Source organism: Acinetobacter sp. YH01004 (genome assembly GCF_013420455.1).
Taxonomy (GTDB): Bacteria; Pseudomonadota; Gammaproteobacteria; order Pseudomonadales; family Moraxellaceae; genus Acinetobacter; species Acinetobacter towneri.
In genome coordinates, this window is record NZ_VOXZ01000006.1 from 57,672 (window position 1) to 151,226 (window position 93,555).

Here is a 93,555-nt window from a genome sequence, read left to right on the forward strand (position 1 = left end):
TTGCACCATTAGGTAAAGTGTATCAAGCAGGTACTTTGTCGGGTAACCCATTAGCGATGCGTGCAGGCATTGAAATGTTTAAACATTTACGTGCCGAAGGTTTTTATGAAAACTTAACTGCGCAATTGGAAAAATTATTGGCAGGCTTACAAGCTGCGGCAGATGAAGCAGGTATCCCATTCAAGACGCAACAAGTCGGTGCGATGTTTGGTTTGTATTTTACTGACCAAGATGACATCACCAGTTTTGATTCTATGCTGAATTGCGATGTCGATGCTTTCCGTAAATTCTTCCACGGAATGTTGCAACGTGGTGTGAACTTGGCGCCATCTGCTTTTGAAGCAGGCTTTATTTCATCTGCGCATAGTGATGAAGATATTGCCTACACCATTCAAGCTGCAAAAGAAACATTTGCGGAAATGAAGGCGTAATTTGACCTCTGCTTAATACTGTCCTAAAAGGCATAGATATCTCCAAAATATCTATGCTTTAGGTTAAATTGAAGACATACTCTTCAATTTAATATCAAAGGCTTAGATCAGCGTCTTGTTAAACACTAAAATAGCCTGGTCAAACTAAATATGAATCCTATTACTTCATTTGCTCCCGCCATCAAAGATATAGCTTCAGAACGGCTTTGTTGTGCAACTATCTTGCACTATGATTTCATTGTATTTTTCTATCCAAATTTTAAAAACCTTTAAAACAGTATCTTAAAAAATATTTATGCAACAAAGCCTCCTGCATGCTATAAAACCCACATTTCTAAAAGCAGGCTGATTTAAAATTCAGCAGATTGTCTGATTCAGGAATGTAAATCGGAAAATTCATCGGGAATTGATGTATTTTGCATTGTAATTCTGTGTCAGGCTTTTTATTATTGCCGCCTTGTTTTCACGATCGGCCCGGAATTGAAATTGAGTAATTTTCTAAGCGAACACCTGATTCATCGTGACGATGAGTTTATGGTGATACATAAACCCGCTGGCATACTCACCGTTCCAGGTAAAACAGCAGATTTGCAAGATTGTGTGATGAGTCGTCTAGTTAAAATTGAGCCGCGCACTTTGCTGATTCATCGCTTAGATCGTGATACTTCGGGTATTTTGGTATTTGCACTCACGAAATGGGCGCAAAAACAAATTTCGCGTCAGTTTCAAGAACGCCAAACCGATAAAACCTATCAGGCATTGGTGGCAGGGCAACTGCAAGGTGAAGGCACTGTAGATGTGCCTGTGGTCTATGATCCTGCACATCCTCCATTACACATTGCCGATGCAACCCATAACAAACCTGCGTTAACGCATTGGCGTGCATTGGAGCAATTTGAATTGCAGGGGCAAATTGTGACTCGTGTGCAACTGACGCCGATTACAGGTCGTTCGCATCAACTGCGAGTACACATGCAATATTTAGGTCATCCAATTATTGGTGATACTTTGTATGCCACGCCCGAACAGCAACAACTCATGCCTCGTTTGTGTTTACATGCAGCAGAATTAAGTTTTCTGCATCCACAAACTGAGCAACGTGTACAGTTTACTTGCCCAGTCCCATTTTAAGCGAAAAAGATTACGCAAAGCCTGTGCTTTAGGCTCTCTTTTTAGTGCGCTTTATGTCAAAATATATTGCTATACGCCCTGAATTTTTGCTCAAATACTCAGCTGGTTTTGCGCAAAAATTTATACGTCCTAACTTCTAAATAAAGGTGGAAAAATTGCAGCAGTTTGCTATTGGTCAACGTTGGTTATCAGACACAGAAACGGAATTAGGACTTGGTGTTCTGATTGATGTAGATGAGCGATCGGTCAGCATTTTATTCCCTAAAAGTGATGAAACCCGTGTCTATGCACGCAATAACGCACCTTTATCGCGTATCATTTTTAATGTAAATGATGAAGTTCAAGACCAAGAAGGCAATGTGTGGACGGTTGAATCGGTCGAAGACCGTCATGGCGTATTGCGTTATAACGTGGTGCGTCGTTTGCAAGATGGCAGTGAAGAAAAAAAATCACTGAATGAAACCCGTATTGGTGCAAGTATCCAACTTTCGAAACCCTTAGACCGCTTGCTTGCCAGCCAAATTGACTATAAAGAATGGTACGACTTGCGTATAGAAGCCTTGTTGATGCAAGCCAATATGCAAAGCAGTCCACTGCGTGGCTTGGTGGGTTCGCGTGTAGGTTTGATTCCACATCAACTTTATATTGCACATGAAGTCGGTAAGCGTTTTGCGCCACGTGTATTGTTGGCAGATGAAGTTGGTTTGGGTAAAACCATCGAAGCAGGTTTAATCATCCATCAGCAACTCAAAACAGGACGTGCGGAACGTATCCTGATTTTGGTGCCTGATTCGCTGCAATATCAGTGGATGATTGAAATGCGTCGCCGTTTCAATCTGCAATTCTCTTTGTTCGATTTAACTCGCACAGCATCTATTAAAGAACACGATCCTGACCTGAATCCATTCTTGACCGAACAATGCATCATTGCTTCAGTCGATTTAATGATTGACCACGATGACTTACGCGAACAAGCCTTAGAAGCAGGTTTTGATTTGCTGGTGGTCGATGAAGCGCATCACTTAATGTGGAGCGAAGAAGAAGGTGGCAATGACCGTTATGATCTGGTCGAAGAATTAGCCGAACAAACTGCAGGGGTGTTATTACTCACAGCAACGCCTGAGCAACTGGGTGTAGAAAGCCATTTTGCACGTTTACGTTTGCTCGATCCGCAGCGTTTTAGTTCGCTAGACTGTTTCTTGGATGAAGAAGCGCAATATCAACATACGGCAAAAATTGCTGAAGTCTTAATGTCAGATGCCGCATTGGAAGAAAGCCATTTGGCTGCGCTAGAAGGCTTATTGGGACATCGCATTGAAGATAACCCTGAACAGCGTTTCCGTGCCATCCACGAATTGTTAGACCGTCATGGTACAGGGCGTATTTTGTTCCGTAATACTCGTGAAGCAATTCAAGGTTTCCCAGGCCGTGATTGTCAGCCTGCGCCATTACCTGCACCAGAAAATTGGTCTAAAGATGGCAAGTTACGTGAACAAATGTGGCCAGAAGAAGCACAGCTCGATGGCAGTTGGATGGAAACTGACCCGCGTGTAATGTGGTTAATGGAGCGTTTGCGTAGCGACTTAAAACATAAAAAAGTGCTTTTAATTGCGCGTAGCGGCCCTGTGGTAGAAGCCCTTGAAAATGCGCTGCGCCTACATGCAGGTATTCGTACTGCAATGTTCCATGAAGGCATGAGCTTGTTAGAACGTGACCAAGCGGCAGCATATTTCGCAGAAGATTCTTATGGTGCACAAATTTTATTGTGTTCCGAAATTGGTTCAGAAGGGCGTAACTTCCAGTTTGCATCAGACCTGATTTTGTTTGACTTACCTGCCAATCCCGACGTGTTAGAACAACGTATCGGTCGTTTAGACCGTATTGGTCAAGAAAACCGTATTCAAATTCATGTGCCGTATTTGGTGGGGACTGCGCAAGAGCGTATGTTCCGTTGGTATAACGAAGCACTCAATATTTTCAGCAATATTTCACCCACTGCACAAACCTTGCAGGAAAACTTTATTGTCGATTTAAAACACTGCTTACTTGCAGATTTAGGACAACAGTTTGAAGATTTACTGGAAGCAGTCAGTGTGCAGCGTGAAGCTTTGGAAGCAGAACTTCAAGCGGGTCGAGATCGTTTGTTGGAATACAACTCTTGCCGTCCTGTGGTGGCGCAGGAAATTGTACAAGCTTTAGAAGATTACGACGACAATACCACGTTGCCTATGTTTATGAAGCGCTTTATGGCATCGACCAATATTGACTTCGATGAACAAAGCAATGGCACGGTGATTATTAAACCAACTGATCAAATGCAAGTGCAAGGTTTGACCTTAGACGAAGAAGGCATGACCGCGACGTTCTATCGGGATCAGGCGCAAATTCGTGAAGATGCACAGTATTTGACCCTAGAGCATCCATTCACAGAAAGCGTGATGGAAATGATCAATACACAAGGTTTTGGTAGCACCAACGTTGCGGTATTAAAATCTGCCGCTTTGCCACAAGGTTCTGTGTTGCTCGAAGTCTGGTTCAAAGTGGATGTCATTGCACCTAAAGCCCTGAATTTGCCATCAAGCTTGCCACAGCAACTCATTCGTGTCTTATTGAGCGAAAAAGGGCAGGATTTATCGCAAAAAATTGCCCCTGAAATTTTAAAACCTTATTTACATCATTTAGATGGCAACAGTTGTCGTCAAGTGGTGAAAGCACGCCGTGACGCGATTGAAGCGCGTTATACACAGGCTTTGGAGTTGGCTAAAGCTGCATTGCCTGAATTTAAGCAACAAGCTAAAGATGTATATAGCAAAAAATGGCAATATGAAATTGACCGTTTAAGCTATTTGAAGCAATTTAACCCAAGTATTCGTGAAGATGAAATTACACGTTTACAGAAATTGCAAAAAGAAGGTGTTGCATTATTAGATGGTTTGTCGGTCACGCCTGAAGCAATTCAGGTGATGGTGGTGGTAAAGCCATAACCGATTGATTTTAAATCTGAATATGTTGTATCTATGTTGAAGCGCCTTCGGGCGCTTTGTTTTTGAGATTTTATTGAATTATTTTGCCGTTTAGTTATTTAGTCAGCGTTGTTATTGCCTATTAGAAAATATGTGTTAAGCAAATATTCAACTTCTGCCTCAAAATTGTCATCGGGTTGCATCATATAAAATAAATCACTAGACCTCTTGCGAAAGTCGTTATTGCAAGTTAATTCGGTTTACCAGTGCAGCGATTAAGTTAATGCGTAAACCGAATCTTTTCCGTCTATTTCGATAGCGTTCACTTAATATTCTAAATGTTTTCAATTGACTATTGATGTGTTCGATCACAACTCGTATTTTTTCAAGCATTTTATTGTACTTTTTCTCAGCATCAAATAAAGGTAAATTCTTCTTTTTCTTGATTGGCATCAATAACTTAAACCCCTCTTGTTCTAATCCATAGTACCCTAAATCCGTCAGAACATATTCACAATGTTTAAACTTCTTAACCGTTTTTCTTGCCAGTTTAATATCATGCTGACTGCCATTTGATACATCGATCCCTATGATTTGTTTGCTCTGCGGATGATAGATCACTTGGGTTTTTAGTGTATGTTTCTTCTTTTTACCACTGTAGAACTTACTCTGGTTTTTTTTTCGGGCGTTCTATTGAACATTCTGTCGCATCAATAATGACCCAGTTAAAGTGTTCGTCTGCTGTGGTAATACTTCGTTTTGGCAGAGTATAACATCTCGATTTCATCAAAGCATCTTCAACCTTTTTAATGGTTCGATTCACATTACTTTCAGCGATATGGTAGTATGCTGCCAATTCTAGTTGAGTGCTGTAGTTGCGTAAGTAATTGAGCGTTAATAACAATTGATCCTCTATAGCTAAAGTATGAGGACGACCTGATTTCTTTTTAAGTGATTCTGCTTTTTCTAAAACATCGACCATTTCAGTAAAAACTGGTCGAGGTACACCAACCAAGCGCTTAAATTCAGAATCTGAAAAACGGTTTAATTTCTCATATCTCATGAAATCTATATTGAAGCATTTTTTACTTTCGCAAGAGGTCTACTAAATGACTTAAATTGAGGATGTGTCTGTAACAACATGATTCTCACCTCATAAAAACGCTGTTTACCACGCTGCAGATAGGCATGTTGCAGTTTTTCGAGTGAAACATTGTCGGTAGGGTGTTTGAGCGCAATTCCACCGCAGTGTGGCAGAATTTCAGTTAAACTTTCTAAAATAAAATCTGCCTCAAGACCTTCGGCAACAATTAGTTCAGGTTGATATTTTTGACTGAGCGCGACAATGTGCTGCTGTATAGTGGCGGCATCCTGTGATAAATCGAGTGTAATCTTGCGTTGTGGTTCAGTCTGAGCCGTATCATCAAGAAATAGCATATTGATTTGCCTTTGCTTTGTTGTTATTAATCCTTAGATTATAAAAACTCAGCATCACTTGTCGAATTTCAGCGTCATAAAATGACGTGCTGATTTTCAGTACACAGAAACTATATAAGCAAAGTGGTTGCATCCAAAATAAAAAAAAGCAGATTTATGTGGTTAAAGCTGCTTTGATAGAGAAGGGATAAACTTGGGTTTATCGAATCTTCCCTTCATCCAAATGACGCGCACCTTCTAAAATCATACGAATCATAATCATGGTTTGTTCGGCGGTTTCTTTGCGCTCTGCAGTTGGCATATCAATGACTTTGGCACCCATATTAAACACCAGTTGCGTAATGGCTTTGGCTGCAATGTCGGGATGCGCCAATTTGCTATTATTCAAACGTTCCAAACGAATTAAATCATCCTGCAATTCTTGCTGGAAATAATTCAATTGGCGCTCAACAGCTAGCTTATAAGAGGTTGAACCCGTATAACCTTCACGTAATAGCAGACTTAAATTGCCTTCATCGGTATCTAATTGTTCAATAAATACTTCAACCGAGCTGCGAATAATACTGTTTTGTTTAGATGCTTTTAAACGTGCTTCATGCAGAATTTGACGCAACACCACACCTGCACGATCAATCAGTTCAATCGCGAGTTCATCAATATCTTTAAAATGACGATAAAAACTGTTTGGTGCGATGCCTGCTTCACGTGCAACTTCACGTAAACTTAAAGATGCGATACTTTTTTGTGGGCCAATTAAATTTAATGCTGCCTGAAATAATTCTTGTTTGGTAATGGTGGCTTTACGCCCAACCGTACGCACGACAAGAGGCTCATGAACCGTTTCAGATTCTGGAAAAGTCACATCATGGTTTGTTTTCATGGCAGGCTGAGTCATATTTTCAATAATTTATAAGCTTGGAGGCATTATAGCGGTTGCGCCAGTACTTGTGAAATGATTAGAAACAATACAGATGTATATACAAATATATATACATGTGTATAATAATTAAAATTTCATCGGGTGGTGCTGAATCATGCAGCTAACTGAAAAAAGAAAATCTCCCTTAACCAGTATTGCAACTGCAGTACTAGATCCTTATGCAGCAAATTTCTGGTTGCAAAAAATTAATCCATTATGGTCGGTGAATCAGTCACTCGGCAAAATTGTAAAAAAAGAGCAAACCGCAAAAGATGTGGTGAGTCTTACACTACAAGTCAATAAAAAGTTTCAAATGGGTGCAGCAGGTCAGCATCATCCAGTTTATGTAAACATTCAAGGTGTACGCTATGAGCGAACTTATAGTTTGACTCAGTTAGATGCACAACACGTTTTATTGACGGTAAAAAAAGTTGATCAGGGCAAAGTCAGCACATGGCTGGTTGAGCAAGCCAAAGTTGGCGATACTTTAGAGTTTGGTGCGCCTTATGGTGATATGCAATTGCCTGCACAAGCCCAGCCTTTAATTCTATTGGCAGCAGGTAGCGGTATCACACCGATGTATAGTCTGGTACAAGACATGGCAAAATCTGGTCGTCTTAGTAGCACTCCAGTGACTTTAATGTATTGGGTAAAAACCTTTGCAGATGCAGCATTTAAAGCGCAATTTGAAGCTTGGGCACAGCAATATCCAAACTTTAAATTTCAAGTGCTTTATACCCAAGAGCCGAGTTTGGCGCACAGCCGTTTAAATGCAGAACATTTAAAAGACTTAGCGCAAATTGAGCAAAGTGCAGTGTTTGCATGTGGCCCATCGGGTTTTACCACGCAAGCTGAACAATTACTTGCACAGGCTGCCTTGCTAAAAACAGAAGCTTTTAGCATGACGCCTGTTTTAAGTGACGATGTTGGTTTGGTACAAGTTACACTGACTCAATCGAAAAAGATTGTCACTATTCCAAAAGGCAAGTCCATTTTAGAAAGTCTGGAACAGCAAAATATTAAACCTAAATACGGCTGTCGTATGGGAATTTGCCATAAATGCGTATGCAACAAGGCTGAAGGTTCAACTAAAAACTTGGTCGATGGTGTTCAAAACAGCGAACCGAATAACCAATTGAAAATCTGCGTCAATTCAGCACAAACCGATTTAATTATTGATTTATAAGCGAGTTCCGATTATGAATATGCCAGTAAAAATAGAATATTTCCGCAATCCTAAAAACCGTGAACTCACTCAATTTGAATTAGATGAGCTTGCACGTGAATTAGACGCCATTAAACAAGAAGTTTTGGATGATATTGGCGAAAAAGATGCTAAATACATCCGCCGTGTTTATTCAACCATTCGTTATAGCTCAATGGCAGGTCGTGCCTTATTGTTCGCAGGATGGTTCCCGCCAGCATGGGTTTTGGGTACAGGCTTGTTAGGCTTTGCCAAAATTATGGAAAACATGGAATTAGGTCATAATGTCATGCATGGTCAGTATGACTGGATGAATGATCCTAAATTCAATGGTGCAAGTTATGAATGGGATACGGTAGGTACTTCAGACAACTGGCGTCAAACCCATAACTTTAAACACCATACTTATACCAATATTAAAGGTATGGATGATGATATTGGCTATGGTTTGGTGCGTTTGTTCCCAGAACAGCGCTGGAGATCAGGCTATTTATTGCAACCTTTATACAGTATTCCTTTCTGCTTACTGTTCCAATGGGGTGTTGCCATTCAGAATTTAGAAATTGGTAAAATTTTGAATGGCCGTAAAAGCAAAGCCCAAGCCAAAAAAGAATGGCAACCTATGCAGAAGAAAATTGGAAAACAATTGTTTAAAGATTATGTGTTCTTTCCATTGATTGCAGGCCCTTCGGCTTTACCAGTGTTTACAGGGAACTTGGTTGCGAATGGTATTCGTAATATTTGGACATTCAGCATTATTTTCTGCGGTCACTTTACGAAGGATGTAGAAGTATTTCCAAAGTCTGTGATGCAAAACGAAAGCCGTGGTCACTGGTATATGCGTCAAATTCGTGGTTCATCGAATCTTACAGGTTCTGAAGCATTCCACATTTTGACAGGACATTTAAGCCATCAAATTGAACACCATTTATATCCAGATATTCCTGCACGTCGCTATCGTAAAATGGCTCCAAAAGTACAAGCTGTGTGTGAAAAGTATGGCTTGAACTACAACAATGCGAGCTTAGTTAAACAGTACGGCAGTGTGCTTAAACGTATTGTGAAATATGCTTTTCCATTTAAGAAATAAGTGACTTACAAATGAGTTGTTTAGTACGAATAGATTAAGTGATTGATCTTGGTTTAAAACTATACTTCTATTTTGAATTAGAGGTGATGCTGTAAAGTGTCACCTTTTTTATTGCTTTAGGTGTTGTAGTCGTTATTTTTATGCAGAATCATCAGCTATTTTATTAAGAGAAAACTCTATTTTTATTTTCTATTCTGGGTATAAAAAAGTAATCACCATAGGCGGCATCCGCTACATGTAACTTAAAAAACCCACAATTCAAATTGTGGTTTTATTATATCATTCATCAAAATCAAGCCAGTTTTTTATAAGTTACAATTTCTGGCAATGAATGATCACTACCCACCATATAAGAATAAGTCGCTAAACTCAGCATGGCATCATCTTCATCACTATTACCATACGCATAAATAGCAGCATAATTTTCTAAATCATATTGTTCTAAAATCCGTATTTTCTTTTGTTCCTGACTGCAATCAGGTGTTGAATATTGCCCTGTGAATTGTAGATTTTTAATTTCTGTTTCAGTACAAAGCAAAGCGACATTTAACTGCTGACAAATATACTGTAAATAAATATCTACACTTGCAGAAACAACCACCACTTCATCTCCATTGAATTGATGCTGCTTTAATTGTTGTAATAGTTGTGGGTTAAGATCATGTATTAAATCTACTGCGTAGCGCTGTGCAAGTGCTAATATTTCAGCTGTATTTGCATCTTTAAACATAGCATTAAACAATTTAGGGCGCATGGCATGTGCAGGATAAACTTTTAAATAGTAAGCCTGAATCCAAGGCAAGATTTTAAGTCCTTGCTTAAAAATATGCCGCTTAGATAAAGCATAGAAAATAAACCCTGTAAAACTGTCTTTGCTGCACAGGGTCCCATCAAAATCAAATAGGGCTAGATTTTTATATTTTTGGCTTTTTGCATGCATGTTTTATAACGTCCATTGACTCGCGTAGCAAACCAATTGGTGTTGTAATCTCGACTCAGTTTAGGCCCTGAAATGACCACTTGCGGCATCATGGCATAAAATGGCTCTTTGCCCGTTTGCGCTTTATAGAGTTTCGTGACTGCTAAATATGTCGCAGTATCTTCAAATTTCTTTTCTTTTTCTTTTTTTAGGTCTGCACGAATTTGTCGTGGGGTGACTAAAATATTATGTTTTGAAAAAACAGCAATTAATTCACGTTCGGATTCACTCTTTGCATTACGCACGCTACCATCTTTAGTATAAAGTAGCAAATCACCATCTAAATCTAATTCTGCTTCAGTTAAATCATTTAGCATGCTTTGGAATGCGGCATTGCGGCTCGAATACATGCCAGAGTTATAATCAGCAAAGCGGTATAGCGGTTGATCGTAATCGGCAGGGTACATCATTAAACGATGAATTCCGTAATATAATCCGCCATATTGAGTGTATAGATCGCTGCGTAACTCTGCGATGTTACCGCTTTGGCGTTTATGCTCTTTGGCATAGCTAATATGTACTTGCATCGAGCCTAAAGTAGTAATTGGATTAAGTTTTTCGCCAATATTTTGTCCAAACAGTTTGGCAGCACCTGTTAGCGCAGACACGTGATAATGTTTGGCCATATAGTCAAAAATTTCACGATACAATTCATCCAGTTCACGTTCGGTTTTCACACGACGCATTTGGCTTAAATAGTTATCTTCAGGGCTTGGGTGGTTTTTCAGTACATCCTGAAAATAGCCTGCAACCGTACCACCAATGGCTTCGCCCAGTTTATCTTTAAATTTCTCATCCAAACGGTCTTGCACTTCTTTAACTGCTTTTTCACCCAGACCATAGACTTGAGGGTCGGCTACAAAGTTCGATTCCTGATCCACGACGGCAATGATGGTACACATATTTTCTTTGGTTTGTGGAATGCCCAATTGCTCTGAAATATCGTAAATATCTTTTGCCCAAGCACTACGCTCGCTGACCCGATTTGGAATGAGTTTGCGGATTTGTTCTGCTTCAAGGGTAGGCTCATTGTCCTTAGACCACCATGCGCTATCTCCACAGGCAGCCAAGCTTAATGATAAAACAAGCACGCTGAAGGGTTTCATCAAAGAAGTGAATACAGTGTCTTTCATAGATAGGGAAAACTCGTTCCAAATGGATGAGCCCAAAGGGCAGATGCAGTATACTATGCCAATCGTTAAAGTTAAGAATATATATGTATATTGGTCCCTATCAACTGTCAAATAATTTGATCGTTGCCCCGATGGCAGGTGTCACTGATAGACCCTTTCGCTCATTGTGCAAGTACTTTGGTGCAGGGCATGCGGTCAGTGAAATGATGACCTCTGACAAAACTTTGCGCATGAGTAAAAAGAGTTTGTATCGTGCCAACTTTGATGGGGAACTTGCACCAATTTCTGCACAAATTGCAGGTTCAGACCCGCATGATTTGGCCGAAGCCGCACGTTATCAAGTCGCCAATGGTGCACAAATTGTTGATATCAATATGGGCTGTCCTGCCAAAAAAGTCTGTAATAAGTTAGCAGGTTCTGCCTTGTTGCAAGATGAAGATTTGGTGGCACGTATTTTAGATACTGTCGTTGCTGCAGTTGATGTACCTGTAACCCTTAAAACCCGTTTGGGTTTTTTAAATGGTCAGGAAAATATCTTACGTGTGGCAAAGCGTGCGGAACAAGCTGGTATTGCCGCTTTAGCTTTGCATGGTCGTACCCGTGAAGATATGTATTTAAATCATGCACGTTACTCACTCATTAAAGACGTGAAAAGTATGTTGCAGATACCTGTGATTGCCAATGGTGATATAGATAGCCCTGAAAAGGCCAAATATGTCTTGGACTATACAGGCGCAGATGCGATTATGATTGGACGTGCAGCACAGGGGCGTCCGTGGATTTTTCGGGAAATTGCACATTATTTAGCAACGGGGGAGCTGCTTGCCGCACCGAGTATTGCAGAAGTTCAAAAAGTCCTATTAGGACATTTAGCTGAGCTGTATGAATTTTATGGTGAATATTCAGGTTGTCGTATTTCACGTAAACATATTGCTTGGTACACCAAAGGTTTACGTTCAAGTAATGAATTCCGTCAAAGTATGTATCAAGTAGAAAGTACTGCAGAACAATATAAAGTGGTTGAAGATTACTTTAATCAGCTACTTGCGCATGGTGAAATCATGAGTGATGTGCAGGTTGAAACCGTGAACTTGTTAGACACAAAGTAATCGCATGCAAATATATGCTTTAGCTTTTTTGGAACTAAATAAAAACTCAACTGTGATACACAGTTGAGTTTTCTGTACGTAAACTTAGCGTGCGTGAATCATTTCCAAAACCAACTGATTAATTAAATCTGCGGCTTCTAATTCACGTATCTGACTCACATTACTACCAGCCCAAAACGGAGCATAACCTTGCTCGCCTTGTATAACGGCTGCTGCATGCAACTGTTTTGCAAGATCATAGCTATACGGATAGGTAGGTACTGTTAAACGATCTGGCGTATCTACTTGTGTATGCCAATGATTAATTAAACCACGGGCAGGGCGTCCAGAAATGCTGTCGGTCATTTGAGTAATGTTTTGTTGAAATAAAGCTTGTCGATAAGCTGGATTGGCATTGGAACTTTTACATTGCACAAAAGCTGTACCCAGCTGTACCGCAGAAGCGCCCAATTTCAGCATTAACTGTGCTTGCTGACCATTCATAATGCCACCTGCTGCAACCACTGGCAGGGTACAATGTTCACGAATTAGTTGTACTAAATCGCTGGTTTTAATTGCACTATCAAAGGTTTGGTTAAAGATACCCCGATGTCCACCTGCCTCAATGCCTTGGGCGATAATGACATCAATTCCCGCTGCTTCAATGGCTTGAGCTTCGGCTAAGTTGGTTGCTGAAACCATAGTAATGATTCCTGCATCTTTTAAAGCCTGAATTTGATGCGCATGCGGAATCCCGAAGTGAAAACTGACGGCTTGTGGTTTAGTTTCTAGTACAAGATCTAAATATCCATCATGGTCTTTAAAACTTGGATAAATACAATTTAGTTGACTCGGTGCAGTTGCGCCATAGCGTTCAAAGATTGGCTGAAAATGTGCAATCCACGCTTGTGCAGCGACTTCATCTAGTGGACTTGATTCATGGCAAAAGAAATTGACCTGAAATGGAAAATCAGTCAGTTCTTGAGTGCGTAAAATTTGCTCACGTGCAGCATCTACCGTGTTTGCACCTAAACCGAGTGAGCCAAAACCACCTTGATTAGAAACCTCGGCTGCAAGTTCGGGAGTAGAAACGCCAGCCATTGGAGCAAGAAAAATAGGATGCTTTATATTCAGTTGTTCTAATAAGGTCATATTATTTACTCCATGTTTTTATCTACTTTGCCCAACTCTAGGTAGATTGGCAAATCATATCCGTCATTTCTTTATGAAATATTAAGATGAGCGATATCATTAAATTTGCAGATGCTTTCAGGCATAATAAGCCTGATGTATGAATTGATGAGTAAATTAATGAAGCCTTTCGTTTATGGTGGTTTGCTTGTGGTGTGTGGATTAAGTGCGTGTAGCAATCCACAGCAAACTCAAGTAAAAATTGATCCAAAGCAATATCAGGTTCAGGATGCGACTGCATTACAACAGCGTATAGATGCTTTAAATGTCAAATTGGCGCAAGACTTCAAACAATTTAAACAAGTCGAAAATATCGCATTTGCGCATCAATTCCCTTTAGATGTAAATAACTTACAAACTTTGAATCAGCATTTGGTCGCCAGTACTGCTTTAAAGCCGACTAAAATTGCTTATTGCGATATGATGAATGGTTATTTTGCTGAGTTATATCGCTTAGGACATAACAATCTAGATTTTCTTAAAGATGTAAAATTACCGCGTGCAGAGCAGGAAAATTTGGCTGAAAATTTTGCCAATGCAGAATCTTATTATGATTTTATTTTGAATCGTTACACCAGTTACCGCCAAGTACAACAGACCATGGGCTATGGCTGTAATTTAAAAGCGGCGTTATAGTTGCGGCAGGATTTAGGTTTACTAGGGTCTGTTGATATTTCATAAATGGCTTGCGCTGTAGGCTAAAACTGAGCAGATTAGGCATGAAACGCAGGGAATAACGGGTTTATTTTCAAGTTTTATAACGCAATCTGTGAAAGTTTTAGCCACATGAGCAAAAACAAAGCACTGCTTTGTTTGCTGCGCAAGGGTACAAGCATATTTTTTGCTGCTATTACGTTATGTGCCAGTCATTTAGAATGAGTAAATTTCCTGTCCCATGCCTTATATCAGCTAAAAAACCTTGCGAGATATATCTCTCATGTCGCAAACATAGACGAATTGTCAACAGACCCTAATTAAATCGTGCTGAATAAAAAACTCCTGAGAACTTGCTCAGGAGTTTTTGTTTTATACAATCAAATTATTGTTGTGCTTTTTCTTTCACATTTGCAGCACCTTGTTCAACCGCACCTGCAGTCGCAGCAGTTGCATCTTTAGCAGCTTGTACAGTCGCATCAGCTGCGTTTTCTGTTGCTGTTGCAACATTGTGTGCAGCATTTTCAGTTGCTTGCGCTGCGTTATCTACCGCAGTTGCTGTAGCAGTAGCAGCTTCATGTGTTGCATCTTTGGCATCATGTGCAGCTTGAGCCGCAGCGTTTTCTAAGTGTTCACCCGTAGTTGCCCCTGTTTCTGGTGCTTTTTCTTTTGCACAACCTACAAGTGCTACAGTGGCAGCAAGACCTAAAGCAATAAGAAGTTTATTCATTATCATGTTTCCTTTTTTTACATCCACTTAAGATGGGATAATGCGAATATAACCAAAAAACAATCAATTTGAAGCTTAAAATTGTTCAAATAATGTAATGGGTTTAGATATTTTTTTGTTGTGTAGATTAGAACGATAAATTAGAGAAAAATATGCCGATGCGATTCATTTTTTCTGATAAGGTGAAATCTTGAGAATGGTTACAGTTTTTATTGTACAGTAATGCCATTCTGTAAGATTGGGATTGTAAAATGCTTAAAAAAGGGATTTATCAACATTATAAAGGGCAATTGTATCAAGTGCTGCATGTGGCTACACACAGTGAAACCCAAGAGAAATTGGTGGTTTATCAATGCTTATATGGCGATTATTCTATTTGGGCCAGACCGCTTGATATGTTCACGGAGAGTATTACTTTGGATGATGACCGTGAACAGGAACGCTTTAAATTGATTCAAGAAGTGTATTAATATTTGAAGTTATTTACCTATTTAAAACGATCCAATCTATTTTTAGATTGGATCGTTATGTGGATGCTCAAAGTTTAATAAAATCAATTATTGAATGGAAATACGGTTAAAGCTTAAATCGTATGCTAAATATTTACTCACAAAAGCTGCTTTATCACTGCGTCTTAATAAGTTGTCATAAATAAATTGTGGTACAGGATGGAATAAATCCCCAGAGCCATTTTCGTAAAATATTTTTAAATAACGTGAAGATGCACTGTATGTCCAGGATGTCACGGCAAGTGTTTTACCCATAAGCAACTCCTTTATTTTTTATATTATTTTTCACAGAATAAATCTGCTTATTTTGAACATAAGTGAAGTGCTTGCTAAAAAAGTATTACAGAATTGTAACTTTTGAATATAAGTTTTTTGCGCAACCTAAACGTGCCAAAAACGACAAAACTATTATGAAGCGAAATAAAACACCACATTTAGGATGTGGTGTTTATGCTTTGCACATGAATAGTCATTCATTTAAATAAAATGATTGAAAGACTAGATTTTATAGATGACGACATTGATCTTCTTTGTCACCAGAAACACGGTTTGTGCCGCCAGTCGGTTTTACGCGGTTATCTTCACATTCTAAATTGCCATTCACGCGGTTATTTTTTACAACGATTGAGCCTGAATTATCTTTAAGTTGAATATTGCCATTTACACGGTTTGACGTGAGTTGGATGTTACGCCCATCTTCGAGTTGGATATTGCCATCAATGCGGTTGGCATGTGCATTAACCTGACTAAAGTTTCCTTTAGATTCTAAATTGCCATCAATCGTACTATTTTTAATTGCCGTATGTGAGTTGGAATGCAACATTAGGTTGCCCTTAATAGTCACATGATCAAGAACACATTGTTTATGCACTTTGACATTATCATCAATAGTTCGATTTTTAATGCTGCCATTACAGTTGAAATCAGCTAAAGCTGGCACTGAAAATGCTATTAATGTTGAAAGTAAAAATAATTTTTTCATAGAACAGCCCTCAAAAATAAATCTCACAACTGTTACCGGTACAGATTCGATTGTAGTGTTGTAATGTTTTTACATTTTCTATTCTAGAGATGAAATATGAATAAATAAGGTAGAAAAGGGTGATGTTCTGATTAAAAAAAACCACGCAAAATATGCGTGGTTTTTTGAGTGGTTTAATCTAAAACTTAGATTTTACCTACTAGGTCGATAGATGGGGCTAAAGTTGCATCACCTTCTTTCCATTTAGCTGGGCATACTTCACCTGGGTGAGCGTGAACGTATTGAGCTGCTTTAACTTTACGAAGAAGTTCTTGAGCATCACGGCCAATACCGCCAGCATTGATTTCGATGATTTGGATTTTACCTTCTGGATCAATTACGAAAGTACCACGGTCAGCAAGACCAGCAGATTCGATTAATACTTCGAAGTTTTTAGAAAGCGTCCAAGTTGGGTCGCCAACCATTACGTATTGGATTTTTTTGATTTCTTCTGAAGAATCGTGCCAAGCTTTGTGCGTGAAGTGAGTGTCAGTAGAAACTGCATAGATTTCAACGCCTAATTTTTGGAATTCTGCGTAGTTGTCTGCAAGGTCACCAAGCTCAGTTGGGCAAACGAAAGTGAAGTCAGCAGGGTAGAAGAATACTACAGACCATTTGCCTTTAAGATCAGCTTCAGTTACTTCAATGAATTGACCGTTGTGGTATGCATTTGCTTTAAATGGTTTAACTTCAGTATTAATTAAGCTCATCATTGTCTCCATGATTAAGGTTTGTATTTCGTTGGCAATAGAGTATCTAATTTTGTTTTATTGCTGAAATGGTATTTTTACATTACTAGCATCGGAAAAACAAATGAGTATGTAAAAAGCGTACACTTTCATCACAGTATTATTGAGTCTTTATTAGGCCTCAAAATGATGATGATTGCATGACAACCTATTTTTCAGGTTCAAATACAACCCATTTCAAGCAATTGGTGAACATACATCTATATGGGGATGCTATTTTGAAATTCAAGGGGGGATTTAAAACTTTTTAAATACGCATTCTAAATCACTGTTCTTTCGCTTAAAGGCATTACAGCGTAAAATACGCGTTTGTGTTTTGGTTAGGAAGCGTATTCTGTGCAGAGTCATTTAAATGTAGACCACCTCGTTTTGGCGCGTGATCGTCATCGTTTAAATCGACTACGAAAAGGCAAAGATGCCAATCCAAAGCAATATCAGGAATTATTTGAAAAATCTAATTTAAAAGTGTTGGAGCGTGCACAGCGCATTCCCAACATTAAGTTGAATCAAGATTTACCTGTGACTCAATCTGCCGAACAGTTGATTACTGCAATTCAGCAACATCAGGTCATTATTGTGGCGGGTGAAACAGGTTCAGGGAAAACTACACAGTTACCACAAATTGCAATGTTGGCAGGTCGTGGTTTAACGGGGTTAATTGGTCATACTCAGCCACGACGTCTTGCTGCGCGTAGTGTATCGCAGCGTATTGCCGAAGAAGTTGGCGAAAAGTTAGGTGAGTCCATCAGCTTTAAAGTTCGTTTTAATGAACAGGGTTCGCAAGATTCAATTGTCCGTTTAATGACCGATGGTATTTTGTTAGCAGAGCTTGTCAATGACCGTTATTTAAATAAATACGACACCATTATTATAGATGAAGCGCATGAGCGTTCTTTAAATATTGACTTCATTATGGGCTATTTAAAGCAACTTTTGCCACGTCGCCCTGATTTAAAAGTCATCATCACTTCTGCAACTTTAGATGTGCAGCGTTTTAGTAACTATTTTAACGGCGCACCTATTTTTGAGGTCGAAGGTCGAAGCTATCCTGTCGAAGTACGTTATCGTCCAATTTCTGAATTAAGCATTGGTGGTAGTGATGATGATGAGTTTGATGACTTTGAAGAAAACTTGCCACGCGCAGTGGTGCAAGCGGTAGAAGAATGCTTTGCCGATGCACAGGAAAAAGGTCATCCTGAACATGCCGATATTCTAATTTTTGCCAGTACTGAACAGGAAATTCGGGAGCTGCAAGAAACCTTGCATAAGCATGGACCGCGTCATACTGAAATTTTACCGTTGTATGCGCGTTTGGCTTTGGCGGAACAACAAAAAATCTTTAATCCTTCAGGTGGTGGTCGTCGCATTATTATTGCCACCAACGTCGCTGAAACCGCACTCACTGTACCCAATATCCGCTATGTGATTGATAGCGGTTTTGCACGTATTTCACGTTATAACTATCGCTCACGGGTGCAGCGTTTACCGATTGAAGCAGTATCTCAGGCAGCAGCGAATCAGCGTAAAGGACGTTGTGGTCGTATTGCACCAGGCGTTTGTATTCGCCTGTATTCAGAAGAAGATTTTTTAAGTCGCCCAGAGTTTACTGAACCTGAAATTAAACGCACCAACTTGGCATCGGTCATTTTACAAATGCAAAGTTTGGGCTTGGGTACGCTCGAAGATTTTTATTTTATTGAGCCGCCAGATCATCGTTTAGTCAATGATGGTCGTAAGCTGTTGATTGAACTCGGTGCGATGATTGAGAAGGGTAAAGCCCCTCTTTTAGACGGAATGAGCAGCTCTGCGACGCAAAAGGGAGACAATCATCCGAATAATTCCACTAAATCCACCGCTAATAAAGGCGAGCTTCAAGGCAGCAGCTTAACCAAAATTGGTCAGCAAATGGCAAAAATGCCGATTGATCCAAGACTGGCACGTATGATTTTAGGCGGTGCGCATTTTGGGGTGTTAAATGAAGTCCTGATTATTGTAGCGGCATTGGCGGTACAAGACCCGCGTGAACGTCCTGCAGACAAACAAATGCAAGCCGATCAAAAACATGCACTGTTCCGTGAAGCAGATTCTGACTTTTTATTCTATTTAAAATTGTGGGAAACTTTACACGAAAACCGTGATGGCATGAGTGAAAACAAACGTCGTACTTTTGCCCGTCAGCATTTTTTAAGTTGGTTGCGTTTACGTGAATGGAAGAAAACTCATGAACAATTGGTGGATTTGGCGCGTGGCTTAAAACTGTCGTTTAATGAGAAAAAAGCCAGTTATGAAAATCTGCATCGGGCGTTATTAACAGGGTTGCTTTCTTTTATTGCCAATAAAACCGATGAGCGCAATGTGTTTATGGCAGTACGCCAACAAAAAGCACGAATTTTCCCTGCATCGACTTTGCATAAAACCAATACACCGTGGGTCATGGCATTTGAGATGGTAGAAACTTCGCAAGTGTATCTACGCACCTTGGCAAAAATTGAACCTGAATGGATTTTATTGGCTGCACGTGATTTGCTGAAGCATCACTATTTTGAACCACATTGGTCTAAAAAAGCAGGCGTGGTGAATGCCTATGATCAAATTTCGCTGTTTGGTCTAATTATCGAGCCGAAACGTCCTGTCAATTACGAAAAGGTCGATCAGGAAGCCGCCCATGAAATATTCTTACGTGATGCTTTAACCACAGGCAACTTGGGCATTACCCCACCATTTTTAAAACACAACCTGCTTAAACTGGAAGAAGTGGAACGGGTTGAAGATAAATTACGTCGTCGTGATTTAGTTGTTGATGAAGAAACTATTTATCAATTTTATGCCGCCAAAGTACCTGCAGAAGTTGCAAGCCGTCGTTCCTTTGAAGATTGGCGTGCCACAGTAGAGCCGCAAAATCCACGTTATTTATTTGTGGAAGATGATGCACTTTGGCTGAATGATCGTCCGACCACGCAGCAATTTCCTGACTATTTGCGTAATGGTGAGCTGCGCTTGGCGGCCAGTTACCGTTTTGACCCCAGCCATGATGAAGATGGCGCAACCGTTAAAATTCCAGTGCAAGCGTTGGCACAGGTCGATGAAAATATCTGGTCGTGGGGTGTTCTGGGTTGGCGTGAAAATTTAATTGAAGCCTTGCTCAAGACTTTGCCTAAAGATAAGCGTCGTCATTTGGTGCCTATTCCAGACACAGCTCGAAAGTTGCTACAACGTGTTGATGCGGTAAATTTACGCGAGCACATTTTTAGCTTTTTGGCATTTCAATTACGTGCTGAACACATCACCGAAAAAGACTTTAGCTTTGAGCGGGTAGATGCGTATTTATTGCCGTTCATTAAAGTGCTAGATGAAAAAGGGCGGGTGATTGAGCAAGGTCGTGATTTATCTGAATTAAAAGCGCGTTGCCATACCGAAACGCATAGTCCTGTAAAGCAGGTGCACGGAGAATTTCAAACTTTTCCTGAACGATTTGTATTTGAAGCTTCGCAAAAAGTTACGGGCGTAGTGGTTAAGCAATATCAGGCGTTGGTACCAAGCAAAACATTTGCAGAGCTTTTACCAAAAGATGAATCGGGTGTGGTGATTCAAACCTTTAATGATCAGAGTGAGGCGATTCGTCAGCACCGTGAAGGCGTGATTCGTTTGCTATATGTGCAATTGGGTGATTTATCACGCCAATTGAAAAAACAAATTGATAAACCCTTGGCTTTGGCGTATTCGCCTTTGGGTGATAAAGCTCAACTTGAGCAAATGTTGATCTATGCAACATTGCAAAGCATTATTGGTGACTTACCAGTCAACTTGGAAGAGTTTCAAAAGTTGCAGCTTGAGGTAAAAAAGACTTTCCTCAGTCATGGTCAAACCACGCTGCGTATCTTTAATGAAATTTATATTGCATGGCAAGACATCCGCCGTCAGCTTCTTATGCTTGATGAAGCAGTTTTTGCTAAAAATATGGATGATATAGAAGATCAGCTGGACTTAATGCATCTGGCAGACTTTGTGTATAGCAAGCCTGTAGAGGTGTGGAGCGAATATCCGCGCTATTTGAAAGCGTTGTTATTACGTTTAGACCGCTTACCCAATAACTTGCAAAGAGACGATGCTGCCATCGCCCAAATTGACCCTTGGATGGACAAATTGTTTAAACACAAACAAGATGCCCGACTCAAGGAATTGTACTTTATGGTGGAAGAATTACGCATATCGCTGTTCTCTCAACCCATGAAAACCAAAATGCCAATTTCTGCAACTCGGCTGCAAAAAGTATGGGAAAAGCTCGGAATCAGTTAAGATATTAGTAATTTCTAGAAGGAGTTTTACATGGGCATTCGCATTATAGGTACTGGTCTTTATCACCCAGAAGATGTTATTACCAATGAAGAGTTGGTCGAAAGTTTAAATGCTTATGTGGAACAGTATAATCAGCTCAATGCTGACAAAATTGCAGCAGGTGAGCTTGAAGAACGTCGTGGCTCAAGTGCTGACTTTATCGAAAAAGCCTCTGGGGTAAAACGCCGTTACGTGTCAGAAAAAACAGGTATTCTGGACATTAACCGTTTACGTCCAAATTTGCGTGAACGCGGGGATGATGAAATTTCGCTACAAGCAGAATGGGGTGTAATTGCTGCAAAACAAGCCATGCAAAATGCAGGCGTGACCGCAGAAGATATTGATGTGGTGATTTTGTCTTGCTCAAACTTGCAGCGTGCTTATCCTGCGGTGGCGATTGAAATTCAAACTGCGCTTGGTATTCAAGGTTATGCCTATGACATGAACGTGGCATGTTCTGCTGCGACTTTCGGCATTAAGCAAGCGCATGATGCGATTAAAGCAGGTGCGCGCCGCGTACTGTTGGTGAATGTCGAAATTACCTCAGGTCATAACGATTTCCGTTCACGTGACTGCCACTTTATTTTTGGTGATGTAGCAACCGCTTCAATTTTGGAAGACACTGAAACCAAAGCAGGTTTCGAAATTTTGGACATGAACCTGTTTACTCAGTTCTCGAATAATATCCGTAATAATTTCGGTTTTTTAAACTTAAGTGAAAATGCAGATATTGACGATAAACGCTTCCATCAAGATGGTCGTAAAGTCTTTAAAGAAGTTTGCCCCTTAGTTGCCAAAATGATTACTGCGCAATTAGAAAAGAATCAGATTGCGCCAACCGAGGTGAAGCGTTTCTGGTTGCACCAAGCCAATGCCAGCATGAACGAACTCATTTTGAAATTGGTGGTTGGTAAAGAAGCAGCACAACCAGGTTTAGTACCTATTATTTTAGATGAGTTTGCCAATACTTCTTCGGCAGGGGTAATTATCGCTTTACACCGTACTGCACACGAAGTCGAAAACGGTGAATATGGTGTCTTGTGTTCATTTGGCGCAGGCTATTCAGTTGGCGCGATTTTGGTACAAAAACGTGATGCTGCATAAGCTTTGCCAAACCGTATAAGATCAGCAAACGCCTAAGTACAGGTATTAAAAAGTTCCTTCTCCTTCGGGAGAAGGCTTGGATCATCCGCGATATTCTCTTCACACAGACACATACAGAATAAAAACATCGAAAAACTTTATGAAAAATAATGCTTAGGTTAAGATGGAGCATCTTTTAATAGACCTATTTTGAAAACCTATGCAACCATTTGTTCTATATAACTCAGAGCAACGAAAAAAAGTTGAATTTGTTTCGCGTAAAGAAGGACATATCGACATGTATGTCTGTGGCATGACGGTTTATGATTACTGTCATATCGGGCATGCGCGGGTTATGGTTGCATTTGACTACATCATTCGCTTTTTGCGCAGTCAAGGTTGGAATGTGAAATATGTCCGCAACATTACCGACATTGACGACAAAATTATTAAACGTGCCAATGAAAATGGCGAGAGCATTCAAGCTTTAACAGATCGTTTTATTCAAGCCATGAATGAAGATGCGGCAAACTTAGGCTGTGTTGAACCTGATGCTGCACCACGTGCCACTGAATATATTGATCAAATGCAAAATATGATTGGTAATTTGGTCAATAAAGGCACAGCTTATCCTGCAAGTAATGGCGATGTTTATTTTCAGGTTGAAAAATTTGACAAATATGGCCGTCTTTCAGGTCGCAAGCTAGAAGACATGCAGGCGGGCGCGTCTGAGCGTGTTGATGTTGAAGTCGACAAAAAGCATCCATTTGACTTTGTTTTGTGGAAACATGCCAAAGAAAATGAACCATCTTGGGCTTCGCCGTGGGGCAATGGACGTCCGGGTTGGCACATTGAATGTTCTGCGATGTCGACTTGCTGCTTAGGTAATCATTTTGATATTCATGGTGGTGGTTCAGACTTAATGTTCCCACACCATGAAAATGAAATTGCCCAGTCTGAAGCATCAACAGGTGAGCAGTATGTAAATTACTGGATGCACGTTGGCTTTATTAATGTCGATGGCGAAAAAATGTCGAAGTCATTGGGTAACTTCTTCACCATTCGTGATGTGATGGAAAAATTCCATCCTGAAGTGATCCGCTACTTTATTGTGTCATCGCATTATCGTAGCCCTGTAAACTTCTCCGATGTAGCACTCAAAGAAGCCAAAACCGCATTATCACGTTTCTATCACTCATTTAAAGCTTATCAACAAGCGTACGGTACGCAAACAGTTGAGCAGTTAGATGAGGCTTTGGTGGAACGTTTTAATGCCGCAATGCGAGACGACTTTAATACAGCCGAAGCAATTGCAGTTCTGTTTGAAGTCAATAAAGAGCTGAACCGTTCAGTAAAAGAGCAGCAGGCAGATCAGGCGGCGGTGTACTATTCGACTTTGCGTCATTTGACCAATATTTTAGGTTTGGTGCAGCATGATGTTGACGAATTCCTGAAGTCTGATATTGGTCAGGACGCTTTAGGTTTATCTGAACAAGCCATTGCAGACTTCATTCAGCAACGTCAGGATGCCAAAAAAGCCAAAGATTTCGCCCGTGCTGATGAAATTCGTCAGTCTTTGCTCGATCAAGGTGTGGTCTTGGAAGATACCCGTCAAGGTACAGTATGGCGTCGTGCTGATTAATTGAGCACTTGGGAGCATAGAGAGTTGACAGTTGTATGAAATTCTCTATAATTCACTTCCATATTGCGGGAATAGCTCAGTTGGTAGAGCACAACCTTGCCAAGGTTGGGGTCGCGAGTTCGAGTCTCGTTTCCCGCTCCAAAATTTTAAAAAACGCTTATCGAAAGATAAGCGTTTTTTTATGGCTGTTTGTTACAGCTTGCTTGCAGTCAGCTTTATAGATGGGTTTGATCCATAATTTTTAGAGCATTTTCGTTGAAATATGCTTCTGAGCTAGTTCTATCTTTAGCTTTATCTGCAACTTTGAATCAATAAAATAAATAGCCTAAGCTCAAATATGATTGTTTTTCATTTGAAACTCGAGTCAAAAAGCGAGTTAATTAAAACAGCATACAAAAATGCGTTAAAACAAAAAACACACGCAGAATCAAAGTGTAGAATTGCATAGATATGCTAAAATTGCGAAAATTAAATGTGCTTCAATAAATCACTTTTATTGAGGTGTAGAAAATACTCAATTTAAGTTGAACGTTGAATGCCAAACATGTCAAATACCATTGATTTCCAATCTGTAGCCTTAGACACTTTAAGAATAGAAGAACAAGCATTACAAGTCTTGGCGACGCAAATTGATCAGCGTTTTAGCCGTGCCTGCGAAATCATGTTGCATTGCAAAGGGCGTGTTGTGGTCACAGGTATGGGAAAATCAGGTCATATTGGTCGTAAAATGGCTGCGACGTTTGCCTCTACAGGCACGCCGTCTTTCTTTATGCACCCGGGTGAAGCAGGGCATGGTGATTTGGGAATGTTGGTACGGGGTGATGTTTTAATTGCCATTTCCAACTCCGGCAAAAGTGATGAAATTATGATGTTGATGCCACTCATCAAACATCTGGAAGTTCCTCTAATCACAATTAGCGGTGATGATCGCGGGCCGATGCCACAAAATGCTGATGTCGCTTTAACATTAGGCAATATTCAGGAAGCTTGTCCACTTGGTTTAGCACCAACCTCAAGTACGACTGCAACCTTGGCATTAGGTGATGCATTGGCTGTAGCGTTACTTGATGCACGTGGTTTTACTGCCGATGATTTTGCTCGTTCACATCCTGCAGGCGCTTTGGGTAAGCGCCTGTTATTGCATGTGAAACATTTGATGCATACCGGTACAGAATTACCTAAAGTTGCACCAGATACACCAATGAACAAAGTGTTATACGAAATTTCAAACAAACGTCTAGGTTTAACCACAATTGTCGATGATAATGACGTCTTGTTAGGCATTTTCACCGATGGTGATTTACGACGTTTAATTGATAAACAACAGGGCTTTGATGTGAATTTACAAGTTGGGCAAGTGATGACTCAACATCCTGCAACGATTTCACAAGAAGCACGTGCAGTTGAAGCTTTAGAGCAATTACGTGACCGTAAAATCAATCAGTTTGTGGTGGTGGATGATGCCAATAAAGTCATTGGTGTGATCAGTATGCATGACTTGATTCAAGCAGGGGTAAACTAAACAATGGCATCTTATATTTTATTAGAGCAAGCGCGTCATATTGAAGCTTTGGTTTTAGATGTCGATGGAATTCTAAGTGATGGTTTTGTCACCTTAACCAACAGCGGTGATGAAATTAAATCATTCGATATTCGTGATGGTTTAGGTATGAAACTGGTGCAACAAGCAGGTGTTAAAGTCATTATCATCACGGGTCGTAAAAGTAATATTGTCGAAAAACGCATGTCCGATTTAGGTGTAGATTTGGTCTACCAAGGACGTGAAGATAAAGGCACTGCATTGCAGGAAGCCTGTGCCAAGTTAGGTTTATCACCTGCAGATTGTCTCTATATGGGCGATGACTGGCCTGATCTTTCAGCGTTTTCGATTGCGGGGATGAAAGTCACAGTGCCAAATGGACATATTGAAGTGCGTCGTCGTGCCGATTTAGTCACACAGGCCATGGGTGGGCGCGGTGCGGTACGTGAAATCTGCGATATGATTTTAACCGCCAAAGGTGTGTACCAAAGCTTACTTGAAAAATATCTCAGCATCCCTCATTAATTAAGTCATACATTCAAAGGTTTGAGTTACAGCCCCACTTATGGATACTAAAGTTTTATACGTTACTGCGATTGCAATTGCAGCTGTAAGTGGTGGTTATTACTATTACAGCGGTAAAGGCAAAAAACTGGAAACTGACGCTGCTCGCTCTATGACTTATAGTGCAGAGCAAATTCATCTGACCCAAACAGATGAGCAGGGCAATTTATATGTGCGTGCGCAAATTGACCGTTTAGAGCAAGACATGCAGCAAAAAACCTCTAAGCTGGAAAATTTGAATGCCTCTATGTATAAAGCGGGCGCGGTGGATGCCACTTTTTTTGCTAAACAGGCACAAGGTTTTAATGACAATGAAAAGGTTGTGTTGTCAGATCAAGTGCTAGCAACCAAGTTACTCGCTCAAGGCAAACTGACGCTTGAAACAGTCGAGTTGAATGTGTTTCCTAAAACACGTGAAATCAGTACCGAAAAACAAGTGACTGTACAATCTCCACAGGCTGATTTTATCAGTCAGGGCTTAAAAGCCAATTTAAATGACGGGCAATACGAATTTTTTAATATTCGAGGAAAGTATGAACCATAAATCTAAGCTTACAGCTCCTAAAGCGTTGATAAAACAAGCAGCACTTGTGGGCTTGGCGGTGCTTTCATCGGCAGGTGCATGGGCAATTCCGTCAGACCGCAGTCAGCCTATTACTTTATTGGCAGACCGTGCGACCTTTAGTGAACGTACTGGCGTCACCACTTATACAGGCAATGTGGTGATTGAACAGGGCACCATGAAACTGCAGGCAGATTCGATTGTTGCTAATCTGAACAGCAAAAAAGAAATTAGTGTCATTACGGCAACGGGCAGACCTGCGCAATTCCAGCAAAAGACTGATCCAGCCAAAGGGCTTGCCAAAGGTCAGGCGCAAAAGATTGTTTACAATGCTGAAACAGGCATTATCACCTTAACGGGTGGCGCACTTTTAGAGCAAGATGGAGCCAGTATTCGTGGTAATACCTTGCGTTATAGTATGAACAAAGGCGATGTTGAAGCGATTGGTACACCGAACAAAACTGGTTCTGAAGCGGGTCGTGTAAAAATTGTGATTCCACCATCAAGTTCAAAATCATTCCCGGGAGCGCGTGATTAATGGATCAAACGAGCGCAGCACAGGACAGCGTCCAGCACGGTCAGCAGACTTTGTGTATTAAGCATTTAGCCAAAAACTATAATAAGCGCTGGGTGGTTAAAGACGTTTCATTTGAAATGAAAAGTGGTGAAATTGTCGGGTTACTTGGGCCGAACGGTGCGGGTAAAACCACCAGTTTCTACATGGTTGTGGGTTTGGTGCGTATGGATAAAGGCGAAATCCATTTAGATCAACTGGATTTATCTGACCTTGCCATGCATGAACGTGCGCGTAAGGGGATTGGTTATTTACCGCAAGAAGCCTCTATTTTCAGAAAGCTGACCATCGCTGAAAATATTATGGCTATTTTAGAAACCCGCAAAGATTTAAATAAACAGCAACGTCAGCAGCGTTTATTAGAATTGCTGGCAGATTTTAAAATCACGCATATTAAAGATTCATTAGGGATGAGTGTGTCGGGTGGCGAACGCCGTCGTGCAGAAATTGCCCGTGCTTTGGCAGCAGACCCTAAATTTATGTTGTTAGATGAGCCTTTTGCAGGGGTCGATCCTATTTCTGTCGGTGATATTAAAGATATCATTCGTACCTTAAAAGATCGTGACATTGGCGTATTAATTACCGACCATAACGTCCGTGATACTTTAGCCATTTGTGAACGTGCTTATATTGTTAGCGAAGGTTCAGTCATTGCAGAGGGTACACCGCAAGAAATTCTGGAAAATGAAATTGTGCGTGAAGTTTATTTGGGTGAAGACTTTTTTGTTTAAAGCTTGAATGTTCTAATCGTTATTGGTTTTCGTATGCTTACTGCATAAGTTGTAGAACAGAAAGTCGTGTAAACATTATTTAACCTTCTATACCTTTGAGGATAGAAGGTTTTTTCATGGTGGTTATCAGTCCAAATAAGCTATAACTCTAAATACGTTAGAGCGCTAAACACGTTATAATTATCAAGTTTTTATTTAACTGGTTGATTGATCTGGAGTGTTATGCCATTTACCATTGCTGCGCCCATCACTTTTGAAGAAGAAATTAAAAAAAGTCGATTTCAGGCAATTGCTGTGCCTGTAGATAATGAGCAAGCGGTAAAAACTTTTTTGGAACAGCAGCGTGATTCATCTACCACACATCAATGTTGGGCATGGAAAATCGGGCATCAATTACGTTTTAATGATGATGGCGAACCTTCAGGTACGGCAGGACGTCCTATTTTAGCCACGATTGAAGGCAATGAGTTGACTAATGTTTTGGTGTTGGTGAATCGTTGGTACGGCGGCATTAAATTGGGCACAGGCGGCTTGGTACGTGCCTATGGGGGATGTGCAGGGCAATGTTTGGCTCTAGCAGAAAAAATAGAACTGATTGAAAAAAAGACCGTGCAATTTTCCTGTCATTTTAATGAGTGGGCAATTTTACAATACGAGCTAAATAGTCAGCAGATTGAGTACAGCGAAGACTACACCGCCGAAGGCGTGTTGGTAAAGGCATTCATGCAAGTCGATCAAATAGACCCTTTAAAACTAAAATTACAAGATATTAGCCGTGGGCGTGAACAACTCAAAATCCTTGAGGATGATCAAGATGACTGAAGCAAATTCACCTGATCCATTATCGAAGTACCGTGAGCAGCATAAACACCGTTTAAACTACATGCCGTGGTTATATTGGTCATTAAAACCTAAACATCGTGCTTGGGCAGAAGCTTGGCAGCAGGAATATCAAGCTTATTTAATGGCAATGGAAACGGTAGAGATTGGCAAAAACTGTTTTATTTCACCATTGGCACATATTTTTGCAGAACCAGGACGTAAAATCAGTATTGGCGATAATACCTTTATTGCAGCCGATTGTACTTTGCATGGCCCTTTAGAAATTGGCAATGAAGTCGCGATTAATCACCACTGTATTTTAGATGGTGGCAGAGTTGGAATTAAGCTTCATGATCAGGTGCGTATCGCAGCATATTGTCATTTATATGCATTTGATCATGGCATGGCTTTGGATCAGCCCATTTATCAGCAAGCGGTGCGTTCACAGGGCATTGAAGTTGGTAAGGATGTTTGGTTAGGTGCGCATGTTGGTGTTAAAGATGGGGTGAAGATTGCGGCACATGCAGTCGTTGGTATGAATAGCATGGTCACCAAAGATGTTCAGGAGCGGGAAATTGTGGTAGGAAACCCTGCCAAATTGATTCGTTATCGTGAGTAAATACGATGCAGCAAGGCTAAATCTTTAAACTTCATTACATTTTTTCATGTCCCTGCAACACGAGTTGTGTTAAGTTAAAAATAACAACTAAAAAATAGCCTGCAAAAGGCAGTAAGAGAGGCAATAATGAAACGTGTAATTGCTTGTATTGATTCTTCGCCTTGTATTAATGCGCTTGCTGAAGCTGCTGCGTGGATTGCAACACAAACTCAACGTGAATTGGTGTTATTACAAGTTTTGGATTATTACCCCGCCAGTTATCATTTGGGGGAAATTAGTGGCGTGATTGGTTTTGAAAGTAATGCGATGTTACTCAAAGAATTAGCTGAGTTGGAACAAAAACAAAGTGAATTAGCACTCGACTATAGCAACAATTTATTGCAGCACATTTCCAATATGATTCAGGAAAAATATGAAATTGTACCTACTCAAATTCAAGAAAAAGGCGATTTTCTAGAACAAAGCTTCAGTGTGTTGAATGAAGACGATATTGTGGTGATTGGACGCGTGGGCGAAAAATCTGCTGAACGCAATAAGGCTTTAGGGAGTAATGTCGAAAACTTTATTCGTGGTGCAAATTGTACCGTGATGACTGTGGGAGAGCATTTTAAAGCACCAACCCGCTTTATTTTTGCTTATGAATATTCCCCAACTTGCATCAAAATGATGAAGCGAATTGCACAAAGTGATTTGCTTAAATTACTGCAATGTCATTTGCTTTATGTGGGCGATCATCCTGAAGTTTTAAATGAACCTGCAGATTTTTTAACAGCAGCGGGTTTAGATGTGGTGGTTGAATATCGTTATGGTGATGTAGCTGAAAATATTTTAGATTATCAACGTGAACATGGTATCCAGTTGATTGTACTAGGGGCATTTAGCCACAGTAAAATTCATCAATTTTTCTTGGGAAGCATTACCACCAATATTTTCCGTAACTCAACTGTTCCTTTGTTGGTGGCAAAGTAAAAATCGTAAATGATTCAAAAAAGATCATTTCAAAAGATTGTTTAGTTGAACTGATGTAAATGCTTGCTGACTGTCCATGGTTATCCGCATAAATTGTGGATAACTGTATGGACAGTACATGTAACATTATAATATATAATGTAAAATCGATTCAGGTTGTTTTTTAACCTTACGTTGGGTTTACTTTACAATCGCTAAAGCAAAGCCATCGTGACCTTTGCTGCCTACAGTTTGTAATGCGGTACAAGATAAAATTCGAGGATGGTTTTGCATTGCAGTAAACATATCACGAATACCCTCAATGCTCGGCTTGTGATTTTCAGGATTTAAAATTTCACCCGCGCGAATCACGTTGTCTAAAAAGATAATTGTACCTGAATGGGAAAGATTAAGACTGAGTTCTAAATATTCAGGATAGCTTTGTTTATCTGCATCAATAAAAATAAAATCAAAGGCTGCTGTATCGGCAGGGAGTGCTTTTAAAATATCGGCAGCTCGTCCGACTTTCAATTCAACCTGTTGTTTCAGCTGGGCACGATCAATATTTTCTTGACCTAAAGCAGCGTGAGTATCACGTCCTTCTATTGTTAGAATATAACCATCTTCAGGTAGGGCACGCGCGAGCCACATGGTGCTGTAAGCTGCAAAGGTACCCAACTCCAATACCCGTTTGCATTGGTTCATCTGAATGAGCATTTGTAGCAACATCCCCTGATTTGCGGCAACAGCAAGGTGGTCTGGAAAACCTTTGGCATCGGTATTTTCCAAAGTTTGCGTCAAAATTGGGTCTTCGGGGATTAAATGTGATTCGATATAGTGATCGATATCCGTCCACATTTGTTGCATAGTCAGCTCACCTTTGTTGCGATGTGTGCATTGTAAACTTTTCTGCTTAGAGTGCAATTTATTACGCTGGGTTACTGTTGAATGCGACTGCTTTTAGATGCGACAGATGTAAAAAAGAGGCCAGTGTTGACCTCTTTTAAACATTCATTTGAAACAACAAAAGTTAGAAATTACATATAGATGAATGACGGCTTAAATCAGGCCCCCAAGTACGATAGCCTTGAGTATCAATATGAATTTGACCAGAAGCATATAAGCCCAAACCCATATTTAAACTTTGCCCATATTGATGCCAGAACTGACACAGTCGGTATTTGGTACTTTCAATGTAGGCATAATCTTCGGCATTTGGGAATTGTGGACCAATTCTAAAATCAATCGCAGAGTTGAATAAATGGCGAGAAGAATTTGCTCCGCCTGCACACTGATTCAGTGGTAAATCACGATACACTGAGGTGACTTCAAAGTCGGTTAAAACTTTAGAGGCAACTAAATACTTAAATACGCGTAGGGTTGGTACTTGGTTTTTCCACAATTCACGACTTGGAATCATAAACTGTGAACGTCCACAACGCTGCCAATCTCGCGCAGTACGCATTAATTCAAAACTAGGGATAATATTGCCCACACCATTTTGTTCTAAGAAGCGTTCGTACTCACGGACTTGACGTAAATTGTCACTTACGGCGACCCAAGCATTGTAGGCGTAGGGCACAATTTTCGGTGCTGCCTGTCGTTCGTAGGTAATTTTTTCTTGAGGAATGAAAATTCGTTTTCCATCGGGCGTGGTAATCGTTGTTGTTCTGTCTGGGGTTGAGCTACAAGCCACCAAAAGCATGGGAACAATGCTGAACGAAAACAGCGCCTTGAAAAATTGCTTCATTAGGCAAATCAGATATTTATTTAAAGTGTCCGTATTCTAATCGAAAATACGGGTTAAAATTTGAAAATATTGCAATCAAATGTGTGTTTTAGGTATAAAAAAAGATCAGCACAGGCTGATCTTTTTAAAAACAGGACAAACTTACTTTTCTAAGTATTGTAATTTGTCTGGCTTGCCATTCCATTCTTCACGGTCAGCAGGTTGATCGCCAATTTGTGTAATGTTTGGCCAAGTTTGTGAAAGCTCTGCATTTAGCTCAATAAAGACTTCTTGACCTTCTGGTAATTCATCTTCAGAGAAAATTGCATTTGCAGGACATTCAGGTTCACACAATGCACAGTCAATACATTCGTCTGGATTAATGACAAGGAAGTTTGGACCTTCGTAGAAGCAGTCAACAGGACAAACTTCAACACAATCTTGGTATTTACATTTAATACAGTTTTCAGTGACAACAAATGTCATGGCGACAGCTACCTAAAAATATGGTTCTAATTCAGAATAGTCTATTTTAGGCAAAAAACACTGTAACTAACAATTGCTTTTACTGATATTTGATATAGATAGTGCTACTAAATTTGATAAAAAGTGGGTAAAACCATCAAAAAAACTTATAAATGAAAAAGACTCTCAATTGAGAGTCTTTAGTTTGTTAATTTTTTCTAAAAATCTTAGCGGTTTAAATTAGCTATTCAGTTGCTCTTTTAAAGCATATAACTGATCTAATGCTTGACGTGGAGTCAAATTATCTACATCTATACTGCGCAATAAGTCTAGCGCAGGTGATGGTTTTTCCACTTCAATCACACGTTCAATAATTTCAGCTTCTGCCAAGCTGGTAGCAGGGGCGAATAAATCATCCTGAACGGCCAAATTCACATTTTTAAGCTGCTGCTTTTCTAAAATTCTTAAGCGGTTTTGTGCTTCTTTAATCACATTAGCAGGAATACCTGCCAGTTTTGCGACCTGTAAACCATGACTTTGACTGGCTGGGCCATGTTGAACTTTGTGTAACAAAATTAGGTTTCCGTTCATTTCTTTTGCAGTAACGTGGTAGTTATCTACACCTGATTCTTTGCTTAATTCAGTCAGCTCAAAATAATGCGTTGCAAATAAACATAAACATTTGATGCGCTTGCTTAAATCTAAAACACATGCCCATGCCAAAGATAAACCATCGTAAGTACTGGTGCCCCGACCAACTTCATCCATCAGCACCAAAGATTGCGAGGTGGCATGATGTAAAATTTGTGATGTTTCAGTCATTTCTACCATAAAGGTTGATTTACCCGTAGATAGATCATCCGCAGAGCCAATACGAGTAAATACACGGTCAATAGGGCCTAATACTGCGGCTTGGGCAGGCACATAACTTCCACAATAACCAAGTAGGGCAATCAGTGCCGTTTGACGCATATAGGTTGATTTACCGCCCATATTCGGGCCAGTAATAATTACCAAGCGATGATTGTAGTCCAGCATGGTGTCATTTGGGGTAAAGGCTGTTTTACTCAAGGCTTCAACCACAGGATGACGCCCTGCAGTAATTTTTATGCCTATTTCAGGGCTATATTCAGGACGTGCCCAATTGCGTAAGCGGGCTTGATGGGCAAAGTTAGCCAATAAATCAATTTGTGCAATCGCACTGCTCATCATCTGTAATTGAGCAATGTCTTGGCGTAATTCATCCAGTAGCATTTCAAACAGCATTTTTTCACGTGCCAAAGCTCGAGATTCACTGGAAAGTACTTTATCTTCAAAGCTTTTCAGCTCAGGGGTAATATAGCGCTCTGCATTTTTTAAAGTCTGACGACGAATATAATGCTCGGGTGCTTGCTCGGCTTGGGCTCGGGTCAGTTCAATGTAATAGCCACTGACACGGTTGTAGCCAATTTTTAAAGTTGGAATACCACTTTGTTCACGCTCTTTTATTTCTAAATCAATAAGGAATTGTCCTGCGTGATCTCGAATTTTACGCAGTTCATCCAGTTCATTGTCAAAACCTTCTGCAATGACATTACCATCACGCAATAAAACAGGTGGATTTTCTACAATGGCCTGCATAAGACGTTGATGCAGCCCATGAAAATCACCCAATTCTTCATTCAGGTTTTGAATGAGTTGGGATTGCTGTGCAGAAACAATTGGCTGTAATGCATGGCGTAAATATGGAATTTGCGCACAAGCTTGGCGTAGTTGAACCAAATCACGTGGACGAGCGCTACCCAGTGCGACACGACTTAACACACGTTCAATATCACTAATTTCTTTAAGTACCAAACGTACAGGAGATTCATGATAGCCCTGTAACAAGGATTGAATGGCATCTAAACGTGCATCAAGCAGTGCAGTATCACGCAAAGGTTGCATTAGGGTACGACTAAGCAACCGCCCACCCATGGCAGTTTGGCAGTCATTGATGAGTTGAAATAAAGAAGTCCCATGTTCAAACAATGGTTCAACCAATTCAAGATTGCGACGGGTCACAGGGTCTAGCGCAATAAAATCACTGCTTTGCTCTAACTGAATACTGCGAATATGCGGTAAAGCTGTTTTTTGGGTTTCTTTGGCGTAGTGAATTAGAGCAGCAGCAGCGGCTTTGGCTAAAGGTAGGTGATCAATACCAAAACCTGACAGGGTAGAAACGCTGAATTGATCACACAGGGTTTTTTGTGCATTGTTCAGGTTAAAATCGACATTTGGGCGTTTAGTCACAGGGCAGTCGAGCTGTTTTTTAACCTGTTCAATAATATTTGGATCGACAATATCTTCATCGACCACAATTTCACTTGGCATTAAACGTGAGAGTTCAATTGCGAGTTGTTCAGGTCGATAATCCATTTGCTGAACTTTAAAAATACCTGCACTCAAGTCCAGTAATGCAATGCCAATCTGGTTTTGCTGTAAGCATAAAGCGACCAAATTGGAAGATTGGTGGGTGTTAAGCAAGGCATCATCGGTAAGTGTACCTGGGGTGATAATTCTTACCACACCACGCTCTACAGGGCCTTTACCTGTCACTTCGCCAATTTGCTCACAGATGACCACAGTTTCGCCTTTTTTGACCAAGCGAGCCAGATAACCTTCTGCGGCATGGTACGGCACACCTGCCATTGGAATAGGCTTGCCGCTGGTTTTACCACGATGGGTGAGTGTAATACCTAAAAGCTTGGCGGCTTTGTGTGCATCATCAAAAAATAATTCGTAAAAATCACCCATGCGATAGAACATTAAAGAATGTGGATGTTCCATCTTCACCCGTAAGTATTGCTGCATCATAGGTGTAAGTGATGATAGATCAATACCTGAATTTTCTATGTTCATCTAATAAAAATACCTTTAAAAATAATAAGTTCTTCAATGATAATCATCTGCTTACATTCCTATTGCTGCTTAGGGGTAACAAGCAAGTCTTAAGGAATCCAATGAATAAGTATACCTTTTAGTATACCTTTTATTGGTGTATCTTATTTAAATCCTATCAGCATATGCATGCTGAAAAATCTGAGGGTGATTTTAGCAAAATTACCGAGTGCGAAAAGGTTAGAAGAACTATATGACTGTAAAAGATCCTACTTATACAAAAAAAGTAGCGTTAACTGCTCGAGCTATTGAAAAAATGAAACCTGAAACTTTCTTAGTAGATATTGGTGAAAATGAAGGGTTAAGAGTTAATAAGGGGAAAACAGGTCTGACTTCATTTTCTTATCGCTTCAGAAGTCCTATTGATAACTCGTTAAAGAAAGTAAAAATTGGTATTTACCCAGATATGTCATTGGCTGAAGCTAGATTAGAGCTTCAAAAGATGAAGATCAAACGCAGAGCAGGTATTTGCCCAAGTCAGGAGCTAAAAGATCAGAAGGAACAAAAAAAGATTGAGCAAGAAAAACGAGATGAAACAAATGCCCAATTTACAGTCAAAGAATTGATTGATTTATATTTAACTAATGTAATTGAAGACCGTTATGTTTTAGATAGTAAAACAGGCAGTAAGAAGTTGATTCCAGGAGCGAGAAAACGTAAAGGACAAGATGAAGCTAGAAGAACACTATACGGCGATGCGGTTAGAGTATTAGGGCATATAGCAGCTGATCAAGTGACGCGAAAAGATGTCGTAAATATGATTTCTAAAATTATTGAGCGTGGGGCAAATGTTCAAGCTGGGCGTGTACTAGCAGAATTAACGTTGGCTTATGACTACAGTATAGGATTGGAAAAATTTAAGGATGATTTTGCAAATCCGGCACTTTTGGCTAAATCGAGTTTAAAGCAAAGCAGGGTGAAGTTAACACACAAAAAGGGTAGCCGAGTATTATCAGATAAAGAAATTAAAAAAGTATTGGAATGGCTTCCAACATCAGGTTTCTCAGAAAAAGTTAGGCATATTCTTAGAATTACGTTATGGACTGGGTGCCGTACTGGGGAAGTTTGTGAGTTGAAATGGGCGGACATTGATTTTGAAAAAAATACGTGGCATTTAAAAGGAAGCAAGAATGGTACGGATAGGTATGTCCAACTTTCTAAACAATGCCTTGAATATATAAAAGCATTATCTCGTGAGTCGGACTTTCTTTTTGAATCAAGTATTAAAGGTAGGCCAATTACCCAGAAAATTCTTACAGTGTATAAATGGCAAATGCGACATCCTGAAAAACTTTCATACGCATTACAGCCTGAACAATTGTGGTTGTCCGAAATTGAGGATTGGAGTCCGCACGATTTAAGGCGGACTGTACGTACTGGTCTCTCTAGGTTAAGTTGTCCTGCAGAAATTGCAGAAGCTGTATTAGGGCATTCAAAAAAAGGAATACAAGGTACTTATAATTTGCATGCGTATGAAAAAGAATGTGCGGAATGGTTACAGAAGTGGGCCGACCATTTAGATGCTTTATAAAATAAAAGAGAGCCTCTTCCAGAGGCTCTTATTTTTATATGTTACAAAAATCTTTTGAAATATTGTTCAATAGAGTTTTCATTGGACAATCTTTCTTTAGTGAGTAAATTTTCGACCATACTAATATTATTTACCTTAATGGTTTTTGGTGCGCTTTGCCCTAAACTGATCAACTGAATCCAAAGCTGTTGATGTTCTTCATAGCATTTTACAAGATGACCAGACAGGGTTGTGATTTTATTAAGAGTAGGATCAAAAAACTGAATTTCATGATCAGACTTTAGAGATTTCATATTTGAGGGAGTTGATCCATTCTTGCCTATTAATTTCGTAGATTGCTTGGGTTTAGATGAATTGGCGAAGTTCATTAAAGTCATAAAGATAAAGCGAATACCATAAAAAAGCACGCTAATAAAGAAAAAGAATACTGCAATCCAAAAAATAGCTTTTAACACGATTGACCCCTCTAATAAATTGATAAATTTTGTTATGCTACTAAGATGAATAATAAATGAGATTTAAGAAAATGATATCTAATAAGTTTCCAGATGTGATTTTTGTCGCATCAAACGAAATGGTAGAAGAATTATTTAAGAAAAAATATCCTAAACTAGTAAAGGAATCTGAACCAAAAACAGATGGATTCTTTTCTAGATTTAATCAGAAATTGAATGAAAGAAGTAGTATGGCAGTAGGGTTGATAGGAGCAAGTATTCATAAAGCTACAAATAAAGAAAGCACTAAAGACGTTTTAACACATGCTGAAGAAATTTCAGCAGAGTTGATGAAATATACCAATAATACGACAGTGAAAAATACAAAGCCAGCTCTTGTTTATAGCGTTGAAGATAAAGCAAGTATTATTTTGAAAGGGATGAAACTTCCTACTGAAGTAACTTATGTATCTTTAGAAGATGCAAAAAAATTAAAAATTCCCAAAGAAGATAAGTTGACTGAAAATAGCTTTTTTATCAAGCATCCTCATATTAAAGACCTTTACATTAGACCAGAAAACTTCCAAATCGAATTAGCAAAAGCAAAAGAAAATGTATATATCCAATTAGCAATAGCTTTTGGTGCTAAAGAAATTCGTTTAGTGACTAATTCCCTTAATCATTCAAATAAAAAACTAAAATCAAATATTCCCTTACCTCAATACGGGCTACTAAGTGGCTTTGATGTGTCTTTTGATACCACTACAAATCAATATCGATCAACAGTAAGAGAATTTGATCCAACTGATCATGAGCCGTATATTCCAAGTGATTTACAGGAGTGGGTAGATCAAGATATGGAATTGCAAACTATGTGGGATGGTAGAAAAGATGGTAAACGGCAAAAGACACATACCATGAAATTACATTATTTTAATGATACGAATGGTAGTGTACAAGTCGCTGTATCTTTACTTAATATTTTGAAACAGGAATTTAATGCGAAAATGACGCAACAAAAATTTGAGGCAACAACAGTTTTACTTAAGATTGATTATCATTAATAATAGCTGATATTGCCTAATAAGACCCATCTTTGATGGGCCTTTTTTTATGCCACTTTTTCTACAGTTTGCCTGAGAGTGTTTGATATGGCGTAACTATTTTCTGGATATTCCGAGTTTTCATCTAGAGGGTAAAACTCATCGATGACATCAGCATCTTCTTCAGAATTAATCTCAAATACAGCATTGGCAAAACCTCGTCTGGCGATATAATCTACAGCCTCCTGATAAAATCCTGCCTGCTTGCTCTGCTCATCAATTTGCTTGGCTTGAGTAATGGCATCATTGAGACTAATCCCATCCCTTAAAGTTAGATCCACGTAATACACCGGCTGACGATAGCTTTGTGTGGTGCTTTTGCCTCTTAAAGTCAGTTGCAAAGGCAAGCAAGAGAGTAAACCTCCTGAAGCTGCGTGGTAATAACTCAGCCGTGCAGCCAAAGTCCGAATACTGTTAAATCCTGTGGTTCTAAAGATGAAGGTGCCAAACTCATCCGAGTCATCTAAATTCACATGCAAGCGTCCATAAGGCTTGCAGTTACCTCCTTGAGCCAACGGACATAAATCTGGTGATGGACAGGGATGTTGCTCTACACCTTGATTAGTTAAACGTTGGCAGGTTTCCCCATTACCGACACAAACTGGGCGCCCAGTCTGACGGTCAAATAGGCTGTATTCTGCACGTAGGTTTAAGTCAGGATCATTGAAGATCATTCTGACAGGGATTGAGCGTAGCTTTTGATTCGGCGTACTGGCTCGAAGCTGTTCATCTAATGGATGTTTGACCCATCCCTCTTTGCTTTGGATCTGGGAAGTAATGGTGAACTGATCATCTTTTTCCGGTAGGCGTTTGCCATTCTTTTCTACTACCCGACCAATACTGATACGCCCTAGAGCTGGTGGTGTAATCGCTAAACCTTTAATCATTTTATTTTCCTCAATTTGATTTTGTACAGATCATCTAGCTTTATGTAGATCACCTGATTCAAGAAATATGTATATAGCTCGATACAAAAGCCGCCACCGTTTACCCTCTATTCCTAGCGAATGGAGGGCGGGGAGCGGTTTTTGTGCATCGCTATTTAAATGGGCTGAAACAGGCTAATCGGTATAGATGTTGAATCGACGACCGCCTTGCTTCTGAAGTGGATAAAGCTCAATGAGTTCAGGCTGATGCTGAAGCAATGCCTTGGTATTCAGACTGATGGAGTCCTTGGCTTTCTTCCAGACCACCGAGCCATGAGCAAAGGTGGCTCGTTCAGCATCTTTCATCAGCATTTGGATGTGATGCTTCAACTGGTCAAAGCGTTCCTGCTTATGCTGAATCTCTTCCTTCATTTTGATGAGCTGATCGAACATCAAATTGGCATTTTCATTTTGCGAGAAATCTTCAACAGTCAAGGGTACATGCGCTGGATAGAGTTGCTGAATCGCTTTGGCTGCGGATTCACTGGCATCGACTGATGGCGGAGTATTCGTTTCCACACATTCCCAGAAATAACGCTCTGCCTGAATGATGTGTTGAATCACTGATTCAGACCGTGTCACTTTGAAGATTTTGGTTTCATGCCCACAGATCAGAACACAGACATGTGCAGCCTGTTTGCCTGTTACCGCTAGTTGGTGTTGCACCTGACACAGCACGTATAAAGGCACACCATCTCGCCACAATTTTGCTCCATGCTCACCTGCGGTTTTGCATTCCAGGATCTGAACGTCCTCACTACCCACGACCGCATAGTCCAGATTTGCCAACATAAACGATTTATCCGGATCGGGATGCTGAAGCACGGCATTGACTCGTCTCACTTTATTATTGGTATGCAGGCTGTAGTATTCCGCTACCAGTGGCTCTAGCTGTTTACCCCAATACAACGGTGCAACGCCTGAGCTGTCATCATCAACGTTCTGCTGAGTTCGACCAGTTTTAATCATCCACAGTTCCAGCATCGACATGTAGGGATTCAATCCACATGCGGTTGCGGCATCACTACTGCCAATGCCTTGCTTACGCACTTCTAGCCATTCTTGGTAATCCATGTTTTTGGTATTGGCTAAACGTTTGGCTGTCGCTGTTCGTTTAGCTACGGTATTTGATTCATTCATCTCATTCGAAATCGGGAAATGAGGGAGTTGAGAGGTATTTATCGGTGCAATCTGATTCATACTTTGATCCTTATAAATAGTGAGGTCTGTAAAATTTTCGGCATAAAAAAAGCCACATCTGGAGATGTGGCAAAAGGGGGGTTCTCTGGAGAAGGATCATCTGCATGACCCTTGACCATTATTGTAATAGCACTGGCTTAAATGAAACTTAAACCACTAAGCGAAGCGCCTGTTCTAGTCCACGCTGCTTTAACGCAGCACCTGCACCAAACCAAGCAGAGTCCAGACGATGATCGGTACTCATGGCACGACGTTCATGGTCAGCAAACTCTGTAATACTGCACAGTAGACCATAAGCAGTATCTTTGGCTGAGCTGAGTTCTGCACCTCGCCCCTGTCCATTAAACATGTTCATGACTTTAGTCATGGCACGTCCATTCGGTTCAGGCTTTTCTTTGGTTGGAGTTGGAGTAGCGATATTGCGATAGAATTGAATGATGTTCTCCTCCTGATCAGCAGCACTCATGTTGGTATTGTTAAACACCGCATCAAAATAAGCAGCCGCTTCGCCTTGGGTGACTTTACGCTGACTCAGCTGTTTCATTTCATACATGTGTTCATCCCATGCACGAACTGAGATGCCCAATTGTTGTTTGACCTTATCCGCATCAAACTTAGTGCTGTGTGGCACTTTGACTACACCTGCACTGCTGCTTTGTCCACGTAGGGCAATCGCTAAGGTGTTATTACACACCACACGGATATTGGTGAACTGTGCTGTGGTGGCCAACGTACCATCACAGGCGGTTGCCAATAAAATATAACCATTGCTGACATCCTTGCCCTTGAGTGCTGTGCTTTGTCCAGTACGTGCCAATGCCCAGAACTTCTTCCCACCTTTGAGTACACCTGCGGTTTCCAGCTCAAAGCCAGATTGCTCAGTCAGATCCCGGTAGAACTCCAGAATCTCTTTGGGCTGCACTTCCTGATAACGCTGACTGACCACAGACAAGGGAGCATGAGTATCGGAACGATACAGCACTCGCTGTTCTTCATACGGCATGATGATGCTTTGCCCACGTTCATTCTGTGCCATGTAACTGACATTCGAGGATTCGATGCGCCAATCCATACCTGCTTGCTGGGCCCAGATTTCAATCGGCTGATTTTGAGTGAGTTGATTACCTAAGCCATGCCAAGGGGTATCACCGACATAAGCCATTTGTTCAAGTTGATGTGCCATATTTATACCTATTATTGTTAATTGATTTGAAAAGTTAAATTGCAGTCATTACAGGTGTAAGACTTCTCGTTTTGTACGAAAGGAGATCCAGAATGCTTATGTAAATAATAATTAAGTACATAGCCTAAGCTGGCTCCTGTAATTTCTCCAATTACAGGAGGAATTCTGTAAGCTTTAGCTAATTCTTTGCCAATGAAGATAAGTGTTGGTTGTGACCAGATTTGGCTTGGGGCTTGGTTAGATCTTTTTGGAGCTAATCCAAGAAAAGTTATTTCTTTACTATGACAAGCAGGGCAAGTCGTCATATGGACACCTCTAAAATTAAAAAAGGTCTGCTGAGCAGACCTTATGGGTAATTATCATTTTTGTAATATGTATCTGAAATATATTGGAATTATTGGAAAGCCATTCTAATTTTGTTGAGGTCTAAATATTTGATTTTGAAATCTAGCAAATTTTTATCTAGGGCTTGTCGATTAAACTCTTTAATCAGTAAGTGGTCATTTGTTAAACAGGTTAATTGATTAATAGTTCTGGCATTCCTTTTTAAATCACATTTATAAGGTTGCATAAATTTAGATAACTTATCCGTTATGGATTTTTTTGAAAAATCGTTTTTAAGATTATTCCAAACTTCAGACTCAGAAGAACGTTCTAAAAGTTCTTTTAAATCAATAAGATGATCATCCAAACTATATTCAGGATTTATATTTTTACATCTGTAATACTTAATGCCAATCAATGAGTAAAGTTGGGAAAGGATCCTATCATTGTCGGATGAGGCATTTTCAATTGAGTCTAGGTCATTTAAGAATCTTCGAATAATATTTTCATTACGCAAAACATTTTTAAATGTATCCTCTGAATGCTCTGCGATATATCTATCAAGAAACATTCGATTCTCGAGATATTGAATTAAAAAGCTGACGAAGATGTCTGGGAGATTAGATGGTTCTTCATTAAGACGCAAATTCAAGCTTATATAATCATTACGGATTTCTTCATCATTAAAGACTTGAGATATATTTTTGACTTCTATAAATGATGTAGATGTATTGAGTGTATTTGGCACATGATATTTATACAAAAGGCTTTGTTTTAAATAAGAAATTTGTTCTATTCGCTGTTGACTTAACTGATTTTCGTCGTCGGTATTTTTTAAAAAATTAATATAATATTGAATATCAAAAGTGTCTCGAATCAAGCTATCAAGGTCATTATGACTAATAAGATCGCTTATAGAGTAAGTTGATGAAAAATAGTAATAATCAATTCCATAGGTATTCGCACACTCAAGAATATCTGTAAAAATATCAGACAAACTTTCTAAAAAAATAGTAAATTTTTGAAAGTTAATACCACTCATGGTTAGTTTTTCTTCAGAAGTATTTAAAAAGCTGGTCTGAAAATAGCCAAAGCAAACATCTATCAATTTCAGGTCAGAAATAACATTACTAATCAATTCACTACGTAATCCTTCTGCTTCCGGCTCAATACTAAAATGATTCGGTATCTCTAGAAATCTTTTTATTCTTTCAACTATCAATTCTTCTGAATGTAGGAGCTTTTCAAAGAGCAGTGGATATGTCAACTCAAATTGAAATTTAAGAATTTCTAAATTGGTGATTCGTCTAAGAGTTGGATGTGTCTTACTTTGTAATGATGAAAAACTAACGGTAGGCATAATATCAATATTTCTAGGATGGTTTGGGTACAGCTTGGAAAAATGAAAGTGCATTCTATTCCTAAGAGTTATCGAAGGAGCCTAGCATGAATTCAATTTCTGATTTCAAAATTGTAAGACGTAAAGAGCTTGAACAATTAAGTGGTCTTAGCCGGTCAACAATTTACGACAAAATGAATCCAAAATCATCTCGCTATGATAAGGACTTTCCTAAGCCAGTCAAACTAAGTTTGAATGCGGTGGGATGGTTTGAACAGGATATCCATCGCTGGTTAAAAACTAGGAGTTTAGCCCAGTACTAAATAGGATAACTTTCCAACGAGTTAACCATATAAATGCCCAGCTATCTAAGCGATTAAGCTCACCAATGCATTGTTCAGCCAATGAGCAGACTTTAGGTACTTAATAATATTAAGGGTTTATATATCTTCTATTAATTATACACATGAGCCTTCTAAGAAATAGGTATAGCCCACAAGCTATACCTTCAGGGAGAACTCATGTCTGGAAAAAGTAATGACTATGAGTAAAAATGACAAAATCATATCGCAATTTGAAACATCAGACACTGCTTCCTATCTTTTAGAACAAGCGGATAAGGACTACTCTAAACTTGAGACGTTAATTGATCTTATTGTTGACAATAAGATTTCTAGTGCTTTTCCTAAATTACAGACAGGGCGGTTTAAAAAAGCGGACCCTTTGGTTAGAAATCTGTTATCTCAATGTCCAGATCCCGATGATTTGACTGAATTAGCGATTAATAATGAATATACTCAAGTGTATATGCGAGCATATGAAGAAATATTAAAACCTATAAATTTTGAACCACGCTATTTTAAAAATTTTCAAGCAAATGATGTTCTCCCCATCGCGGGAGAACCTATTATCTTTGCAGATCTAGCAAATGCTTTTGTTTCTAAAATTTTTTCAGGCACCCTGGAAGATGAATTTATTCAGGCACAGAGCAATCGATTTGAAAGATTAAAACATCAAGAAGCGCGTGCTATTCAGTTGCTAAACAAGCTTAGAGTTAAATATTCAAAGTTACTAGTCTTGCGTCTTGATTTTGCAATTGCGAAAAAATGTAGAAATCTTTCTGAAGATTTGAATCTGATCAGAAAGATGTTTAAGAAATTTTTGAAATCAAGATTTTCAATAAATCAGCGACCTATTGGTTATATTTGGAAACTAGAATACGGCGTTAATAAAGGCTATCACTATCATACTATTTTTTTCTTAGATGGTAATAAACATCAAAAAGACGAGATTATAGCTGACCAGTTCGGCAAGAAATGGGAACAACTTACTGAGTATAAGGGAAGTTACTACAGCTGTAATGGTTCAAAAGAACGCTATAAACATTTAGCTATTGGAATGTTACATCATGATGATGAAAAAGCTCATAGTGCATTAGAGTCACTAGTTATCAAATATTTGACTAAAGATAAGCAACACGCGTTTATTCCCAGTGGTAGTAGGCTAAAAACATTTGGTACAAGTCAGATGCCAGCAAGTAAACGTAAATCAGGCCGCCCTCGTAGAGGGACATAAATCTACATATCACCGAAGTTATACCTGCTCATTCACCTGATGAGCAGGGCACTAAAAAAATACATATCAGAGCCTATATATGAATACATACGCAGCACTATCGCCACAGAGCAAAGTAATTCCCGTTCCTGTAAATTGTGTTTCACCACAACAAGCTTTGGTGCTTACAGAAGCACTCAAGCTATTTAAAAAAATCACCTCGCCATCTGCTCAAGTTTTAAGGGTAAATTCAAATAGTAACAATTGCTTAGGATATCTTTCCACTGACCTGTTGAATCATTTTATGTACGTAGGTCGGCATTACTTTGACTGCTTTGATTCACAGTTAGGTGAAGGGCATATTTTTGATCCACAAGTACAAAAAGTATTTCAATGTTTCAGAGAATGCTTTGGGCTAATTAGAAGTTTGCCCCTATCGGTTCAATGTCAAAAAGATGATCTGCATTTCAGAAGTATCATGCTGATTGAGCGGTGTTGGAATGAGTTACGTGGTAGGGCATTAGTTGACGAAAAAACGATGACTAAAGCAATTTTAAAAACTTATCAACAGGTAAAAGATCAACAAAACAGGGTTAATCGATTTGTTGCCAGACTTTTACGTGAGCATAAACAGATCCGCATTCATCAGGTAGATTTCAAGTTTGATGCCATTTACCGACGTACGAGTATTCCACTACAGCCTAAAGATGAGCAGCAGTTTGCAGTGGTTGTACGGAAGTTTATCAATATGCTGAAAAAAGAGAATTTAGATAATTTACATGGATTTGCCTATCAAATATCTAAAGATCTCAATGGACAGTATTGCGGTAGAGTATTTGCATTTACTGATGTGGGACACCCTTTGAAGCACCCTACTTTAGATAAACCTTTAAGGTTTAACCTTCTTAGTCAAGAACTATGGGTGGATCTGAAAATAGCTCTTATCTGTGAGCAAGCGTTTTTGGTTGAGCCAAATCAAGTGGTAGGCGCTTCTTGCAGCTATCAAGATTGGTCCAAGTATTTTAAGTCTATTATTGAACCTATGAAAATGCATCATTACTCTTCGAAAGCAATTAGACCTGACTATAAGCTTATGATTTTTTAATTGTTCATCAAAAGTACGATCACTAGAAAACTCCCATCTCTAGTATGGGAGTTTTATTTTTATGACTTTCTGTCCATAAGTTCAAGTAAAGCGACAAATAATGTCCTTTTCCACCTTTTTACTGCTGCATGTTTTAGAATTTTAGGTAAAATCATTTTATTAATGATTTACTTATTTGGACTTCTATAACAATGACCCAAGTACAACTGCAACAATTACAAAAACAACTTTGGAATATTGCCAATACTTTGCGTGGCACCATGGGCGCTGATGAATTCCGTGATTACATTCTGGGTTTTATTTTCTTTAAATATTTATCGGAAAAGTCGGTGAACTTTGCCAATGAATTGCTCGATGGCGAAGACCTCAGCTTTTTAGAGTTAGATGAAAATAATCCTGAGCATGTGCCATACATCGAAGAAATTAAAAAGAATGCCATTGCCGAAGTCGGTTATGCGCTCACACCAAAACAGCTATTCCATACCTTAGCCGAGCGTGGTCGTCAGGGCGAATTCATTTTGGATGATTTAACTGCGACCTTAAAATCAATTGAACAAAGCACTTTAGGCACCGACTCTGCCGATGACTTTGCCAACCTGTTTGAAGATTTGGATCTAAACTCGACCAAGCTTGGCAATAATGCCAGTGACCGTAATGCACTGGTGGCGAAAGTCCTCAGTCATTTAGATGATATTGATTTTGATATTAGTAATACCGAAGCCGATGTACTGGGTGATGCTTACGAATATCTGATTGGTGAGTTTGCCTCAGGTGCGGGCAAAAAAGCGGGTGAATTCTATACCCCGCAAACGGTATCGACTTTACTGGCCAAGATTGTCACCCAAGGCAAAGACCGTTTACGTTCAGTCTATGACCCGACTTGTGGTTCAGGTTCTTTGTTACTACGGGTAAAACGTGAAGTTAAAGATGTCGATATGATTTACGGTCAGGAAATGAACCGTACTACCTACAACTTGGCACGCATGAACATGATTCTGCATGATGTGCATTTTGCCAAGTTCGACATTAAGCAGGAAAATACTTTAACCCGTCCGCAGCATTTAGATAAAAAGTTTGATGCGGTGGTGGCGAATCCGCCATTCTCTGCAAAATGGTCTGCCGATCCGTTATTTTTACAAGATGAACGCTTTGCTGCGTATGGCAAACTGGCGCCAAGTTCTAAAGCCGATATGGCGTTTGTACAGCACATGCTGTATCAACTGGATGACAACGGCACCATGGCAGTGGTGTTACCGCATGGCGTCTTGTTCCGTGGTTCGAGTGAGGGCATGATTCGTCAGTACCTGATTGAACAGATGAACGTGGTGGATGCGATTATTGGTCTACCCGCCAATATTTTCTATGGCACGTCTATTCCGACCTGTATTTTGGTGTTGAAGAAAAACCGTGAGCAAAGCGGCAATATTCTGTTTATTGATGCCAGCAATGATTTTGAAAAGCAGAAGAATCAAAACAAGTTATTGCCTGAGCATTTGGATAAGATTGTTGCGGCATTTGAAAAGCGTGAAAATATTGAAAAGTATGCGCATGTGGCGACCTTGCAGGAAGTGAAAGATAACGATTACAACCTGAATATTCCGCGTTATGTGGATACTTTTGAAGCGGAAGCCGAAATTGATTTAGATGCGATTGCCAAACAGCTTCAAGCTTTGGAACAAGACAGCCAAAAAACCGATGCCATCATTGCAGATTTTTGCAAAGAGCTTGGCATTGTTTCACCGTTTGCGGGGGTGAAGTAATGGCTACACCAAAGTTACGATTTAAAGAGTTTGGTGGGGATTGGGAACTCGATCTTTTAGGTAATCTCGTTCAGATCAAAAGTGGTTACTCACCAAGTAAATATGAACTGGATAAAAGTGGGGAAATGCCATTTTTAAAAGTCGAAGAACTAAACAATTGTGATAAATATCAAGAATATTCAAGATTTTATACTGAAAGAAATTCCGATGCGGTTCCTAGTAAAAGTGTCGTTTTTCCCAAAAGAGGAGCAGCTATCCTAAATAATAAAGTTCGTATACTGCGAGTAGATGCTTTATTAGATAGCAACCTTATGGCACTGATCCCACAACATAGTTTAGATGCCGAATATTTATATTATTTAATCAATAAAATCGAACTTTATAAGATCGCTGACACTTCAACTATTCCCCAAATCAACAATAAGCATATTGAACCATATAGTATCTATTTACCAAGCAAAGAAGAACAAACCAAAATCGCCTCTTTTCTATCGAACGTGGATGAAAAGATTAGCCAACTCAATCAAAAACATGAACTGCTGAGCCAATATAAACAAGGCATGATGCAAAAGCTGTTTAGCCAGCAGCTTCGTTTTAAAGCGGATGATGGTAGTGAATTTGGGGAGTGGGAGAGTATTTCTATTAAAAGTGCTGTAAGTTTTATTAAAGATGGTACACATGGTACACATCAAGATGATCCAACATCCCACTTATTTCTACTAAGTGCTAAGAATTTACAGAATGGCCATGTAGTTATTGATGAAAAAGATAGAAGAATTAATAAATTAGAGTTTGATTCAATTTATAAAAATTATGGTTTGAACACTGGAGATATTCTATTGTCAGTGGTTGGTACTATTGGTCGTGTTGCTATATTTAAAGAAGAGTATAAGAACTACGCTTTTCAACGAAGTGTCGCTTTCATGCGTTTCAAATCTGCCAAACCGGAATTTATTTTTCAGTTGTTTAATGCCGTGGATTTTCAGAATGAGCTATTAGTTAGACAGGTAGTTTCAGCCCAACCTGGAATTTATCTGGGTGATTTAAGTAAAATAGAAATTAAATTACCTTGCCAAGAAGAACAAACCAAAATCGCCAATTTCTTATCTGCCATTGACCAAAAAATTGAAGTCGTAGCACAGCAAATTGAACAAGCCAAACAGTGGAAAAAAGGCTTGTTGCAGCAGATGTTTGTGTAGAGGGATCTCATGTCTGAATGGTTATTTCCTGTTAATCCTGCAATTTATGATATAGATCGTGCTTATCATGATGCACATCAAATATGTTGGGCAAAATACGATTTTGAATTCCAAATTAATGACATTCTATTTTTGTATGTGACAGAGCCAATAGGAAAAATTCAATATCAATATCAAGTTGTTGGATTTGCAGGTCAATCTGATTTGCCAGAAAAAGATAGAGAATATTGGTTAGATCAAAAAGAATTAGAGGCATATAAAGGTGATTACTTTCTAATTCAACCAATTGAAAAAGTTGAGAAAGCATCACTGTCTAGACGATATTTAGCCGAACTAGGTCTAATCACACCAAAAGATACTTTGCAGTCGCATAAGACCACTAAATTTGTAAAAGGTAAATCTTTAGATAAGGTTGAAGCACATAAAAAATTGCTTAGTTATATTGCTGACCAGTTTAGTAATGTTGAAGAGACCAACTATCCTGATGAAGCAGGTGTGAATAGCCCCAAATTTTTTGAAGGCAAAAAACTAACTGTTACTGTAAATGGCTATGAGAGATGTCCCAAAGCGAGAGCTGAATGTATTGCCATTTATGGGACTCGTTGCTATGTCTGTGGCATGAGCTTTGAACATACCTATGGCTCATTTGCTAAAAATTTTATCCATGTACATCATATTGAGCCATTAAATACGATTGGTGAAGAGTATGAGGTTGATCCTAAAGAAGATCTAAGACCTGTCTGCCCAAATTGTCATGCAATGCTGCATAAAACCGAAAATGGTATTCCAATGACAATTGAGAGATTAAAACTTTTATATAGCGTTTCTTTGAGGAATCCGCTTAGACAAACATTTGAAGAATAAATAATTCGAGATTTTTAATGCAGCTTTATCAAACCCAAGCACAGTCATTAGTAGAACTTACAGAAGATCCTTTTCGTTTGGAAAGAGAAATTCAAAGCCTGTTTGAAAACAATCTTTACAGTTTTACAGGTCTGGAATTCATCAAGTCTGAATTCACCATTAAAAATAACCGTATTGATACACTGGCTTTCGATCCTGAAAGCCAAGCTTTCGTAATTATCGAATATAAGCGAGAACGCAATTATAGCGTGATCGATCAAGGCGTTTCTTATCTGAATCTGATGCTCGACTATAAGGCAGATTTTATCGTTGAGTACAATGAGAGCCAGAGCAACCAGCTGAAACGTCAGGATGTGGATTGGTCACAAAGTCGAATCATCTTTGTCTCACCGAGCTTTACCGACTATCAAAAGCAGTCCACCAATTTTAAAGATTTGGGCATTGAGCTGTGGGAAATCAAACGCTATCAAGGTGGAATTGTTTCAGTCAATTCATTGCAGAAAGCCAAATCAGCCCCTTCAATCAAGCAAGTGCAAAAGGTTGAGTCTGAAGATATTCAAAAGATTGCCAAAGAAATCCAGCAATATGATGAAGCCTATCACTTGGCGGATAAGTCCGATGACATCAAAGAGCTATATGAGCAATTCAGGAACTCAATTCTGGGCTTAACCACCGATTTAGATGTTCATCCCAAGAAAATGTACATTGCCTTCCGAAAGGGTAAGCGTAACTATGTCTATATGAGTATCGGGACAAAGCAAATTCGCATTTGGCTGAATATGCCTTTTAATCAACTGGATGACCCGAAACAGCTCGCGAAAGATGTTACCAATATTGGACATTGGGGCAATGGCGATTGTGAGGTGATCGTGTCAGATACAGAAAATTTAGAATATATCTTGAGTTTAATTAAACAAACATTGAAGTGAATAATTTAAGATTTCAGAGGGGAAGGAAATGACAGTACAAAGCGAATACCAACTTGAAAACGAACTGATTAGCCAGCTTAAGCAATTGGGTTATGCCTCAGTCACGCTCAAGGATGAAAGCCAGCTACTGTCTAACCTCAAAACCCAAGTCGAACGCGCCAATGGACTTGCGCCCCTGTCAGAAACTGAATGGAAACAAGTCATCAGTTTTTTAAACACGGGCACCGTGTTTGAACGCGCCAAGAATCTGCGTGATCTATTTCCAGTCAAATTTGATGATGGAACCAGTAAACACCTTTTTTTCCTGTCTGATGATCCTAGCAAAAATATTTATCAAGTCACCAATCAAATCACCATCGACCACCGCGACTATAATGGCAGAACCAGCCGTTTTGATGTGACCTTACTGGTCAATGGTTTGCCTTTGGTACAGATCGAGCTGAAAAAACGCGGCATGGAAATCGCCGAAGCCTTTAACCAGACTCAGCGTTATACTCGTGAAGCGTATTGGGCTGGGCAAGGGCTATTTGGCTTTATCCAGTTGTTTGTGATTAGTAATGGTGCCAATACCCGTTACTACTCCAACGGCACGACCGGCATTGAATTTGCCTTTCCCTGGGCCGATGTCAGCAACAAACACATCAATGAAATTGTCGACTTTGCCGATACGTTTTTAAATCAGCGGCATCTAACCCAAATGCTGACCCAGTATATGGTACTGCTGGAAACCACCAAAAGCCTGATGGTGCTGCGTCCCTATCAGATCTATGCAGTACAGAAAATCGTGCAGCATGTGCAAAACTCCAATCAGAACGGCTATATCTGGCACACTACCGGTTCAGGCAAGACCCTGACTTCTTTTAAAGCCAGTCAGATCATCATGCAAATGCCTGATGTAGAAAAAGTCCTGTTTGTGGTCGATCGTAACGACCTCGATACGCAAACCTCACGCGAATTTAATGCTTTTAAAGCCGATAGCGTCGACAGCACCGATAACACATCGACCTTGGTGAAACAGCTGGATCAACGTCATGACAAACTGATTGTGACCACCATCCAAAAACTCAATCGAGCTATCAGTACCGACCGTTATTTAGAATCGATTGATTATCTTAAAAATAAAAAAGTGGTGTTTATTTTTGATGAATGTCATCGCAGTCAATTTGGTGAGACCCATCAGAACATCAAAAAATTCTTCAGCAATGCACAAATGTTTGGTTTTACCGGTACGCCTATTTTTGAAAAGAACAGCCAAAGCAAAGCAGGTTTAAAACTCACCACAGACTACCTGTTTAATGAATGTTTGCATAAATACGTGATTGTCGATGCCATCCGTGATCGTAACGTCTTGCAGTTCCAGATTGATTATCGTGGCAAATACACCGCCAAAGGCATGGCGACGAATGAAAGTTATGAGGAGGATGTAGAAGGCATCGATACCAAAGAACTGTATGACAATCCGCAACGCCTTGAAATGATTGCCCGCTACATTGTCAATATTCACGATACCAAAACTCGTAATCGCGAATTTACCGCAATGTTCTGTGTCAGTTCGGTCGAAACACTGACCCAATATTACGACCTCTTTGAAAAGGTGCAGGCTGAAAAGCAAATTGAAGATGAAGCACAAGGTCGGATATTTAAACCGTTGACCATTGCCACCATCTTTTCCTATGCGGCAAATGAGGCTGTACCGACTGATGACTTAAATGGCTTAATTCATGAAGAAGCCGCAGATATTCCAACTCAGGTCAATTCATCCAGTCGGGATAAGCTGGATCGCTACATTGCCAATTACAACCGGCAGTTTAAAACCAACTACAATTCTGGCGATCAATTTTATGCGTACTACCGCGATATTGCACAGCGCGTAAAAAACAGACAGATTGATATTCTAATCGTGGTCAATATGTTCCTCACGGGCTTTGACTCTAAGCCGTTAAATACCTTGTATGTCGATAAAAACCTAAAATATCATGGCTTGATTCAAGCATTCTCACGCACCAACCGTGTCTATAACGATAAAAAACCATTTGGCAATATCATCTGTTTCCGTAACCTAAAACGTGCAACGGATGAAGCGCTGGCGCTATTTTCTAATAAAGAAACGACCAAGATTGTACTTGTTCCCAGCTATGCGGAAATCGAACAGGATTACCAAGCAGCGGTGAGCAAATTGTTTGCCTTAACGCCTAATTACCAATCAGTCGATGATCTTGTCACTGAAGAACAGCAACTGGAATTTATTAAAGCTTTCCGTGAAGTGATGCGCTACAACGCCCAGCTACAAACTTTCATTGAATATGACCAGGATCAAACCGCATTAGATAAACAGCACTTTGCCAACTTTGCTTCCAAGTATGCTGACCTATGTCGTGCCGTTAGAAAGACCACCAAGAAAGAAAAAGTATCGGTACTGGATGATGTCGATTTTCAACTGGATTTACTGCACAGTGATCGCATTAATGTTGGTTATATCATCAACCTCCTACAGCTTGTTGTTGATACGGACTCAGAGGACAAACGTCAGAAGTACCAAGCGCAAATTTATGACTTAATCAGTAGCGATATTAGCTTGCACGATAAGCAAGACCTCATTCAAAAATTCATTGAAGAAAACATGCCTAAGATGATCAATGGTCAAAGCGTCCAAACGGCTTTTGCTCAGTTCTGGGATGCTGAAAAAGAACAGGCCTATCAGCATCTTTGTAAAGAAGAAAACCTGAAACCAGAAGCGATGAAGCAGGTTCTGGAGCATTATGAGTTCACCAAACGCCTACCACGTAAAGAAGAGTTGAAGGACTTACCAAACTATAAGGTTAAGCTGTTTGAACGGGAGAGCATTTTTAGCAATTTGCTGGTCAAGACCCGAAAGCTGATTGAAAAGTTTTATGTGGGCATATGATTTTGTTTTTATTTATTAAGAATTTACTTTTCATGAAAATATACTTGAAAGCAATATAAATGAATAAACGAAAAAAAATACTGTTAGTACGAGAGGATATCACTAAGCTTGCTGTGGATGCTATTGTGAACTCTGCGAATAAGTCGCTACTAGGTGGAGGTGGTTTAGATTACGTAATCCATAAGAAAGCAGGACTACTGATGAAGCAAGCCTGTATAGAGTTAAACAAGCTAAAAGGTGGATGTCCTACGGGACAGGCAGAGGTAACGATCGCAGGTGACTTGCCGGCACAATATATTATTCATGCCGTTGGACCAAGATGGTTGAATGGTGATCATAATGAAGCAGATTTGCTGTGTAGTGCATATTCAAATGCTTTGATCAAAGCAAATGAAGTACGAGCTAAAAAAGTTTCATTCCCCTCCATCTCTACAGGTGTTTATGCTTTCCCAAAGCAATTGGCAGCAGAAATAGCCATAGGAACAGTATTGTCCACTTTGCCAGATTATTCGTTCATTGATGAGGTGGTTTTTGTCATAAAGGATTCTGACAATTATCAAATTTATCAGAATATTTTGAGCAATCTGCATGATGAACATTTAGAAATTAAGATTGAAAAAACATGACCATAGCAACTTTAGAGCCGAGAGTTATCTCATTAAAAGAACTTTACCAACAAGCTTTAAGTATTCCTGATTATCAACGTCCTTATAAGTGGACAGAGAAGCATGTCAGAACGCTGTTTGATGACTTAGATTATTTTGTTGCGGGTATTACGGCAAAGAATCGTGATGATGATCGTTATAAGTATCGCCTAGGGACAATTGTTCTACACAAGCCTACTTTGATCATTCGCACGAAGAACCATAATGATTGCAATCAGCATCATCTCAGAATGATTGTCCAACACAAGTTACCTGATGTTAAAAAAAATATTGTGGACGGACAACAACGGACATTAACCTTTTATTTAATTTGGCATGCCTTGCAAGCGAGAAAAAGTCAATTAAACAGGTTGATTCTTCCTGAGTTCAGTTTAGAGATTCCTGCGTGTCGCATGAGTCAAGAAAACTTACGCCGAAATTATGATGTGGTTGAAAAGCTCATCGATAAGCCACGCTCAAAGCCCTTAGAGGAATATATTGATATTCTGCTGACCAAATGTGAGTTTGTTATTGTTGAGTTAAGCAAGCTGTCAGAGGCTTTTCAATTCTTTGATTCACAGAACTCGAGAGGATTGGATCTTCATCCACATGATTTGTTGAAGGCATATCATCTGCGAGAATTTGATCCATCAGAAGCTGAGTTGAAAACGAAAGCCGTTCAGCAATGGGAGCAAAGGAATGAAAAGGATGTCCATCGGATATTTTCTCATTTCCTCTATCCCATCAGACAATGGACTAATGGGGAAAAGGCATTCCACTTTGGTAAAGAGCAGGTGGAGGGTTTTAAAGGTTTGTCACTGCATCAGGAAGATCAGTTTCCACTGAGCCAGTCATATCGTATCTTGCACAGTATGGTTGATGAGTACAACAATGATCGCTTCCGTAAGGTAGATAACATACATTTGGCTTACCCATTTCAAATCACCCAAACCATGATCAATGGGCGACGTTTTTTTGAGTGGTTTAGCCATTATGAAAGCAAAGCTTTAGCGTTGCTTAATCCACGAGATCATGATGATTGGGTGGAGCCATTATTAACCACAGCAATGTCGAAAAAAATTTGGACAGTCATTAATGGCACTGAGAATTCTAAAGGCTATGAGTATACGGGTAGGAACAGAACAGGTGATGGCTATGTCCGAAAAGTGCTCAATGCTTTTTTGTTGGCTTACTATGATCGCTTTGGTGAAGCGGAATTTTCGAGTGCTTTGGAGATAGGATTTATTTGGGCATACAGTTTACGCCTTAAGCAATCTAGCATCTATGAGTCCAGTATTGAGAACCATGTGATAGGTCAGAATCTCTTTAGGCGTTTGGATCAATCATTACGACCAAAAGACTTCTTTAATTTTTCCTTGAATATCTATATTGGTTCAAATGATATAAGTGAGAAAAGTAGTAAAAGTAAAGTTGAAGGCATTAAGAAGCTGTTTAGAGAAATGAAATGCATGGCGGAGCAGGGATGATGTCTACAGAGCAAACACAACCATATACCATCTCACAATTGTTGAGTGAGGATGTGAAGTATCAAATCCCTGTATACCAAAGAAATTATGCTTGGGGAAGACCACAGATCCGAGCATTAATACAGGATGTTTATGACTATTATCTAAAGTTACAGACCAGTCCTGAAAACTATTATATCGGTAGTTTGGTGGTCGCAAAAAAAGAGCATTACTTTGAAGTGCTAGATGGACAGCAACGGTTTACAACCTTAAATCTTATGGCTTTATTCTTAAAGTCTAAACTTAAAAATGCACAACTCGATCAATTTAATAGCATACGATTAAGTTTTGAAAGCCGTGAAAAGTCAGAAATTCTTTTAAATTCATTATGGAAATTTGTCAGTGATAAATCTGTTGAAAAAGAAATAGATCGATTGAATGCACAATATGGTGATCACGCTATTCTCAGAGGTTATCACATTATTCAGGAAGAATGGCTCAAGCTTGTCCAAGAAGATGAGCTTGAAAAGTTTGCAAACTATCTATTAGATCGCGTGGTAATTTTACGCACAATGATTCCAGAGCTTGCAGATGTGACGCATTATTTTGATGCACTTAATAACCGTGGGGAACAGTTAGAAGCGCATGAAGTCATTAAGGCACATTTTCTGAGCTTGTTAAGTGCTGAGGATGCAGACCGTCATGTTGTTCATCAAGTTTGGTCAGCATGTCAGGATATGTATAAATATGTGGCATATGGTTTTAACCCCACAGATAGAAAGCAAATATTTGGTGGTTCATATCATGAATGGTGTGCCAAAGACTATGAAGACCTTAAGTCATGCCTGCCTATACAAACTCCATCGAAAGATACGAGTACTGAAGGGAAGCGCTCATATGGGGATAAGCTCACTTTGGAAGGAATTCTAAAGCTTAATCTTGTTCCTGTTAGTGAGAAGACAAATGAAGAGTCGAGCGAACGTTTTGCAAGCATCATTGATTATCCCAACTTCCTGATGCAGGTTTTGAAGATTTATGTCAGAAGGCAGTTGAAAGATGGCGACGCTAGCAAGATTGCACTTGATGACAAGACTTTATTAGAAAGCTTTAAACGCATGATTGTAGATGCAAGTCATGCAAAAGACTTTATCTACCTGCTTTTAAAAACACGATATCTATTCGATCTGTATGTCATCAAACGTGAGAATAGTCCTCAGTACAAAGGTTGGTCACTCAAGAAACCTAAATACTATAGTTCTGGTAATGTGAGCTATGTGAATACCTTTTCACAATCTGAAGCTGAGGGGGAAAATGAATTAGCATTAGAAGGTGGTCAAAGAAACCTCGTGATGCTTCTATCTGCATTTCATGTTTCCTACCCAACACATGCACGTAAGAATTGGTTGTTGAGCATTTTATATTGGCTCATAGATCATAGTGACAAAGGAATTGGTTTAAATACCTATTTTGCATTTGTGGAAAATTTGGCACGTACTTTGATCAAGAAGCGGTACTTAAGTACAAAGCAAGACTATGAAAGTTTCATGTATGGCAATGAATTTGAGTGCAATACAGCAGTCACTGTAGAAGATGTAAAAACGCAGTTTACTTATGGGAAGATTCCTTACTTCTGTTTTAACTATTTAGATTACCTTTTGTTAAAAAAGGAAAAAGGGAATCATGCTAAATTTTACTTTAGTTATAAGGACTCAATTGAGCATTTTTATCCGCAAAAGCCTAAGGTCGGTGATCCATTACCACTGCAGGTTCGAGATAGTCTAGGTAATTTAGGTTTAGTGAATCAAAGTGAAAACTCTTCACTTACTAATGATATGCCGATTCAAAAAGCCAATTGGCTAAGGAAGCATACGGAAGCACCAATCAGTTTAAAGTTAGAGTTGATGATGCAGGTTGTTGAGAAGAACGAATCTGAGTGGAATGAAGCGAGTATAGAAAAACATCAGCATGATATGATAGAGTTACTGATAGAAGATTTAAACGGAAAAGCATGCTCTTAGAGGCATGCTTTTTTATTATGTATACCTTTTAGTGTACGAAATCTTAATTGGTTATAAAAAACATAATAAAATCAATAGTTAGATACTAATGCATCATTGGAGTGTGTGAAGATAGATCAGCCATGATTTCTGTCATGTTCATGCAGTTGAAGTCCTTTAATTTGAAGCGTAATTTAAGTGTAAGTATGTGACTAGCTTATTTTACGCCATCTTAGTCAAATTAGTGAACCTGCATGTCATTGTTGCTCGCTCTCTAACGAGTCGAACATCGAGCGGTTTAAGCTTTTAAATGGATAATATTCAATTGATCTGGTGTGTTAGTGAGCACACAGCCATAAAAAATATCGCCCATAAAATCTAAACCGACAGTTTCAAAAATGATATCGCATAGCTCAAAGAGCTTAGCTGTTGAAAATGTATGATTTGCGAAGTTAAAAGTGAAAATTATTGTGTCATTTGGCTGAATTTTACTGAGTTTTTCGTGTAATTCATCGTTATAAAAAGCATCGAAATTTGATTGTTTTCTATGGATTCATTTAGAAAGTAGTGCATGTTGTAACATTATGCTTTGCATGGTCTTATTTCTAGCTAAAGCCGTACTTTGGAAAAACTTCATCACAATCAAAGTAAAAAAAGCCATCATCTTTTCAGATCATGGCAAGCTATTATTCAAACTCAAGCTATGTAGAATTTAAAAATTCAAACTATATGACACGCCCAAAATATTTTGGCTCATGCTTAAATTGGCTTCGCCACCACCAAAATCAGCGGGGACAGAGTTGTTACCTTGCACTGTTTCTTTGAGTGCGTGTGTATAAGCCACACTTACATTTTGTTGATCATCGAGTCGCCAAGTTGCACCAACACTTAAATGCTCTTGTACCACACCTGGTGCCAAAATATTTAGGAAGGTTTGATCATTTTTAACAGGCTGATCGTTATAGCTATAACCCGCACGTAAAGTCAGTTTTTCTGAGGCTTGATAAGTCGCTGAAATTTTATAGACATTGATGTCATCCCATCCAAAACCAGGACCTTGTGTTGTGCCAAATTTATTGTTTGCGAATAATTGATCCAGTTTATTGCCAACAGAATCTACATCTGAATAATTAATGCGTAAGTAATCTGTCGCGACTGATAAAGCAGGGGTAAGTTGATAATTTAAACCTACACCATAGCTTTCAGGTACGTCAAAATCACCTTGTTTGGCAAATAAACCTTCATATTTCTTAAAGCGGCTGGCATTAATTTTAGATGAATAGCTTGCACCAAGGGTCAGTTTCTCATTTGGTTTTGCAGACCAGCCAATACGTGCACCTACACCGTATGAATCGTCATTGCCACGGTCGCTAATTGCTGCATCGTTGGACGAAGCACCACCAAATACATCACCAGCAAAACCTTGTGCGCTAAAACGTTGATATAAAATATTTGCAGCCAAAGCTATAGATTGATTTTCTGCATATTTCCAAGATAAAGCAGGTGAAATAAAGGCTTGGGTTAATGAAATACCTGCGCTTCCTGTATTATCATAAACTGCATAAGGATTATTTTTATAATTGGTATTCATGCCACCATTGCCATAAACCGCAATACCCGCAGTGACTTGTTCATTCACTGGGTGAACATAACCTAGATCTGGAATTACAAAGTATTTACGGCTATTGCCATCATACTGACCATTTGCTCCATAACCATTTCCTGTAATTTCAGACTCACGATCTGGAGAGAAAATAGTTAAACCTGCATCAACACGCTTATCTAACCAGCTCAAACCCGCTGGGTTGCTTGCAATAGTCAGACTGTCCTGAAAATTGGCAATGGCTGTGCCTGCATTTCCTTGAGATTTCGCACTATATGCATGCATGAAATATCCTGTTGTTGCAAAAGCAGATGTTGAAAACAAAGGTGCGATAACAGCAATTGAGATAAAAGAAGATAGATATTTCATGAGAATATAGATCGAGTAAAAACAATATATGCGGCAGTATATTGAAAAGTTATATTCTTGTATTTGAATATAAATTCATATCTTTATTATATTTTTGAATATAGAGCTATGAAAACAGCAAGGGTATTCATTCTATATGTATATCAAAATGATGCTTCAAATCTTTTGACCAAAGAAGCTCCCTTGGGAGCTTCTTTATTGATTTACATTGCTTTAATTCATAATTATCAAGTGCTTTATGCCAAATTTTCTAACACAAATTGTGGCGATTTAATAAATAATCGAATTAATGCTTGAGCAGAACTCGAGGGTTGACGAACACCACGTTCCCAACTTTCTAAAGTTCGGGCAGAGATACACAATTTTGCCGCAAGTTCAGTTTGTGAAATATTCATTTTTTGCCGAACTTTAATGATCTGTTGTGCTAAATCCAAACAAGCCGTTTGCTCTACAGTATGATTCACATGATTATGACTGTGTTGAAGCAGATGCATAGTTATCTCCTCCTTAGGGTCGAATAAACAAGTCAATGAGTTATTAAAATAAGTATTGTCCTACAGCTGCATAAATTTGATACTGCAAAATTTACACTTTAGAGTGAAGCAAAGATGGCAACACTGTAAGAAATGATAAGAAAATTCAAGAGTCAAAGTGGGGCGGGGCACGACCTTGTGGCAGAACAAAAAGCGGCTCAGCTTGAAATAGTGTTGGTGTAAACGATGTTTTAAAAGACAAAACCCGAATTTGCGTTCGGACTAAAATTGGTCTGATTTTGTTTTCAAATAATGGTAGTGCAAAACTATAAACTAGACAGTATTCACATTCATGATCTGTATGCGCCGCATCTTCAGATGATGCATGTTCGTGTGAACTTTCAAGTCCGAATGCAACATGAGTCGCAGTTTCATGGTGTGTAGATGAATACGAAGAATGGGGTGCGGTGCGTTCTAAAAATAATGCTTGGGCAATAGTTTCACAGACAGAGGAAAAATGTTGTTTCTCTGGCAATAAAGGCTGTAGGAACACAGCGACTTGTAACAAGATTGCAAATAATCCTAGCAATCTGCCCCACATCATAAACACTGTATCAATCTTTTATTCAATTTATTCATGTAATACTATAACAAAAATGACAATGATAAATATTGAAGTATTACACGAAGTTTTAATTAATATTTAACCTAATATTGAGCGTTATTTAAGCATTCAACAGACCCTAGTATCATCTTGTAAAAGAAACTGTCGGAAAACCTGCTTCCAGCCAAGCTTGCATACCACCTTGCATTGAATAGACTTTCTCGAAACCCATTCTTTGTAAGGCTTGAGTGGCAAGTGCAGAACGCGCACCAGTACCACAAAGTAAGTAAATATCTCGTTCAGCCAGATTGGTAAGAGCACGTTCAACATCGCAATAGTGGTTTACTACAGGGTGTTGTGCAATTTTCATTTCTAACATGCCGCGTGGAAAATTCACTGCACGGTCTATTGCACAAGCCTGATGTTCTTCAGGTTCTCGTACATCAATCAAAATAATATCGGGATGTTGCAAATATTTTTCATGCAATTCTTGCACGCTAATTTCTGTAATTTCACTTTTGGCTTCAGTGATTAGTTGATCTGGTGTTTTCATTCATCCACACTCATTTATTTTGAGTTTATATAATATAATATTATATATTTAATAAGATTTTATTATTGTTAGGAAATGTGTCTGATCGAATATCGTTGTGATTTTCTATAAAAACATTTTAAATCAGGTGTTTAAATCCTAATAAAATTTAAGTCATCAATTGATCAAAAAGTCATATCTTATTCAACTATAAGGTATATACTAGATCTAACACTTTTGTTCGATTGTTCAGGGGACGTCAAATGCCTGCAAGATTTTTTGGAATTTTTCTGGGTTTAATTGCAGCGGTATTAATCATTGGTGGATTATTCATCAATATGATCAGTGGTGAAGCTACCGTCGTGGAATACTGGATTTTATTGTTGCTTCCATGTTTTGGTATTCCAATTTTGTCTGCAGTGTGCCTAAAAGAAATAGACTAAGCACAAAAGTATAAGTTTTCTTTACATTAAAATTGATAGATGATTCATCGCATTTAATTTTAATGATCCAAAAGCCCATGCGATCATGGGTTTTTGTGTTTACAGCAAAACAGTTGGTTTTGAGTTTTATTTGAATATTTGCAAAGCAGCGTTGCAGAATTGGGCTGTTCAGCAGCCTAGTCATAGTTAAATGCTATTAAAATCTAAAGACAATATTTAAGTTTAATAACATGTAAGCATTCCATTATCAGGTATTGCCAATCAATGTTCATTTTGGCGTAGGTCATCTGCAAAAAATTCAAGAGATTTTACGATCTTATACCTATAGGCGTATTTTAACTATTGCCACTGCAGGGCAAAAAGCCGCAGGCGAGCGTTTATTGGCACTAATCCAAGACATGGCTGTAGCGGTCTATCCTCATGCGGTGATGCATGTGCCAAAAGAAGTTGCCGATCAAGCCATTCAAGATGTGCAGCGTTTAAAGGTCGATTGCTGTTTGGCACTCGGCGGTGCTCTGCGATTGGTTTAGCCAAAGCAATTGCTTTAGAAACCCATTTACCGATTATTGCAATTCCGACCACTTATGCAGGTAGTGAAATGACTGCGGTGTATGGCATCACCGAAAACCAGCTGAAAACCACAGGCAAAGCAGCTCAAGTTTTGCCTAAAGTAGTGATTTATGATCCTGAATTGACACTCAACTTACCCACTGAAATTTCGGTATGTTCGGGTATGAATGCGATGGCACATGCAGTTGCGGCATTATATGCACAGGATAAAAATCCCATTGTAAGTTTAATGGCGCTAGAGGCGATTACTCAACTGGCACAGGCTTTACCTGAAATTGTGCAAGCGCCTCATAATATGCAGGCACGTGAACATGCTTTATATGGCGCATGGTTGGCAGGTGTGTGTTTGGGTTCGGTGGGTATGGCAATTCATCATAAAATTTGCCATAGCTTGGGCGGACGCTATCAGTTACCACATGCGCAAACCCACGCCATTGTGTTGGCGTATTCAGTGCATTACAACCGACATGCAGATATTGCTGCAATGAATCAACTGGCAGCGGCTTTAAATGTGTCAGATCGGGAACAGTTGGGCTTGGCGATTTATCAGCTTAACCAAAGATTGAATATTCCAATGGCACTTAAAGATTTAGGATTACCCGAAACAGCACCTGCCCAAGTGGCACGTATTATCTGCGATAGTCCATATTATAATCCACGCGAATATGACTATGCCGAATTAGAGGCCTTATTGACCAAAGCTTATTGGGGACAAGCACCAATCTAATACTGCTGAGAAATAGCATGATAGATAAAAAACCGAAGCCACTTAGACTTCGGTTTTTTATTTGCCGTGACGGATTACGGTTTATACAAGCCTAAATCTTGCAAATGTAATCTAAGAATACGTCGCAGTTCCAATACAGCTTCTGGCGTTTCCTGAATGGAATGTCCGCCTTTAATAATTTTTTCTGAAACAGCGCCATCTAAGTGGGCACTGTTGTAATGCACCACATCGTCATTCATTAACAGATGCTCAGTGCTGTCGGTATTATTGCCAATAATACTGTGATATTTAAATCCTTTGACAGGCAAAATATCTTCAGTTAATTCCGTAAATTTGGAATTTTTACTTAAATCACTCGGTCCATTTTGAATGACGCCATGCCCAATTTCTTTGGTTAGATTTTTTAAATCGACTTCATGTTGCTGCAAGGTATCCGCAAACGCGCTTAAAAATGCAGTCGGTAAGCGAATGACTTTACGTGCTGCAAGGGTGAACCAGCGGTCTGCAAACTCTGTACCTTTATGCGGTGCAGCCAAGAATATTGCACGGTTAAAATTGGTGATGGGTTTAAGGCGCAAACGTGCTTGCAACAAAGGATCAGATTTAAAGCGTTCCAGACGTCGGTTTTTAAGCATTTGCATGGCAGGTTGAGTTAAATCAGTATCGCTGACCAACAAACGTGCCAAAATACCACCCATGCTGTGTCCAATTACTACAGCATCTTTTTTGGCTGCAGCAGAAGGACTGACCTGTTTAAAGCCTTGTTGAAGCAAGGCATAAATTTGGAAACGGCTTTCTAAAATTGGCATATTGGTCGAGTAAAACACTTGCCAGACTTGAAAGTTTTCCCGCAATACAGGATCGCCCATAATATCGTTGGTTAAGCGAATCCACGCTTCGGGGCTACTGGCCAAACCATGAATGAGGACAATGACTTTTTTATTCGGATTATACGGCTCAAGTAAGTACAAATGCGGCATACTGAGTCGTTCTTCACGATCAATTAAGGATAAATAAGCCGATTTACCTAAATTATTTTGCGCTAACCACAAGCCATAAGGTGCAGAAAAGTTAGCTGCAAGCGGGTAGTTCTTTTGTGCAATTTGGGCAGATTCATATTTATACGGATCATAAGCCTTGAGCTTAAAATGCGGCCGATTCAAAATATCTTCAATGGAATTGGCGCTATGTGGTTCTGCAGTGATTGTCGCGGCTAAATAGCGAGCTTGGTGAATATTTGGATTTTTTCCTGCAGGATAATCATATTTTAGCGGATCAATAATATATTTGCTTTTGCTCAGATCATCGTTTGGATTTTCAGGCAATACCACCAGAAATTCAGACCCAAAACCATCACGGCGCGTGACCGAGCGCAAACCCGAAAAGTTCAGGTTATAGGTTGACATCAACTGCTGAATTTTTTGTTGTTTCAGCTGCGGGTAGTACTCAAAATCAATGTCATAAATGCTGTTGCCAACACGAATTTGTTGTTGCAATTCATCGTGTTTATAGCGCAGCGCATAGCTGCTGACCAATTTGGCAATCGCCTGATTATAAAAATCCCGAATTTGGACTTGTCTGTTATCAAAAAGACGGTCTTGCGGCGCACGTTTGGTTTTAAACATGTAGGCGTAACTATAACGAATACTTTGATCGAGCATGTGCAATTGCTGATCTAAACATTGTTCATAATTGGCCTGATGAATTTTTTGTTGTTCTTCCGATCTTTTACTGTTCAGAATACTGATTTTACAGGACGATGAATTTTCCAGTTCAATCGCTTTCGCTAAATATAATTCACTGGCGGTTGAGAGCAGTTGTTCATCCTGAATTTGTGGGATTTGCTTGAGTGCACTCACACATTCTTCAGGTTTTTCGGCACAAATATTGGCTTCACGTCCTGTCATCGACAAGACATTTAAACTGGCTTCACTCAGTTTTTTGCGCGATAAAATACTATCACGTTCATTGGCAATACTAACTTTTAACGCCTGATTTTTAACACTGACCACCTGACAACCAGACAGCAGTGTTGTACTGAGCAATGCAGCAATCACAATTTTATTCATGGAAAGTCTGGCTTAATTTTTAAGATTTTTTTCCATCATACGTTTTTTTAAAGCTTTTTCAATTGCGTAGAAAGCAAAATAGACCGTCGAAACGGTCTATTTTTAGGTATTTTTGTATCGATTTTTTATTAAGTGCGTGGTGCGATCACTTGCCACACATTCCAGCGACCTTGCTTTTCAATTTCAGCAATCAAACGGTCAGCCACTTCGGCTTCTTGCGGGTATTTGATTTTATAGTTTTTCAAAGTTTGTACTGCATTTTTCTTTTGTTCCATGGCAATATAATTGTTTGCCGCAGACAAATAAGCTTCCTGCACACCTGCTTTCATGGCTTTGTCTAAATAAGGAATGGCTTCACGATGACCGCCACCTTCAGACAGACCGAAACCAAACCAGAAATTCGCTTCGGCATCTTCCTGATTAATTTTTAAGATACGCTGCGCATAGTTAAGTGAGCGTGTGGTGTAAACAGAGCCTAAGTCTAGATTACGTGCCATAACACTGGCTTTAAATGCACGCATCAAAATATCAAAAGAGGCATTTTCATTGGCTGCCAAAGTGTCTAATTGTTGAGTCAATTCTTTGAGCTTTGCCTCGAAACCACGACGTTCCTGACGTTCGCTAAAACGTGGTGGATAGTGACGTGCTTTGCCTTCGACCAATTGTAAGAAGTCATCAATTTCGGTGATGTCAATTTCGTTTTCACCTGCCAAAACTGCAAACTTCAAGCTACGGGCATTGTTATTGACCGTAGGTACAATCAATTTGTTTTGATCTAAGGTAATGCTTTTGCTTGGATCATTTGGGTTAGTAACCACCATTTTAGTCACAGGCTGTGCTGCTGCTTTTTGTAGGTTAATTTCAAATGGTGGTGGGGCATCATAATTAAATGGATTTAAGGCATAGAATGGTGCACTTAATTCAGGTTCGGTAAATACGATAGGTGGTTTTACTTCTTGTTTTGGTGGTGCAACACAGGCGCTAACGAGCGTTGCGGCTAGAATACTGAGTGCCAAAGGCTTAAGAGTCATGGTGTTCTTCCGTTCAATTTATTTTAAAAGTGAGAGGTGATTGTGTCGGATTAAAATATTGCATGTCGGTCAGTCTAAGAAATCTGTTCCGAACATGCAATACAATTGAGGGGGCTTAGTTACACAGTGATACGAAGTTTTTTTAAGTATGTAGGATTGATCAAATAAACAGCCCTATTTACTTTGTGCTTCACACTCACGTCTAACATCTTCAATTATTTTTAATTCTTCTGCACTATAAGGTTGTTCATTTTGCTGTGGGTTTTTAAAGCTTGGGTCAAGTAAAGAGAGACGCTGACATAATAAATTCATACGTTTTTCATTTTGTTCCAAGCGATCTAGTAATACTCGCATGCCGTCCAATACTGGGTCAGATTGGTCCTGCGTTGCTGCATAAGGTTGGAAACCAATACTGGCAGCATAATCACGACGACGTGCTTCCTGATCATCGGCAGGTTTATTTTTCATAATAAAGCGCGCAGGGTTACCCACAGCAGTTGCGCCTTCAGGTACTTCTTTGGTCACAACCGCATTAGAGCCAACTTTGGCATTTTTATGTACGGTGAATGGGCCTAGAATTTTCGCGCCTGCACCGACTACTACGCCATCTTCCAAAGTTGGATGACGTTTGCCTTTATTCCACGTTGTGCCGCCTAAAGTCACGCCATGATATAAGGTGACATCATCACCAATTTCAGCAGTTTCACCAATCACCACGCCCATGCCATGGTCAATAAAAAAGCGACGACCAATTTTTGCACCGGGATGAATTTCAATTCCTGTAGCAAAACGGCTAAATGACGAGAGTAGACGTGCCGACCCCTTGCAGTCTTTGTTCCATAATTCATGCGCCACACGATGCATAATTAAAGCGTGAATTCCTGGATAAGTGGTTAAGACTTCAAGTGTATTTCGAGCAGCAGGATCGCGCGCGAAGACAGCTTGAATGTCTTCTTTGAGCTGTTTAAGCATTAGTTTGATCCTCGTCCTGTGTTGATGTAGATTTTTTCCATGAACCGTTATTCATTGCTTGTACGCGGCTAAAAATACCGCGAAGTAAATGGTATTCCATACGATCTAATTGTATACGTCCGAAAAGCCGACGCAAGCGCAAAGGCAATAATCGTGGATTTTTTGGATCCATAAATTCAATTTCTGCCAGCATTTTTTCTAAATGTGGATAGAACTGTTGCATTTGTTCATGGTTGACCAAAGGTTCATCCCATTGCATCGCTTCAGAATCTGTCACTTGCATCGTCGCTGCAGGATCGGCAATTTTTCCGACAATATCGATGGCAGCCATACGCATTTCATAGCAAATCACTTGAATGGCTTGAGCAACATTGAGCACACCATATTCTTCATTGACAGGAATCGTCACGTGATAATTCGCCAAAGCCAGCTCTTCATTGGTTAAACCACGATCTTCACGTCCAAAAATAATGGCAACATTTTGCCCATGCTGTGCCACAGCATTTAACGACTTTTCTGCCGCAGGGCGTGCATCTAAGAGTGGCCAAGGAATAGTACGACTACGTGCACTGGTGCCAAAGACCAAATGGCAGTCGGCAATTGCATCTTCGAGCTGTTCAACCACTTCAATCTGTTCAATTAAATCGGTTGCACCTGCCGCCAAAGCATCAATATCTGGATGCGGATAGGTTTTTGGATCAACCAAAACCAATTTACATAGCCCCATGGTTTTCATGGCGCGTAAGGCGCTACCGATGTTGGCAGGCAGGGTGGTATTCACCATGACAATACGCACGTGGGAGAGGTGTGCGGCAACAGCTGCATTGTCGGTTTGACTCATAACAAATCCAGATGGGTTAAATTTTTAATTAAGAATATTGATCAACTTCGGTATGGTATAAATCCATAGCATCATCCATGCTCATATCAGCAGGTGGTGGAGCAATCGATGCAGGTTTCGCCACATCGACAGCTTTCGCGGCTTTGGATTTCACTTGATATTCGATATGCAGGCTTTCTTTACCAAAATAGTCACGCAATTTGACCAAGGCTTCATCTAAGGGTGCGATTTTCCACTGAATGCCCAAATGTAATTCTGCAGTGGCATAAGCATAGTCAAGGTGCAATAAAACAGGAATATGCGTGCATAAATCCACATTACAATAAGGCAGCAACATATTTTGTAAGTCTTGACTCAAGGTCTTGCTTAAATGTTCTGCATGCAAGTGAATTTGAATACTATTGGCGCGTTTTTGACGAATTTCATTCAAGCTAAACGCTTTGGTTAAGCGTCCCATTGGGCGGTCAAAACCTTCACGTTCGTAAATTTCGCCTTCAATCACCACCACTTTTTCAGTTTGTACAATATCTTTAAAGCGTTGGAAGCGCTCATGGTTGGCAGATACTTCAATACGTGCCGTACCATCATCTAAAGTGACCACCATCCGATTTGGGAAGTTGGCGACATCCACCACCAAGCCTGCAAAGACGGTGGTCACGCCACGACGGGTTGGCGTCAGTTCATTAATTTTACTTGGAATAAAGGCTTTTAATTCATTGCGATAGACATCAATCGGGTGACCAGTGAGGTAAAGTCCAAGTGTGTCTTTTTCACCTTTAAGTCGGACTTCATCTGACCATGGTTTTACAGGTTTGGCAGGCTTACGTTGTACTTCTTCAACTTCACCAAATAAATCCATGATGCCTGTTTCACGGTTGGAACGTGCTTGTTCCGCCGCTTGTACCGCTTCTGGCAATTGTGCCATTAAACTTGAGCGTTCGATGCCTAAACAGTCTAATGCACCCGCACGAATTAAGGCTTCAAGGGTTCGTTTGTTGATTTTTTTCAAATCAATACGATGACAGAAGTCAAATAAATCGCGGTATGGACCTTCTTTTTGGCGAGAATCAATCACCGATTGCATGGCTTGTTCGCCCACGCCTTTAATTGCGCCAAGTCCGTAGACAATGGTGCGTTCATCGCTGGCGTGGAAATGATACAAAGACATATTTACCGAAGGTGGTAAAACTTCCAGACCATTGTGGCGACAGTCATCAATCAGGAACACCACGTTATCGGTGTTTTGCATTTCCGACGACATTACCGCAGCCAAGAATTCGGCAGGGTAATGTGCTTTCAGCCATGCCGTCTGATAGGCAACGAGGGCATAAGCAGCCGCGTGGGATTTGTTAAAACCGTAGCCTGCGAACTTTTCCATATAGTCGAAAATATGGTTGGCTGTGGCGGCATCAATGTCTTTTTTCGCAGCACCTTCAATAAAGATTTGGCGCTGTTTCACCATTTCTTCAGGTTTTTTCTTACCCATAGCACGACGTAGTAAGTCCGCACCACCGAGGGTATAGCCTGCACAATACTGTGCCGCCTGCATTACCTGTTCCTGATAAACCATAATGCCGTAGGTTGGTTCAAGCACACCTTCTAGCAAAGGATGCAGATACTCAAACTCGCCACCGTGCATACGGTGAATAAAGTCTGGAATGAGATCCATCGGGCCAGGACGATACAAGGACACGAAGGCAATAATTTCCTCAAATTTGCTTGGGCGTGCTTCTTTCAGCATCTTTTTCATGCCCACGGATTCAAACTGGAATACCGCTGTGGTGTTGGCATTGGCAAAGACTAAATAGGCATCTTTATCGTCCAATGGAATATGGGCAATATCTAGCGGTGTATCGGCTTGGATGCGTTTATTGATATTTTGTACTGCATCTTCAATAACCGTCAGGTTACGTAAACCCAAGAAGTCAAATTTGACCAAACCTGCCGATTCAACATCGTCTTTATCGTATTGTGCAACACGGGCGGTTCCATCAGCATCGCACATAACCGCAGAAAAGTCGGTGATTTTGGTTGGTGCAATGACCACACCACCTGCGTGTTTGCCTGTGTTGCGGGTAATGCCTTCAAGTTTTAAAGCCATTTCCCAAATTTCTGAAGCATCGTCATAGTCTGGGTTAGATGGATTGGTCACCACATCTTTCAGCTGTGGTTCGGCTTCAATTGATTCTTCCAAACTAAGCCCTAAAGGTTTAGTTGGAATCAGTTTAGAAATACGGTCTGCCAAACCATAAGACTTGCCCAAAACCCGTGCGACATCTCGAATCGCACCTTTGGCGGCCATAGTACCGAAAGTGGCAATTTGTGATACCGCATCACGTCCATAGGTGCGTGCCACATAATCAATGACTTTATCGCGTCCTGCAATACAGAAATCGACGTCAAAGTCGGGCATGGATACACGTTCTGGGTTTAAGAAACGTTCAAAGAGTAGTTCATAACGCAATGGGTCTAAGTCGGTAATTTTTAAGCTATAAGCGACCAATGAGCCTGCGCCTGAACCACGACCCGGCCCAACAGGTACGCCATTATTTTTAGACCATTGAATAAAGTCCATGACGATGAGGAAGTAACCCGGGAAGCCCATCGAGTTAATAATATTAATTTCGTATTCAATTCGTTCATCATAAGGTTTGCGAATTTCTGCCCAGTCTTCATCGCGCTGTGTGACAGGATAGAGCACATTTAGACGTTCTTCTAAACCTTGTTTGGATAGGTGCGCGAAGTAGGTATCAATGGTGTGTCCGTCTGGAATTGGATAATCTGGAAGGAAATATTTACCCAATTGCAGCGTGACGTTACAGCGTTTGGCAATGTGATAGCTGTTTTCAATAGCACTTGGAATGTCGGAAAATAATTCCGTCATTTCTGCAGTAGTTTTAAAATATTGCTCAGGACTATACGTTTTAGGACGACGGTTATCCCCTAAAACATAACCATCGGCAATACAAACTCGCGCTTCGTGCGCTTCATAATCTTCACGGCGGACAAAGTGCACATCATTATGTGCCACCACGCCAATATTATATTTTTTAGCTAATTTAACCGCTTCGGCAATAAAAGCATCTTCATCGGGACGATCTGTACGGGTCAGCGCCAAATAGACCCGATTACCAAATTTTTCTATCCATTCTTCTAGCAACGGTTCGGCTTTTTGTGGATTGGACGTGATCAGCATTTTGCCGACATCACTTTGAATGCCGAGTAACAGAATCAGATCATCGGCTTGTTCTAAAATCCATGCTTTATTGACGCAAGGGATATTGAGTTGCTGACCTTCAATATAGCCACGCGACACCAGTTCGGTCAGATTGCGCCAGCCGTGATTGTTCATCGACAATAGCGTCACACGATGATCGGCATCATTTAAACGCAGCACTGAACCTAAAATCGGTTTGATGCCTTGTCCCAAACATTTGCCATAAAACTTTACGGCAGCGTGTAGGTTAGAGAGATCGGTCAATGCCAAAGCAGGCATTTCTTCATTGACTGCAGCTTTAATCAAGTCAGGTATGCGTACAATCGACTCGGTAATCGAAAATTCTGTATGTATACCTAAATGAACAAAGCGCATGAATCAGTCCCTTAAAAAATCACGGGTTATTTTAGCATGCTCTGCTCAAGACAAAACATGCTGCAAAGTTTTTCCTACGGTTTTCGATGACCTAGACCGTATATCAAATTTTCAGTTTTTGGGATGTTGATATGGTGTGAATCAAGCATGCATGGAGAAGGAGTACGGTTTTAACCCCTTACATGCTCTTATGAGTAGCAAGGGGTTAAATGATGAATCTATTTCTGATGTGTAGATGAAAGATTTATCTGAGTTTAGATAACCAGTCACCTAAACTTTGCACCAATTGCACTAAAATTAATAAGACCACCACGGTTAGCATCACGACACTACTATCAAAACGCTGATAACCATAAGAAATAGCAAGGTCACCAATGCCACCAGCACCGACTGCACCTGCCATCGCAGTTGCGCCAATTAAGCTAATGGTGGCTGTAGTTAGGTTCAAAATGAGTGAGCTGCGTGCTTCAGGTAAAATAAATTTGAAGATAATTTGTAATGGTGTAGCACCCATTGCCTGTGCAGATTCGACAATCCCTTCATTGACTTCAAGTAGTGAAGTTTCTACCAAACGACCAATATACGGGCCGACATAAATGGTCAGCGGTACAATGGCTGCCCAAGTTCCGATGGATGTACCCACTAAAAATTTAGTCAGCGGAATCACCGCAATCAATAAAATAATGAAGGGCAGGGAGCGCAGTGCATTTACAATCGGGTTGAGTCCGTGATAAATCACACGGTTTGGTAAAATACCTGTCGGACGAGTCACTACAAGGGTAATGCCCTGAATAAAGCCCCAGATACAACCAAACAACATGGCAAAGAACACCATATGAAAGGTTTCTTGTAAGGCCGTAACAAATTGGTCAATAGATAAAGAGCTTTTCCAGAAAGGTGTGGTTACCGAAGTCAGCCACTGTACAATTAAATCTCTCATGCTTGTATTCCTGACTGTTCAACTTCAACGCCATTGGCTTTCAGAAACTCAAGCGCCTGTTGAATGACGTTTGTATCACCGAGTAATTGAATGAACATTTGCCCAATCACAGCACCATCAATTTCGGTCATATTGGCAAATAAAATATTCAGGCTAATATCAAACTGTTTAATGATAGCTTGAATCACGGTTTCCTGAGCCGATTTACCTAAAAATTTCAGACAATAAATGCTGTGCTGATTTTGATTTTCCAGATTATTCAAAATATTGATAGGCAATTGTTGCTGCAACACAGTTTGAATGAAGCTTTTAGTGGTCGGGTGTTGCGGCTGACTAAAAATTTCCAAGGTTGAACCTGTTTCAATCACTTTGCCTTGTTCCATCACTGCAACATAATCACAAACCGATTCAATCACATCCATTTCATGCGTCACCATTACAATGGTAATGCCTTGTTCACGGTTAATTTTTTTCAGTAATTCCAGTACAGATTTGGTAGTCTGCGGATCAAGTGCCGAAGTCGCTTCATCGCAGAGTAAAATTTTAGGATGATTGGCTAGCGCACGCGCAATACCGACACGTTGCTTTTGTCCGCCTGAAAGTTCATCAGGATAGGCATCTTTTTTATGTTTTAAATCAATAAACTCAAGTAATTCATTTAAACGTTTTTCACGTTTGGCTTTGTTCCAGCCTAACAGTTTCATCGGCATTTCAATATTGGCAGCCACAGTTTTGGTCTGCAATAAATTGAAGTGCTGAAAAATCATTCCAATATGGGCACGTTCTTGACGCAATTCACGGGCATTGAGTGCAGTAAAATCTTTTTGATGAATGATGACTTGCCCAGCATTTGGACGCTCCAACAAATTGATCAAGCGGATTAACGTACTTTTACCTGCACCACTATAGCCAATAATGCCAAAAATACTGCCTGTTGGAATTTGTAGATTAATTTGATCCAACGCACGCAGTGTTTGACCTTTGAGCTGATAGTGCTTTGAAATGTTTTTAAATTCAATCATATCGTCAAGAAATGTCCATAAATGAAAAAACAGGCAAAGTTCGCTTTGCCTGTTTTGTTTAACGCATTATATTACTATTTTGCTGCTTCAGTGAAATAGCTGACAGGTTTATTTACCGCAACTTTTGTTCCGCCAAAGTGCTGATCAATATATTGCTTCACCGCTTCGGTATGATACAACGCACCTACTTTTTGCAAGATTGGGTCATTTTGACGATCTGCAGCAGTCGCGAGAATATTGACATTCATTTTTGTGCTTTGGTCAATTGGTTCGTAATAAATTGAATCTTTCAGTACGTTCAAACCACCTTCCATTGCAAGGGTGTTGCCCAAGACAATTGCATCGACTTCATCTTTTACACGTACAGCCGTTGCCATTTGAATTGGTTTGATTTGAATTTGCTTAGCATTTTCTACGATGTCTGCAGGCGTGCCTTGAACATTGTCAAAACCATCTTTCAGTTTAACCAAACCAGCCGATTGAAGTAATAACAGTGCACGTGATTCATTGGCACCATCATTTGGAATAGCAATGGTTGCACCTGTTTTGAACTCATCCAACTTTTTCACTTTGCTTGAGTAAATACCCATTGGCTCTAAGTAAGTTGTCGCTACTGGTGCAATTTGATCTTTATTGTTGGCATTAAATGCCACCATATAGGCATAAGATTGGAATGCGTTAAGATCAATTTCTTTATTTGCTACCGCCGTGTTCATTGACACGTAATCGGTGAAGTTTTTCACTTCAAGTTGAATACCTGCTGCTTTGGTTTCAGGTAAGTCGGCAATAAAACGCCAAATATCTGCATCTGAACCAGTCGATGCCATAGTGACAGTGTGTAGAGCAGAAGAATCTTTTTGTGCCGCGTCAGTCGCAGGCGCTTCTTGTTTGCCACAGCCAGCCAAGCCAACTGAAAGACCAAGTACAAGACCAAGGAGCTTTTTCATGAATATATCCCGAGCAAGTTTAAGCAGTGCCTAAAGTTGCCAATGATTGAGAAGAATCAAATCAGCACGATGGATGGAATCGCATGATGATGATTTTGTATGTTTCTCAAATATGTTGTAGGTATTGTTTGAGTACTGAAAAAGTCAGCCCACAGCTCAATCAATAATTTTGAGATGGATGGGCAATTCACTTTTTCAAAAGATGCACCATCATAACAATAAAAAATAATTCTATATAGTGCTGTGTATGTTATGCATATCACTGTTTTACAACAGAAAGCGAATAAGTCAAAATAAGTTCTTATAAATAAATATATTCTGTAAAGATTAAGGATTTGAACAAGTGTTTAAATATTTAGGTGCTTTAAAATTTATTCTGCAATCGATAGTAAAAAACGAGATATGAAATTGTCGGTATGAAATCGGCTTAGTTACAAGAATCAGAACATGGCTGTAAATACATAAAAGAAGTTATGAATGATTTTTCCAACGATAATATATCGCCCATATATAAGGCAAACAGAGTAACAATGAACCTATCCCTATAAAAACATAAGCCAAATATATTAATCCTGCAAAAATAAAAAGTATTTGCAATGTAAACTCAACGAATATTGAAATTAAAAATTCTTTGAAGCTTTTTATTTTTTGCATGTTTATTGATCTAAAGTATTTTATAAACGTAGATCATCACAATGTACATGGGTTACAACCTGATAAACAAAAAGCTCGTACAGTGACGAGCTTTTTTATGGACTTAAATTTTTAGGCTAAACTAAAAATTTTAAGCATTTTCACGAGCAATGGCACGATAGCCAATATCTTTACGATATTGCACACCATCAAAGGTAACTTTTTCGCACAGTTCAAGGGCTTTAGCTTGCGCTTCGCCAATGGTATTACCGAGCGCAGTTACACACAGTACACGACCACCATTGGTCACAATCTCACCATCGGCATTGCTTGCTGTACCTGCGTGGAATACTTTCGCATCTGCCATTTGTGTTTCTAAACCAGAAATCACATCACCTTTGCCTGAAGTTTCAGGGTAACCCGCAGTCGCCAATACAATCCCGACAGTTTTGCGTTCATCCCAGTCTGCTTCGGCAGGTAAGTTGCCAGCAATACCTGCTTCAACCAAATCTACCAAAGATGACTTTAAGCGCATCATAATTGGTTGTGTTTCTGGGTCACCAAAACGGCAGTTAAACTCGATCACTTTTGGTTGACCTTTGTCGTCAATCATTAAGCCTGCGTATAAGAAACCTGTATAAACATGACCGTCTTTTTTCATACCTTCAACAGTAGGACGCATCACTTCATTCATGGTTTTTTCAAATACGTCTGCAGTCACGACAGGGGCAGGAGAGTATGCACCCATACCACCAGTATTTGGACCTTGGTCGCCTTCAAAAATACGCTTGTGGTCTTGTGAAGTTGCCATAGGAAGGATGTTGTCGCCATCAATCATACAAATGAAAGAAGCTTCTTCACCTGCAAGGAATTCTTCAATGACTACACGTGAACCTGCATCACCAAATTTGTTGCCTGCTAGCATGTCATCAATTGCATCAAATGCTTCTTGATTGGTCATCGCCACGATCACGCCTTTACCTGCAGCAAGACCGTCCGCCTTGATCACGATTGGAGCACCATTTTTTTCAACAAATGCTTTTGCCGCATCAACTTCGGTGAATACGTCATAGAATGCAGTTGGAATGTTGTGACGTTTTAAAAAGTGCTTGGCAAAGGCTTTAGAACCTTCAAGCTGTGCAGCAAACTGGGTTGGGCCCCAAATTTTTAAACCCGCTTCACGGCAGGCATCTACTACACCATTGACCAGTGGTGCTTCAGGGCCAACAATGATTAAATCAACAGCATTATTTTTGGCAAAGTCGATGATTGCAGGGTTATTTTGAATATCTAACGCTACATTCTCGCATTTGTTTTCTGTTGCCGTACCTGCATTACCCGGTGCAACGAAGACTTTAGCGACTTTGTCATCTTGTGCGATTTTCCATGCCAACGCATGTTCACGACCGCCGCTACCTAAAACTAAAATATTCATCTAAAAATCCCTCAAAGAATAAAATCCCCCTAGCGAAGCTATGCTTTTCACCCTTGAAAAGGAAGGAGATTGTGCATAAAAACACAGTTCCCTTACGTGAAAAGTCCCCCTTTTATAAAAAAGGGGGATTTCGGAGGATTATTAAATACGACTTCTAATTAATGAGTTTAATTAGTGACGGAAATGACGCATGCCAGTGAAGACCATTGCAATACCAGCTTCATCTGCTGCTGCAATCGTTTCTTCATCACGCATAGAACCACCCGGTTGAATAATGCATTTGATACCAGCTTTAGCTGCGTTATCAATACCATCACGGAATGGGAAGAATGCGTCAGATGCCATTACTGCACCTTCAACCACTAAACCTGCATGTTCTGCTTTAATGGCAGCAATACGAGCAGAGTTTACACGGCTCATTTGACCTGCACCAACACCAATGGTCTGACGGTTTTTTGCATAAACAATTGCGTTCGATTTTACGTATTTCGCAACTTTCCAAGCAAAGATCATGTCGTCAATTTCTTGTTCAGTTGGTGCACGTTTGGTCACAACTTTTAAGTCATCTTTAGTGATCATGCCCAAGTCTTGATCTTGAACCAATAAACCGCCGTTGACACGTTTGTAATCCATTTGTGGAGCGCGTGCATCAATCGCAGGAAGTTCGCCACATACCAGTACACGTACGTTTTTCTTCGCGCCAGTCACTTCAAGTACGCCATCTGCAATGCTAGGCGCAATGATTACTTCAACGAATTGACGGTCTACAATCGCTTGTGCAGTGGCAACGTCTAACTCACGGTTAAACGCAATGATGCCACCAAATGCAGATTCAGGGTCAGTTGCATAAGCAAGGTCATAAGCCGCTTGAATACCGTCTAAAGATACAGCAACACCACATGGGTTCGCGTGTTTTACGATCACACAAGCAGGTTTTGCAAATGATTTCACACATTCAAGTGCGGCATCAGTATCTGCAATGTTGTTATAAGATAATTCTTTACCTTGAAGCTGTTTCGCTGTAGAAACAGAAGCTTCAGTTGCAGCAGGGTCTACATAGAACGCTGCAGATTGATGCGGGTTTTCGCCGTAACGTAAATCTTGCGCTTTGTTCAATTGTGTATTGAATGTACGTGCAAATTGGTCAGCAGTACCTTCTTCTTTACCTACACGTGCACCTAAGTAAGAGGCGATCATGCCGTCATATTGTGCAGTGTGTTCAAATGCTTTCACTGCCAAATCAAAACGAGTTTCGTAAGACAATGCACCGTTGCTTTTCATTTCTGCAATAACAGTCGCATAGTCAGAAGCATTTACTACAATACCTACAGAAGCATGGTTTTTCGCTGCAGCGCGAACCATAGTAGGGCCACCAATGTCGATGTTCTCAATCGCATCTGCAAGTGAACAATTTGGTTTTGCAACAGTCGCAGCAAATGGATAAAGGTTAACAACAACCAAGTCGATGGCATCAATATTGTGTTCTGCCATGACTGCTTCGTCTAGACCACGACGAGCCAAGATACCGCCATGAATTTTTGGGTGTAACGTTTTTACACGACCATCCATCATTTCAGGGAAACCAGTATGCTCTGATACTTCTACGACAGCAATATTGTTGTCTTTAAGCAACTTATAAGTACCGCCAGTAGATAAAATTTCTACCCCAAGAGCAGCAAGGTCTTGTGCAAATTCAACAATACCTGTTTTGTCAGAAACAGAGATTAAAGCGCGTTTAATAGTCATGATCTTCGTCACAGTTTTCAATTACAGATTAAAACAAACTAGCAAAATGCAGGTAAAAAAAATGCCTGCGGAGGTCGCAAGCATTTTATCACTTATTCACTCATTAAACCGTGAGCTTTTAACTTTTTACGTAAAGTACCACGGTTTAGTCCAAGAATTTCAGCAGCGCGTGTTTGGTTACCGCGAGTGTATTCAAGAACAACAGATAAAAGAGGTTTCTCCATTTCTGCTAACACCATGTCATACACTTGTGAAGGTTGTTCACCTTGTAGTTGTGCAAAATAATGGCGAACTGCGCGATCTACGTGAATACGTAAAGCAACATCAGATTGTGCAGTAAAAATAGGAGATTTGCTATTCATGCGAATTAATCCGAAAATCAGATATCACTGGGATAAAGTGATATATCAATGTGGTCTATAAATTAAATGAACTCCGTTTTAGATCCTAAAACGGGAAGTTCTAAAACTGGAACATTTAGCTTGCCACAACTCTAGGCATTGGTCGAAATTTAAGCGTAACAATACATTAATAATTGTTACAGACCAAAATCAAAACAAAAAATCTACTCTGTACGCGATATATAAAAATAAAGCGCATTAGACAGATCTATATTTGTTGTGAATCTTGCGAGGAGTTTGCAGCACAAAGCTTTCGTGGCGCGTATGATACCATTGTATGAGAAAAAGTGAGCAAGAAAACTGCAATTTTTTTAATTTTTTTCGCTATTTTTTCACTATTTTTTTGTGAATTAAGGCTTGATAATTTCTAAAGTATAGGCATCGAAGTCGTTTCGTGATATTGGAACTAAAATGTCAAACTTAAATGGACTGTTTTTAGGAATACGTTGAATGCTCGAAAGACTTTCGACCAAATACTCCTGTGGGGAATAGATGTAAGTCGATAATGTTTGTTGTTTTTCTTTTAAAGTGACTTTGATATTAGGCAAAGCCAAGCTTTTATCATAGTAATTGATCAGCTCACCCGTAAATTGTGTATTCATACGATCTACACGTTTAACCTTCACGCGATTTGCTGAAATTAAGCTATAGCGTTCTTCTAAACTGCTACAGTTAAAAAATTGACAGACTTGGGTAAACACAGAATTCAGTGCAGGGCTGCTGTTTAAAAACTTTGGGTTAAACCACAAAATTTGGAAGATCAACAAGCCAATCAATAAAAGATTAATAATTCCCCAAAGTAAGTAGTAACCATTGCCATGCTTTTTTTCACTTTCAAGATCAGGCGCAGACAACTTCATGGCAGGAATGTTGCCAATCGGTTCAGTACTGAAATAATTGAGGTTATTCAGATAGGTTTTCAGATCAATATTGGAATGTTCAACTTTACGCTGAAAAATATCTAAAATATGTTGCGGTTGCGCAAGTTCAGCAGTTGCCTGCATAAAACTGCGGTTTTGAATGTGATGTAATTGTGATGTGACTGAGTTTTTATTTTGAGGAAAGGCAAATACCAAATGCGAAAGAGCATTAAAGGTATTGTCGCATTTAGGACAACAAACCATCCCTTGCGCAACGGTCAGCTGCGCAACGGATACTTTATAAACAGTTTGGCATTCAGGGCACTTGGTTTGCTTGTCACTCATAACTCAAAAATTACAGTTAGTGGGGATGGCGTTTCCCAGAAATTCGACACCAGTTTTCTTCACGTTTTTCGACTTGTACTATATCAAAAAATTCAGAATAAACACTAGAAACTTCAGCAACTTGCTCTTCAATTACACCTGCAAGTGCGAACTCGCCCTCAGATTTAATTAAAGTTGCAAACTCTGGCGCAAGCATCATCAATGGGCCTGCCAAAATATTGGCAACTAAAATGTCTGCTTTTTCATTACCGATGGTTTCATTGAACTCTTCTGGAAGTCCCACATATAAGTTTTTAAGTACACCGTTGAGTTCTGCATTTTGTTTGGTCGCTAAAACTGCTTGCGGGTCAATATCAGTCGCATAGACTTTTTTTGCACCGAGCAACAAAGCCGCTACTCCTAAAATACCTGAACCACAACCGTAGTCGATCACGACTTTATCTTTTACATTGGTTTTACCTAACCATTGCAGGCACAGGAACGTACTGGCATGGTTACCTGTACCAAAAGCCAAACCTGGGTCAAGTTTAATATTGACTGCATCTGCCTCAGGTGGTTCTAACCATTCAGGTACAATCCAGAATTTCTCTGCAATCTGGATTGGCTCGTAGTAATCCATCCATGAGCGTTCCCAAACCTGATCTTCCAAAAATTCACTGCGTAAAGGGGCATCTGGCATTTGCGCACGAATAAAGGTTTCTAAGGCTGCAACATCAATTTCTTCACCTTCGTCTTGTGCATAAATACCTGTCACAATGACTTTGTTCCAAAGTGGTGTTTCACCTGGCAGTGGCTCAAGTAAGTCCTGATTTTCCGCATCATCTAAGGTTACGCTGACTGCACCCAATGAACTGAGCAGGGTTTCAGTAAAATCGACTTGCGCTTGATCAACAGTAATATGTATTTGTAACCACTTCACGGAGATAACCTAAAATTTAATGCGAAAGCGCTATTGTAACTGAACTGGTGCAGACGCTGTTATTTTTTATTCGGATTGCGAAAGGGAAAACTCTATACGATTGGAAGTTTCAAATTCGCTTTATGCTTATAGTCGAATAATGTGACAAAAATATAACTCTAAAAAATATAAGTTAAGAATTTGTTTGAACCATCATCGCTCAATCATCCCCAAAACAGTCAAATTGCTGGATTGGGGATGATTGAGAGACTTGTTTAGGATGCAGATTGCTCCGATGCAGGAGTCGGCACAAATTTATTTAGTAATGTGCCTAAAATTGCGGCAAAAATATACATGAAAATAGAATAAACCGCAGCAGGCATGGCAATGGTTGAGCTTGACATAACGGTTAGGGCGATAGTCATTGCAAGGGTACTGTTGTGAATGCCAATTTCAAAGGCGCAGGCTCGGGCTTGTTGGCTATTTACGCCAAAGAAACGCGGGACAAAATAACCAATCAATAAACTGCAGGCACAGAACAGGGCAGTGGCAAGTCCTACATCTGCCAAATAAAGCATGATGTTGTTTCGCTCTTTGGCAATTGCGCCAATAATAATCACAATTAGAAAAACCACAGCAAAAATACGCACAGGTTTGTTTAAGCGGTCTGCCGTTTGAGGGCTAAAATGGCGTACTAACATCCCTAAAGTGACAGGGATAATAATAATTAAAAACACCTGCAATACTTTGGCAAATTGTAAGCCAACTTGTTGCCCATCCTGCATAAAATGCTGAATGGCAAAGTTGACAATCAGTGGTAAGGTAAATGCTGCAATCACGGAATTGACGGCAGTAAGGGTGATGTTTAGGGCAATATCGCCCTTATATAAGTAGCTAAACAAGTTGGCTGTTGGCCCGCCAGGAGATGCTGCCAGTAGCATGAGTCCGACTGCAAGCAATGGTGGTAAATTCAGCAGTTTACAAATAAAAAATGCAATTGCTGTCAGGACGACCAATTGACAAAATAAAGCAATAAACACTGCTTTGGGGTGTTTGCTCACCCGTTTAAAGTCGTTAGGAGTGAGTTCTAAGCCAAGTCCAGCCATGACCACGGCCAAAGCCAGCGGCAAAAATATTGTGATTAATCCTGAATCCATAAACACTCCTTTGTTTTTACATCTATAATGATCTATTTAATATCTAACTATTTGTTTAATCTGTGGTTAATTGAATATTGCTCACATCTTAAATTGTATTTTTATTGTGGTTTAAACTCTGCTCCTGTTTGTTTTGAAGGGCAAGTTTGGCAGATTGTCTAGCTAACATACTCCCTAAAATAAAGCTGAACATATACATAAAAATGGTGTAAATCGCAGAAGGAATGGCAATTTCAGTGCTTTGCAAAACTGATAGTGCAATGGTTAAAGCAACGGCAGTGTTATGAATGCCAATTTCAAAACAACAGGAGCGTGCTTGTTGATCAGGCACACCCGCCAAATACGGCACCAGATAACCAATAAGTAAACTTAAAAAGCAAAATAGTGCAGTTGCGATGCCAATTGCACTGAAATAGTCAAAGACATTGGCGCGTTCGCGGAAAAGCGCATAAAAGAATAAAGCGAAAATGAAATAAATGGACATCAAACGCATAGGTTTGCCCAACTGTAATGCAATTTGTGGCATCGCATTACGCACCGCCATTCCTACACATACAGGCACAATAATCAGTAAAAAAACCTGTGCCATTTTTTCAATAGGCATGCCAATTTGTTGTTGATCGGTCATAAAATATAGAAAAGACAAATTAACAATAAAAGGCAGGGTAAAGGTTGCCATCACAGAGTTCATTGCGGTTAGGGTAATATTTAGGGCAACGTCACCTTTATAGACATAGCTAAATAAGTTCGCAGTAGGCCCCCCTGGTGAGGCAGCAAGCAGCATTAAGCCAATTGCCAATAGCGGTGGCAATTCTAAAAATAAACAAATTGAAAATGCTAAAACAGGCAAAATGACCAATTGTGAAAAAAGCGTTAAAAAAATGACTTTAGGAAATTGATTGACCCGAATAAAGTCTTTAGGCGTGAGTTGTAAGCCTAAGCCCATCATCATCACAGCTAAGGTCAGTGGTAGAAAAAAGGTAAAAAAGCCTGAATCCATAGCACATCCTTTATTTTTTTCTTATGGGTATAATTTTCCCTCTCTTTGCAGTGTAATTGTTTTTTGAGCTTGTGCAATAAACAAAGCAGTCACTTCTTATAAATGACTGCTTTGGTGTTATTTTCATGCTTTCAGTTTGAATGAATACCCGATCTGTTCATGAAAATATAGATTAACTGATTGATCACATTGCAGCAGGGCGTGGTGGCGTAAAGCCTAAGGCACATTTGCCTTTTAACTCAGTACCATTGACTGTAATGACGGTACTTTGCGCATCTGCCATACAAGAACGGTATAATTCAGGCTCATTGCCTTGTAATTGCACTGCTTTAGATGAACTAAAGAATTGTGGTTCACAGGTACCATTCCAGATAATCCCACGATAAGCAAAGCTTACAGGTGTGCCCTGAGTTTTACCTTTACAGACTTGCTGGAATTTTTGCGCGTTATAGACGGTTTCTACTTTATCATTTGCCTGCACTGCAAATGGACTGAAAAATAAGCCACAAAGCATAGAGGACAGCAAAATTTTCTTATTCATGATGTTTCCCTTTGTTTCTCATATCTGTGCTATTAGGATAAAAAATAGACAAATTAAAACAACGGTGATCTGGTTAATTTTTAGGTCTAAATGTTTTTATGTACAGTAAAAATGCAAATTTGGATTACAAAATATTAATTTTGTAGCGCGGTTAAGCCAATAAAATCGACTGAATCTGTCAACTTATGCCACAAGTTTTGCTATAATATTCCGTCTTTATTTTTTATCTCTCATTGACCATTATGCACTATCCTAAAGTTTACGATGTCATTGTTATTGGTGGCGGTCACGCAGGCACCGAAGCGGCGCTTGCAGCAGCACGTATGGGTCGTCAAACCTTACTCTTAACTCATAACATTGAGACTTTAGGGCAGATGAGCTGTAACCCTGCAATTGGCGGGATTGGTAAGTCACATTTGGTACGTGAGATTGATGCCTTAGGCGGCGCAATGGCATTGGCTGCCGATAAAAGCGGGATTCAATTCCGTATTTTAAACTCGCGTAAAGGTGCTGCTGTTCGTGCAACACGTGCGCAGGCAGACCGAGTTCGCTTTAAAGCTGCGATTCGCGCCACTTTAGAAAACCAAGCCAATTTAGATATTTTCCAACAAGCAGCCGATGACCTGATTGTAGAAGGCGATACTGTAAAAGGTGTAGTCACTCAAATGGGGATTCGTTTTGATGCGAAAACCGTGGTATTGACCACAGGTACATTCTTGGGTGGTGTGATTCACATCGGTTTAGAAAAATCGAGCGGTGGTCGTGCAGGCGATCCTCCATCAATTGCTTTGGCGGCACGTTTACGTGAATTAAATTTGCCTGTTGGGCGTTTAAAAACAGGTACGCCACCACGTATTGATGCACGCTCAGTCGATTTTTCGGTCATGATTCCGCAGCCAGGTGATTTCCCATCACCAACCATGTCATTCATGGGTGATGTGTCGATGCACCCTGAACAAGTGAACTGCTATATCACCCATACCAATGAACGTACTCACGAAATTATTCGTGGTGGTTTAGATCGTTCACCGATGTATACAGGTGTGATTGAAGGTGTTGGCCCACGTTACTGCCCATCGATTGAAGATAAAATTCACCGTTTTTCTGATAAAGACTCGCATCAGGTATTTTTGGAGCCTGAAGGTTTAGATACACATGAATTGTATCCAAACGGGATTTCAACCTCTTTACCGTTTGATGTGCAGTTCGAGTTAGTTCGTTCAATTCGTGGTATGGAAAATGCGCATATTTTGCGTCCAGGTTATGCGATTGAATATGATTACTTCAATCCACAAGCCTTGAAATTCACTTTGGAAACCAAAGCCATTAATAACTTGTATTTTGCAGGTCAAATTAATGGTACGACTGGCTATGAAGAAGCGGGTGCGCAAGGTGTGTTAGCTGGTTTGAATGCGGCACGTCGCGCTTGGGATCAGGAACAATGGACACCAAAACGTGACGAAGCTTATATTGGTGTATTGGTTGATGATTTGATCACGCTAGGTACCAAAGAACCGTACCGCATGTTTACCTCACGTGCGGAATACCGTTTGATGTTGCGTGAAGATAATGCCGATCAGCGTTTGACGCCAATTGGTCGTGAGCTTGGTTTGGTGGATGACACTCGTTGGGCAGCTTACTGTGAAAAAATGGAAGCAGTAGAACGTGAAACAGGGCGTTTACAACATTTGTGGGCTGCACCAAACAACCCAATGGGTAAAAAATTTGTTGAAATGACAGGTGCAGATTTATCCAAAGAATGTTCTGCGATTGATCTGTTAAAACGTCCAAATATCAGTTTTGCGCAAATCGCAGAATTAACGGGTTCAGACGTTTCTGCACAAGTGGGCGATCAAATTGAAATTGCAGTGAAATATGCAGGTTATATCAACCGTCAGCATGAAGATGTCGCACAATTAAAACGCTTGGAAGAAACCAAAATCCCTGCCGATTTTGATTATGATGCAGTGTCAGGTTTATCGCGTGAAATCACGCTAAAATTGAAGCATGTTTTGCCTGAAACTTTGGCACAAGCCAGTCGTATTCCAGGTGTGACACCTGCCGCAGTTCAATTGGTGATGATCACCATTCGTAAAAATGCACAGTCACGTAAATCTGCTTAAGGTTTGATGGATTGATGAAGAAGCCCACAATTTAAATTGCGGGCTTTTTTATGCGCCAAAGTAAATCAGATGCTAAGCAAAGAAGAAGTTGCGTATAAGAATAAATCTGATTTCGACTGCATATCTTATGATTTCACAGCTAGATCAGGAGCATTTAAAGTGACACTTATCAACATAGATAGGAGCAAAATATGACTTTAAAAAGCATTCGTTATAGTACAGCTGAACTGGCATGCCCACGCTGAACGATGCCGAGTCAATTTTAATTTTAACTTCAATCAGCAATCACAATAATTTGATTTAAAAGAGAACGATAATGCTATCGCCCCAATATATTTGGGGCTTTTTTATTCCTGAGTTTGATGCACCGCATTGGCAACTTCTACAGGTTCAATCTGAATTAGCTTTTTACCAAAACTACGCAACCACCAAACCAATTGTGAGGTAAACGGCACAGTGGCAGTCACCAACACATTACCATTTTCCAGTGTTTCCATAGTTTGATCTTTGCTTAATTGGCTTTCATCGAAGTATATGGCATCAGCTTTTTGCATGGTAAGTTTGAGCTGAATATTTTCAGTAGCTTTACTGAAATCGACTCTAAAACCTAATTCGCCAGATTCAATATAGGCATCAATATCAAAATTAACAGGATGCAAGGCGCGTGAATCTAAAACTTTGGCTGCTTTAAAACGATGCAGGGCAAAGGTTTGAATGTCGGTTTTGTCAAATCGAGTACAGATTAAATAAATCACCGCACCTTTTTGCACCAAAGCCAAAGGATTCAGCACATAAGTTTTTTCTTCGCCTGAATTGCTGCGTGATTGATAAATACATTCTAGTTGTTTGTCTTGGAGCAAGCCTTCATATATCGCCTGTTGTGCATTGCGGTCTACGACTGGTGGAATTAAAGGTTGTGTTGCAGGCACAATTCGCACACGATTAATCCATTGGCGGACATTGTTTTGGGTCGATAGACTGCGTCGTGCCAAATCAAACCATGGGTTCATTTCTTCAATCAAACTTGGCGGCAGCAGATGTTTTAAATGTTCCTCGACCATCATAAACGTTACCGCTTGAGAGCTGGTCATGTGCGGTAAACTTTGAATCGGTGCATCTGAACGCCAGCGCCAACCTTGTGGTACGGTACCATTACTTTCAATTGGAAAGCGCTGAGAAATTTGATTTAAGTCACGTTGAATCGTACGCAAACTAATGTCGATACCTTCACGTTGCAGGACATCGTGTAATTCACGTGTGCCCATCCATTTACCTGTAGAAAGGCGCGATAAAATTTGCCATTGGCGATATAAACTATTCGATGTTTCTTTTTCTTGTATAGACATATTCAATATTTACTAGGTCAATTCATACGGATGAAAACTTGTTCTTCCACACAATAAGAAAACTCGGAATGATTAGCAAGTTTTTTACTGAAAAAGGGCAAAATATAACCGCAGATTTTGCAGTAAATATCACAAAATTTGGACGGGCAAAGTTAATCAAATAATAGAAGTGAATCAGAAACTATGACCTCAAGCCATACTTGGATCAATTAGAAAAGCAAGATTGAATAGTTGTGTTTAAGTGAAAACCCGTCATTGTTTTGTATGGTAGATACAGGTTTATGTAAATAAAAGCGGTCTGAGTGGATGAGTGCTGTAGGTTAATTGGGCAAGGCGATTGAGGTGCTTTATCGCGATGAATTATCAACAGACCTTAGAGTTAGGAGGATGAAACAACCGTGAATTTATCTAGCAGCGATGCGCGAGAAATTTTTTGGTTAGCCCGATATTTAACCCGTATTCAATATGTATGTCAGCAATTTCCATTTAAACAAAATGATGCTGCTTTGACTTATGCACATGCCTTTTGTTTGCCTGCATTTGATGCAGCTTCTTTAAATGAATTGATTTTAAACGAAGAACAGCCTGCTTCATTTGCGATGCAGTTTGAGCAAACACGGACAAAAATTCAAAACTTGGCACAGGTGTTTTCTAAAGCTACTTATGTTGAATTACAGCAATGTATTCAAAATGCGTGCGATAACGCGAGTTATATTTGTGATGTGGTACAAGACTGCGAAGCACTATTAGATGCAGAACCACAGCAGATATATTTATTTTTCCAATTGGGGCAAAAAATTGAACAATTAGACCGACAAATTCGGTTAAAACAATCGACTGAAAAGACTTTGTCGCAATTGGAAATGATTGTGCAATGCCTAAAAGATTTAGGTTGGACGTCGTTTGTAGACGCATGGCAACAGCTGAAACAGCAACCCGATACCATGCATTTTTATCACTTTAGTGATCATATTCAGCACTTACTTTCGGTGGATTAAGCAGAACTTGTCATGTCAAATTAATCGACAACAATATTATTTTAAGCTCTGTGTAGTTAAAAAAATAGTGGAAGCCGAAGCTCCCATTATGTCTTAACTTATTACTGGCTTTGAACAGCTATCAAATTCAATAGCTTTGACTCGTGCAGTACTTTCGGCTCGGTTACTTAGTCGCGTTCAACCGCAAGTGCAACACCCATACCACCGCCTACGCAAAGCGTTGCGATGCCTTTTTTCGCATCACGGCGTTGCATTTCGTGTAGTAACGTCACGAGGATACGGCAACCTGAAGCACCAATCGGGTGACCGAGGGCAATTGCGCCACCATTCACGTTTACTTTATCTAGGTCTAAGCCTAATTCTTTGGCAACACCTAGTGCTTGTGCGGCAAAGGCTTCGTTGGCTTCAATTAAATCGACCTGATCTAAGCTCCAGCCTGCTTTATTCAGGGTTTTCTTTACCGCTTCAACAGGGCCAAGACCCATAATTTCAGGCTCAATACCCGACATTGCATAGGCTTTAATACGTGCTAAAGGTTGTAGACCTAAGGCTGCAGCTTTGTCTGCACTCATCATCAACACTGCTGCTGCACCATCGTTGATACCAGAAGCATTACCTGCGGTTACGCTGCCATCTTTTTTGAACGCAGGGCGCAATTTATTCAAGCTTTCAAGGGTGGTATTGGCTTTGATGTATTCATCTTCAGCAAATACAATTGGGTCGCCTTTACGCTGTGGAATGCTTACAGCTGCAATTTCATCTTTAAATTTACCAGCCGCTTGTGCTGCAGCCGCGCGTTGTTGTGAAGTCAGTGCCAATTGGTCTTGTTCTTCACGGTTTAAACCAAGCTTTTCTACAATATTTTCTGCAGTAATACCCATGTGATATTGGTTATAGGCATCGGTTAAACCATCAGCCACCATACTGTCGATCAACTGGGCATTCCCCATTTTTTGACCGTTACGCAACTGCATATAGTGTGCGCTTTGTGACATTGATTCTTGACCACCAGCAACTACAATTTCTGCTTCATCACACTGAATCGCTTGTGCAGCCAAATGTACGGCACGTAAACCTGAACCACACACCACGTTAAGCGTTGATGCAGGTACTTGTACAGGAATACCTGCAGCAATTGCGGCTTGACGTGCAGGGTTTTGTCCTACACCTGTAGTGAGTACGTTACCCATAATCACCTGATCGACTTGTTCAGGCTGTACTTTAGCACTGTCTAAGACTGCACGAATTGCTGTTTGCCCCAATTGTGGTGCAGATAAAGAAGCGAGACTACCTAAAAAGCTACCAATTGCAGTACGTTTTGCAGCAACAATGACAACATCTTTCATTTTATATCCTTAAATTTTATGTTTACGTTTCTGTGGATGCACATGATATATAGCATGTGCATTGCTGTTGTTATATGACTGATTAAAATAAATTTACCAAAACATAGCGACCTGGTGCTGCTTCTATCATTGGATATTGCGCATTACCTAAGGCGCGGGCAGGGACTTGTTGGCCTGCATACGGTGTAACCCAAGCCTGCCAGCGTAGCCACCAAGACTCAGGATGATACTCTGCACCATCAAGCCATTGCTTGGTATTTTCAAACTTGGCAGTATTGGTATAGCAACCGTATTTATTACGACTTGGCGGATTCACAATGCCTGCCACGTGTCCAGATTCACCAAGTACCAGTGTAGATTCACTACCTAAGTAATCTGCACCACGGAAGCAGGTATCCCAAAGCGCGATATGATCTTCCTGCGTTGCAATAAAGAAGCTTGGAGTTTTGACACGAGAAAGGTTGAGTCCAACACCGTTCACTTTTACTGCATTTGGTGAAATCAATTCATTATTCAAATACAAATTACGCAATAAGAAATTATGAATTTTGGCAGGAATATTGGTGCCGTCGCTGTTCCAATACAAAATATCGAAATCTGAAGGCTCTTTGCCTTTTAAATAGTTCTCGATGTAGTAGTTCCAGTACAGGGTATTTTCACGTAACAAACTGAACGTGACTGCCAACTGGCGACCATCAAAATAACCCAATTGATTATTTAAGGTTTCTAAACCACTAATCACAGGTTCATTAATAAATACGCCTAAGCTGCCTGGGTTTTCAAAGTCGATAATGGTTGCCATATACGTGGCAGATTTCACATGACTTTTCAGGCGTTTTGCCAGGTAATAAGCCTGCGTTGCAGCAAGTAAAGTACCACCAATACAATAGCCGATACAGTTGGCTTCTTTTTCGCCTGTAATTTCTTCAATAACACGCAAAGCTTCAACTGCACCTGCGGTAATCAGATCTGCGAAAGTGAGTTCTTTTTGTTCAGCATTTGGGTTACGCCAAGACATTAAAAAGACCGTATGACCTTGCTGACGTAACCAGTTCACCAATGAGTTTTGTTCGCGTAAATCCAGCACATAATATTTATTAATAAATGGCGGCACGATTAGAATCGGGGTTTGATATACATTTTCTGTCGTTGCTTCATATTGCAACAACTGGAAAATTTCATTTTCAAAGACCACTGCGCCTGGTGTATAGGCTAAATCTTTACCCAAGCTAAAAGAGTCACTATTGACCATGCGAATAGATAAATATTTTCCGCTATTGACCACATCATCATGGAAAATTTGCATACCACGGACAAGGTTTTCACCTTGTTCGGTAATGGTTTGCTGAATCACTTCAGGGTTAGTCCAAAGAAAATTGCTTGGTGATAAAGCATTAATCATTTGGCGGGTAAAAAAGTGAATGCGGTAACGCACTTTGTCTGGAATGCCTTCTACGACATCCACCATATTTTGTACCAGTTGGCTAAACAACAAATATGACTGCGATAACAGGTCAAAATTGGGTTGTTCTTGCCATAATGGGCTGTTAAAACGACGATCACCACTTTCAGGTTGAATGAATGGTTCGATGTCTTTTGCCACACTGCGCATCATCACATTTTGGTAGATTTGCATTTGACCTTGCCACCAGCTCCATTGCATTTCCATCAAGCGTGCTGGATTTTTAGACAAAGCTTCAAAGAACATCGACATATCTTCTTTGTTGAGCTGTGTTAAGGCGTCATTAATAGGGCTTTGCCCATAATAAAATTCTTGTAGTTTTTTCCAGATATCATCGTGGCTAGAGAAAAATTGTAATATATTTTCTTTGAATTGAAATGAGTTCTGTTTCATTTCATCGCTCCATGGCACATGGCTTTTAGCAATCAAATTGAGTGCAAGGCTGAAACTAAAACGGGGAAATTTTCACACTTCCCCGTAACATTCGTCCTGATAACGCATGGTTTTCAGAGCAGTGTTTATTTGTTATTTGGCATTGAATCGCTGACTAACTTTTCAAATTCAGCTTTGAATTCTGAAGTCAGTGTTGCTAATTTTTTGCCATCTTCAATCATTTGCTGACTGAGTTTGTTCATGGTTTCTAATTGCTTCGTGGTGCAGTTCACCATGCTTTGCATGTCTTTCACTTCGCTATTGGCAAACATTTGTGCTAAACCAATGTTGGCATAGTTGCGTGCTGCTTCTAATTGTAAGTTGGTTAAGTCAGCAAAATTTTTTGCAACTAAACTGTTGAATTTGGTGTACGGTTCAAACACGTTTTTGTATTGAGCATTCATGTTTGAAAATAAGTCGCCGTATAGCATGGGTGTCACTCCAGTAAATAAACTTGTAGATTAAAATGAGGTGTTACACGCTTAGTGCATGTATAAGCCGCCGTTGATTGATAAGGTTTCGCCTGTTACGTATGCAGCATGATCACTCACTAAATACATAACTGCTGCCGCAATTTCGGTAGGGGCGGCAAGACGTTGCAGAGGAATTTGTGCTTCAATGCTTTTAATTACTTCTTCGCGCATGGCTGTGACCATCGGGGTTGCGGTATAACCTGGTGCAACGACGTTCACGCAGATATTTGAACGTGCGCCTTCTTGCGCCAAAGCTTTGCTAAAGCCGATGATGCCTGCCTTAGTTGCAGAGTAGTTGGCTTGACCAAATTGACCTTTTAAACCGTTCACCGAACTAATGTTCACAATGCGACCAGACTTTTGTTCTAACATTTTGTTAAATACAGGCTGAGTCACGGTAAAAAGTGTTTTTAAGTTGGTTTCAATCACTTCAGACCACTGCGTATAGCTCATTTTTTTGAAAGTTGCATCGCGGGTAATACCAGCATTGTTGACCAACACATCTACACGACCTTCAGCATCAATTGCTTCTTGAATGGCTGCTGTAGCCGCTTCATGCTCATTTAAGTTGGTTAAAACAAAGCGCACATCACTTTCTGTAAAGCCGTTGCTTTCAAGCCATTGCTTTTCGCGATCTTCTTCTCTTGGTACAACCGTTGCAATAATTTTATAGCCTGCTGTAACCAGTTGACGGCAAATCTCACTGCCAATACCACCTAATGCACCCGTCACTAAAGCTACTTTTTGTTCAGACATATTCTTTTCCTAAGCAGAATAAGGTTATAAAAATTAAGGAGTTTTTCCTCTTTATTCTTGTTTAGAAATTAAGCGTTTTATATTTCAAAGAGGCTGCAGTTTGATGATGCTTTGAAGTCAAAAGTAAACAAATATTGGTAATAGATTATTTTCTTATCATGTGGATGCTTTTATAAATGGCTTAAATAGTCGTGAAGTCATTGATTCATCGTAGCGCGCAGCACAAACTTCTGAGAACTGGTGAAATGTGATTAATCCATGAATTTGAAGCGATGTGGCAGTTTAAAGACAGTGCGCGAGCATATTGTTTTTTCTTGAGATTTTGAGTGTGATTTTCAGCTAAATATTTGGATGACTGTAAAGCGCTAAATGCAAATGTGGGTGACCACAAATTTTTATCAATATGAATGGAAATACAGTGAATTTAAGAACGCAGATTCAAATCTCAAGTGCAACACATTTGTAGTTAGTTGAAAAAGTTAGGTGTATTCATAGAATCATTAGACTTTTTCAACCCGCAATTGGAAAGCACACAATGAAGAAATACACCCAACTTTCTCAAGATGAAAGATACGAAATTTATGCTACTTTGAAAAGTAAAAGTTCAATCGCTACCCTTGCTCGGGAGTTAGGACGTTCACGA

82 protein-coding genes, 1 tRNA gene and 2 pseudogenes (1 of these 85 cut by a window edge) are annotated in these 93,555 nt (G+C 39.8%); 40 read left to right on the forward strand and 45 right to left on the reverse strand.

Going from position 1 to position 93,555, the window contains the following annotated elements; genetic code table 11:
- From hemL to rapA, 3 genes are all read left to right on the forward strand, one after another.
- Positions 1-431 carry the final stretch of a glutamate-1-semialdehyde 2,1-aminomutase gene (gene hemL, locus FTT71_RS06050; RefSeq protein ID WP_131260835.1) on the forward strand. The gene continues 871 nt to the left of window position 1, outside the view, so 431 of the gene's 1,302 nt are visible here — the last part of the coding sequence; its start codon lies off the left edge, out of view; it ends in the stop codon at positions 429-431.
- Between the two features lie 486 nt (positions 432-917).
- Positions 918-1,562, forward strand: a complete 645-nt coding sequence (locus FTT71_RS06055) for an RluA family pseudouridine synthase (RefSeq protein ID WP_004973024.1) — start codon at positions 918-920, stop codon at positions 1,560-1,562.
- Between the two features lie 146 nt (positions 1,563-1,708).
- Positions 1,709-4,546 (forward strand): RNA polymerase-associated protein RapA, encoded by a 2,838-nt coding sequence (gene rapA, locus FTT71_RS06060; RefSeq protein ID WP_180160801.1) that lies wholly within the window; start codon positions 1,709-1,711, stop codon positions 4,544-4,546.
- A gap of 219 nt (positions 4,547-4,765) precedes the next feature.
- Here the strand turns inward: rapA and FTT71_RS06065 are convergent.
- The 3 genes from FTT71_RS06065 to fabR form a co-directional block, all read right to left on the reverse strand.
- Positions 4,766-5,588 (reverse strand): IS5 family transposase gene (locus FTT71_RS06065; RefSeq protein ID WP_180160802.1). Its coding sequence is split into 2 segments (ribosomal slippage): positions 4,766-5,206 and positions 5,208-5,588, totalling 822 coding nucleotides; the frame shifts between segments, so codons are not numbered across the junction.
- Positions 5,589-5,593: 5 nt separating this feature from the next.
- Positions 5,594-5,962: a hypothetical protein gene (locus FTT71_RS06070; RefSeq protein ID WP_154320659.1), complete on the reverse strand. Its 369-nt coding sequence runs from the start codon at positions 5,960-5,962 to the stop codon at positions 5,594-5,596.
- A gap of 199 nt (positions 5,963-6,161) precedes the next feature.
- On the reverse strand, positions 6,162-6,842 hold the full coding sequence (gene fabR, locus FTT71_RS06075) for an HTH-type transcriptional repressor FabR (protein WP_171501104.1): 681 nt from the start codon (positions 6,840-6,842) through the stop codon (positions 6,162-6,164).
- A 154-nt stretch (positions 6,843-6,996) separates the two neighbouring features.
- Between fabR and FTT71_RS06080 the strand changes: the two genes are divergently transcribed.
- Complete coding sequence (locus FTT71_RS06080; protein WP_180160803.1) at positions 6,997-8,067, forward strand: ferredoxin reductase; 1,071 nt, start codon at positions 6,997-6,999, stop codon at positions 8,065-8,067.
- Positions 8,068-8,080: 13 nt separating this feature from the next.
- Positions 8,081-9,175 carry an acyl-CoA desaturase gene (locus FTT71_RS06085; protein WP_096900933.1) on the forward strand — a complete coding sequence of 365 codons (1,095 nt, stop codon included), beginning with the start codon at positions 8,081-8,083 and terminating at the stop codon, positions 9,173-9,175.
- Positions 9,176-9,467: 292 nt separating this feature from the next.
- On the opposite strand, the gene FTT71_RS06090 is transcribed toward FTT71_RS06085, so the two are convergent.
- Positions 9,468-10,115: an HAD-IB family phosphatase gene (locus tag FTT71_RS06090; protein ID WP_154320662.1), complete on the reverse strand. Its 648-nt coding sequence runs from the start codon at positions 10,113-10,115 to the stop codon at positions 9,468-9,470.
- Positions 10,082-11,287: a DUF1615 family protein gene (locus FTT71_RS06095; protein WP_154320663.1), complete on the reverse strand. Its 1,206-nt coding sequence runs from the start codon at positions 11,285-11,287 to the stop codon at positions 10,082-10,084. Before FTT71_RS06095 ends, FTT71_RS06090 begins: the two co-directional genes overlap by 34 nt.
- 83 nt (positions 11,288-11,370) lie before the next feature.
- On the opposite strand from FTT71_RS06095, the gene dusB reads away from it, so the two are divergent.
- Positions 11,371-12,396, forward strand: a complete 1,026-nt coding sequence (gene dusB / locus FTT71_RS06100) for a tRNA dihydrouridine synthase DusB (protein ID WP_154320664.1) — start codon at positions 11,371-11,373, stop codon at positions 12,394-12,396.
- An 84-nt stretch (positions 12,397-12,480) separates the two neighbouring features.
- Here the strand turns inward: dusB and FTT71_RS06105 are convergent, their stop codons facing one another.
- Positions 12,481-13,527, reverse strand: coding sequence for a nitronate monooxygenase family protein (locus FTT71_RS06105; RefSeq protein ID WP_154320665.1), 1,047 nt, complete (start codon positions 13,525-13,527; stop codon positions 12,481-12,483).
- Between the two features lie 159 nt (positions 13,528-13,686).
- Here FTT71_RS06105 and FTT71_RS06110 point away from each other — a divergent pair, with 159 nt between their 5' ends.
- Positions 13,687-14,202 (forward strand): hypothetical protein, encoded by a 516-nt coding sequence (locus FTT71_RS06110; RefSeq protein WP_131260826.1) that lies wholly within the window; start codon positions 13,687-13,689, stop codon positions 14,200-14,202.
- Positions 14,203-14,605: 403 nt separating this feature from the next.
- Here the strand turns inward: FTT71_RS06110 and FTT71_RS06115 are convergent, their stop codons facing one another.
- Positions 14,606-14,950 carry a hypothetical protein gene (locus tag FTT71_RS06115; protein ID WP_004973048.1) on the reverse strand — a complete coding sequence of 115 codons (345 nt, stop codon included), beginning with the start codon at positions 14,948-14,950 and terminating at the stop codon, positions 14,606-14,608.
- A gap of 251 nt (positions 14,951-15,201) precedes the next feature.
- On the opposite strand from FTT71_RS06115, the gene FTT71_RS06120 reads away from it, so the two are divergent.
- Positions 15,202-15,420, forward strand: coding sequence for a DUF1653 domain-containing protein (locus tag FTT71_RS06120; RefSeq protein WP_004973051.1), 219 nt, complete (start codon positions 15,202-15,204; stop codon positions 15,418-15,420).
- 87 nt (positions 15,421-15,507) lie between these two features.
- Here the strand turns inward: FTT71_RS06120 and FTT71_RS06125 are convergent, their stop codons facing one another.
- From FTT71_RS06125 to ahpC, 3 genes are all read right to left on the reverse strand, one after another.
- Entirely contained in the window at positions 15,508-15,714 is a 207-nt protein-coding gene (locus FTT71_RS06125) for a hypothetical protein (RefSeq protein ID WP_004973053.1), read from the reverse strand.
- 250 nt (positions 15,715-15,964) lie between these two features.
- On the reverse strand, positions 15,965-16,282 hold the full coding sequence (locus FTT71_RS06130; RefSeq protein WP_225530638.1) for a hypothetical protein: 318 nt from the start codon (positions 16,280-16,282) through the stop codon (positions 15,965-15,967).
- Positions 16,283-16,626: 344 nt separating this feature from the next.
- Positions 16,627-17,190: an alkyl hydroperoxide reductase subunit C gene (ahpC, locus tag FTT71_RS06135; protein WP_004973058.1), complete on the reverse strand. Its 564-nt coding sequence runs from the start codon at positions 17,188-17,190 to the stop codon at positions 16,627-16,629.
- 375 nt (positions 17,191-17,565) lie between these two features.
- On the opposite strand from ahpC, the gene FTT71_RS06140 reads away from it, so the two are divergent.
- The 12 genes from FTT71_RS06140 to FTT71_RS06195 all read left to right on the forward strand — a co-directional run bounded on the left by FTT71_RS06140 (position 17,566) and on the right by FTT71_RS06195 (position 30,670).
- Positions 17,566-21,525 carry a DUF3418 domain-containing protein gene (locus FTT71_RS06140; RefSeq protein WP_180160804.1) on the forward strand — a complete coding sequence of 1,320 codons (3,960 nt, stop codon included), beginning with the start codon at positions 17,566-17,568 and terminating at the stop codon, positions 21,523-21,525.
- 30 nt (positions 21,526-21,555) lie between these two features.
- Positions 21,556-22,668, forward strand: a complete 1,113-nt coding sequence (locus FTT71_RS06145) for a beta-ketoacyl-ACP synthase III (protein WP_154320667.1) — start codon at positions 21,556-21,558, stop codon at positions 22,666-22,668.
- Positions 22,669-22,867: 199 nt separating this feature from the next.
- Entirely contained in the window at positions 22,868-24,289 is a 1,422-nt protein-coding gene (gene cysS / locus FTT71_RS06150) for a cysteine--tRNA ligase (RefSeq protein ID WP_180160805.1), read from the forward strand.
- Positions 24,290-24,354: 65 nt separating this feature from the next.
- Positions 24,355-24,430: transfer RNA gene (locus tag FTT71_RS06155), tRNA-Gly, on the forward strand.
- Between the two features lie 403 nt (positions 24,431-24,833).
- Positions 24,834-25,811 (forward strand): KpsF/GutQ family sugar-phosphate isomerase, encoded by a 978-nt coding sequence (locus FTT71_RS06160; RefSeq protein ID WP_180160806.1) that lies wholly within the window; start codon positions 24,834-24,836, stop codon positions 25,809-25,811.
- Between the two features lie 3 nt (positions 25,812-25,814).
- Complete coding sequence (locus FTT71_RS06165) at positions 25,815-26,354, forward strand: HAD family hydrolase (protein ID WP_004973069.1); 540 nt, start codon at positions 25,815-25,817, stop codon at positions 26,352-26,354.
- A 40-nt stretch (positions 26,355-26,394) separates the two neighbouring features.
- Complete coding sequence (gene lptC / locus FTT71_RS06170) at positions 26,395-26,937, forward strand: LPS export ABC transporter periplasmic protein LptC (protein ID WP_004973071.1); 543 nt, start codon at positions 26,395-26,397, stop codon at positions 26,935-26,937.
- Complete coding sequence (gene lptA / locus FTT71_RS06175; protein WP_004973072.1) at positions 26,927-27,493, forward strand: lipopolysaccharide transport periplasmic protein LptA; 567 nt, start codon at positions 26,927-26,929, stop codon at positions 27,491-27,493. Before lptC ends, lptA begins: the two co-directional genes overlap by 11 nt.
- Positions 27,493-28,260 carry an LPS export ABC transporter ATP-binding protein gene (lptB, locus tag FTT71_RS06180; RefSeq protein WP_154320669.1) on the forward strand — a complete coding sequence of 256 codons (768 nt, stop codon included), beginning with the start codon at positions 27,493-27,495 and terminating at the stop codon, positions 28,258-28,260. Before lptA ends, lptB begins: the two co-directional genes overlap by 1 nt.
- 222 nt (positions 28,261-28,482) lie before the next feature.
- Positions 28,483-29,082 (forward strand): YigZ family protein, encoded by a 600-nt coding sequence (locus FTT71_RS06185; protein WP_096900925.1) that lies wholly within the window; start codon positions 28,483-28,485, stop codon positions 29,080-29,082.
- Positions 29,075-29,701 (forward strand): DapH/DapD/GlmU-related protein, encoded by a 627-nt coding sequence (locus tag FTT71_RS06190; protein WP_004973079.1) that lies wholly within the window; start codon positions 29,075-29,077, stop codon positions 29,699-29,701. Before FTT71_RS06185 ends, FTT71_RS06190 begins: the two co-directional genes overlap by 8 nt.
- Positions 29,702-29,827: 126 nt before the next feature.
- A complete protein-coding gene (locus tag FTT71_RS06195; RefSeq protein WP_154320670.1) occupies positions 29,828-30,670 on the forward strand; it encodes a universal stress protein in 843 nt (280 codons plus the stop codon).
- A gap of 180 nt (positions 30,671-30,850) precedes the next feature.
- On the opposite strand, the gene FTT71_RS06200 is transcribed toward FTT71_RS06195, so the two are convergent.
- The 4 genes from FTT71_RS06200 to mutS form a co-directional block, all read right to left on the reverse strand.
- On the reverse strand, positions 30,851-31,516 hold the full coding sequence (locus tag FTT71_RS06200) for an O-methyltransferase (protein ID WP_168417936.1): 666 nt from the start codon (positions 31,514-31,516) through the stop codon (positions 30,851-30,853).
- Positions 31,517-31,679: 163 nt separating this feature from the next.
- Complete coding sequence (locus tag FTT71_RS06205; protein WP_168525430.1) at positions 31,680-32,399, reverse strand: D-Ala-D-Ala carboxypeptidase family metallohydrolase; 720 nt, start codon at positions 32,397-32,399, stop codon at positions 31,680-31,682.
- A gap of 141 nt (positions 32,400-32,540) precedes the next feature.
- Positions 32,541-32,864, reverse strand: coding sequence for a ferredoxin FdxA (gene fdxA, locus FTT71_RS06210; RefSeq protein WP_004973093.1), 324 nt, complete (start codon positions 32,862-32,864; stop codon positions 32,541-32,543).
- Between the two features lie 219 nt (positions 32,865-33,083).
- Positions 33,084-35,723, reverse strand: a complete 2,640-nt coding sequence (mutS, locus tag FTT71_RS06215) for a DNA mismatch repair protein MutS (protein WP_180160807.1) — start codon at positions 35,721-35,723, stop codon at positions 33,084-33,086.
- A gap of 232 nt (positions 35,724-35,955) precedes the next feature.
- Between mutS and FTT71_RS06220 the strand changes: the two genes are divergently transcribed.
- On the forward strand, positions 35,956-37,293 hold the full coding sequence (locus FTT71_RS06220) for a site-specific integrase (RefSeq protein ID WP_104852155.1): 1,338 nt from the start codon (positions 35,956-35,958) through the stop codon (positions 37,291-37,293).
- A gap of 41 nt (positions 37,294-37,334) precedes the next feature.
- On the opposite strand, the gene FTT71_RS06225 is transcribed toward FTT71_RS06220, so the two are convergent.
- On the reverse strand, positions 37,335-37,748 hold the full coding sequence (locus tag FTT71_RS06225) for a hypothetical protein (RefSeq protein WP_180079924.1): 414 nt from the start codon (positions 37,746-37,748) through the stop codon (positions 37,335-37,337).
- Positions 37,749-37,804: 56 nt separating this feature from the next.
- On the opposite strand from FTT71_RS06225, the gene FTT71_RS06230 reads away from it, so the two are divergent.
- Positions 37,805-38,791 carry a hypothetical protein gene (locus FTT71_RS06230; RefSeq protein ID WP_180079926.1) on the forward strand — a complete coding sequence of 329 codons (987 nt, stop codon included), beginning with the start codon at positions 37,805-37,807 and terminating at the stop codon, positions 38,789-38,791.
- Between the two features lie 47 nt (positions 38,792-38,838).
- On the opposite strand, the gene FTT71_RS06235 is transcribed toward FTT71_RS06230, so the two are convergent.
- From FTT71_RS06235 to FTT71_RS06255, 5 genes are all read right to left on the reverse strand, one after another.
- The gene (locus tag FTT71_RS06235; RefSeq protein WP_179988800.1) at positions 38,839-39,717 is read right to left on the reverse strand and encodes a hydrolase or metal-binding protein; all 879 of its coding nucleotides are present in this window, start codon (positions 39,715-39,717) and stop codon (positions 38,839-38,841) included.
- 174 nt (positions 39,718-39,891) lie between these two features.
- Complete coding sequence (locus tag FTT71_RS06240; protein WP_180079928.1) at positions 39,892-40,956, reverse strand: YqaJ viral recombinase family protein; 1,065 nt, start codon at positions 40,954-40,956, stop codon at positions 39,892-39,894.
- 148 nt (positions 40,957-41,104) lie between these two features.
- The gene (locus FTT71_RS06245) at positions 41,105-42,139 is read right to left on the reverse strand and encodes a DUF932 domain-containing protein (RefSeq protein ID WP_180079930.1); all 1,035 of its coding nucleotides are present in this window, start codon (positions 42,137-42,139) and stop codon (positions 41,105-41,107) included.
- 17 nt (positions 42,140-42,156) lie between these two features.
- Positions 42,157-42,444 carry a hypothetical protein gene (locus tag FTT71_RS06250; RefSeq protein ID WP_180079932.1) on the reverse strand — a complete coding sequence of 96 codons (288 nt, stop codon included), beginning with the start codon at positions 42,442-42,444 and terminating at the stop codon, positions 42,157-42,159.
- A gap of 89 nt (positions 42,445-42,533) precedes the next feature.
- Positions 42,534-43,823, reverse strand: coding sequence for a hypothetical protein (locus FTT71_RS06255; protein WP_180079934.1), 1,290 nt, complete (start codon positions 43,821-43,823; stop codon positions 42,534-42,536).
- An 86-nt stretch (positions 43,824-43,909) separates the two neighbouring features.
- Here FTT71_RS06255 and FTT71_RS06260 point away from each other — a divergent pair, with 86 nt between their 5' ends.
- The 12 genes and pseudogenes from FTT71_RS06260 (at position 43,910) to FTT71_RS06310 (ending at position 58,246) form a co-directional block, all read left to right on the forward strand.
- Positions 43,910-44,125 (forward strand): AlpA family transcriptional regulator, encoded by a 216-nt coding sequence (locus FTT71_RS06260; RefSeq protein WP_180079936.1) that lies wholly within the window; start codon positions 43,910-43,912, stop codon positions 44,123-44,125.
- Positions 44,126-44,339: 214 nt separating this feature from the next.
- Positions 44,340-45,377: an inovirus-type Gp2 protein gene (locus FTT71_RS06265; protein ID WP_180079938.1), complete on the forward strand. Its 1,038-nt coding sequence runs from the start codon at positions 44,340-44,342 to the stop codon at positions 45,375-45,377.
- A gap of 79 nt (positions 45,378-45,456) precedes the next feature.
- Complete coding sequence (locus tag FTT71_RS06270; protein ID WP_180079939.1) at positions 45,457-46,461, forward strand: hypothetical protein; 1,005 nt, start codon at positions 45,457-45,459, stop codon at positions 46,459-46,461.
- A 191-nt stretch (positions 46,462-46,652) separates the two neighbouring features.
- Positions 46,653-48,221 (forward strand): type I restriction-modification system subunit M, encoded by a 1,569-nt coding sequence (locus FTT71_RS06275; protein WP_180160808.1) that lies wholly within the window; start codon positions 46,653-46,655, stop codon positions 48,219-48,221.
- Positions 48,221-48,388, forward strand: a pseudogene (locus FTT71_RS13425) (restriction endonuclease subunit S); the annotation flags it as partial. The gene FTT71_RS06275 and the pseudogene FTT71_RS13425, both read left to right, overlap by 1 nt.
- Before the next feature lie 285 nt (positions 48,389-48,673).
- Positions 48,674-49,420 (forward strand): annotated as a pseudogene (locus tag FTT71_RS13430) (restriction endonuclease subunit S); the annotation flags it as partial.
- A gap of 9 nt (positions 49,421-49,429) precedes the next feature.
- Complete coding sequence (locus tag FTT71_RS06285) at positions 49,430-50,284, forward strand: HNH endonuclease (protein WP_180160810.1); 855 nt, start codon at positions 49,430-49,432, stop codon at positions 50,282-50,284.
- 17 nt (positions 50,285-50,301) lie between these two features.
- A complete protein-coding gene (locus FTT71_RS06290) occupies positions 50,302-51,213 on the forward strand; it encodes a DUF5655 domain-containing protein (protein ID WP_180079426.1) in 912 nt (303 codons plus the stop codon).
- 28 nt (positions 51,214-51,241) lie between these two features.
- Positions 51,242-54,118 carry a type I restriction endonuclease subunit R gene (locus FTT71_RS06295; RefSeq protein WP_180079425.1) on the forward strand — a complete coding sequence of 959 codons (2,877 nt, stop codon included), beginning with the start codon at positions 51,242-51,244 and terminating at the stop codon, positions 54,116-54,118.
- Between the two features lie 59 nt (positions 54,119-54,177).
- Positions 54,178-54,744: a macro domain-containing protein gene (locus tag FTT71_RS06300; RefSeq protein ID WP_180051500.1), complete on the forward strand. Its 567-nt coding sequence runs from the start codon at positions 54,178-54,180 to the stop codon at positions 54,742-54,744.
- On the forward strand, positions 54,741-56,249 hold the full coding sequence (locus FTT71_RS06305; RefSeq protein ID WP_180079424.1) for a DUF262 domain-containing protein: 1,509 nt from the start codon (positions 54,741-54,743) through the stop codon (positions 56,247-56,249). The genes FTT71_RS06300 and FTT71_RS06305 overlap by 4 nt, the downstream gene beginning before the upstream one ends.
- Complete coding sequence (locus tag FTT71_RS06310; RefSeq protein WP_180160811.1) at positions 56,249-58,246, forward strand: DUF262 domain-containing protein; 1,998 nt, start codon at positions 56,249-56,251, stop codon at positions 58,244-58,246. The genes FTT71_RS06305 and FTT71_RS06310 overlap by 1 nt, the downstream gene beginning before the upstream one ends.
- 691 nt (positions 58,247-58,937) lie before the next feature.
- Here FTT71_RS06310 and FTT71_RS06315 read toward each other — a convergent pair.
- From FTT71_RS06315 to FTT71_RS06330, 4 genes are all read right to left on the reverse strand, one after another.
- Complete coding sequence (locus tag FTT71_RS06315) at positions 58,938-60,197, reverse strand: OmpP1/FadL family transporter (RefSeq protein WP_180160812.1); 1,260 nt, start codon at positions 60,195-60,197, stop codon at positions 58,938-58,940.
- 236 nt (positions 60,198-60,433) lie between these two features.
- Entirely contained in the window at positions 60,434-60,691 is a 258-nt protein-coding gene (locus FTT71_RS06320; RefSeq protein ID WP_004973099.1) for a DNA-binding transcriptional regulator, read from the reverse strand.
- A 145-nt stretch (positions 60,692-60,836) separates the two neighbouring features.
- Positions 60,837-61,271, reverse strand: a complete 435-nt coding sequence (locus FTT71_RS06325) for a DUF2946 family protein (protein WP_180160817.1) — start codon at positions 61,269-61,271, stop codon at positions 60,837-60,839.
- A gap of 148 nt (positions 61,272-61,419) precedes the next feature.
- Positions 61,420-61,827, reverse strand: a complete 408-nt coding sequence (locus tag FTT71_RS06330; RefSeq protein ID WP_096900921.1) for a rhodanese-like domain-containing protein — start codon at positions 61,825-61,827, stop codon at positions 61,420-61,422.
- 242 nt (positions 61,828-62,069) lie between these two features.
- Here FTT71_RS06330 and FTT71_RS06335 point away from each other — a divergent pair, with 242 nt between their 5' ends.
- The 3 genes from FTT71_RS06335 (at position 62,070) to FTT71_RS06340 (ending at position 63,546) form a co-directional block, all read left to right on the forward strand.
- Positions 62,070-62,249 carry a hypothetical protein gene (locus FTT71_RS06335; protein WP_004973110.1) on the forward strand — a complete coding sequence of 60 codons (180 nt, stop codon included), beginning with the start codon at positions 62,070-62,072 and terminating at the stop codon, positions 62,247-62,249.
- Positions 62,250-62,503: 254 nt separating this feature from the next.
- Positions 62,504-62,779 carry an iron-containing alcohol dehydrogenase gene (locus FTT71_RS13315; RefSeq protein WP_253103581.1) on the forward strand — a complete coding sequence of 92 codons (276 nt, stop codon included), beginning with the start codon at positions 62,504-62,506 and terminating at the stop codon, positions 62,777-62,779.
- On the forward strand, positions 62,740-63,546 hold the full coding sequence (locus FTT71_RS06340; protein WP_257222471.1) for a maleylacetate reductase: 807 nt from the start codon (positions 62,740-62,742) through the stop codon (positions 63,544-63,546). The genes FTT71_RS13315 and FTT71_RS06340 overlap by 40 nt, the downstream gene beginning before the upstream one ends.
- Positions 63,547-63,620: 74 nt before the next feature.
- Here the strand turns inward: FTT71_RS06340 and FTT71_RS06345 are convergent, their stop codons facing one another.
- The 16 genes from FTT71_RS06345 to FTT71_RS06420 all read right to left on the reverse strand — a co-directional run bounded on the left by FTT71_RS06345 (position 63,621) and on the right by FTT71_RS06420 (position 83,976).
- A complete protein-coding gene (locus FTT71_RS06345; protein ID WP_004973116.1) occupies positions 63,621-65,615 on the reverse strand; it encodes a triacylglycerol lipase in 1,995 nt (664 codons plus the stop codon).
- Between the two features lie 128 nt (positions 65,616-65,743).
- Positions 65,744-66,646 (reverse strand): ABUW_2363 family tetratricopeptide repeat lipoprotein, encoded by a 903-nt coding sequence (locus FTT71_RS06350; RefSeq protein ID WP_154320674.1) that lies wholly within the window; start codon positions 66,644-66,646, stop codon positions 65,744-65,746.
- 174 nt (positions 66,647-66,820) lie between these two features.
- Positions 66,821-67,618: a serine O-acetyltransferase gene (cysE, locus tag FTT71_RS06355; RefSeq protein WP_004973118.1), complete on the reverse strand. Its 798-nt coding sequence runs from the start codon at positions 67,616-67,618 to the stop codon at positions 66,821-66,823.
- Complete coding sequence (locus FTT71_RS06360; RefSeq protein WP_004973119.1) at positions 67,611-68,459, reverse strand: RNA methyltransferase; 849 nt, start codon at positions 68,457-68,459, stop codon at positions 67,611-67,613. Before FTT71_RS06360 ends, cysE begins: the two co-directional genes overlap by 8 nt.
- Positions 68,460-68,487: 28 nt before the next feature.
- Positions 68,488-72,051, reverse strand: a complete 3,564-nt coding sequence (dnaE, locus tag FTT71_RS06365; protein ID WP_179988651.1) for a DNA polymerase III subunit alpha — start codon at positions 72,049-72,051, stop codon at positions 68,488-68,490.
- Positions 72,052-72,295: 244 nt separating this feature from the next.
- The gene (locus FTT71_RS06370; RefSeq protein ID WP_179988650.1) at positions 72,296-72,991 is read right to left on the reverse strand and encodes a methionine ABC transporter permease; all 696 of its coding nucleotides are present in this window, start codon (positions 72,989-72,991) and stop codon (positions 72,296-72,298) included.
- Positions 72,988-74,013, reverse strand: coding sequence for a methionine ABC transporter ATP-binding protein (locus FTT71_RS06375; protein WP_179988649.1), 1,026 nt, complete (start codon positions 74,011-74,013; stop codon positions 72,988-72,990). Before FTT71_RS06375 ends, FTT71_RS06370 begins: the two co-directional genes overlap by 4 nt.
- Positions 74,014-74,087: 74 nt before the next feature.
- Positions 74,088-74,960, reverse strand: coding sequence for a MetQ/NlpA family ABC transporter substrate-binding protein (locus tag FTT71_RS06380; protein WP_096900915.1), 873 nt, complete (start codon positions 74,958-74,960; stop codon positions 74,088-74,090).
- A 784-nt stretch (positions 74,961-75,744) separates the two neighbouring features.
- Positions 75,745-77,028: a phosphoribosylamine--glycine ligase gene (purD, locus tag FTT71_RS06385; RefSeq protein WP_004973125.1), complete on the reverse strand. Its 1,284-nt coding sequence runs from the start codon at positions 77,026-77,028 to the stop codon at positions 75,745-75,747.
- Positions 77,029-77,199: 171 nt separating this feature from the next.
- Positions 77,200-78,774, reverse strand: coding sequence for a bifunctional phosphoribosylaminoimidazolecarboxamide formyltransferase/IMP cyclohydrolase (purH, locus tag FTT71_RS06390; protein ID WP_004973127.1), 1,575 nt, complete (start codon positions 78,772-78,774; stop codon positions 77,200-77,202).
- A 92-nt stretch (positions 78,775-78,866) separates the two neighbouring features.
- Positions 78,867-79,136: a DNA-binding transcriptional regulator Fis gene (fis, locus tag FTT71_RS06395; protein ID WP_001086304.1), complete on the reverse strand. Its 270-nt coding sequence runs from the start codon at positions 79,134-79,136 to the stop codon at positions 78,867-78,869.
- 389 nt (positions 79,137-79,525) lie between these two features.
- Positions 79,526-80,380: a DUF3426 domain-containing protein gene (locus FTT71_RS06400; RefSeq protein ID WP_004973129.1), complete on the reverse strand. Its 855-nt coding sequence runs from the start codon at positions 80,378-80,380 to the stop codon at positions 79,526-79,528.
- Between the two features lie 16 nt (positions 80,381-80,396).
- Positions 80,397-81,299 (reverse strand): 50S ribosomal protein L11 methyltransferase, encoded by a 903-nt coding sequence (prmA, locus tag FTT71_RS06405; RefSeq protein ID WP_004973131.1) that lies wholly within the window; start codon positions 81,297-81,299, stop codon positions 80,397-80,399.
- Between the two features lie 254 nt (positions 81,300-81,553).
- The gene (locus tag FTT71_RS06410; RefSeq protein WP_004973133.1) at positions 81,554-82,435 is read right to left on the reverse strand and encodes a bile acid:sodium symporter family protein; all 882 of its coding nucleotides are present in this window, start codon (positions 82,433-82,435) and stop codon (positions 81,554-81,556) included.
- 88 nt (positions 82,436-82,523) lie between these two features.
- Entirely contained in the window at positions 82,524-83,435 is a 912-nt protein-coding gene (locus tag FTT71_RS06415) for a bile acid:sodium symporter family protein (protein WP_178319170.1), read from the reverse strand.
- Positions 83,436-83,619: 184 nt separating this feature from the next.
- The gene (locus FTT71_RS06420) at positions 83,620-83,976 is read right to left on the reverse strand and encodes a hypothetical protein (RefSeq protein WP_180160813.1); all 357 of its coding nucleotides are present in this window, start codon (positions 83,974-83,976) and stop codon (positions 83,620-83,622) included.
- Between the two features lie 242 nt (positions 83,977-84,218).
- Here FTT71_RS06420 and mnmG point away from each other — a divergent pair, with 242 nt between their 5' ends.
- The gene (mnmG, locus tag FTT71_RS06425; RefSeq protein ID WP_096900911.1) at positions 84,219-86,099 is read left to right on the forward strand and encodes a tRNA uridine-5-carboxymethylaminomethyl(34) synthesis enzyme MnmG; all 1,881 of its coding nucleotides are present in this window, start codon (positions 84,219-84,221) and stop codon (positions 86,097-86,099) included.
- Positions 86,100-86,446: 347 nt separating this feature from the next.
- Here mnmG and FTT71_RS13245 read toward each other — a convergent pair whose 3' ends face one another.
- On the reverse strand, positions 86,447-87,445 hold the full coding sequence (locus FTT71_RS13245; RefSeq protein ID WP_004973137.1) for a YafY family protein: 999 nt from the start codon (positions 87,443-87,445) through the stop codon (positions 86,447-86,449).
- A 398-nt stretch (positions 87,446-87,843) separates the two neighbouring features.
- Here FTT71_RS13245 and FTT71_RS06435 point away from each other — a divergent pair, with 398 nt between their 5' ends.
- A complete protein-coding gene (locus tag FTT71_RS06435; RefSeq protein ID WP_004973138.1) occupies positions 87,844-88,443 on the forward strand; it encodes a hypothetical protein in 600 nt (199 codons plus the stop codon).
- A gap of 167 nt (positions 88,444-88,610) precedes the next feature.
- Here the strand turns inward: FTT71_RS06435 and FTT71_RS06440 are convergent, their stop codons facing one another.
- The 4 genes from FTT71_RS06440 to FTT71_RS06455 form a co-directional block, all read right to left on the reverse strand.
- Positions 88,611-89,789 (reverse strand): acetyl-CoA C-acetyltransferase, encoded by a 1,179-nt coding sequence (locus FTT71_RS06440; RefSeq protein ID WP_179988648.1) that lies wholly within the window; start codon positions 89,787-89,789, stop codon positions 88,611-88,613.
- 82 nt (positions 89,790-89,871) lie between these two features.
- Positions 89,872-91,644 (reverse strand): class I poly(R)-hydroxyalkanoic acid synthase, encoded by a 1,773-nt coding sequence (locus FTT71_RS06445; RefSeq protein ID WP_180160814.1) that lies wholly within the window; start codon positions 91,642-91,644, stop codon positions 89,872-89,874.
- A gap of 125 nt (positions 91,645-91,769) precedes the next feature.
- Positions 91,770-92,114, reverse strand: coding sequence for a phasin family protein (locus tag FTT71_RS06450; protein WP_131260811.1), 345 nt, complete (start codon positions 92,112-92,114; stop codon positions 91,770-91,772).
- 51 nt (positions 92,115-92,165) lie between these two features.
- A complete protein-coding gene (locus FTT71_RS06455) occupies positions 92,166-92,912 on the reverse strand; it encodes a beta-ketoacyl-ACP reductase (RefSeq protein ID WP_180160815.1) in 747 nt (248 codons plus the stop codon).
- A 535-nt stretch (positions 92,913-93,447) separates the two neighbouring features.
- Between FTT71_RS06455 and FTT71_RS06460 the strand changes: the two genes are divergently transcribed.
- Positions 93,448-93,555: helix-turn-helix domain-containing protein (locus FTT71_RS06460; protein ID WP_178319009.1), on the forward strand; the 108-nt coding region annotated here is incomplete at its 3' end.

What these genes read in the sequence shown, in the direction of transcription:
- FTT71_RS06290 (WP_180079426.1), top strand. Translation starts at nt 50,302, where the DNA reads ATGCAGCTTTATCAAACCCAAGCACAGTCATTAGTAGAACTTACAGAA.
- FTT71_RS06305 (WP_180079424.1), top strand. Translation starts at nt 54,741, where the DNA reads ATGACCATAGCAACTTTAGAGCCGAGAGTTATCTCATTAAAAGAACTT.
- FTT71_RS06270 (WP_180079939.1), top strand. Translation starts at nt 45,457, where the DNA reads ATGAATACATACGCAGCACTATCGCCACAGAGCAAAGTAATTCCCGTT.
- ahpC (WP_004973058.1), bottom strand. Translation starts at nt 17,190, where the DNA reads ATGAGCTTAATTAATACTGAAGTTAAACCATTTAAAGCAAATGCATAC.
- FTT71_RS06110 (WP_131260826.1), top strand. Translation starts at nt 13,687, where the DNA reads ATGAAGCCTTTCGTTTATGGTGGTTTGCTTGTGGTGTGTGGATTAAGT.
- lptB (WP_154320669.1), top strand. Translation starts at nt 27,493, where the DNA reads ATGGATCAAACGAGCGCAGCACAGGACAGCGTCCAGCACGGTCAGCAG.
- FTT71_RS06455 (WP_180160815.1), bottom strand. Translation starts at nt 92,912, where the DNA reads ATGTCTGAACAAAAAGTAGCTTTAGTGACGGGTGCATTAGGTGGTATT.
- FTT71_RS06120 (WP_004973051.1), top strand. Translation starts at nt 15,202, where the DNA reads ATGCTTAAAAAAGGGATTTATCAACATTATAAAGGGCAATTGTATCAA.
- FTT71_RS06320 (WP_004973099.1), bottom strand. Translation starts at nt 60,691, where the DNA reads ATGCATCTGCTTCAACACAGTCATAATCATGTGAATCATACTGTAGAG.
- FTT71_RS06230 (WP_180079926.1), top strand. Translation starts at nt 37,805, where the DNA reads ATGAGATTTAAGAAAATGATATCTAATAAGTTTCCAGATGTGATTTTT.
- FTT71_RS06115 (WP_004973048.1), bottom strand. Translation starts at nt 14,950, where the DNA reads ATGAATAAACTTCTTATTGCTTTAGGTCTTGCTGCCACTGTAGCACTT.
- FTT71_RS06285 (WP_180160810.1), top strand. Translation starts at nt 49,430, where the DNA reads ATGTCTGAATGGTTATTTCCTGTTAATCCTGCAATTTATGATATAGAT.
- dusB (WP_154320664.1), top strand. Translation starts at nt 11,371, where the DNA reads ATGTATATTGGTCCCTATCAACTGTCAAATAATTTGATCGTTGCCCCG.
- FTT71_RS06240 (WP_180079928.1), bottom strand. Translation starts at nt 40,956, where the DNA reads ATGAATCAGATTGCACCGATAAATACCTCTCAACTCCCTCATTTCCCG.
- FTT71_RS06345 (WP_004973116.1), bottom strand. Translation starts at nt 65,615, where the DNA reads ATGAATAAAATTGTGATTGCTGCATTGCTCAGTACAACACTGCTGTCT.
- cysS (WP_180160805.1), top strand. Translation starts at nt 22,868, where the DNA reads ATGCAACCATTTGTTCTATATAACTCAGAGCAACGAAAAAAAGTTGAA.
- dnaE (WP_179988651.1), bottom strand. Translation starts at nt 72,051, where the DNA reads ATGCGCTTTGTTCATTTAGGTATACATACAGAATTTTCGATTACCGAG.
- FTT71_RS06095 (WP_154320663.1), bottom strand. Translation starts at nt 11,287, where the DNA reads ATGAAAGACACTGTATTCACTTCTTTGATGAAACCCTTCAGCGTGCTT.
- cysE (WP_004973118.1), bottom strand. Translation starts at nt 67,618, where the DNA reads ATGCTTAAACAGCTCAAAGAAGACATTCAAGCTGTCTTCGCGCGCGAT.
- FTT71_RS06125 (WP_004973053.1), bottom strand. Translation starts at nt 15,714, where the DNA reads ATGGGTAAAACACTTGCCGTGACATCCTGGACATACAGTGCATCTTCA.
- FTT71_RS06160 (WP_180160806.1), top strand. Translation starts at nt 24,834, where the DNA reads ATGTCAAATACCATTGATTTCCAATCTGTAGCCTTAGACACTTTAAGA.
- FTT71_RS06370 (WP_179988650.1), bottom strand. Translation starts at nt 72,991, where the DNA reads ATGAGAGATTTAATTGTACAGTGGCTGACTTCGGTAACCACACCTTTC.
- mutS (WP_180160807.1), bottom strand. Translation starts at nt 35,723, where the DNA reads ATGAACATAGAAAATTCAGGTATTGATCTATCATCACTTACACCTATG.
- FTT71_RS06090 (WP_154320662.1), bottom strand. Translation starts at nt 10,115, where the DNA reads ATGCATGCAAAAAGCCAAAAATATAAAAATCTAGCCCTATTTGATTTT.
- purD (WP_004973125.1), bottom strand. Translation starts at nt 77,028, where the DNA reads ATGAATATTTTAGTTTTAGGTAGCGGCGGTCGTGAACATGCGTTGGCA.
- FTT71_RS06080 (WP_180160803.1), top strand. Translation starts at nt 6,997, where the DNA reads ATGCAGCTAACTGAAAAAAGAAAATCTCCCTTAACCAGTATTGCAACT.
- purH (WP_004973127.1), bottom strand. Translation starts at nt 78,774, where the DNA reads ATGACTATTAAACGCGCTTTAATCTCTGTTTCTGACAAAACAGGTATT.
- FTT71_RS06105 (WP_154320665.1), bottom strand. Translation starts at nt 13,527, where the DNA reads ATGACCTTATTAGAACAACTGAATATAAAGCATCCTATTTTTCTTGCT.
- FTT71_RS06185 (WP_096900925.1), top strand. Translation starts at nt 28,483, where the DNA reads ATGCCATTTACCATTGCTGCGCCCATCACTTTTGAAGAAGAAATTAAA.
- FTT71_RS06275 (WP_180160808.1), top strand. Translation starts at nt 46,653, where the DNA reads ATGACCCAAGTACAACTGCAACAATTACAAAAACAACTTTGGAATATT.
- FTT71_RS06375 (WP_179988649.1), bottom strand. Translation starts at nt 74,013, where the DNA reads ATGATTGAATTTAAAAACATTTCAAAGCACTATCAGCTCAAAGGTCAA.
- FTT71_RS06070 (WP_154320659.1), bottom strand. Translation starts at nt 5,962, where the DNA reads ATGCTATTTCTTGATGATACGGCTCAGACTGAACCACAACGCAAGATT.
- lptC (WP_004973071.1), top strand. Translation starts at nt 26,395, where the DNA reads ATGGATACTAAAGTTTTATACGTTACTGCGATTGCAATTGCAGCTGTA.
- fis (WP_001086304.1), bottom strand. Translation starts at nt 79,136, where the DNA reads ATGAATAGCAAATCTCCTATTTTTACTGCACAATCTGATGTTGCTTTA.
- FTT71_RS06200 (WP_168417936.1), bottom strand. Translation starts at nt 31,516, where the DNA reads ATGCAACAAATGTGGACGGATATCGATCACTATATCGAATCACATTTA.
- FTT71_RS06440 (WP_179988648.1), bottom strand. Translation starts at nt 89,789, where the DNA reads ATGAAAGATGTTGTCATTGTTGCTGCAAAACGTACTGCAATTGGTAGC.
- FTT71_RS06295 (WP_180079425.1), top strand. Translation starts at nt 51,242, where the DNA reads ATGACAGTACAAAGCGAATACCAACTTGAAAACGAACTGATTAGCCAG.
- FTT71_RS06300 (WP_180051500.1), top strand. Translation starts at nt 54,178, where the DNA reads ATGAATAAACGAAAAAAAATACTGTTAGTACGAGAGGATATCACTAAG.
- FTT71_RS06260 (WP_180079936.1), top strand. Translation starts at nt 43,910, where the DNA reads ATGAATTCAATTTCTGATTTCAAAATTGTAAGACGTAAAGAGCTTGAA.
- lptA (WP_004973072.1), top strand. Translation starts at nt 26,927, where the DNA reads ATGAACCATAAATCTAAGCTTACAGCTCCTAAAGCGTTGATAAAACAA.
- FTT71_RS06205 (WP_168525430.1), bottom strand. Translation starts at nt 32,399, where the DNA reads ATGAAGCAATTTTTCAAGGCGCTGTTTTCGTTCAGCATTGTTCCCATG.
- FTT71_RS06145 (WP_154320667.1), top strand. Translation starts at nt 21,556, where the DNA reads ATGGGCATTCGCATTATAGGTACTGGTCTTTATCACCCAGAAGATGTT.
- FTT71_RS06255 (WP_180079934.1), bottom strand. Translation starts at nt 43,823, where the DNA reads ATGCCTACCGTTAGTTTTTCATCATTACAAAGTAAGACACATCCAACT.
- FTT71_RS06165 (WP_004973069.1), top strand. Translation starts at nt 25,815, where the DNA reads ATGGCATCTTATATTTTATTAGAGCAAGCGCGTCATATTGAAGCTTTG.
- FTT71_RS06410 (WP_004973133.1), bottom strand. Translation starts at nt 82,435, where the DNA reads ATGGATTCAGGATTAATCACAATATTTTTGCCGCTGGCTTTGGCCGTG.
- FTT71_RS06190 (WP_004973079.1), top strand. Translation starts at nt 29,075, where the DNA reads ATGACTGAAGCAAATTCACCTGATCCATTATCGAAGTACCGTGAGCAG.
- FTT71_RS06250 (WP_180079932.1), bottom strand. Translation starts at nt 42,444, where the DNA reads ATGACGACTTGCCCTGCTTGTCATAGTAAAGAAATAACTTTTCTTGGA.
- FTT71_RS06220 (WP_104852155.1), top strand. Translation starts at nt 35,956, where the DNA reads ATGACTGTAAAAGATCCTACTTATACAAAAAAAGTAGCGTTAACTGCT.
- FTT71_RS06085 (WP_096900933.1), top strand. Translation starts at nt 8,081, where the DNA reads ATGAATATGCCAGTAAAAATAGAATATTTCCGCAATCCTAAAAACCGT.
- FTT71_RS06325 (WP_180160817.1), bottom strand. Translation starts at nt 61,271, where the DNA reads ATGTGGGGCAGATTGCTAGGATTATTTGCAATCTTGTTACAAGTCGCT.
- FTT71_RS06195 (WP_154320670.1), top strand. Translation starts at nt 29,828, where the DNA reads ATGAAACGTGTAATTGCTTGTATTGATTCTTCGCCTTGTATTAATGCG.
- FTT71_RS06265 (WP_180079938.1), top strand. Translation starts at nt 44,340, where the DNA reads ATGACTATGAGTAAAAATGACAAAATCATATCGCAATTTGAAACATCA.
- mnmG (WP_096900911.1), top strand. Translation starts at nt 84,219, where the DNA reads ATGCACTATCCTAAAGTTTACGATGTCATTGTTATTGGTGGCGGTCAC.
- FTT71_RS06420 (WP_180160813.1), bottom strand. Translation starts at nt 83,976, where the DNA reads ATGAATAAGAAAATTTTGCTGTCCTCTATGCTTTGTGGCTTATTTTTC.
- FTT71_RS06310 (WP_180160811.1), top strand. Translation starts at nt 56,249, where the DNA reads ATGTCTACAGAGCAAACACAACCATATACCATCTCACAATTGTTGAGT.
- FTT71_RS06400 (WP_004973129.1), bottom strand. Translation starts at nt 80,380, where the DNA reads ATGAGTGACAAGCAAACCAAGTGCCCTGAATGCCAAACTGTTTATAAA.
- FTT71_RS06450 (WP_131260811.1), bottom strand. Translation starts at nt 92,114, where the DNA reads ATGCTATACGGCGACTTATTTTCAAACATGAATGCTCAATACAAAAAC.
- FTT71_RS06235 (WP_179988800.1), bottom strand. Translation starts at nt 39,717, where the DNA reads ATGATTAAAGGTTTAGCGATTACACCACCAGCTCTAGGGCGTATCAGT.
- fdxA (WP_004973093.1), bottom strand. Translation starts at nt 32,864, where the DNA reads ATGACATTTGTTGTCACTGAAAACTGTATTAAATGTAAATACCAAGAT.
- FTT71_RS06315 (WP_180160812.1), bottom strand. Translation starts at nt 60,197, where the DNA reads ATGAAATATCTATCTTCTTTTATCTCAATTGCTGTTATCGCACCTTTG.
- FTT71_RS06445 (WP_180160814.1), bottom strand. Translation starts at nt 91,644, where the DNA reads ATGAAACAGAACTCATTTCAATTCAAAGAAAATATATTACAATTTTTC.
- FTT71_RS06350 (WP_154320674.1), bottom strand. Translation starts at nt 66,646, where the DNA reads ATGACTCTTAAGCCTTTGGCACTCAGTATTCTAGCCGCAACGCTCGTT.
- FTT71_RS06415 (WP_178319170.1), bottom strand. Translation starts at nt 83,435, where the DNA reads ATGGATTCAGGCTTTTTTACCTTTTTTCTACCACTGACCTTAGCTGTG.
- FTT71_RS06130 (WP_225530638.1), bottom strand. Translation starts at nt 16,282, where the DNA reads ATGTTGCATTCCAACTCACATACGGCAATTAAAAATAGTACGATTGAT.
- FTT71_RS06360 (WP_004973119.1), bottom strand. Translation starts at nt 68,459, where the DNA reads ATGAGTCAAACCGACAATGCAGCTGTTGCCGCACACCTCTCCCACGTG.
- fabR (WP_171501104.1), bottom strand. Translation starts at nt 6,842, where the DNA reads ATGAAAACAAACCATGATGTGACTTTTCCAGAATCTGAAACGGTTCAT.
- FTT71_RS13245 (WP_004973137.1), bottom strand. Translation starts at nt 87,445, where the DNA reads ATGTCTATACAAGAAAAAGAAACATCGAATAGTTTATATCGCCAATGG.
- FTT71_RS06245 (WP_180079930.1), bottom strand. Translation starts at nt 42,139, where the DNA reads ATGGCACATCAACTTGAACAAATGGCTTATGTCGGTGATACCCCTTGG.
- FTT71_RS06380 (WP_096900915.1), bottom strand. Translation starts at nt 74,960, where the DNA reads ATGAAAAAGCTCCTTGGTCTTGTACTTGGTCTTTCAGTTGGCTTGGCT.
- FTT71_RS06330 (WP_096900921.1), bottom strand. Translation starts at nt 61,827, where the DNA reads ATGAAAACACCAGATCAACTAATCACTGAAGCCAAAAGTGAAATTACA.
- FTT71_RS06335 (WP_004973110.1), top strand. Translation starts at nt 62,070, where the DNA reads ATGCCTGCAAGATTTTTTGGAATTTTTCTGGGTTTAATTGCAGCGGTA.